118 protein-coding genes, 4 tRNA genes, 1 pseudogene and 1 riboswitch are annotated in these 110,964 nt (G+C 59.8%); of the genes and pseudogenes, 40 read left to right on the top strand and 83 right to left on the bottom strand.

From position 1 onward, the window contains the following. Positions 1-9: 9 nt before the first annotated feature. Positions 10-714 carry a metal-dependent hydrolase gene (locus RHIBUN_RS0113685; protein WP_025659977.1) on the bottom strand — a complete coding sequence of 235 codons (705 nt, stop codon included), beginning with the start codon at positions 712-714 and terminating at the stop codon, positions 10-12. A 115-nt stretch (positions 715-829) separates the two neighbouring features. On the opposite strand from RHIBUN_RS0113685, the gene ruvX reads away from it, so the two are divergent. Then, the gene (gene ruvX, locus RHIBUN_RS0113680; RefSeq protein WP_025659976.1) at positions 830-1,324 is read left to right on the top strand and encodes a Holliday junction resolvase RuvX; all 495 of its coding nucleotides are present in this window, start codon (positions 830-832) and stop codon (positions 1,322-1,324) included. Here ruvX and RHIBUN_RS0113675 read toward each other — a convergent pair. From RHIBUN_RS0113675 to RHIBUN_RS0113655, 5 genes are all read right to left on the bottom strand, one after another. Further along, the gene (locus tag RHIBUN_RS0113675; RefSeq protein ID WP_018857016.1) at positions 1,261-1,593 is read right to left on the bottom strand and encodes a DUF6105 family protein; all 333 of its coding nucleotides are present in this window, start codon (positions 1,591-1,593) and stop codon (positions 1,261-1,263) included. The two genes, ruvX and RHIBUN_RS0113675, sit on opposite strands and share 64 nt — an antisense overlap. After that, a complete protein-coding gene (locus tag RHIBUN_RS36825; protein WP_025659975.1) occupies positions 1,590-1,763 on the bottom strand; it encodes a hypothetical protein in 174 nt (57 codons plus the stop codon). The genes RHIBUN_RS0113675 and RHIBUN_RS36825 overlap by 4 nt, the downstream gene beginning before the upstream one ends. 122 nt (positions 1,764-1,885) lie before the next feature. Continuing rightward, entirely contained in the window at positions 1,886-2,548 is a 663-nt protein-coding gene (locus tag RHIBUN_RS0113665) for a TetR/AcrR family transcriptional regulator (protein WP_025659974.1), read from the bottom strand. A gap of 150 nt (positions 2,549-2,698) precedes the next feature. Continuing rightward, positions 2,699-3,268, bottom strand: coding sequence for a GNAT family N-acetyltransferase (locus RHIBUN_RS33430; RefSeq protein ID WP_245271665.1), 570 nt, complete (start codon positions 3,266-3,268; stop codon positions 2,699-2,701). Positions 3,269-3,315: 47 nt separating this feature from the next. Further along, positions 3,316-4,965: an acyl-CoA dehydrogenase family protein gene (locus tag RHIBUN_RS0113655; protein WP_025659973.1), complete on the bottom strand. Its 1,650-nt coding sequence runs from the start codon at positions 4,963-4,965 to the stop codon at positions 3,316-3,318. A gap of 181 nt (positions 4,966-5,146) precedes the next feature. On the opposite strand from RHIBUN_RS0113655, the gene RHIBUN_RS0113650 reads away from it, so the two are divergent. The 9 genes and pseudogenes from RHIBUN_RS0113650 (at position 5,147) to rpmG (ending at position 16,017) form a co-directional block, all read left to right on the top strand. Continuing rightward, positions 5,147-6,103, top strand: coding sequence for an aspartate carbamoyltransferase catalytic subunit (locus tag RHIBUN_RS0113650; protein ID WP_018857021.1), 957 nt, complete (start codon positions 5,147-5,149; stop codon positions 6,101-6,103). Beyond that, the gene (locus RHIBUN_RS0113645; protein WP_018857022.1) at positions 6,100-7,389 is read left to right on the top strand and encodes a dihydroorotase; all 1,290 of its coding nucleotides are present in this window, start codon (positions 6,100-6,102) and stop codon (positions 7,387-7,389) included. The genes RHIBUN_RS0113650 and RHIBUN_RS0113645 overlap by 4 nt, the downstream gene beginning before the upstream one ends. Before the next feature lie 20 nt (positions 7,390-7,409). Beyond that, on the top strand, positions 7,410-8,030 hold the full coding sequence (plsY, locus tag RHIBUN_RS0113640) for a glycerol-3-phosphate 1-O-acyltransferase PlsY (protein WP_025659972.1): 621 nt from the start codon (positions 7,410-7,412) through the stop codon (positions 8,028-8,030). Position 8,031: 1 nt separating this feature from the next. Further along, a pseudogene (locus tag RHIBUN_RS33425) lies at positions 8,032-8,451 on the top strand (DNA-processing protein DprA); the annotation flags it as partial. Positions 8,452-8,804: 353 nt separating this feature from the next. Then, positions 8,805-11,456, top strand: coding sequence for a type I DNA topoisomerase (topA, locus tag RHIBUN_RS33420; RefSeq protein WP_037215870.1), 2,652 nt, complete (start codon positions 8,805-8,807; stop codon positions 11,454-11,456). Continuing rightward, positions 11,453-13,825 carry a ribonuclease R gene (gene rnr, locus RHIBUN_RS0113625; RefSeq protein ID WP_025659971.1) on the top strand — a complete coding sequence of 791 codons (2,373 nt, stop codon included), beginning with the start codon at positions 11,453-11,455 and terminating at the stop codon, positions 13,823-13,825. Before topA ends, rnr begins: the two co-directional genes overlap by 4 nt. Before the next feature lie 31 nt (positions 13,826-13,856). Then, positions 13,857-14,312, top strand: a complete 456-nt coding sequence (locus tag RHIBUN_RS0113620; protein WP_025659970.1) for a DUF983 domain-containing protein — start codon at positions 13,857-13,859, stop codon at positions 14,310-14,312. Between the two features lie 256 nt (positions 14,313-14,568). Next, on the top strand, positions 14,569-15,756 hold the full coding sequence (locus RHIBUN_RS0113615) for an MFS transporter (protein ID WP_025659969.1): 1,188 nt from the start codon (positions 14,569-14,571) through the stop codon (positions 15,754-15,756). A 93-nt stretch (positions 15,757-15,849) separates the two neighbouring features. Then, positions 15,850-16,017, top strand: coding sequence for a 50S ribosomal protein L33 (gene rpmG / locus RHIBUN_RS0113610; RefSeq protein ID WP_003587245.1), 168 nt, complete (start codon positions 15,850-15,852; stop codon positions 16,015-16,017). Between the two features lie 705 nt (positions 16,018-16,722). Here rpmG and RHIBUN_RS0113605 read toward each other — a convergent pair. Together RHIBUN_RS0113605 and RHIBUN_RS0113600 are read right to left on the bottom strand one after the other, a co-directional pair. Continuing rightward, a complete protein-coding gene (locus RHIBUN_RS0113605; protein ID WP_025659968.1) occupies positions 16,723-18,093 on the bottom strand; it encodes a PleD family two-component system response regulator in 1,371 nt (456 codons plus the stop codon). 18 nt (positions 18,094-18,111) lie between these two features. Beyond that, complete coding sequence (locus RHIBUN_RS0113600) at positions 18,112-18,483, bottom strand: response regulator (protein WP_007531841.1); 372 nt, start codon at positions 18,481-18,483, stop codon at positions 18,112-18,114. Positions 18,484-18,615: 132 nt separating this feature from the next. Here RHIBUN_RS0113600 and RHIBUN_RS0113595 point away from each other — a divergent pair, with 132 nt between their 5' ends. Together RHIBUN_RS0113595 and RHIBUN_RS0113590 are read left to right on the top strand one after the other, a co-directional pair. Continuing rightward, positions 18,616-18,924, top strand: a complete 309-nt coding sequence (locus RHIBUN_RS0113595; RefSeq protein WP_025659967.1) for a DUF3572 domain-containing protein — start codon at positions 18,616-18,618, stop codon at positions 18,922-18,924. Positions 18,925-18,926: 2 nt separating this feature from the next. Next, on the top strand, positions 18,927-19,661 hold the full coding sequence (locus RHIBUN_RS0113590) for a hypothetical protein (RefSeq protein ID WP_025659966.1): 735 nt from the start codon (positions 18,927-18,929) through the stop codon (positions 19,659-19,661). Here RHIBUN_RS0113590 and RHIBUN_RS0113585 read toward each other — a convergent pair. After that, on the bottom strand, positions 19,572-20,159 hold the full coding sequence (locus RHIBUN_RS0113585) for a GNAT family N-acetyltransferase (protein WP_025659965.1): 588 nt from the start codon (positions 20,157-20,159) through the stop codon (positions 19,572-19,574). The genes RHIBUN_RS0113590 and RHIBUN_RS0113585 overlap by 90 nt on opposite strands. 75 nt (positions 20,160-20,234) lie before the next feature. Between RHIBUN_RS0113585 and RHIBUN_RS0113580 the strand changes: the two genes are divergently transcribed. Together RHIBUN_RS0113580 and RHIBUN_RS0113575 are read left to right on the top strand one after the other, a co-directional pair. Continuing rightward, a complete protein-coding gene (locus tag RHIBUN_RS0113580; protein ID WP_025659964.1) occupies positions 20,235-21,524 on the top strand; it encodes a DNA polymerase IV in 1,290 nt (429 codons plus the stop codon). Positions 21,525-21,618: 94 nt separating this feature from the next. Next, on the top strand, positions 21,619-22,854 hold the full coding sequence (locus tag RHIBUN_RS0113575; RefSeq protein WP_025659963.1) for a L,D-transpeptidase family protein: 1,236 nt from the start codon (positions 21,619-21,621) through the stop codon (positions 22,852-22,854). A gap of 2 nt (positions 22,855-22,856) precedes the next feature. Here the strand turns inward: RHIBUN_RS0113575 and dnaE are convergent, their stop codons facing one another. Then, positions 22,857-26,357: a DNA polymerase III subunit alpha gene (dnaE, locus tag RHIBUN_RS0113570; protein ID WP_025659962.1), complete on the bottom strand. Its 3,501-nt coding sequence runs from the start codon at positions 26,355-26,357 to the stop codon at positions 22,857-22,859. 303 nt (positions 26,358-26,660) lie between these two features. Between dnaE and RHIBUN_RS0113560 the strand changes: the two genes are divergently transcribed. Then, complete coding sequence (locus tag RHIBUN_RS0113560; protein WP_025659961.1) at positions 26,661-27,245, top strand: hypothetical protein; 585 nt, start codon at positions 26,661-26,663, stop codon at positions 27,243-27,245. Positions 27,246-27,313: 68 nt separating this feature from the next. Beyond that, positions 27,314-27,778, top strand: a complete 465-nt coding sequence (locus RHIBUN_RS0113555; RefSeq protein WP_025659960.1) for a DUF5680 domain-containing protein — start codon at positions 27,314-27,316, stop codon at positions 27,776-27,778. Here the strand turns inward: RHIBUN_RS0113555 and RHIBUN_RS0113550 are convergent, their stop codons facing one another. The 27 genes from RHIBUN_RS0113550 to RHIBUN_RS0113420 form a co-directional block, all read right to left on the bottom strand. Then, positions 27,779-28,462 (bottom strand): ABC transporter ATP-binding protein, encoded by a 684-nt coding sequence (locus RHIBUN_RS0113550; protein WP_025659959.1) that lies wholly within the window; start codon positions 28,460-28,462, stop codon positions 27,779-27,781. 14 nt (positions 28,463-28,476) lie between these two features. Beyond that, complete coding sequence (locus tag RHIBUN_RS0113545; protein WP_025659958.1) at positions 28,477-29,784, bottom strand: lipoprotein-releasing ABC transporter permease subunit; 1,308 nt, start codon at positions 29,782-29,784, stop codon at positions 28,477-28,479. A 16-nt stretch (positions 29,785-29,800) separates the two neighbouring features. After that, positions 29,801-31,123, bottom strand: a complete 1,323-nt coding sequence (gene proS, locus RHIBUN_RS0113540) for a proline--tRNA ligase (protein ID WP_025659957.1) — start codon at positions 31,121-31,123, stop codon at positions 29,801-29,803. Between the two features lie 575 nt (positions 31,124-31,698). Continuing rightward, positions 31,699-31,980 (bottom strand): DUF1467 family protein, encoded by a 282-nt coding sequence (locus RHIBUN_RS0113535; RefSeq protein WP_018857042.1) that lies wholly within the window; start codon positions 31,978-31,980, stop codon positions 31,699-31,701. Between the two features lie 124 nt (positions 31,981-32,104). After that, on the bottom strand, positions 32,105-32,509 hold the full coding sequence (gene mce, locus RHIBUN_RS0113530) for a methylmalonyl-CoA epimerase (protein WP_018857043.1): 405 nt from the start codon (positions 32,507-32,509) through the stop codon (positions 32,105-32,107). Between the two features lie 3 nt (positions 32,510-32,512). Next, positions 32,513-34,183: a ribonuclease J gene (locus RHIBUN_RS0113525; protein ID WP_025659956.1), complete on the bottom strand. Its 1,671-nt coding sequence runs from the start codon at positions 34,181-34,183 to the stop codon at positions 32,513-32,515. A 17-nt stretch (positions 34,184-34,200) separates the two neighbouring features. Next, the gene (locus tag RHIBUN_RS0113520; RefSeq protein WP_025659955.1) at positions 34,201-34,965 is read right to left on the bottom strand and encodes a biotin--[acetyl-CoA-carboxylase] ligase; all 765 of its coding nucleotides are present in this window, start codon (positions 34,963-34,965) and stop codon (positions 34,201-34,203) included. Then, positions 34,965-36,410: an NADH-quinone oxidoreductase subunit NuoN gene (gene nuoN, locus RHIBUN_RS0113515; protein WP_018857046.1), complete on the bottom strand. Its 1,446-nt coding sequence runs from the start codon at positions 36,408-36,410 to the stop codon at positions 34,965-34,967. The genes RHIBUN_RS0113520 and nuoN overlap by 1 nt, the downstream gene beginning before the upstream one ends. A gap of 18 nt (positions 36,411-36,428) precedes the next feature. Next, the gene (locus RHIBUN_RS0113510) at positions 36,429-37,940 is read right to left on the bottom strand and encodes an NADH-quinone oxidoreductase subunit M (protein WP_025659954.1); all 1,512 of its coding nucleotides are present in this window, start codon (positions 37,938-37,940) and stop codon (positions 36,429-36,431) included. Beyond that, complete coding sequence (gene nuoL, locus RHIBUN_RS0113505; RefSeq protein WP_025659953.1) at positions 37,940-39,940, bottom strand: NADH-quinone oxidoreductase subunit L; 2,001 nt, start codon at positions 39,938-39,940, stop codon at positions 37,940-37,942. The genes RHIBUN_RS0113510 and nuoL overlap by 1 nt, the downstream gene beginning before the upstream one ends. 7 nt (positions 39,941-39,947) lie before the next feature. Then, the gene (gene nuoK, locus RHIBUN_RS0113500; protein ID WP_007531803.1) at positions 39,948-40,256 is read right to left on the bottom strand and encodes an NADH-quinone oxidoreductase subunit NuoK; all 309 of its coding nucleotides are present in this window, start codon (positions 40,254-40,256) and stop codon (positions 39,948-39,950) included. A gap of 29 nt (positions 40,257-40,285) precedes the next feature. Further along, positions 40,286-40,900: an NADH-quinone oxidoreductase subunit J gene (locus RHIBUN_RS0113495; protein ID WP_018857049.1), complete on the bottom strand. Its 615-nt coding sequence runs from the start codon at positions 40,898-40,900 to the stop codon at positions 40,286-40,288. A gap of 141 nt (positions 40,901-41,041) precedes the next feature. Beyond that, entirely contained in the window at positions 41,042-41,533 is a 492-nt protein-coding gene (gene nuoI, locus RHIBUN_RS0113490; protein WP_007789671.1) for an NADH-quinone oxidoreductase subunit NuoI, read from the bottom strand. A 40-nt stretch (positions 41,534-41,573) separates the two neighbouring features. Continuing rightward, positions 41,574-42,617: an NADH-quinone oxidoreductase subunit NuoH gene (gene nuoH / locus RHIBUN_RS0113485; RefSeq protein ID WP_018857050.1), complete on the bottom strand. Its 1,044-nt coding sequence runs from the start codon at positions 42,615-42,617 to the stop codon at positions 41,574-41,576. Between the two features lie 12 nt (positions 42,618-42,629). Next, on the bottom strand, positions 42,630-44,711 hold the full coding sequence (nuoG, locus tag RHIBUN_RS0113480) for an NADH-quinone oxidoreductase subunit NuoG (protein WP_025659952.1): 2,082 nt from the start codon (positions 44,709-44,711) through the stop codon (positions 42,630-42,632). Positions 44,712-44,930: 219 nt separating this feature from the next. Further along, positions 44,931-45,554 carry an NADH-ubiquinone oxidoreductase gene (locus tag RHIBUN_RS0113475; RefSeq protein WP_037215859.1) on the bottom strand — a complete coding sequence of 208 codons (624 nt, stop codon included), beginning with the start codon at positions 45,552-45,554 and terminating at the stop codon, positions 44,931-44,933. 4 nt (positions 45,555-45,558) lie between these two features. Continuing rightward, the gene (nuoF, locus tag RHIBUN_RS0113470) at positions 45,559-46,863 is read right to left on the bottom strand and encodes an NADH-quinone oxidoreductase subunit NuoF (RefSeq protein ID WP_025659950.1); all 1,305 of its coding nucleotides are present in this window, start codon (positions 46,861-46,863) and stop codon (positions 45,559-45,561) included. A gap of 10 nt (positions 46,864-46,873) precedes the next feature. Next, entirely contained in the window at positions 46,874-48,010 is a 1,137-nt protein-coding gene (locus RHIBUN_RS0113465) for an NADH-quinone oxidoreductase subunit E (RefSeq protein WP_025659949.1), read from the bottom strand. A 16-nt stretch (positions 48,011-48,026) separates the two neighbouring features. Next, positions 48,027-48,299, bottom strand: coding sequence for a hypothetical protein (locus tag RHIBUN_RS0113460; RefSeq protein ID WP_025659948.1), 273 nt, complete (start codon positions 48,297-48,299; stop codon positions 48,027-48,029). Then, positions 48,299-49,489 (bottom strand): NADH-quinone oxidoreductase subunit D, encoded by a 1,191-nt coding sequence (locus RHIBUN_RS0113455; protein ID WP_025659947.1) that lies wholly within the window; start codon positions 49,487-49,489, stop codon positions 48,299-48,301. The genes RHIBUN_RS0113460 and RHIBUN_RS0113455 overlap by 1 nt, the downstream gene beginning before the upstream one ends. Positions 49,490-49,562: 73 nt before the next feature. Then, complete coding sequence (locus tag RHIBUN_RS0113450; RefSeq protein ID WP_025659946.1) at positions 49,563-50,165, bottom strand: NADH-quinone oxidoreductase subunit C; 603 nt, start codon at positions 50,163-50,165, stop codon at positions 49,563-49,565. A 15-nt stretch (positions 50,166-50,180) separates the two neighbouring features. Next, positions 50,181-50,765, bottom strand: coding sequence for an NADH-quinone oxidoreductase subunit B (locus tag RHIBUN_RS0113445; RefSeq protein ID WP_018857058.1), 585 nt, complete (start codon positions 50,763-50,765; stop codon positions 50,181-50,183). Further along, complete coding sequence (locus RHIBUN_RS0113440; RefSeq protein ID WP_018857059.1) at positions 50,756-51,121, bottom strand: NADH-quinone oxidoreductase subunit A; 366 nt, start codon at positions 51,119-51,121, stop codon at positions 50,756-50,758. Before RHIBUN_RS0113440 ends, RHIBUN_RS0113445 begins: the two co-directional genes overlap by 10 nt. Before the next feature lie 318 nt (positions 51,122-51,439). Further along, positions 51,440-51,516, bottom strand: a tRNA-Asp gene (locus RHIBUN_RS0113435). Between the two features lie 3 nt (positions 51,517-51,519). After that, positions 51,520-51,596, bottom strand: a tRNA-Asp gene (locus RHIBUN_RS0113430). A 52-nt stretch (positions 51,597-51,648) separates the two neighbouring features. Next, positions 51,649-51,725: transfer RNA gene (locus RHIBUN_RS0113425), tRNA-Asp, on the bottom strand. A gap of 52 nt (positions 51,726-51,777) precedes the next feature. Next, a tRNA-Asp gene (locus tag RHIBUN_RS0113420) sits at positions 51,778-51,854 on the bottom strand. A gap of 544 nt (positions 51,855-52,398) precedes the next feature. Here RHIBUN_RS0113420 and RHIBUN_RS0113415 point away from each other — a divergent pair. Both RHIBUN_RS0113415 and RHIBUN_RS0113410 read left to right on the top strand, forming a co-directional pair. Beyond that, positions 52,399-53,445 carry a GGDEF domain-containing protein gene (locus tag RHIBUN_RS0113415; RefSeq protein ID WP_025659945.1) on the top strand — a complete coding sequence of 349 codons (1,047 nt, stop codon included), beginning with the start codon at positions 52,399-52,401 and terminating at the stop codon, positions 53,443-53,445. 133 nt (positions 53,446-53,578) lie between these two features. Beyond that, positions 53,579-54,184: a class I SAM-dependent methyltransferase gene (locus tag RHIBUN_RS0113410; RefSeq protein WP_025659944.1), complete on the top strand. Its 606-nt coding sequence runs from the start codon at positions 53,579-53,581 to the stop codon at positions 54,182-54,184. A gap of 6 nt (positions 54,185-54,190) precedes the next feature. Here the strand turns inward: RHIBUN_RS0113410 and RHIBUN_RS0113405 are convergent, their stop codons facing one another. Further along, positions 54,191-54,592: a cupin domain-containing protein gene (locus tag RHIBUN_RS0113405; protein ID WP_025659943.1), complete on the bottom strand. Its 402-nt coding sequence runs from the start codon at positions 54,590-54,592 to the stop codon at positions 54,191-54,193. A 307-nt stretch (positions 54,593-54,899) separates the two neighbouring features. Between RHIBUN_RS0113405 and RHIBUN_RS0113400 the strand changes: the two genes are divergently transcribed. Beyond that, complete coding sequence (locus RHIBUN_RS0113400; protein WP_025659942.1) at positions 54,900-55,886, top strand: aldo/keto reductase; 987 nt, start codon at positions 54,900-54,902, stop codon at positions 55,884-55,886. A 66-nt stretch (positions 55,887-55,952) separates the two neighbouring features. Here RHIBUN_RS0113400 and RHIBUN_RS0113395 read toward each other — a convergent pair whose 3' ends face one another. The 6 genes from RHIBUN_RS0113395 to clpP form a co-directional block, all read right to left on the bottom strand. Further along, the gene (locus RHIBUN_RS0113395; RefSeq protein WP_025659941.1) at positions 55,953-58,151 is read right to left on the bottom strand and encodes an esterase-like activity of phytase family protein; all 2,199 of its coding nucleotides are present in this window, start codon (positions 58,149-58,151) and stop codon (positions 55,953-55,955) included. An 82-nt stretch (positions 58,152-58,233) separates the two neighbouring features. Further along, a complete protein-coding gene (locus RHIBUN_RS0113390) occupies positions 58,234-59,133 on the bottom strand; it encodes a DMT family transporter (protein ID WP_025659940.1) in 900 nt (299 codons plus the stop codon). Positions 59,134-59,215: 82 nt separating this feature from the next. Beyond that, positions 59,216-59,365, bottom strand: a riboswitch (FMN riboswitch). A gap of 123 nt (positions 59,366-59,488) precedes the next feature. Next, positions 59,489-59,764: a DNA-binding protein HupB gene (hupB, locus tag RHIBUN_RS0113385; protein ID WP_007531759.1), complete on the bottom strand. Its 276-nt coding sequence runs from the start codon at positions 59,762-59,764 to the stop codon at positions 59,489-59,491. Between the two features lie 207 nt (positions 59,765-59,971). Next, entirely contained in the window at positions 59,972-62,386 is a 2,415-nt protein-coding gene (gene lon / locus RHIBUN_RS0113380; protein WP_025659939.1) for an endopeptidase La, read from the bottom strand. A gap of 414 nt (positions 62,387-62,800) precedes the next feature. After that, entirely contained in the window at positions 62,801-64,078 is a 1,278-nt protein-coding gene (gene clpX / locus RHIBUN_RS0113370) for an ATP-dependent Clp protease ATP-binding subunit ClpX (RefSeq protein WP_018857068.1), read from the bottom strand. A 294-nt stretch (positions 64,079-64,372) separates the two neighbouring features. Beyond that, a complete protein-coding gene (gene clpP, locus RHIBUN_RS0113365; protein WP_007792131.1) occupies positions 64,373-65,002 on the bottom strand; it encodes an ATP-dependent Clp endopeptidase proteolytic subunit ClpP in 630 nt (209 codons plus the stop codon). Between the two features lie 425 nt (positions 65,003-65,427). Here clpP and RHIBUN_RS0113360 point away from each other — a divergent pair, with 425 nt between their 5' ends. Together RHIBUN_RS0113360 and RHIBUN_RS0113355 are read left to right on the top strand one after the other, a co-directional pair. Further along, on the top strand, positions 65,428-66,633 hold the full coding sequence (locus RHIBUN_RS0113360; RefSeq protein ID WP_051420061.1) for a GGDEF domain-containing protein: 1,206 nt from the start codon (positions 65,428-65,430) through the stop codon (positions 66,631-66,633). Positions 66,634-66,676: 43 nt separating this feature from the next. Then, the gene (locus RHIBUN_RS0113355; RefSeq protein WP_025659937.1) at positions 66,677-67,921 is read left to right on the top strand and encodes a cytochrome P450; all 1,245 of its coding nucleotides are present in this window, start codon (positions 66,677-66,679) and stop codon (positions 67,919-67,921) included. 76 nt (positions 67,922-67,997) lie between these two features. On the opposite strand, the gene RHIBUN_RS0113350 is transcribed toward RHIBUN_RS0113355, so the two are convergent. Beyond that, positions 67,998-69,332 (bottom strand): dicarboxylate/amino acid:cation symporter, encoded by a 1,335-nt coding sequence (locus tag RHIBUN_RS0113350; protein WP_025659936.1) that lies wholly within the window; start codon positions 69,330-69,332, stop codon positions 67,998-68,000. 239 nt (positions 69,333-69,571) lie between these two features. On the opposite strand from RHIBUN_RS0113350, the gene RHIBUN_RS0113345 reads away from it, so the two are divergent. Further along, on the top strand, positions 69,572-71,434 hold the full coding sequence (locus RHIBUN_RS0113345; protein ID WP_025659935.1) for a sensor histidine kinase: 1,863 nt from the start codon (positions 69,572-69,574) through the stop codon (positions 71,432-71,434). Then, the gene (locus RHIBUN_RS0113340; RefSeq protein WP_025659934.1) at positions 71,431-72,792 is read left to right on the top strand and encodes a sigma-54 dependent transcriptional regulator; all 1,362 of its coding nucleotides are present in this window, start codon (positions 71,431-71,433) and stop codon (positions 72,790-72,792) included. The genes RHIBUN_RS0113345 and RHIBUN_RS0113340 overlap by 4 nt, the downstream gene beginning before the upstream one ends. 57 nt (positions 72,793-72,849) lie before the next feature. Here the strand turns inward: RHIBUN_RS0113340 and RHIBUN_RS0113335 are convergent, their stop codons facing one another. From RHIBUN_RS0113335 to RHIBUN_RS0113325, 3 genes are all read right to left on the bottom strand, one after another. After that, positions 72,850-73,194, bottom strand: a complete 345-nt coding sequence (locus RHIBUN_RS0113335; RefSeq protein WP_025659933.1) for a cupin domain-containing protein — start codon at positions 73,192-73,194, stop codon at positions 72,850-72,852. 4 nt (positions 73,195-73,198) lie between these two features. Beyond that, complete coding sequence (locus RHIBUN_RS0113330) at positions 73,199-74,482, bottom strand: O-acetylhomoserine aminocarboxypropyltransferase (protein WP_025659932.1); 1,284 nt, start codon at positions 74,480-74,482, stop codon at positions 73,199-73,201. Positions 74,483-74,592: 110 nt separating this feature from the next. After that, the gene (locus RHIBUN_RS0113325) at positions 74,593-75,021 is read right to left on the bottom strand and encodes a CoA-binding protein (protein WP_025659931.1); all 429 of its coding nucleotides are present in this window, start codon (positions 75,019-75,021) and stop codon (positions 74,593-74,595) included. A gap of 104 nt (positions 75,022-75,125) precedes the next feature. On the opposite strand from RHIBUN_RS0113325, the gene RHIBUN_RS0113320 reads away from it, so the two are divergent. Together RHIBUN_RS0113320 and RHIBUN_RS0113315 are read left to right on the top strand one after the other, a co-directional pair. After that, positions 75,126-75,455, top strand: a complete 330-nt coding sequence (locus RHIBUN_RS0113320; protein WP_025659930.1) for a hypothetical protein — start codon at positions 75,126-75,128, stop codon at positions 75,453-75,455. Positions 75,456-75,865: 410 nt separating this feature from the next. Beyond that, complete coding sequence (locus tag RHIBUN_RS0113315) at positions 75,866-76,702, top strand: EamA family transporter (protein WP_025659929.1); 837 nt, start codon at positions 75,866-75,868, stop codon at positions 76,700-76,702. On the opposite strand, the gene RHIBUN_RS0113310 is transcribed toward RHIBUN_RS0113315, so the two are convergent. Next, a complete protein-coding gene (locus RHIBUN_RS0113310; RefSeq protein ID WP_025659928.1) occupies positions 76,703-77,536 on the bottom strand; it encodes an enoyl-CoA hydratase in 834 nt (277 codons plus the stop codon). 73 nt (positions 77,537-77,609) lie between these two features. Between RHIBUN_RS0113310 and RHIBUN_RS0113305 the strand changes: the two genes are divergently transcribed. The 8 genes from RHIBUN_RS0113305 (at position 77,610) to RHIBUN_RS0113270 (ending at position 83,371) form a co-directional block, all read left to right on the top strand. Next, positions 77,610-78,035 (top strand): PaaI family thioesterase, encoded by a 426-nt coding sequence (locus tag RHIBUN_RS0113305; protein WP_025659927.1) that lies wholly within the window; start codon positions 77,610-77,612, stop codon positions 78,033-78,035. A gap of 230 nt (positions 78,036-78,265) precedes the next feature. After that, positions 78,266-78,730: a 50S ribosomal protein L13 gene (gene rplM, locus RHIBUN_RS0113300; RefSeq protein ID WP_007531725.1), complete on the top strand. Its 465-nt coding sequence runs from the start codon at positions 78,266-78,268 to the stop codon at positions 78,728-78,730. Positions 78,731-78,732: 2 nt separating this feature from the next. Further along, the gene (rpsI, locus tag RHIBUN_RS0113295; RefSeq protein WP_018857083.1) at positions 78,733-79,200 is read left to right on the top strand and encodes a 30S ribosomal protein S9; all 468 of its coding nucleotides are present in this window, start codon (positions 78,733-78,735) and stop codon (positions 79,198-79,200) included. Positions 79,201-79,336: 136 nt separating this feature from the next. Further along, positions 79,337-79,639 carry an antibiotic biosynthesis monooxygenase gene (locus tag RHIBUN_RS0113290; protein WP_025659926.1) on the top strand — a complete coding sequence of 101 codons (303 nt, stop codon included), beginning with the start codon at positions 79,337-79,339 and terminating at the stop codon, positions 79,637-79,639. Between the two features lie 95 nt (positions 79,640-79,734). After that, positions 79,735-80,694, top strand: a complete 960-nt coding sequence (gene speB / locus RHIBUN_RS0113285; protein WP_025659925.1) for an agmatinase — start codon at positions 79,735-79,737, stop codon at positions 80,692-80,694. A 63-nt stretch (positions 80,695-80,757) separates the two neighbouring features. Then, entirely contained in the window at positions 80,758-81,690 is a 933-nt protein-coding gene (gene argC / locus RHIBUN_RS0113280; protein ID WP_025659924.1) for an N-acetyl-gamma-glutamyl-phosphate reductase, read from the top strand. A 15-nt stretch (positions 81,691-81,705) separates the two neighbouring features. After that, positions 81,706-82,497 (top strand): sulfite exporter TauE/SafE family protein, encoded by a 792-nt coding sequence (locus RHIBUN_RS0113275; protein WP_025659923.1) that lies wholly within the window; start codon positions 81,706-81,708, stop codon positions 82,495-82,497. 100 nt (positions 82,498-82,597) lie between these two features. After that, positions 82,598-83,371, top strand: a complete 774-nt coding sequence (locus RHIBUN_RS0113270; RefSeq protein ID WP_025659922.1) for a DUF4239 domain-containing protein — start codon at positions 82,598-82,600, stop codon at positions 83,369-83,371. 5 nt (positions 83,372-83,376) lie between these two features. Here RHIBUN_RS0113270 and RHIBUN_RS0113265 read toward each other — a convergent pair whose 3' ends face one another. Together RHIBUN_RS0113265 and RHIBUN_RS0113260 are read right to left on the bottom strand one after the other, a co-directional pair. After that, positions 83,377-83,784, bottom strand: a complete 408-nt coding sequence (locus RHIBUN_RS0113265) for a DoxX family protein (RefSeq protein WP_025659921.1) — start codon at positions 83,782-83,784, stop codon at positions 83,377-83,379. A gap of 157 nt (positions 83,785-83,941) precedes the next feature. Further along, positions 83,942-84,832: an aminoglycoside phosphotransferase family protein gene (locus RHIBUN_RS0113260; protein ID WP_025659920.1), complete on the bottom strand. Its 891-nt coding sequence runs from the start codon at positions 84,830-84,832 to the stop codon at positions 83,942-83,944. Between the two features lie 293 nt (positions 84,833-85,125). Here RHIBUN_RS0113260 and RHIBUN_RS36390 point away from each other — a divergent pair, with 293 nt between their 5' ends. The 4 genes from RHIBUN_RS36390 to RHIBUN_RS0113240 all read left to right on the top strand — a co-directional run bounded on the left by RHIBUN_RS36390 (position 85,126) and on the right by RHIBUN_RS0113240 (position 86,974). Next, positions 85,126-85,269: a hypothetical protein gene (locus RHIBUN_RS36390; protein ID WP_156828753.1), complete on the top strand. Its 144-nt coding sequence runs from the start codon at positions 85,126-85,128 to the stop codon at positions 85,267-85,269. Between the two features lie 7 nt (positions 85,270-85,276). Next, positions 85,277-86,188, top strand: a complete 912-nt coding sequence (locus RHIBUN_RS0113250; protein WP_025659919.1) for a dihydrodipicolinate synthase family protein — start codon at positions 85,277-85,279, stop codon at positions 86,186-86,188. Positions 86,189-86,304: 116 nt separating this feature from the next. Next, the gene (locus RHIBUN_RS33415; protein ID WP_051420060.1) at positions 86,305-86,568 is read left to right on the top strand and encodes a hypothetical protein; all 264 of its coding nucleotides are present in this window, start codon (positions 86,305-86,307) and stop codon (positions 86,566-86,568) included. A gap of 103 nt (positions 86,569-86,671) precedes the next feature. Continuing rightward, positions 86,672-86,974, top strand: coding sequence for a DUF1883 domain-containing protein (locus RHIBUN_RS0113240; protein ID WP_025659917.1), 303 nt, complete (start codon positions 86,672-86,674; stop codon positions 86,972-86,974). Here the strand turns inward: RHIBUN_RS0113240 and RHIBUN_RS0113235 are convergent, their stop codons facing one another. Beyond that, the gene (locus RHIBUN_RS0113235) at positions 86,975-88,291 is read right to left on the bottom strand and encodes a replication-associated recombination protein A (RefSeq protein ID WP_025659916.1); all 1,317 of its coding nucleotides are present in this window, start codon (positions 88,289-88,291) and stop codon (positions 86,975-86,977) included. Next, complete coding sequence (locus tag RHIBUN_RS0113230; protein ID WP_025659915.1) at positions 88,288-89,691, bottom strand: DegQ family serine endoprotease; 1,404 nt, start codon at positions 89,689-89,691, stop codon at positions 88,288-88,290. Before RHIBUN_RS0113230 ends, RHIBUN_RS0113235 begins: the two co-directional genes overlap by 4 nt. 406 nt (positions 89,692-90,097) lie before the next feature. Between RHIBUN_RS0113230 and RHIBUN_RS0113225 the strand changes: the two genes are divergently transcribed. Continuing rightward, on the top strand, positions 90,098-90,397 hold the full coding sequence (locus tag RHIBUN_RS0113225) for a lysozyme inhibitor LprI family protein (RefSeq protein WP_245271664.1): 300 nt from the start codon (positions 90,098-90,100) through the stop codon (positions 90,395-90,397). Positions 90,398-90,432: 35 nt separating this feature from the next. Here RHIBUN_RS0113225 and ilvD read toward each other — a convergent pair whose 3' ends face one another. Beyond that, positions 90,433-92,271: a dihydroxy-acid dehydratase gene (gene ilvD, locus RHIBUN_RS0113220; protein ID WP_025659913.1), complete on the bottom strand. Its 1,839-nt coding sequence runs from the start codon at positions 92,269-92,271 to the stop codon at positions 90,433-90,435. A 325-nt stretch (positions 92,272-92,596) separates the two neighbouring features. Between ilvD and msrP the strand changes: the two genes are divergently transcribed. Further along, positions 92,597-93,544 (top strand): protein-methionine-sulfoxide reductase catalytic subunit MsrP, encoded by a 948-nt coding sequence (msrP, locus tag RHIBUN_RS0113215; RefSeq protein ID WP_025659912.1) that lies wholly within the window; start codon positions 92,597-92,599, stop codon positions 93,542-93,544. Then, positions 93,544-94,200, top strand: a complete 657-nt coding sequence (gene msrQ, locus RHIBUN_RS0113210) for a protein-methionine-sulfoxide reductase heme-binding subunit MsrQ (protein WP_018857100.1) — start codon at positions 93,544-93,546, stop codon at positions 94,198-94,200. Before msrP ends, msrQ begins: the two co-directional genes overlap by 1 nt. A gap of 37 nt (positions 94,201-94,237) precedes the next feature. Here msrQ and RHIBUN_RS0113205 read toward each other — a convergent pair whose 3' ends face one another. The 29 genes from RHIBUN_RS0113205 to tuf form a co-directional block, all read right to left on the bottom strand. Further along, entirely contained in the window at positions 94,238-94,621 is a 384-nt protein-coding gene (locus RHIBUN_RS0113205; protein WP_025659911.1) for a VOC family protein, read from the bottom strand. Positions 94,622-94,881: 260 nt separating this feature from the next. Beyond that, complete coding sequence (gene rplQ / locus RHIBUN_RS0113200; protein WP_018857102.1) at positions 94,882-95,307, bottom strand: 50S ribosomal protein L17; 426 nt, start codon at positions 95,305-95,307, stop codon at positions 94,882-94,884. Between the two features lie 45 nt (positions 95,308-95,352). Then, on the bottom strand, positions 95,353-96,363 hold the full coding sequence (locus tag RHIBUN_RS0113195) for a DNA-directed RNA polymerase subunit alpha (protein ID WP_007531694.1): 1,011 nt from the start codon (positions 96,361-96,363) through the stop codon (positions 95,353-95,355). Between the two features lie 100 nt (positions 96,364-96,463). Beyond that, entirely contained in the window at positions 96,464-96,853 is a 390-nt protein-coding gene (gene rpsK, locus RHIBUN_RS0113190) for a 30S ribosomal protein S11 (protein ID WP_003547577.1), read from the bottom strand. A 134-nt stretch (positions 96,854-96,987) separates the two neighbouring features. After that, positions 96,988-97,356 (bottom strand): 30S ribosomal protein S13, encoded by a 369-nt coding sequence (rpsM, locus tag RHIBUN_RS0113185; RefSeq protein WP_007531685.1) that lies wholly within the window; start codon positions 97,354-97,356, stop codon positions 96,988-96,990. A gap of 219 nt (positions 97,357-97,575) precedes the next feature. Continuing rightward, positions 97,576-98,226 (bottom strand): adenylate kinase, encoded by a 651-nt coding sequence (locus RHIBUN_RS0113180; RefSeq protein ID WP_025659910.1) that lies wholly within the window; start codon positions 98,224-98,226, stop codon positions 97,576-97,578. Next, positions 98,223-99,563 (bottom strand): preprotein translocase subunit SecY, encoded by a 1,341-nt coding sequence (gene secY / locus RHIBUN_RS0113175; RefSeq protein ID WP_018857104.1) that lies wholly within the window; start codon positions 99,561-99,563, stop codon positions 98,223-98,225. Before secY ends, RHIBUN_RS0113180 begins: the two co-directional genes overlap by 4 nt. Before the next feature lie 239 nt (positions 99,564-99,802). Beyond that, positions 99,803-100,276: a 50S ribosomal protein L15 gene (gene rplO, locus RHIBUN_RS0113170; RefSeq protein ID WP_016553563.1), complete on the bottom strand. Its 474-nt coding sequence runs from the start codon at positions 100,274-100,276 to the stop codon at positions 99,803-99,805. Between the two features lie 15 nt (positions 100,277-100,291). Then, the gene (gene rpmD / locus RHIBUN_RS0113165; RefSeq protein WP_007531681.1) at positions 100,292-100,501 is read right to left on the bottom strand and encodes a 50S ribosomal protein L30; all 210 of its coding nucleotides are present in this window, start codon (positions 100,499-100,501) and stop codon (positions 100,292-100,294) included. Positions 100,502-100,515: 14 nt separating this feature from the next. Beyond that, positions 100,516-101,085: a 30S ribosomal protein S5 gene (rpsE, locus tag RHIBUN_RS0113160; protein WP_007531680.1), complete on the bottom strand. Its 570-nt coding sequence runs from the start codon at positions 101,083-101,085 to the stop codon at positions 100,516-100,518. 132 nt (positions 101,086-101,217) lie between these two features. Continuing rightward, a complete protein-coding gene (gene rplR / locus RHIBUN_RS0113155; protein WP_018857106.1) occupies positions 101,218-101,580 on the bottom strand; it encodes a 50S ribosomal protein L18 in 363 nt (120 codons plus the stop codon). A gap of 12 nt (positions 101,581-101,592) precedes the next feature. Next, on the bottom strand, positions 101,593-102,126 hold the full coding sequence (gene rplF, locus RHIBUN_RS0113150; protein WP_025659909.1) for a 50S ribosomal protein L6: 534 nt from the start codon (positions 102,124-102,126) through the stop codon (positions 101,593-101,595). Positions 102,127-102,168: 42 nt separating this feature from the next. Continuing rightward, complete coding sequence (gene rpsH, locus RHIBUN_RS0113145; protein ID WP_004674934.1) at positions 102,169-102,567, bottom strand: 30S ribosomal protein S8; 399 nt, start codon at positions 102,565-102,567, stop codon at positions 102,169-102,171. Positions 102,568-102,579: 12 nt separating this feature from the next. Beyond that, positions 102,580-102,885, bottom strand: a complete 306-nt coding sequence (rpsN, locus tag RHIBUN_RS0113140) for a 30S ribosomal protein S14 (RefSeq protein WP_003573787.1) — start codon at positions 102,883-102,885, stop codon at positions 102,580-102,582. Positions 102,886-102,917: 32 nt separating this feature from the next. Further along, positions 102,918-103,475, bottom strand: coding sequence for a 50S ribosomal protein L5 (rplE, locus tag RHIBUN_RS0113135; protein WP_016553557.1), 558 nt, complete (start codon positions 103,473-103,475; stop codon positions 102,918-102,920). Continuing rightward, positions 103,475-103,777: a 50S ribosomal protein L24 gene (gene rplX, locus RHIBUN_RS0113130; RefSeq protein ID WP_007531676.1), complete on the bottom strand. Its 303-nt coding sequence runs from the start codon at positions 103,775-103,777 to the stop codon at positions 103,475-103,477. The genes rplE and rplX overlap by 1 nt, the downstream gene beginning before the upstream one ends. Positions 103,778-103,789: 12 nt before the next feature. Next, positions 103,790-104,158 (bottom strand): 50S ribosomal protein L14, encoded by a 369-nt coding sequence (rplN, locus tag RHIBUN_RS0113125; RefSeq protein ID WP_018857108.1) that lies wholly within the window; start codon positions 104,156-104,158, stop codon positions 103,790-103,792. 260 nt (positions 104,159-104,418) lie between these two features. Continuing rightward, a complete protein-coding gene (gene rpsQ / locus RHIBUN_RS0113120) occupies positions 104,419-104,658 on the bottom strand; it encodes a 30S ribosomal protein S17 (RefSeq protein ID WP_007787739.1) in 240 nt (79 codons plus the stop codon). Positions 104,659-104,669: 11 nt separating this feature from the next. Next, positions 104,670-104,870 carry a 50S ribosomal protein L29 gene (rpmC, locus tag RHIBUN_RS0113115; RefSeq protein ID WP_007531673.1) on the bottom strand — a complete coding sequence of 67 codons (201 nt, stop codon included), beginning with the start codon at positions 104,868-104,870 and terminating at the stop codon, positions 104,670-104,672. A 12-nt stretch (positions 104,871-104,882) separates the two neighbouring features. Continuing rightward, complete coding sequence (gene rplP / locus RHIBUN_RS0113110; protein ID WP_003573792.1) at positions 104,883-105,296, bottom strand: 50S ribosomal protein L16; 414 nt, start codon at positions 105,294-105,296, stop codon at positions 104,883-104,885. Between the two features lie 37 nt (positions 105,297-105,333). Then, positions 105,334-106,053 carry a 30S ribosomal protein S3 gene (gene rpsC, locus RHIBUN_RS0113105; protein ID WP_018857109.1) on the bottom strand — a complete coding sequence of 240 codons (720 nt, stop codon included), beginning with the start codon at positions 106,051-106,053 and terminating at the stop codon, positions 105,334-105,336. Beyond that, a complete protein-coding gene (gene rplV / locus RHIBUN_RS0113100; protein ID WP_025659907.1) occupies positions 106,053-106,442 on the bottom strand; it encodes a 50S ribosomal protein L22 in 390 nt (129 codons plus the stop codon). The genes rpsC and rplV overlap by 1 nt, the downstream gene beginning before the upstream one ends. Before the next feature lie 2 nt (positions 106,443-106,444). Further along, entirely contained in the window at positions 106,445-106,723 is a 279-nt protein-coding gene (gene rpsS / locus RHIBUN_RS0113095; protein WP_007531666.1) for a 30S ribosomal protein S19, read from the bottom strand. 15 nt (positions 106,724-106,738) lie between these two features. Beyond that, positions 106,739-107,575 carry a 50S ribosomal protein L2 gene (rplB, locus tag RHIBUN_RS0113090; protein WP_018857111.1) on the bottom strand — a complete coding sequence of 279 codons (837 nt, stop codon included), beginning with the start codon at positions 107,573-107,575 and terminating at the stop codon, positions 106,739-106,741. A gap of 11 nt (positions 107,576-107,586) precedes the next feature. Further along, on the bottom strand, positions 107,587-107,880 hold the full coding sequence (locus RHIBUN_RS0113085) for a 50S ribosomal protein L23 (RefSeq protein ID WP_016553551.1): 294 nt from the start codon (positions 107,878-107,880) through the stop codon (positions 107,587-107,589). After that, positions 107,877-108,497 carry a 50S ribosomal protein L4 gene (rplD, locus tag RHIBUN_RS0113080; protein WP_007531661.1) on the bottom strand — a complete coding sequence of 207 codons (621 nt, stop codon included), beginning with the start codon at positions 108,495-108,497 and terminating at the stop codon, positions 107,877-107,879. Before rplD ends, RHIBUN_RS0113085 begins: the two co-directional genes overlap by 4 nt. Positions 108,498-108,510: 13 nt before the next feature. Further along, positions 108,511-109,152: a 50S ribosomal protein L3 gene (gene rplC / locus RHIBUN_RS0113075; protein ID WP_025659906.1), complete on the bottom strand. Its 642-nt coding sequence runs from the start codon at positions 109,150-109,152 to the stop codon at positions 108,511-108,513. A gap of 34 nt (positions 109,153-109,186) precedes the next feature. After that, the gene (gene rpsJ / locus RHIBUN_RS0113070) at positions 109,187-109,495 is read right to left on the bottom strand and encodes a 30S ribosomal protein S10 (RefSeq protein ID WP_003547547.1); all 309 of its coding nucleotides are present in this window, start codon (positions 109,493-109,495) and stop codon (positions 109,187-109,189) included. Between the two features lie 311 nt (positions 109,496-109,806). Beyond that, positions 109,807-110,964: elongation factor Tu (gene tuf / locus RHIBUN_RS0113065; protein WP_025659905.1), on the bottom strand; the 1,158-nt coding region annotated here is incomplete at its 5' end.

The following is a 110,964-nucleotide window of genomic DNA, read 5'->3' as shown; positions in this document are numbered from 1 at the left end:
GGACCTCGACTAGAGAGAAAGGCTTTCGCCCGGCGTCGGCGTTTTCACCGCCGTCTTCGATCCATCCATGCCGGAGACGAACTTCTCGGGCGTCTGGTCGATGATCGGGAACGTGCCGTAGTGGCAGGGTATGGCGGTCTTGAAGTTGAAGTAACGCTGGCAGGCGAGAGCGGCAACCGCGCCGCCCATGGTGAATCGGTCGCCAACCGGCACGAATCCGATATCCGGCTGGTGCAGTTCGTTGATCAGCGCCATGTCGGAGAAGATGTCGGTATCGCCCATGGCAAGAATAGAAGCCTCCTCGTCGAAATGCAGCATCAGGCCGTTGGCATTGCCGAGCGCATGAGAGACGCCGTCCTCGGTGATCTGCGCGGACGAATGCAGCGCATTGGTGAAAGTCGCCGAAAAACCGTCGAACGAGATCGTGCCGCCGGTGTTGCCCGCTTCGATCTTCGTCAGGCCCTTCGAACCTAGCCAGGCGGCGAGATCGGCATTGGCGAGAACGACCGCACCGGTTTCCTTGGCAAGCGCAACCGTGTCGCCGACATGGTCGCCGTGACCGTGCGTCAGAAGAATATGCGTGACGCCGCGGGCAACATCCTTTGCAGCCTGCCCCGCAAAGGACGGATTGTGCGTGAGGAACGGATCCAGCAAGATTTTTGCCCTTCCGATCTCGATGCGGAAAGCAGAGTGACCAAGCCAGGTGATCTTCATGAAATTCTCCTTTATTGCGGATGCAAAAGCCTGCTTTGCTCGTTATGGACATATCCGATGCCGCTACAAAGAAAAGCGGCACTGCTTCAAATTCTTTTGACGGGATGAAACGACGATGACGGTGCTGACGATCGAAGAACTGGCAACTGCGCTGCAGCCGGGACAGGCGATCGCGGGTCTCGATCTCGGCACGAAAACGATCGGGCTTTCGATGTCCGATCTCGGCCGGCGCTTTTCGACGCCGCGCCCTGTCATCAAGCGCGAGAAATTCACGATCGATGCGGCAACGTTGCTGGAATTTGCCGAGAAGGAGAAGGTCGCGGCCTTCGTCATCGGCCTGCCTGTCAACATGGACGGATCGGCCGGGCCGCGCGTGCAGGCAACACGCGCCTTCGTGCGCAACATGGAGCAGAAGACCGCCTTGCCCTTCGTCTACTGGGACGAGCGTCTGTCGACGGTCGCTGCCGAGCGCGCGCTACTGGAAATGGACGTATCGCGCAGGCAGCGTGCCGAGCGCATCGACTCGGCGGCGGCAAGCTTCATTCTTCAAGGAGCGCTCGACAGGCTTTCCTTGCTCGGCAGAGCGGCATGGGACGATTTCGATGCGTGACGGGCACGCCACCATGCGGTGATCGCCTTACGCCGGCGGAACCCAATGATTGCGAAAACGACAAGACTGTCGACGACGATCGCACGGGCGACCAGCGGCGGAATGGTTTCCGGAGGAATGCCGAGCACCTTCCCATAAATCTCGAAGGTCAGGTCATGGACTTGCCTGCTGAGCATGAAGATACCGAAATTCATGTCGTAGTAAGAGAGCCAGTACCATCCCGCCAGGAAGACAATGGGACCGGCCCAGAAGATCAGGAACCACTTCATGCGGTCGTCTCTCGTTCTTTTCGAATGGATAGTCCCTCGTAAGACACCGCCCATATCGACAACGCCATCGAACCCAGAACCAGCGCCGGTACGGCAATATCCAGCGCAAGCACAGCGAAAAACATCATCGCGGCAACAAGAAACGCGGCTCTCGCGATTTTGGTTCCCATGGTCCCAGACACCCAACATTTTGGACTGCCCAGCAACGTGACTTCTTAACCGCGAGCGCGCAACGTAAACCATTTGTTAAGGTTAACGCGCAACGGGACGCCTGTGGATGGCCGAACTCGCCTCAGCCGTAGACTCCGCGAACGATGCGCTTCAGGGCGGTCGCCGCCTTCTCCCAATCCTTCGGCGTTTTCAATGCGAGGCCCGCGCATTGATCGCTCGAGGACGCGGAAAGCACGAGATGCTGGATAGCTGCGATCAGAATAGCATTGACGGCCAGGACGTCCACGCCCTTCGGCGGCGTCAGCGATCCGCGCATGCGATCGATCCAGTTTGCCAAGGCCTTCGACCGCGCCTCCGAAAGCCGCCTCACCTGCTCGGTGTTTTCGGAAACTTCCCAGGCGACGATGCGGCGAACAAGCGGATCGTCTCGCAAGGCCTCGAGGAACAGCAGCGATAGCCGTTCCATCAGATCGCCGTAAGTCAGGAGGAACATGCCGCCGGTATCTTCGGGAATGCGATCCTTGACCCAGGTACCAAGATCCGCGCCGATCGCCTCCACCAGCCCGTTGAGGCCGCCATAGTAGCGGTAGATCAGCTGCTTGTCGCACCCCGCGCGGCGGGCAACGGCGTTGATGCCGAAATTCTGGAACCCCTCCTCCGCCAGGAGCGACTTGGCTGCCCTGAGGATCGCTTTCTCCGTCGCGCTTCGGTCGCGGATACGCTTTTCGGGTTCGACGACGACGCTGCCGACTACGGGCGCCAACACCATGGGATCATTGAGCATCAGGGATTCGGTCCGAATTGTCACTTTGCGGTGAGTAGCAACGCCGCTCGGACCCGGCAACGGACAGGCCGCTCAAAGATTGTGGACAGTTGCTATGGGTGCAAACAGATGAGCCGGTGTCACCGCTCAGCGACACAAGTGCTGTCCCCCCTAGAGTTTCTGCCCAAACCAGACGGTCCGGTCGGAAGGCTCCACCAGCGGTGGAGCGAGGCGGGCGAAACCGCGAGAGCCCCAGAATCGTACCGCACCATGATTGCTCGCGCTGGCTCCGAGGTGGACACCCTCCACGCCTGCCTCCAGCGCATCGGCAAGCCATCGATCGAGCAGCTTGGTGCCCATCCCCTGTCCCTCCAATCGCGGCAGGAGGTTCATGTGAATGTGGGCCGGAATGGATTCGACCAGCGCTGCAGGCGCATGCGCCGGGTGATGGATTGTGGCAATGCGCTTCTGATCCGCGTCCCAGCCGGCAGAATCGCCCTGCGGGTCGGCGTAAACCTTGCGAAGCGCCGGCCACCACTCGCGCTCAAGCCGCTCCTCGAAGGAACGCGTGTCGTGAACGCCGACGATATACCCGGCCACGCCCTCAGAATCTTCCGCCACTAAAGCGGTTTCCGGACTGAGCAAGACGTAAGGCGCAGCATAGATGTGTCCGATCAGCTTGCCGTCGCGATGCAATCTGGTCGCATCGCCGCCAGCATCGCCCGTCACCAGCGATATCAGCTAGATCTGCTCGAGATCATCGATGCGGACGGGACGCAGCGCTGTCATCAGCTTGCCGGCGGATAAAGAAGATCGACGATGTAGCTGGCGTCGAAACGTGAATCCAGCATGCCATAGGTCGAGCGCCAGCCGCCCGCGAGGCGGGTCTCGATGAAGGCATCGGCGATCCGCCCCGCCCCAAGGCGATAAAGCTCGGCGGCGCCGGCGGCGAGCGCCAACTGCTCGACCAGGAGGCGCGCAGCGCCCTCGTCGCGCTCGCAGAGCGCCATGGCGGCGCGCAGCACATCAATCGTCTTCTTGCCGGCCGGGCCGAGATCGCGCGCGAGCCCGGTAAACACCGTCTCGAAGAGATCCTTGCCGCGGTTCAGAATGCGCAGCACGTCGAGCGCCATGACGTTGCCCGAGCCCTCCCAGATCGCATTGACCGGCGCTTCGCGATAATGACGAGCGATCGGGCGCTCCTCAATGTAGCCGCTGCCGCCGATGCACTCCATCGCCTCGTAGATCAATGGCGGCGCGATCTTGCAGCACCAGTATTTCGCAACCGGCGTCATGACACGCGCGTAGGCTGCTTCTTCAGCGCTGCCGCGCGCCTTGTCGAACGCATCGGCAAGGCGGAAGGACAGCGCTGTCGCCGCCGCCACATCGAGCGCCATATCGGCCAAGACGCGCGTCATGATCGGCTGGCTGACCAGCATCTTGCCGAAGACGCTGCGCCCACGGGTGTGGTGCACGGCTTCAGCCAGCGAGGCGCGCATAATGCCCGAGGAGGCCAGCGCGCAGTCGAGCCGCGTCAGTGTCACCATGTCGAGAATAGTGCGGATACCGCCATCCGGCGTACCGAGCAGAAAGCCGAACGTATCGCTGAATTCAACTTCCGACGAAGCATTGGAGCGGTTGCCGACCTTGTCCTTCAGACGCTGGAAGTGCAGGCCGTTTGCCGAGCCATCTTCCAGCAGACGTGGAACGAGGAAGCATCCCATTCCATCCTTCGTCTGCGCCAGCATCACGAAGGCGTCGCTCATCGGCGCCGACATGAACCACTTGTGACCGGACAGACGGTAAATGCCTTCGCTGACCTTTTCCGCCGTCGTCGTGTTGGCGCGGACGTCAGTGCCGCCCTGCTTCTCGGTCATGCCCATGCCGATGGTCACGGCGGACTTCTGCATGGCCGGCTTGTTGGTGGAATCATATTTGCGCGACAGGATCTTCGGCGCCCAGTCCTTCTGCACGGCCGGCGAAGCCGACAGCGCCGCGACGGACGCACTCGTCATCGTCAGCGGGCACAGGTGACCGGATTCCAGCTGTGCGGTCAGGTAGAAGCGCGCTGCCCTGACCTTGTGCGCCTGGTTCTTCGCCTCGGTGTCCGCCTGCGGATCCCAGACCGACGAGTGGAGTCCCGATGCCATCGAACGGCGCATCAGCGCGTGCCACGCCGGGTGGAATTCGACGACATCGAGCCGCTCGCCGCGCGGACCGTGCGTGCGCAGCTGCGGCGTGCCCTGATTCGCCATGCGCGCCAGCTCCTGCGCTTCCGGCGAGGTCACGTACCGCCCCATATTGTCGAGGTCGTCGCGGATCCCACGCGGCAACGTGCCGGTCAGATCGACGATCAGCGGATCGGACCTGTAGGCATTGATGCCGGACCAAAGGCTCGGCTGGTTGAGTTCGGCAAGTTTCTCTTCGGCAGGCGTCATGAATCGCTTCTAGTGTAAGAGGCAGGCAAAGGGAAACCGGAAGTTATAATTTCCCTACCTCTGCAATAGTTGAATTCGGGTAAAATTGCAGGGGGAGACGGGCCTTTGCCCACAGCGCAAGCTTGCCGCCGCCCGGCTCACTCTTTATAGACCCCGCAGACGACAGCAAAGAGGCAGGTTCATGGTCTTCTTTCCCCACCGCCACCTCATCGGTATCAAAGGGCTCACCGAGCAGGATATCACCTTTCTCCTCGACAAGGCCGACGAGGCCGTCAAGATCAGTCGGCAGAGAGAGAAGAAAACCTCGACGCTGCGGGGCCTGACACAGATCAACCTGTTCTTCGAAGCTTCGACGCGCACCCAATCTTCCTTCGAGCTCGCCGGAAAGCGCCTCGGCGCCGACGTGATGAATATGTCCGTCGGCAATTCTTCGGTGAAGAAGGGCGAGACGCTGATCGATACGGCGATGACGCTGAACGCGATGCGGCCCGATGTGCTTGTCATCCGCCATTCGAGCGCTGGTGCCGCCGCCTTGCTCGCGCAGAAGGTTTCCTGCTCGGTGGTCAACGCCGGCGACGGCCAGCACGAGCATCCGACCCAGGCGCTTCTCGACGCGCTGACAATCCGCCGCGCCAAAGGCAAGCTGTCGCGCATCATCGTCGCGATCTGCGGCGACGTCCTGCATTCGCGCGTGGCGCGCTCGAACATCCTTTTGCTGAATGCCATGGGCGCACGAGTGCGAGTTGTCGCGCCGGCAACGCTACTGCCGGCTGGCATCGCCGACATGGGCGTCGAGGTCTTCCATTCCATGAAGGAGGGCCTGAAGGACGCTGACGTGGTGATGATGCTGCGCCTGCAACGCGAGCGCATGTCCGGCGCCTTCGTGCCGTCGGTTCGCGAATACTATCACTTCTATGGGCTCGACGCGGAGACCCTCAAGGCGGCGAAGGAAGATGCCCTCGTCATGCATCCCGGCCCGATGAACCGTGGCGTCGAGATCTCCTCCGAGGTTGCGGACGGACCGCAGAGCGTGATTGCAGAACAGGTGGAAATGGGGGTCGCGGTGCGCATGGCAGTGATGGAGACGCTGCTGGTCTCGCAAAATCAGGGTCCGCGTACCGAAGGAGCCGGCGCATGAAGAACTCGATCGTCCTCAAGAACGTTCGTATCATCGACCCCTCGCGCAATCTCGATGAAGTCGGCACGATCATTGTCAAGGATGGCATGATCGTGGCAGCCGGCGCGGATGCGCAGAACCAAGGAGCGCCCGCTGGCGCCGACGTGCGCGATTGCACCGGTCTCGTCGCCACCCCAGGCTTGGTGGATGCCCGCGTCCATATCGGTGAACCCGGCGCCGAACATCGCGAGACAATGGCATCGGCGAGCCGTGCGGCGGCAGCCGGCGGCATCACTTCGATCATCATGATGCCGGATACCGATCCTGTCATCGACGACATCGCGCTGGTCGAGTTCGTCAAGAAGACGGCGAAGGACAAGGCGCTGGTCCACGTCTATCCGGCAGCGGCGATCACCAAGCATCTTGCCGGCGAGGAAATGACCGAGATCGGCCTGCTGATGGAAGCGGGCGCAGTCGCGTTCACCGACGGCCGCTCGAGTGTCCACGACACGCAGGTCCTGCGCCGGGTGATGACCTATGCGCGCGAATTCGGCGCGGTGATATCCTGCGAGACCCGCGACAAATATCTCGGCGCCACCGGTGTCATGCATGAGGGACTGTTTGCCAGTTGGCTCGGTCTCGGCGGCATCCCGAAGGAAGCGGAACTGATCCCGCTCGAGCGCGACCTGCGCATCGCCAAGCTGACGCGCGGCAACTACCACGCCGCGATGATCTCCGTGCCGGAATCGGTCGAGGCGATTGAGCTTGCCCGGAGCCGCGGTGCGACCGTGACCTGCGGCATCTCGATCAACAATCTCTCCCTCAACGAGAACGACATCGGCGAGTACCGCACCTTCTTCAAGCTCTACCCGCCGCTGCGATCCGAAGATGATCGCGTCGCGATGGTGGATGCGCTGGCGCGCGGCGCGATCGATATCATCGTCTCCTCGCATGATCCGCAGGATGTCGACACAAAGCGCCTACCGTTCGGCGAAGCGGCTGATGGCGCCATCGGCCTTGAAACGATGCTTGCTGCGGCACTCCGCCTGCATCACAGCGGCCAGGTCAGCCTGATGCGCCTCATCGATGCCATGTCGACGCGGCCGGCGCAGATCTTCGGCCTCGAGGCGGGCACGCTGAAGCCGGGCGCGAAGGCAGATATTACGCTGATCGACCTCGATGACCCTTGGCTTGTTTCGAAGGACATGCTTCTTTCCCGCTCGAAGAATACGCCGTTCGAAGACGCGCGCTTCAGCGGACGCGCTGTAGCGACCTATGTCGCCGGACAGTGCGTGCATAGCATATAAAAAGACCACCGGAGGGGAACATGGTCTCGGATCTTATGACCTGGCAGATCACGCTGCCGATCGCGCTCGTGGCTGCCGCCATCGGCTACTTGCTCGGCTCCATTCCTTTCGGCCTGATCCTGACGAAGGCAGCCGGGCTCGGTGACGTCCGCAGCATCGGATCCGGCAATATCGGCGCGACCAATGTGCTCAGAACCGGCAACAAGAAGCTTGCAGCCGCAACGCTTCTTCTCGATGCTCTGAAGGCGTCTGCAGCAGCCTGGATCGTCGGCTATTTTTTGGGCAGCGAGGCGGCGCTGATCGCCGGCTTCTTTGCCTTTATCGGTCACCTCTTCCCGGTCTGGATCGGCTTCAAGGGTGGCAAGGGTGTTGCCACCTATATCGGAACACTGCTCGGCGTTGCGCCGATCATGGTTCTCGTCTTCGCCGCGGTCTGGCTGGCCGTCGCCTTCACGACCCGGTACTCATCGCTTTCAGCACTGGTTGCAATGCTTGTTATTCCGGTTGCATTGTGGATACTGGGCGCCGAGAAGGTTGCAGCTGTTATGGCCATCATGACTATTGTCTCCTACTGGAAGCACAAGGCCAATATCTCCCGCCTGATGAGCGGGACGGAAACCAAGATCGGGGCGAAGGGATAGGATGGACGCTCTCAGCGCAAGGCCGCAGGGAATTGCGCTGACGGAACGCCAACGCATCGCGTGGCTGCGTCTCATTCGCTCGGACAATGTCGGGCCTGCGACCTTTCGCGATCTCGTCAATCACTTCGGATCCGCCGAGACGGCGCTGGCCGCCCTGCCCGAGCTTTCTGCACGCGGCGGCGCCACGCGCTCCATCCGGATAGCGACGGAGAGCGAAGCGCATAAGGAGTTGGAGGCCGCGCGCCGCTTCGGCGCCCGCTTTGTTGGCATCGGCGAGCCAGAATACCCACAGGCGTTGAAGCAAGTCGACGGTGCGCCGCCGCTGCTTGCCGTCAAAGGCAATCTCGCCGTCTCTTCGCAGCCTGGCGTCGGTATCGTCGGCTCCCGCAATGCCTCCATCAGCGGCGCCAAGTTCGCCGCCACTCGCCGCAACTCAGCCAGCATCTGCATGATGAACGCGATGTTCTCTTGCGAGCCGGATCGTCCGGTATCTTTCTTTGCGAACTTGGCCGCCATGGGATAATCTCTGAGGAAAGAGAAACGCCGCCTTTCGGCTAGCCCGAACCACACTCCAAAAACGATACCTAAATTATCCTAAATTGCAATGCATTCGCTATCTCGCATTGGTTGCATCGCGTTGTAATACGCAAAAATGAGGTCAGACCACTTGACCGAAACGATTTCCCTGTCCATGTCGAAGAGCCGGTTATCCTGGCACGGCAGGGATTCCATCTGCTTATCCACCGGCTTGGCACGTTTTTTTAGAGAATCATGATGAATGTTGTAGTGGTAGAATCGCCCGCCAAGGCAAAGACGATCAACAAGTATCTGGGCTCCGGATACAAGGTGCTCGCCTCCTTCGGCCATGTCCGCGATCTGCCTGCCAAGGACGGCTCGGTCCTTCCCGACCAGGATTTCGAGATGCTGTGGGAGGTCGACGGCGCGTCTGCCAAGCGACTGAAGGACATCGCCGACGCTGTGAAGTCATCCGACAGCCTATTCCTCGCAACCGACCCGGATCGCGAGGGTGAAGCGATTTCCTGGCACGTCCTCGACATGCTGAACAAGAAGCGCGTCCTGAACGGCAAGACCGTGAAGCGGGTCGTTTTCAATGCGATCACGAAGAAGGCCGTGCTCGACGCCATGGCCGACCCGCGTGACATCGACGTTCCGCTGGTTGATGCGTATCTCGCTCGCCGTGCCCTCGACTATCTCGTCGGTTTCAATCTGTCGCCGGTTCTCTGGCGCAAGCTCCCCGGCGCGCGTTCGGCCGGCCGCGTACAGTCAGTGGCGCTGCGCCTGGTCTGCGATCGCGAATCCGAAATCGAACGCTTCCTCTCTGAAGAGTACTGGAACCTTTCGGCTCTCCTGAAAACGCCGCGAGGCGACGAGTTTGAAGCGAAACTGGTTGCGGCTGATGGCAGGCGGTTGCAGCCTCGCGCGATCGGAAACGGCGAAGAAGCCGGCAAGCTCAAGGCACTTCTGGAAGGCGCGACCTATGTCGTCGACACGGTCGAGGCGAAGCCGGTCAAGCGCAACCCGGGACCACCCTTCACAACCTCCACGCTGCAGCAGGCAGCGTCCTCGAAACTTGGCTTTTCGGCGTCGCGGACGATGCAGATCGCCCAGAAGCTCTACGAGGGTGTTGATATTGGTGGCGAAACAGTTGGTCTGATCACCTACATGCGTACGGACGGCGTCCAGATGGCGCCCGAAGCCATCGACGCGGCACGCAAGGCCATCGTCGACCAATTCGGCCAGCGTTACATGCCCGAGAAGGCGCGCTTCTATTCGACCAAGGCAAAGAACGCACAGGAAGCGCACGAAGCGATCCGCCCGACTGATTTCAATCGGTCGCCCGACCGCGTGCGGCAGTACCTGGATGCCGACCAGTTGAGGCTTTACGACCTCGTCTGGAAGCGGGGCATTGCGAGCCAGATGGCATCGGCTGAGATCGAACGCACGACGGCTGAAATCACCGCCGACAACAAAGGTGAGAAAGCTGGGCTGCGCGCTGTCGGCTCGGTGATCCGTTTCGACGGCTTCATCGCCGCCTATACCGACCAGAAGGAAGATGGCGAACAGAGCGACGACGGTGACGAGGATGGTCGCCTGCCCGAGATCAACGCTCGTGAGAACCTTGCGAAGCAGAAGATCAATTCGACTCAGCACTTCACTGAGCCGCCACCGCGCTACTCCGAGGCAACGCTGATCAAGAAGATGGAAGAGCTCGGCATCGGGCGTCCGTCGACTTACGCGGCGACGCTGGCGACCTTGCGTGACCGCGAATACGTCACCATCGACAAGCGCAAACTGATCCCGCAGGCCAAGGGCCGGCTGGTGACGGCCTTCCTCGAAAGCTTCTTCACCAAGTACGTCGAATACGATTTTACGGCAGATCTTGAAGAGAAGCTCGACCGGATCTCGGCCGGGGAGCTGAACTGGAAGCAGGTCCTGCGCGATTTCTGGAAGGACTTCTTCTCCCAGATCGAGGATACGAAGGAACTTCGTGTCACCAACGTCCTCGATTCGCTCAACGAGGCACTGGCGCCACTTGTATTCCCGAAACGAGAAGACGGCGGTGATCCGCGCATCTGTCAAGTTTGCGGCACCGGCAATCTTTCGCTGAAGCTTGGAAAATACGGCGCCTTCGTTGGCTGCTCGAACTATCCCGAATGCAACTATACCCGCCAGCTTTCGTCAGAAGGCGGTTCGGAGGCCGAAGGCGTTGCGCTGAACGAGCCTAAGAATCTCGGTTCCGATCCGGTGACTGGCGAAGAACTGACCCTGCGTTCAGGACGCTTCGGCCCCTACATCCAGCGTGGCGAAGGCAAGGAAGCCAAGCGTTCTTCCCTGCCGAAGGGCTGGAAGCCTGAGGACATCGATTACGAAAAGGCGATGGCGCTGATTTCGTTGCCACGCGACATCGGCAAGCACCCGGAAACCGGCAAGATGATTTCTTCCGGCATCGGCCGTTATGGGCCGTTCCTGCTGCATGATGGAGGCTACGCCAACCTTGAAAGCGTCGAAGACGTGTTCTCGATCGGCCTCAACCGCGCTGTCACCGTGATCGCCGAGAAGGCGAGCAAGGCGCCGGGTGGGCGGACGGCGGCGGCAGCTCTGAAAGAGCTCGGCGACCATCCCGACGGCGGCGCAATCACGGTTCGCGACGGCAAGTACGGCCCCTATGTGAACTGGGGCAAGGTCAATGCGACGCTGCCGAAGGGCACCGATCCGCAGGCCCTGACTGTCGAGGAAGCGCTGGCGCTGATCGCCGCCAAGGCGGGCAAGGCACCGGCTTCGAAGAGTAAGGCAAAACCGAAGGCGAAGGCCGCTGCGGCTGAAACCAAGACGACCAAGACCGCGGCCAAGCCGAAGACGGCGAAGACCAAGGCGCCGGCAAAGACGAAAAAGAGCAAAGAGTGAGCAAAATCCCGCGGGAAAGAATGAAGGGCATGGGCAAGCGTTCCGGCAAGATTGGACGCGCCAGCCAACAACCCGCAGCCGAACCGCTGAACATCGCTCACGGAGCCCTGCCTTCCCGCGACGTGATCCTGCGCTTCATCGCCGATCATCCGCAGAAGGCCTCGAAGCGCGAACTCGCGAAGGCCTTTGGGCTGAAAGGCGACAGCCGGGTCGAGCTGAAACACCTCCTGCGCGAACTGGAGCAGGAAGGCATGCTGCAGAAGACGCGCAAGTCGCTGATCCGGCCGGGCGCACTGCCGCCTGTCACCGTGCTCGACATCACGACGCGCGACAAGGATGGCGAACTGATCGGCCGCCCGGCGGAGTGGCCTGACGATCAGGGCGTTGCACCTGCTGTCGCTATTCGCCAGTCGACCTCGCCTGCCGGGCGCAACGGCAAGGGCAAGGCGCCGGTTGCCGGCATGGGCGATCGCATCCTGGCGAAGATCTTTCCGGCCGCCGACCGTGGTGGGCCGGCCTACACGGCGCGAATCATCAAGATTTTGGACAAGCGCCGCGGTGCGCTGCTCGGGGTCTTCAAGGATGCGCCGGGAGGAGCCGGCCGTCTGCTTCCGATCGACCGACGCGGCGAGGAAATGGTGATCGACCCTGACTACAAGGGCGAGGCCAAGGACGGCGATCTGGTCGAAGTCGAGGTCGCTCGCCTTGGGCGCTTCGGCCTGGCACGCGCCAAGGTCCTGTCGATTGTCGGTTCGGTCGCATCCGAGAAGGCGATCTCGATGATCGCCATCCATGCTCACGGAATCCCTTATATATTCCCGCCTGCTGTGGTCGCCGAAGCCGACGATGCCAAACCTGCGACGATGTCGCATCGCGAAGATTGGCGAGATGTCCCGCTGATCACCATCGACCCGGCGGATGCGAAAGACCATGACGACGCCGTCTATGCGGAGACTGACCCTTCGCCCGACAATCCGGACGGCGTTATCGTTACGGTCGCCATCGCCGACGTCTCCTATTACGTCCGCCCGAGCTCGCCACTCGACCGCGAAGCTCTGAAGCGCGGCAACTCGGTCTACTTCCCCGACCGGGTCGTGCCGATGCTGCCGGAGCGCATCTCGAACGATCTCTGCTCGCTGAGAGAAGGTCAGGACCGGCCGGCGCTTGCCGTTCGCATGGTGTTTTCGAAGGAGGGCCGCAAAATCGGCCACACCTTCCACCGTGTCATGATGAAGAGCGCTGCAAAGCTCTCCTATCAGCAGGCGCAGGCGGCCATCGATGGCAAGCCGGATGACAAGACGGGACCGCTTCTGGAACCAATCTTGAAGCCGTTGTGGAATGCCTACAGGATCATGACGCGCGGCCGCGAGCGCCGGCAGCCGCTTGAACTCGACATGCCGGAACGCAAGATCCTGCTGAAGCCTGACGGCACCGTGGATCGCGTCTTCGTGCCGCCGCGCCTCGATGCACACAAGCTGATCGAGGAAATGATGATCCAGGCCAACGTCTCGGCCGCCGAGACGCTGGAGAAGAAGCGGCAAGTCCTGATCTACCGTATCCATGACGGGCCGACGCTCGCCAAGCAGGAAGTGCTGCGCGAGTTCCTGGCAACGCTTGGCATATCGCTTGCCAAGGGCGGCAACATGCGCGCCAACAATTTCAACATGATCCTCGCCAAGGCAGACGACACGCCGCACCAGACGATGGTCAACGAGATGGTGCTGCGTTCTCAGAGCCAGGCTATCTACAGCCCCGAGAATATCGGGCATTTCGGCCTGAACCTCATGAAATACGCGCACTTCACCTCGCCCATCCGGCGCTATGCGGACCTGATCGTGCATCGGGCGCTGGTCGGTTCGCTCGGCTTCGGTGAAGGCGGGATCACGCCCGACGAAGAGGCCGCGCTCGACGACATCGCCGCCGAGATCTCAACCTTCGAGCGCCGCGCGATGGCGGCCGAGCGCGAAACGGTGGATCGCCTGATTGCGCATCATCTTGCAGGCCGCGTCGGCGAGGAATTCGAAGGACGCGTATCAGGTGTGGCGAAATCGGGACTATTTGTCACTCTCCCGGACTATGGAGCAGACGGCTTCGTTCCTATATCTACGCTCGGAACGGACTACTTCATCTATGATGAGGCGCACCAGGCGCTGTCTGGCGAAAAGACCGGGCTCGGATATCGCCTCGGCGACAGTGTCACGGTCAAGCTTGCAGAAGCCATTCCGCTTGCCGGTGCGCTACGCTTCGAGATGATCAGCGAAGGGCGAAAAATGCCCACAGCTGTACGTTCGTTCCACAAGGCGGGCCGGCGGGACGCAAGCCGGGCACGCAAGAAGGCCGGGACTAGGCCGCCAAGAGGGCGGCGATAGGCGTGTAGGGCGCCGCGAAAGGAAACGAACGATGACGACCACCTCGAGCGACCAGACGATCCGTTACGGAAGCAATGAGGAGGCGGAACGTCCGCTCGGCCGCTCTATCAAGCGCGGCATGATGAACACCTGCCCCGCATGCGCCAGCGGCAAACTCTTCAAAAGCTTCCTGAAGCCGGTGGACAATTGTGCCGCCTGTGGCGAGGCCATGTACCATCATCGCTCGGACGACCTACCGCCTTACCTTGCAATCGTGGTGATCGGCCATGTCATCATCGGCGGCTACATGGCAACGGATCTTGTTTGGCCAATGCCCCTCTGGCTGACCTTCGCGATCTGGACACCCATCACATTGATTGCCACGCTTTTGATCATCCAGCCGATCAAGGGCGGTGTCATCGGTCTGCAATGGGCGTTGAAGATGCACGGCTTCGGTGGACAAACCGACGATCATGACGCCTACGAGATACCGGGCCGCAAGCGCTAGGACATTTCTGCCTTCACCTTGACGACACAATTGACGTGTAGTGGCAGCCCCAACGGCGCTGCGGTTCCGCGGGGCGAAATCTCATGTGTATTCGGTAAGCTTCTTTGACTATACGACTTCAAGATCATCCAGGTTATTGCCGCCAGCGCATTTCATCTTGTAAAGCACAGCCGTCACTTGGATTTGGTACGCCTGTGCCTTTCTATGGTGCGTCGCGGTGAGCGATTCTGTGCAGCAGGTCTCTAAGGATGCGTATATGTCTCAGCCGCGAACCGGCACAACACCAGGCGATGTCGAAGAAATTCACTGGCCTTCACTGGTGGCAGCCATTTCGTCCATCTCCGCTGTCGGCATAGCAATCGGCCTGGGACTCCCGCTTCTCAGCATCATTCTCGAAAAGCGCGGCATTCCATCGACACTGATCGGACTGAATACGGCGATGGCCGGAGTTGCCGCCATGGCGGCTGCGCCGATCACCACGAAACTGGCGCACAAATATGGCGTCGCCCCGACGATGATCTGGGCCGTCGTGATTTCAGCGATCAGCGCACTCGGCTTCTACTATGCCCAGGACTTCTGGATGTGGTTTCCGCTGCGGTTCGCTTTTCACGGCGCGACGACGACGCTGTTCGTCCTATCGGAATTCTGGATCAATGCCGCCTCGCCGCCCTCCAAGCGCGGCTTCGTGCTCGGCATCTATGCAACCGTCCTTTCGCTCGGTTTTGCAGGCGGGCCGCTGCTCTTTTCGATTCTCGGCAGCGAGGGCGTGCTTCCATTCGCGGTCGGCGCTGGTGCCGTCTTGTTGGCCGCCATTCCCATCTACATCGCACGCTACGAAAGCCCGGTTCTCGAGGAGAAGCCTGAACTTCATTTCATGCGCTACGTCTTCCTTGTGCCCACCGCAACGGCCGCCGTCTTCATTTTCGGGGCCGTCGAAGCCGGCGGTTTGGCACTGTTCCCGATCTATGCGGTGCGCGCCTCCTTTACGGAATCTCAGGCCGCGCTGCTGCTGACGGTGATGGGAATCGGCAACGTGATCTTCCAGATCCCGGTTGGGCTGCTCTCGGACCGCATGAAGGACAAGCGCCCGCTGCTGGCCGCGATGGCCTTCATGGGCCTGATAGGCTCCCTGATGCTGCCGGTTCTCGTGCACAGCTGGATTCTGATGGCGACCGTACTTCTGTTCTGGGGCGGCTGTGTCGCGGGCCTTTATACGGTGGGACTCAGTCACCTCGGCTCTCGCCTGACCGGCTCGGACCTCGCAGCAGCCAATGCGGCCTTTGTATTCTGTTACGCGGTTGGCACTGTGGCCGGGCCGCAGGTTATCGGCGCCGCCATCGACGTTGCCGGCAACAATGGTTTTGCCTGGGCGATCGCCGGATTCTTCGGGCTTTATGCCCTGCTTTCCTCGATCAGGCTGCTTTTCCTCCGAAAGCGGGCTTGACTTTTCGGGCGGGATTCGTAGTTTCGCGCCAGAATTTGCCGTGGAGCCTATCCGGCCTGCCACGGCTTTCATTTTATTAAAGGCAGGACGACCATGGCCAAGGCTACCACAATCAAGATCAAGCTGCTGTCGACGGCCGACACCGGTTTCTTCTACGTCACGACGAAGAACAGCCGTACGATGACCGACAAGATGACGAAGACCAAGTACGACCCGATTGCTAAGAAGCACGTCGAGTTTAAGGAAACCAAGATCAAGTAATCGCTTGATCTGACGTTTTTCGAAGAGGCGCGCGCCCATGGGCTGCGCGCCTTTTTGTTTGCCGGCTCTGCCGTCTGGTCTCAGGCCTGAAAACAGAAACGCCGTCCTTCCTAGAATGCGGAAAGGACGGCGTTTTCCTGAAAGGGGGTCGACCAGCAAGCAACGCGGCACGAGGAACCGCTTATTGTTGCAAACCAGCCGACCGACCCCACGACCCAGGAGATGCGGCGGACCTGAGCATCATGGGGTACCTCGGACTCCTCACGGGAGTACTTATCTCTTATGGCCGATAATTTGCTCGAAAATGAAAGAAAATCAACAAATTCTTAATGGTTAGATTTCTGGGCTTGATTTCATGGTTAAAAGTACGGCTTTGGGACAGTTTTTAAAGCTTGGAATCGCGTACTTTTGCAAGAAGAGCGCCTAATGGGCAAAGAAGGCCGAAACTATAGCCCAATAGTATTAGCTTCCGCCGATGCGGGCCAAAGCTTGTCCATTCGCAGCTACTTGCGAAATGCCGGCTAAATCCGATTGATCCTCACATTTGTCCCATCAACCGCGCGGCATCTGCCTAGCATGATATCGAGAGCGAGCAAACCTTCGGAGGGAAATGCCGGCTTTGCAACTGCAATTACTTCGTTGCCGTGCCGTCCGCCCTTAATTAGCAAGTTGTGGATGACCTGAAATGCCTCATAGAAGCATTGCTCAAGCGGCGGCGACCACGCGATTACGGCCACCCGTTTTTGCCTCGTAAAGCGCTAGGTCCGCCTGCTTCATCAACTGCCCTGGAGTGAGGATGGAGGAGATCCGCGACGAAATGCCGAAGGACGCCGTGACGTTCAGTTCCTGCCCCGTTGACTTCAGCAGGAACGGTACCGTCTCGACCACCGAGCGCAGTCGCTCCGCGACGGCTGCCGCCACTTCGGGCGAGGTATCCGGCATAACCACTACGAATTCCTCGCCGCCGTATCGGCAGGCCAGATCGGCACCACGGACGGTGGAGCGGATGCGCCTTGCAAACTCCCGCAGCACATCATCCCCCGCATCATGGCCATAGGTGTCGTTGACCTGCTTGAAGCGATCGATATCGGTGATCAGCACCGATAGCGGACGACCTCGCGCCATCGAGCGATTGAAGAGCGTGCTGAGGTGATTATCCAGGTAGCGGCGGTTGCTGAGCCCGGTCAGCGGATCGGTCACGGCAAGCTCGATCGTTTGCTTCACGCTCGCGCGCAGGCGATCATTGTAACGCTTGCGGCGCATCTGCGTCAGGCTGCGCGCCACCAGCTCATTGGGATCGACCGGCCGGACGATATAGTCGTTGACGCCGAGTTCCAGGGCCCGGATCACCATGTCGTCGTCGCCCTGCTCGGTGATGATCAGGATCGGTAGAAAGCGCGTGCGCTCGAGCGAACGAAGCTGCGAGCACAGGCGCAGCGGATCGTAGTTGTCGAAATTGGCGTTGACGATAACCAGTTCAAAGGGGGTTTCCGACGCTTCGAAGAGTGCCGCCTGCGGATCCGAGATTGCCGAGACATCGGCGATGGGCTTCAGCGCCTTGATGATGCGTTCCTGCGAATTGGCGCGTCCGTCGACCAGCAGCACCTGGCCCGATTCGTCGCCCCGCCCCTCGCCGGTTCGCAGCAGTTCATCGATCCCCATGGTCTGCGCTGTTTCGGCGCGAATGCGCAATTCGTCGCTGAGCGTCTTCAGCCGCAACAGGCTCTTCACCCGGGAAATCAGCTGAAGGTCATTGACCGGTTTGGTGAGAAAATCGTCTGCGCCGGCTTTCAGACCACGCACGCGATCGGCCGACTGATCCAAGGCCGTCACCATGACGACAGGTATGTGCGAGGTCTTGGAATTGGCCTTCAGGCGCTCGCAGACCTCGAAGCCGTCCATCCCCGGCATCATGATATCAAGAAGGACAAGATCGACCTGGTTGCGCTCGCATATTGCGAGGGCCTGATAGCCGTCGCCGGCGGTCAAGACATCGAAATACTCCGCGACTAGCCGCGCCTCGAGCAACTTGACGTTGGCCGGAATGTCATCAACCACGAGAATGCGCGCAGTCATAGGCTTCTTTCCGATGCGTCAGGCATCGCCCAAATAGGTCTTGATCGTCTCAATGAATTTAGGAACGGAAATGGGTTTGGAGACATAGGCCTCGCAGCCGCCCTGGCGTATGCGTTCCTCGTCACCTTTCATGGCAAATGCTGTAACGGCGATAACAGGAATGACGTGCAGGTCGTCGTCTTCCTTCAGCCATTTAGTAACCTCGAGACCAGAAACCTCGGGGAGTTGGATATCCATCAAAATCAGATCGGGCCGGTATTTGCGCGCGAGGTCGAGCGCTTCCATGCCGTTTCGGGTCTGAATCGTCGTGTAGCCGGACGCCTCGATGAGGTCGCGAAAGAGCTTCATGTTGAGCTCGTTATCTTCTACAATCATCACCTGCTTGGGCATGACACGCGTCCTACGTCCGTTCCGGTACCGCTTCCCCGCATGAAGAAGACTTCTGCGATGGCATGGTTCCATAGAACCGATGGCGGCACACTATCGCTATTTGGTTGAAAAATAGGTAACTTACCCAGAAAAATGCAAAGCAACTTCAAGACTTCGAAACAACTCGCGGCCGATCCGCAGCAGACTGCGATCTCCGTTCTTGCCTGGCTTGCCAACGATCCGGATCTGTTCGGTCGTTTTCTCGCATTGACCGGTGTTGAACCGGCCCAGGTGCGCCACGTGGTCAGCGATCCCGGCTTCCTTTCCGGCATGATGGATTTTGTCATGCAGCACGAGCCGACGGCGATGGCCTTCTGCCAAGCGACCGGCACCGCGCCCGACGCATTGAATGCGGCATGGCTGCACTTTTCGCCGCCGGGACTTGGCTCGGGAGAATTTTGAGCATGGATATTGCTACCAACGTCAGCCAGGTGCGCCTCGGCGACCGGCCTTTGGTTGTCTGCGACATCGACGAAGTGGTTCTCGAGTTCCTCACTCCCTTCACCGCTTTCCTGCGCTCGCACAGCTACGACCTCCTGCCGCGGTCGTTCCGCCTCTACGGTAATATCGTCTCTCTGCTTGACGGCAGCGAGCTGGACAGGGACGCCGTCGATTCGTTCGAGGAAATGTTCTTCGCGAACCAGCACCTCTGGCAGAAACCGGCGGAAAAAGCCGTTGAAACACTGCAGTCGCTTTCGGCCGACGCCGACATCGTCTTCCTGACCGCGATGCCACCTCGGCACCACGGTATCCGGCGCGAATTTCTCAATCAGCTCGACCTCTCGTTCGACCTGATCGCCACCGAAGAGCTCAAGGGGCCCGTCGTCGCAAGGCTGCATGATGGCCGAAGCCTGCCAGTCGCCTTCATCGATGATATGCAACGCAATCTCCTTTCCGTTGCCGATCATGTGCCTAAGTGCTTGCTCCTGACCATGATGGCCAACGCGGATTTCAAGCCGTTCGCGCCACCGCCCGTTGGAAGCATCGTCGCCGCCGCCGGCTGGGACCATGCCGCAGAATTGCTGAGGGCGCATTTCTCGGCAGAGGTCTCAAGGGCTCAAGTCCAGCCGCATGAGCGGTCGGCCATCCTTTCGTCTGGCCACGGTTTCAAATCCAGCCGCATCGAAGATCGCGGTTGATCCAATACAGAGCGTCACCGACTTCGATTGCTTGACGTGGTCAATCGGACAGCCCTCGAGGTAGCGGGCACCGTGGCGCCGCGCATGGTCGATCGCACCGGCAAGCAGTTGATGGCTGAGCCCCTGCCCCCGCAAATGCGATGTCAGGAAGAAACAACTCACCGCCCAGAACGACGGATCGTGCGCATCACCCTCTTCCATCGGTCGGGACACCGTCCGCGACGAGTTGAATTGCGGTACGTCGTGCCTTGGCCCGACCTGAACCCAGGCGACCGGTTCCTCATCGGCATAGGCCAGAATACCTGGCGGCGGCCCGACAGCGATCCTGCCAAGCATGTGCGATTTTCGCTCGTCCGGCCTCATCTTCGTCCGCACGGCATGAGGCAAGCGAAGCGCGACACACCAGCAATCATAAAACGCCCCGCGGGGACCGAAGAGCCGTTCGAAGTCACCCCACCGGTCTGCTGTCACCGGCTCGAAACGGAGATCGATATCCAATGCAAACCTCCCAGCCTCTCTTGAGACTCGAAAGTTTAGAGGCTAATGTTGCGATGTTCAATCTTTGTTCTCATCATGACACTTGCCTACGCCAAGACACCCGGCTTCTGTCGCGACTGCCTTGCCGAGCAGAAGGCCGAAACGCGCCGTTGTGTGGCGTGCGGAAGCCCTCGCCTTGTGCGGCACAAGGAGCTATACGACCTGACGCTGGCGCATATCGATTGCGACGCCTTCTATGCAGCGATCGAGAAGCGTGACAATCCCGAGCTTGCCGACAAGCCCGTCATCATCGGCGGCGGCAAGCGCGGGGTGGTCTCGACCGCCTGCTATATTGCGCGGATCCACGGCGTTCGTTCTGCAATGCCGATGTTCAAGGCTCTGGAGGCCTGCCCCCAGGCAGTTGTCATCCGGCCCGACATGGAAAAATACGTGAAGGTCGGACGCGAGGTCCGCACCTTGATGCAGGAACTGACCCCGCTCGTTCAGCCGCTTTCGATCGACGAGGCGTTTCTGGAACTCGGCGGCACCGAGCGGCTGCATCACGATCCGCCGGCGCGCACGCTTGCCAAGTTCGTCCAGCGTATCGAGAAGGAGATCGGCATAACCATCTCCGTTGGCCTCTCCTACTGCAAGTTTCTCGCCAAAGTCGCGTCCGACCTTCAGAAACCTCGCGGCTTCTCGGTCATTGGCCGCGAGGAAGCGGTTTCGTTCCTGGCGCCGCGGCCGGTGACAACGATCTGGGGCGTCGGCAAGGCGTTTTCAGCCACGCTGGAGGCCGATGGCATCCGGACGATTGGCCAGTTGCAGACGATGGAGGAAAATGACCTGATGCGCCGATATGGCAGCATCGGGCAGCGGCTCGCGCGTCTTTCTCGCGGCATCGACGACCGCGAAGTGCATCTGAACGACGCGGCGAAGAGCGTCTCGTCCGAAACGACCTTCTTCGACGATATATCCCGCCATGACGAGCTCGTTCCGATCCTCCGGAGTCTTTCGGAAAAGGTCTCCTGGCGGCTGAAGAAAGATGATATCGCCGGCCAGACCGTGGTTCTCAAAATGAAGACGGCGGACTTCAAGCTGCGCACCCGCAATCGCAAGCTCGAAGACCCGACCCAGCTTGCCGACCGCATCTTCCGTACCGGGCTGGACCTGCTGGGGAAGGAAACGGACGGCACGAAGTTTCGCCTCATCGGGATCGGCGTCACCGACCTTTGCGACCCCGCGCGCGCAGATCCGCCCGACCTTATCGATGAGCAATCGGGTCGTAGGGCCGCAGCCGAAGCGGCAATGGACAAGTTGCGCGACAAGTTCGGCAAAGGCACCGTCCAGACCGGATATACGTTTGGCGGCAAGCGCGATCACTAATACGTGAGGCTGCCTCAGGCTTCCTTATATCAAGTTTTCCTTAAGCTTCACCGACTAGGCTTCGGCTTCAAGTATTGCGTATCGGTTGAGTCATATGTTGTCGCGTCTCGTTTTTGGCCTCGGCTTGCTGTCGGCCACCGCGCTCGTGCATCCCGCTCTCGCGGCGGATGCACGCACGCTGCAGATCTTCGTATCGAAGGATGCGCAGTCGCTCACGCTCTACGACGGCACAGAGGTCGTGGCTACCTCGAAGGTTTCTACGGGGAAGCCGGGCCATACGACGCCGAGCGGCATCTTTTCCGTCATCGAGAAGCAGAGATATCACGAATCCAACATCTATTCGGCTGCGCCGATGCCGTTCATGCAGCGGCTGACCTGGTCTGGCATCGCGCTTCACGAGTCGAATTCCGTGCCGCGCTACCCAGCATCGCATGGCTGCGTCCGGATGCCGGCAGCCTTCGCCAAGCAGCTCTACAAGATGACGGCGATGGGCGTTCCGGTTGTCATTACCGACGCGGAAGTAACGCCGGAACCGATCGATCACCCAACGCTCTTCCGGCCGGATATGCCGGAGCCGCCAGCACTGCTTTCCGACGCTTCGCTGAGGCCGACGATCGGGCAGGCTCCGGTTCAGGTCGCCATGAACGACGTCGCGCCACCGTCTGCACAAATGCCGGCGGCGACGGCTCCCGCGAACGACACACCGATCCGTATTCTCATTACGCGCCGCAGTCTGCGCGAGGAGATCATCGACCTTCAGACATATCTCAACGAGCTCGGATTTGCCGCGGGTGAACCGGATGGCCTCCTCGGGTCGGCAACGCTTCAGGCAATCAGTCATTTCAAGTTGCAGCATCCAGTCGAGCCGACCAACGACAAGTCACCGGCAAGTGACGCGCTCGTTAAGGCGGTCTATGCCGCGGCGGGCAAGGGAGCGCCGCCGAACGGCGTCATCATGGTTCGCCAAGGCTTCCAGCCGGTTCTTGAAGCGCCGATCTCGATCGAGAACCCGGGTCTTGCCCTCGGCACTCATTTCTTCTCTGTCCACAACGTCGATTTCGAAACCGGCTCGGCGGACTGGATGGGGGCGACGCTTCCCAACACACTCGCCCGCGCGACCATGAACCGGCTCGGCATTAGCAGCCTGGAAAGCTCGATCATATCAGGCACGCCGATCGCCAATGCTCTGAGCCGTATCGATATTCCTGAGGAGGCGCGGCGGAAGATCGACGCCATGCTGACCACCGGCTCGACGTTGACAATCTCAGACACCGGCATCGGTCCCGAGACCGGCGAAGGAACCGACTTCATCACCCTTACAAGGGGCTGACGTCAGACGAGCTCGACGTCGATGACGCCGGGCGCTGCACGCAGTGCGGCAGCAATCTCAGGCGTGATGCGATATTTCTGCGGAAGCTCGACTTCCACCTCGCGCTTGCCTTCCTCCTTGATTACGATGAAGGAGACTAGGCCATCGCCCTTGGCATTGAGGTGTGCCGCGACGGCACGAAGCGGCCCGGAATCGCGCACGTAGACGCGCAGGGCCTTCTGCATCTGCAGAGACTTCTCCTCAAGCGATTGTATCGTCTGCAAGCGAAGGCCGATGCCTTCCGGCCGTTCCTCCCCCGTTGCCGTAATGACGAAGGACTTCCCGGGCTCCAACACATCACGATACTGGTTCAACATCTCGGAGAATAGGACGGCTTCGAACTGCCCAGAGGAGTCGGAGAACACGATGATGCCCATCTTGTTGCCGGTCCTGGTCTTGCGCTCCTGCTTGGAAATGACGGTGCCCGCAAGGCGGCCGTTGCTCGCTCCCTGCTTCACTGCGGCCGAAAACTCCGCAAAGGTCTGAACGCGCATCTTCTGCAGAATGCTCTGGTAGCTATCGAGCGGATGCGCCGTCAGATAGAAGCCAAGGACCTGAAACTCCTTGAGCAGCTTCTCCGAGGCCAGCCACGGCGAAAACGGCGGCAGCGAGATTTTCTCAGGCTCTGACGAAAGGGCGCTGCCGAAGATATCCGATTGGCCGCTCAGCTTGTTTTCCTGCGCACGCTGGGCGTAGCCCATGATGCGGTCGAGGCCGCCCGCCAGTTGCGCGCGGTCGAGCCCGAAGCAATCGAAAGCACCGGCGAAAATCAGGCTTTCCAGCACGCGGCGATTCACCTGTCGCGGATCAATGCGCAGGCAGAAATCCTCAAGGCTCGCGAATGGGGTGCCACCGCGGACCTCCACGATATGATCGACAGCCGATTCGCCGACCCCCTTCAGCGCCGCCAGCGCGTAGTAGATCCTGTTGTCGCCGGTCTCGAAATGGCGGAACGAGGTCTGTACCGAAGGAGGGATTACCTCGATGTCGAGACGCCTGGCGTCCTGGCGGAAGTCGTTGACCTTTTCGGTGTTCGACATATCGAGCGTCATCGACGCGGCGAGGAACTCGACCGGATAATGCGCCTTCATATAGGCGGTCTGGTAGGAAACGATCGCGTAAGCGGCGGCGTGAGACTTGTTGAAACCGTAGTTGGCGAACTTGGCGAGCAGGTCGAAGATCACATCGGCTTGCGGCTTATTCACGCCGTTCTTGACGGCGCCATCGACGAAGCGCTCGCGCTGCTGGTCCATCTCCGCCTTGATCTTCTTACCCATGGCGCGACGCAGAAGGTCGGCTTCACCGAGCGAGTAGCCCGACAGGACCTGGGCGATCTGCATCACCTGCTCCTGGTAGACGATAACCCCCTGCGTTTCCTTCAGCAGGTAGTCGATCGTCGGATGGATCGACTCGATCTCTTCCTCGCCGTGCTTGCGGGCATTGTAGACCGGGATGTTTTCCATCGGGCCCGGGCGATAAAGCGCCACGAGTGCGATGATGTCCTCGATGCAGTCCGGCTTCATGCCGATCAGCGCCTTGCGCATGCCCGCACTTTCAACCTGGAACACGCCGACCGTTTCGCCGCGCGAGAGCATCTCGTAGGTCAGCTTATCGTCCAGCGGGATCGAGGCAAGATCGACCTTGATGCCACGCTTGGCGACGAAATCGACGGCGACCTTCAACGTGGTCAGCGTCTTCAGCCCGAGGAAGTCGAACTTGACGAGTCCGGCCTGCTCGACCCACTTCATGTTGAACTGGGTGACAGGCATGTCGGAACGCGGATCGCGGTACATCGGCACGAGCTTCGACAGCGGGCGGTCGCCGATGACGATACCGGCAGCGTGGGTCGATGCGTGGCGGTAGAGACCTTCAATTTTCTGGGCGATATCGAGCAGGCGGGCGACGACCGGCTCCTTGTCGGCTTCCTCCTGCAGCTTCGGCTCTTCCTCGATAGCCTTCGACAGCGGCGTCGGGTTGGCCGGGTTGTTCGGCACCAGCTTACAGATCTTGTCGACCTGACCGTAGGGCATCTCCAGCACACGGCCGACGTCGCGCAGTGCTGCGCGGGCCTGCAGCGAACCGAAGGTGATGATCTGCGCGACCTGTTCGCGGCCGTACTTGCGCTGCACATAACGGATCACCTCTTCGCGGCGGTCCTGGCAGAAGTCGATATCGAAGTCCGGCATCGAGACGCGTTCCGGGTTGAGGAAGCGTTCGAAGAGCAGCGAGAAACGCAGCGGATCAACGTCAGTGATGGTCAGCGCGTAGGCGACGAGCGAGCCCGCACCCGAGCCACGGCCCGGGCCGACGGGGATGTCATGCTGCTTTGCCCATTTGATGAAGTCCGAAACGATGAGGAAGTAGCCCGGGAATTTCATGCGCTCGATGACGCTGAGTTCGAATTCCAGGCGTTCGCGGTAGTCCTTCTCGTCATAGCCGGGCGACATGCCGAGTGTGGCCAGGCGACTATCCAGCCCCTCCACGGCTTGACGACGCAGTTCGAGCGCCTCTTCGCGTTCCGCTTCCTCGGGATCGGCCGTCGCGCCGGTGAAGCGCGGCAAGATCGGCTTGCGCGTCTTCAGGATGAACGAGCAGCGCCGCGCGATCTCGACGGTGTTTTCCAAGGCCTCCGGCAGGTCCGCGAACAGCTTGGCCATTTCGGCGCGGCTCTTCAGGTAGTGATCGGGTGTCAGGCGGAACCGGGTATCATCCGAGACAATGGCGTTGTGCGCGACGGCCATCAGGGCGTCATGCGCATCATAGTCGTCACGGGTCGGGAAAAAGGCTTCGTTGGTGGCGACCAACGGCAGGTCGTGCTCATAAGCAAGGCCAATGAGTTTCTGCTCATGGCGCTTGTCATAAGTGCCGTGCCGCTGCAGCTCCACATAGAGCCGGTCCCCGAAATGGCGCTTCAGCAGCAGGAGGCGTGCTTCCGCCTGGGCGGCATGCCCGTCCTTCAGTGCCATGTCGATCGGTCCCGTCAAGGCGCCGGTCAAAGCGATCAGGCCGTCGGTGCCGGTCTCCTCGAGCCAGGAGGCCCGAATGTGGATCGATTGACCGTTGCCCTCGCCGCCGAGATAGGCGCGGCTGACAACATCCACCAGCCGCTCGTAACCAGCATCGGTGGCCGCCAGGAGCACCAGCGACGGCAGCTTGACGAGCGCCTGCTGGCCGCCGCGCCGTTCCGTCTCCAGGCCGTCTTCCATGTCAATCGAGACCTGGCAGCCGATGATCGGCTGAAGGCCCTCCTCCATCGCCTTCTGTGAGAATTCGAGGGCGACGAACAGGTTGTTGGTGTCGGTGATCGCTATGGCCGGCTGGCTGTCCCCCGACGCCTTGTGGAGAATTTTCTTAAGCGGCAGCGCACCTTCAAGGAGCGAATAGGCCGAGTGGACCCGAAGGTGAACGAAGCCCGGCGTACCACCGATGAAACCGCCTTCCGCGTCTTTCTCCGCACCCGCCATGACATGCCTTCCGATCACCTGAATCAATCAGGTCTATTCTCAGCATTGAGGGGTTGATGTCCAGACAAGGGCTGCGCTCGGACCGCATGGCAGCCATGCGGTCCCCGGAATTCTTACATTGCCATGCAGATAAGCGAGAAGCTGGCAACGAACATTGCGATGGAGGTGAATGCTGCGATATCACGGATCAAGTCAGTCATTTGGCTCTCCTGTTCTCTTATGTTTCCAATTTGTTCCGCTATTGTTCTATTGTCAACAGGATTCTTTTCCGTTTTGCTGGCCGCATGACGATGGGAGAAAAGCATGTTTAAGTTTGTATTAATTGCTGGATTGGCTCTATCGGCGGCGTTTACCGCTCAAGCCGAGCAAATCGATCCTACACGGATCGTCGACGCGGCGACGGGGGATTGGGATGGCGATGGGCGTGCGGACCTCGCGCTGCTGGTTGCTCCCGAGGAGAGCGCCAGCGATGATCAAATCGGCATCTACCTCTATCTTCGTGACAGCGACCACGAACTTCTGCGGCTTTCGCTGGCCGCACCAAACAAGATCTGGGGCAGCACCAATGCTGACGGCGTCTTCGGACAGGAACCGTCGTTGAAAGCCGTCGGCAAATCCTCCATCGCCATACACTCACAGAACAGCACCATCGGGCGCGATCGCTGGGACCAGACGCTGACAGTGGCCTATCGGAACAAGCAGTTCGTCGTTGCCGGCTATACCTACAACCACTACGACACGCTCGACCCCAATTCCGCCGGCTCCTGCGACTACAATGCACTGACGGGCAAGCTGCAGAAGGATGGCAAGGACGTCAAAGCCGAGCCACATGTCCTCCCGATCGCTGAATGGAACGACGACACCGGACAAACGATCTGCGGACAGTGAGGTTTGTTCTTCGTTTGTTCTTTACAATTTGATACCGTTGTTGAGGCGCCGTCGAGCGGAGGAACGCTATGGATATTGTCGCATTGAACAGTTTCATCGTGGAGGCGAAGGCCAATACCTATGTCGGTGGCGGAAGCCTTGCACCCGCCTGCCGGACGGGATCGCGGGACATCGGTTATCAGCGCGGCACCTGGCGCTATCTCGACAGTTATTTCGGCGGCACTGATTTCGCCGGGCAAGAAGTGGTCTGGCTGGAGAGCGAACCGGTCTGGGCGATGAACTACTTCGGACGCATCATCGAGCATTCGCTGATCGACGGAGAGCGGGCGGGGACGGTGATTAAAGCTGCACTGTCAAAAATGTATGCGGAATATCGGCGCTTCCTCGGCGGCATGGAATTCGAGCACACCTTCGGTTTCTATGCCGATCAAAGCATAGGCGACTGCAGCCATTTCAGCGGTCGTGAAGTGATCGTCGTGAACGAGCGTAGAGCCTACGAATTGGACTACCGTGGCGGTCTCATCCACCCCTGATCAGAAATCCACGACCTTGCCGTCGGCGATCGTCACGCGGCGGTCCATGCGCCCGGCGAGTTCGTGATTGTGGGTCGCGATCAGCGCCGCCAGGCCTGATTGGCGCACCAGCGCTTCAAGCGCGTCAAAGACATAGCTTGCCGTTTCAGGATCAAGGTTGCCAGTCGGCTCGTCCGCCAGCAACAGGCTGGGCGCATTCGCGACGGCACGCGCAATCGCCACACGCTGCTGTTCGCCACCGGAAAGCTCTCCGGGGCGATGCGCGCCGCGGTGGCCGATGCGCATATAGTCGAGCAACTGACCAGCCCGCTCCTTCGCTTCCTTGCGCGGGAGACCGGCGATCATCTGCGGCATCATGATGTTCTCCATCGCAGAGAATTCCGGCAGCAGGTGATGAAACTGGTAGACGAAGCCGATTTCGCTGCGGCGAATCGCGGTGCGCTTATCGTCCGGCAAGCCGTCGCAGGCCTTTCCGTTGATGATCACCTCGCCGCCATCGGGGTGCTCAAGCAGGCCGGCAATATGTAGAAGCGTCGACTTGCCTGTGCCTGACGGCGCGACGAGGGCTACGATTTCGCCGCTGTTCAGAATGAAGTCCGCACCCTTGAGGATCGAGAGCAGCGTCTCGCCCTGGCCGTAGTGGCGCTCGACACCGGAAAGCTTGAGAACGGTATTCCGCTTCATGAAGAGAGCATTCCTTATTCGTAGCGCAGGGCCTGCACGGGATCGAGCTTGGAGGCTCGCCATGCCGGGAAGATGGTGGCGAGGAAGGACAGGGTCAGCGCCATGATCACAACGGAAAGCGTCTCTCTCATACTCATTTCCGCAGGCAGTTGGCTGAGGAAGTAGAGTTGCGGGTCGAACAGCACCGTGCCGGAGACCCAGGAAAAGAACTCGCGGATTTTCTCGATATTGATACAGACAACGACGCCGAGCAGGACACCGGCTATCGTGCCGACGACACCGATCGCCGCACCCGTCATGAAGAAGATGCGCATGATCGCGCCAGAGCTCGCGCCCATCGTTCGCAGGATCGCGATGTCGCTGCCCTTGTCCTTCACCAGCATGATGAGGCCGGAAATGATGTTCAGCGCCGCAACGAGGACGATGAGCGTCAAGATCATGAACATCACGTTCCGCTCAACCTCGAGCGCCGAGAAGAAGGTCTGGTTGCGTTGGCGCCAGTCGGTAATCGCGATTTGGCGGCCGGCCGCGGCCTCGACCTTCGGCCGCATATTGTCAATGTCGTCAGGATTATCGACGAAAAGCTCGATGGATTGGACCAGGCCCTCGGCATTGAAATAGAGCTGCGCTTCCTCAAGCGGCATGTAGATGATCGTCGCGTCGTATTCCGACATGCCGATCTCGAAAATGCCGGAGACCTTGTAGGACTTCACCCGCGGATTGACGCCCATCGGTGTGACGTCACCTTCCGGTGATATCAGCGTAATGTTGTCGCCTGCCTGGAGGCCGAGTTGGGCAGCCATGCCCGAACCGATCAACACGCCCTGCCCGGCGGCAAAACCGACCAGATCACCGGACTTGATATTACCGGAGACGGTCTTCACTTTTTCCAGGTCTTCAGGTCGGATGCCGCGTACCAGCGCGCCCGTGCCCGCACCGCCCTGACCTGAGGCCAATGTCTGGCCCTCGACCAGCGGCAGCGCAATCTTAATGCCCGGCACGCCGGCAAGCTTGTCGGTCAACGCCGGATAGTCCGTGAACGGAGTATCGACGGGCTGAACGATCATGTGACCGTTGATGCCGAGAATGCGGGAGATCAACTCCGTGCGGAAGCCGTTCATGACAGCCATGACGATGATCAGCGTCGCAACGCCAAGCATGATGCCGATGAAGGAGAAACCGGCGATCACCGAAATGAACGCCTCCTTGCGGCGGGCGCGCAGATAGCGCCACGCCACAAGCCGTTCGAAGGCGGAAAATGGCCGGCTGGCCGGCGCCGAGCCGGATTTAGAACCCTGCTGGCTCACCGCTACATCTGCCATCCTGCCTCCCGCCTTCTTAGCCCAAGAGCTTGTTGATCGCCGCGTCGATGGTCATCGTTTCGCGGGCGCCCGTTTTGCGGTCCTTCACTTCGACTTCGCCGCTCGCGACCGCACGCGGGCCGGCAATGATCTGCAGCGGAACACCGATCAGGTCGGCGGTCGCAAATTTCGTTCCGGCGCGATCGTCCGTATCATCGTAGAGGACGTCCTTGCCGGCATTCGAGAGCGCCGCATAGATCTTCTCGCAGGCTGCATCGCACGCCGCATCACCGGCCTTCATGTTGATCACGACCGCATCAAACGGCGCTACCGACGCCGGCCAGATGATTCCGTTCTCATCATGCGATGCTTCGATGATGGCGGGAACAAGGCGGGTCGGGCCAATCCCGTAGGAACCCATGTGGACCGTATGTTCCTTGCCATCAGGACCCTGCACCTTCGCGCCCATCGGCTCGGAATACTTCGTGCCGAAGTAGAAGATATGACCCACTTCAATGCCACGCGCGGAGAGACGGTCGCCTTCCGGAACCGCGTTGAACGCCGCTTCGTCGTGCATCTCCGATGTGGCGGCATAAAGCGACGTCCACTTGTCGAAAACAGCCTTCAGGCCCTCGACGCTGTCGAAGTCGGTGCCTTCAGCCGGGATATCGAAGTTCACGAAGTCCTTGTGGCAGAACACTTCGGATTCGCCGGTGTCGGCCAGGATGATGAATTCGTGGCTGAGATTGCCACCGATCGGACCAGTGTCTGCACGCATCGGGATCGCACGCAGGCCGAGGCGATCGAACGTCCGCAGATAGGCGGTGAACATCTTGTTGTAGGAATGCTCCGCACCTTCGCGCGTCAGATCGAAGGAATAGGCGTCCTTCATCATGAATTCACGCGAGCGCATGGTACCGAAGCGCGGGCGGATCTCGTCGCGGAACTTCAGCTGGATGTGATACAGGTTGAGCGGCAGGCTCTTGTAGGACTTCACGTAGGACCGGAAGATATCCGTGACCATTTCCTCGTTCGTCGGGCCGTACAGCATCGGGCGATCCTGGCGGTCCGTGATGCGCAGCATCTCCTTGCCATAGGCGTCGTAGCGACCGCTTTCCTGCCAGAGCTCGGCAGACTGCAGCGTCGGCATCGACAGTTCGATCGCGCCGGCGCGATTCTGCTCCTCGCGGATGATGTTGTTGACCTTGTCGAGAACGCGCTTGCCGAGGGGCAGCCAGGAATAGATGCCCTGCGACTGCTGCCGGATCATGCCGGCGCGCAGCATCAGCCGATGAGAGACGATTTCCGCCTCCTTGGGATTTTCCTTCAGGATGGGCATGAAATAGCGAGACAGGCGCATGGCGAATTCCAGAACTGTTGAGACACCGCATGTCGCGGAATCGAAGGCGGATCACAAATATTGGCAGCGTTCATAGCTGCTTCGCGAAAGGAAAGAAACCCGCCACGGGCTGAAGCGGTCTGCCGTTAAAGCAAGTTCACACCCGCGAAGCAGACAAAGTAAGAAAAAGGCGAAATTATAATGGTTTGTACGATATTCTTATGAACGGAAAAAATTTGCTGGAGTGTAGCAAAAATGCAAAAAAACCTGATGACAAAGCCCATTCTTTGAGCTAGCTTTAGCCCACAAAACAGGCAGGGAGCTAAATTCCTGCCGATTTCGCGGTCAAGTCTTGGGAGGATCAGATCTTAGGCGCGCTCGTCGCAGCCCCGGCAACGGATAAGGATCACGCGATACTTAAAACAAGGCTTTCAGCCTTGTTTTTTTTTGGCTTTTCTCAACCACGTTCTGCCATCCGAGCCTCTCGCTGCCGTTGCGTGAGGCCTCGACTGCCGTTACGGCAACTCCATGCCGCAACTTCATGACATGTGTGTGACAGCGAATATCTGTATCCGCCCAAAAACTGGGCAAACGCCCTAAACGTTTGAGAACGATGGGCCAATCTGCGGCAGGGCGTCGAAACCCCAACCGAAGTAATTCGAAGCGATATACCAGAGCCCGTAGATGACAGCCGAGATGATCGTCGTCATCGAAAAGACGAATACCGGCCGAAACCGGCTCGGGGCGCTGTGTACGGTCCCCAACACGATATCGTTATCTTCCGCTTGCGTGCGCAGGCCAATCGGGAGGACGGCAAAGAGCGTGATCCACCAGACGATAAAGTAGACGGCAAAGCCCTGTAGAAATATCTGCAGCATCGAATTGTCCCGCTAGGCTCTCTGCGACTGCGGTGCTTATAAGCCGAAATGTCTGTTAACTCAAAGCCGGTTCGGACCTCAATGACGGTTTTTGCCGCGTCTCGGTCACTCTGCCGCAGCCCGCTCAGACCTGCTCCAGCTCGATCAGGGTGCCGAAAAAATCCTTCGGATGCAGAAAGAGCACCGGCTTTCCATGGGCGCCGATCTTCGGCTCACCATTGCCGAGCACTCTCGCACCACCTTGCACCAGTTGGTCGCGAGCGGCGAGGATGTCGGCAACCTCGTAGCAGATATGGTGCATTCCTCCAGATGGGTTCTTCTCCAGGAAAGCAGCGATCGGCGAGTCCGCTCCCAGCGGCTCCAGCAGTTCGACCTTGGTATTCGGGAGCTCCACGAAGACGACTGTGACGCCGTGCTCCGGCAGAGCCTGCGGGGCAGAGACAGTTGCGCCGAGCGTGCCCCGGTAGGCGGCAGTTGCGGCCGCAAGGTCCGGAACGGCGATGGCGACATGGTTGACCCGGCCGAGCATGGGTCAGACCTTCGTAACAAAGACCGTGACCACAGGCTTTTTGCCCCAGGTCTGGTTTGCGGTTGCGCGGATCGCACGGCGGACCGACTCCTGCAGCAGGTCGAGATCCTTCCGGCGTGCCCGCGGTATGCTCTCGATGGCACCGACAGCAGCGTCGTAAAGCGTATCTTCCATATCGTCGCCCTCGTCGTCGTAGACAGGCAGACCGATCGCAACGAGGTCCGGATCGCCGACGATATCGTAGCGGCTGTCGATCACGACGTTGACGGCAACGTGGCCGACATAGGAGAGCTTCTTGCGCTCGCCAATGCCCATCTCGTCGAAATCCCCGATGAGCGAGCCGTCCTTGTAGATACGGCCGTGCGGCGCCTCGTCGATAACCTCGACTGGTCCTGGTGCCAGACGAAGAATGTCGCCGTTGCGCACGCGCGGCACGATCGAGATGCCGGATTGCTCCGCCAGTTCCTTGTGCGCCGTCAGGTGCGTCGCCTCGCCGTGCACCGGCACGACGATCTTCGGCCGCGTCAGCTCATACATCTTCTGCAGCTCGTTGCGGCGCGGATGTCCGGAAACGTGAACAAGGGCTTCGTTGTCGGTGATGACATGGACACCCTGCTCGATGAGGCCGTTCTTGATGTCCTGGATCGCCTTCTCGTTGCCCGGGATGGCGCGGGAGGAAAATACGACGATATCGCCTGCTGCAAGCGCGACGTTGCGCATCTCGTCACGCGACAGCTTCGCAAGGGCCGCGCGTGGCTCACCCTGGCTACCGGTCAGAATGACGACAACCTTGTCGCGTGGGACGTAACCGTATTCCTCCTCGGAAATGAACGGCTTGATGCCCTCCATCAGGCCGATATCGCGGGAAACGTCGACCACGCGCTTGAGCGAACTGCCGAGCAGTAGTACCTCGCGGCCCTCAGCCTCGGCCGCCTCGGCGACCGTTCGGATACGGCCGACGTTCGATGAGAACGTCGTCACCGCAACGCGGCCCTCGGCGTTCTCGATGATCTTGCGCAGGCTCTCGGAGACGTCCTTCTCGGATGGCGATACACCATCCCGCAGGGCATTCGTGGAATCGCACATCAACGCCAGAACGCCTTCATCGCCAAGCTGGCGAAAACGGGTCTCGTCCGTCAGCGGACCGAGCGACGGCTCATGGTCGATCTTCCAGTCGCCGGTATGGATCACATTGCCGAGTGGCGTGCGGATCACCAGCGACATCGGCTCGGGAATGGAGTGGTTGACCGCCACGCCTTCGACGCTGAAGGGGCCGGCATTGACGGTGTCGCCCGCCGTAAACAATGTCACCGGGATCTCCCCGATGGCCGACTTTTCAAAGTTGCGCTTCGCCTCGAGCAGGCCAGCCGTAAAGGCAGAGGCATAGACCGGCACATTGAGACCGGGCCATAGATCGGCGAGCGCGCCGTAGTGGTCCTCATGCGCATGCGTGATGAAGATCGCCTTCAGGCTCTTGCGCTCGGTGGCGAGATAACGAATGTCCGGCAGCACAAGATCGACACCTGGCAGATCGGGCCCCGGGAAGGTAACGCCGCAGTCAACCATGATCCACTGGCGGTGGGTCGGTGGGCCGTAGCCGTAGAGGGCGAGATTCATTCCGATCTCGCCAACGCCACCCAACGGCAGAAATACCAATTCGTCCTGCTTCGCCATATTATTCTTTTTTCCAATCAACCAAAGAAGACGTCGCCGGCGGCAATCGTCATCATCCTGCCTGCGCCAATATCGAGCATCAACAGGCCATTATCATCAATTCCGGCGAAGTGGCCGGAAATCGACCGGTCCGGCAGGTTCACCGTTATCTTTTCGCCAATGCCGCAGGCGACCTGGCGCCAGCGTTCCGTGATTTCGCGCACGCCGCGGCCCCGATCCCATGCTTCCAGGACTTCGGCCATCGATGCAAAAAGATGGGCGAAAACTTCTTCGGGGGAAGCAGAGCTCCCTTGCTCACGCAGGCAGGTCACCGGATAGAGCGGGTTATCAGGCATGAATGCGACGTTGATACCGATGCCTATGACGAGCGCATGGCGTCCCTCCGACAGGGCTTCGCCTTCCAAGAGAATGCCACAAGTCTTCTTGCGTCCGATCAGGATATCGTTCGGCCACTTCACTTCCAGCGGCTCGGCCGTATGCGGGAGCACACGGCGAACCGCCCGATGCACGGCGACGGCAATTGCCAACGGCAGCGAGCCGAGGCGCTCCATGGGCGCCGGATCGATGAGAAGAAGCGAGGCGTAGAGATTGCCCCGCTCTGAAACCCAGGGGCGTCCCCGGCGGCCACGGCCGCCGGTCTGTTTTTCCGCCGTGATCCATAGGTGACCGCGGTCCCCTGCCCGCGCACGGGCAAGGCATTCACTGTTCGTGGACGATGTCTCCGGCAGAGCCTCGTGCCTGAAATCGTCGAGCGATATCCGGCGCCGTGCCTCAGAGTTCATCAAAAGAGTGTCGCAGCTGCAAGCTCGGCCGCACCGCCAATCGGACCGCCGATGATGACATAGGCGAGAACGAAGAGGCCGGAGAGACCAAAGACAAGACGGAGCGAGCCCGAAACGCGAGCGAACTCGCCCGTGGCTTCATCGAACCACATCAGCTTGATGACGCGCAGGTAGTAGTAAGCGCCGACAACCGATGCAAGAACGCCGATGATCGCAAGAGCGTAGAGCTTCGCCTCGATCGCAGCGACAAACACGAAGTACTTCGCGAAGAAGCCTGCGAGCGGAGGAATGCCTGCCAGCGAGAACATCAGGATGGTCAGTACCGTCGCCATGAACGGATTGGTGGTCGACAGGCCAGCCAAGTCGTTGACTTCCTCGACAACCGTGCCGTCCTTGCGGCGCATCGACATGATGATCGCAAAGCTGCCGAGCGTCATGACCATGTAGATGACCATGTACAGCATGACGCCCGAGACGCCGGTCTGATTTCCTGCAGCAAGGCCAACCAATGCGTAACCCATGTGACCGATCGACGAATAGGCCATCAGTCGCTTGATGTTCCGCTGACCGATTGCGGCGAAGGAGCCGAGCAGCATGGAAGCGATCGAAATGAAGACCACGACCTGCTGCCAGTCAGCCACGACCGGCTGGAAGGCAGTGATTACAATGCGGGTCAACATCGCCATTGCCGCGACCTTGGGAGCGCTGGCAAGGAAAGCGGTGACCGGGGTCGGAGCGCCTTCGTAAACGTCCGGCGTCCACATATGGAATGGAACAGCGGAGATCTTGAAGGCGATACCGGCCAGGATGAACACGAGGCCGAAGACGAGGCCAAGCGAACGAGCACCTTCGACAGTCAGGGCCTGAGCGATTGCAGCGAATTGCGTGTGACCGGTGAAGCCGTAGACCAGCGACATGCCGTAGAGCAGCATGCCCGAGGACAGCGCGCCGAGCACGAAGTACTTCAGGCCGGCTTCAGTAGACTTGACGCTGTCGCGGTTGATCGCAGCGACGACATAGATTGCCAGCGACTGCAGTTCGAGGCCGAGATAAAGCGAGATGAGATCGTTGGCCGATATCATCAGCAGAATGCCCAGTGTGCAGAGCACGAGCAGCACCGGAAACTCGAACTTGTCGAGCTGATTTTCCTTGGCAAGCCCCAGCGACATGAAGAGCGCCGTGATCGATCCGACCAGCGCGGTGATCTTCATGAAGCGGCCGAAGCCATCCGACAGGAAGACGCCGCCATAGGCAACGCCTTCGCTCGGAAGGAAGATCAGCCAGAGCGCAGCAGCGGCCAGCACGATTATCGCGAGAACGCTGACCATACGGCCGGAGCGCTCTCCCGAGAAGACGCCGATCATCAGCAACGCCAAGGCGCCGACCGCGAGGATCAGCTCCGGTATGGAAAGATGCAGGCTTGCGAGAATAGTTTCAGAGGTCATGTCCCAAAAGTCCCGTCATCATTTCATCGACAGCGCAACGTCCTGCGCTGCCTGGACTGCGGCCGTGTAGCTATGGATCAGCTGGTCAACCGATGCAGCGGTCACATCGAAGACCGGAGCCGGATAGACGCCGAAGAAGATGGTCAGTGCGATCAGCGGATAGAGAACCAGCTGTTCACGCCGAGAGAGGTCGAGCAGCGCCTTGAGCTTTTCCTTCTCCAGCGCGCCGAAGATGACCCGGCGATAGAGCCAGAGCGCATAGGCGGCGGAGAGGATAACGCCCGTCGCGGCGAAGAGTGCGACCCAGGTGTTGACGCGGAAGACGCCGATCAGGGTCAGGAATTCGCCGACGAAGCCCGAGGTGCCCGGCAGGCCGACGTTCGCCATCGTGAAGACCATCATCGCAACAGCGTATTTCGGCATGTTGTTGACCAGGCCGCCATAGGCCGCAATCTCGCGGGTATGGGTTCGGTCGTAAATCACACCGACGCAAAGGAAGAGAGCGCCGGAGACGATGCCGTGCGACAGCATCTGGAAGATCGAGCCCTGCAAACCCTGCGCGTTGGCCGCAAAGATACCCATTGTCACGTAACCCATGTGGGCGACCGACGAATAGGCAATCAGCTTCTTCATGTCGTCCTGCATCAGCGCCACCAGCGAGGTGTAGATGATCGCAATGACCGACAATGCGAAGACGAGCGGTGCGAAGAACTCGGAGGCAACCGGGAACATCCCGAGCGAGAAGCGGATCAGGCCGTAACCGCCGAGCTTCAGAAGCACCCCAGCCAGGATGACCGAGCCTGCAGTCGGCGCCTGAACGTGCGCGTCGGGAAGCCAGGTGTGAACCGGCCACATCGGCATCTTCACCGCGAAAGACGCGAAGAAGGCAAGCCAGAGCCAGGTCTGCATCTGCGGCGGGAACTTATAGGCGAGCAGCGCCGGAATATCCGTCGTGCCGGCCTGCCAGTACATCGCCATGATGGCGAGCAGCATCAGAACGGAGCCGAGCAGCGTGTAGAGGAAGAACTTGTAGCTGGCGTAGACGCGATCCTTGCCACCCCAAACGCCAATGATGAGGAACATCGGGATGAGGCCGGCTTCGAAGAACACGTAGAAGAGAACGATATCCAGCGAAACGAAGACGCCGACCATCATCACTTCCAGGATCAGGAAGGCGATCATGTAGTCCTTGAGGCGCTTCTCGATCGACAGCCAGCTCGCCAGCACGCAGAAAGGCATGAGGAAGGTCGTCAGGATCACGAAAAGCATCGAGATCCCGTCAACGCCGAGATGATAGCTGATGCCGGTGCCGAGCCAGTTGTGCTTCTCGACCATCTGGAAACCGGGGTTCGCATTGTCGAAGCCGATCCAGATGAGGAGTGAAAGGACAAAAGTCACGACCGTCGTGATCAGCGAAATGTTGAGCACGTTGCGGCGGCCACTCGGACCGTTTTCATTCATCAGCAGCAGGAGCACCACGCCGACGAGCGGCAGGAAGGTGACCGTTGAAAGAATAGGCCAATCGGTCATCAGAAGGAACTCCCGAGCATCATCCAGGTAACGAGCGCTGCGACGCCGATCAGCATGGCGAACGCGTAGTGATAGAGGTAGCCCGTCTGCAGACGGACGACGCGGTTGGTGACATCGACGACGCGCGCGGCGACGCCATCCGGGCCGTAGGCGTCGATGACGCCGACGTCACCCTTCTTCCACAGGAAGCGGCCAAGGGCCTTGGCGCTGCGCACGAAGAGGAAGTCGTAGAGCTCGTCGAAGTACCACTTGTTCAGGAGGAACTGGTACAGGACGCGATGCTGCTGAGCGAGAACGCGCGGCGTCGATGGCGACTTGATGTACATGTACCAGGCGGTGACGAAGCCAACGAGCATGGCGATGAACGGGCTGAGACCAACCCACGCCGGAACGTGATGGAATTCTTCCAGCAGTTCGTTGTGCGCGGAGGTGAAAAGCGCGCCCTTCCAGAACTCAGCATACTCCTCGCCATAGAAGCGGCCCTCGAAAAGGACGCCTGCGAGAACCGCACCGGCTGCAAGAATATAGAGCGGCACGAGCATGACCTGGGGAGATTCATGCACGTGGTGCATTACCTCGTGCGAGGCGCGCGGCTGACCAAAGAAAGTCAGGAATGCCAGACGCCAGGAATAGAAGCTCGTGAATAGCGCAGCGATGACCAGGAGCGTGAAGGCGAAGCCTGCGACCGGTGAATGCGACGCGTAGGCTGCTTCAATGATGACGTCCTTCGAGAAGAAGCCGGCAAAACCGAACGGCGTGAACGGAATGCCGACGCCGGTCAGTGCCAGTGTGCCGATCGTCATCATCCAGAAGGTTACCGGAATGTGCTTCCGCAGGCCACCCATGTAACGCATGTCCTGCTCACCATCGACGGCGTGGATCACCGAGCCGGCGCCAAGGAACAGCAGAGCCTTGAAGAAGGCGTGCGTGAAGAGGTGGAAGATGGCCGCGCCATAAGCACCGACGCCGAGCGCAACGAACATGTAGCCGAGCTGCGAGCAGGTCGAGTAAGCGATGACACGCTTGATGTCATTCTGCACGAGGCCAACGGTTGCCGCAAAGAAGGCCGTGATCGCACCGATCGTCGTTACAAAGACGAGCGCATCTGGCGAAAGCTCAAACAGCGGCGACATGCGGGCGACGAGGAAGACGCCTGCGGTAACCATGGTCGCAGCATGGATGAGCGCCGACACCGGTGTCGGGCCTTCCATGGCATCCGGCAGCCAGGTGTGCAGCAGGAACTGTGCCGACTTACCCATCGCGCCCATGAAGAGCAGCAGGCAGGCACCGGTCAGTGCGTGGGCCTTGTCGAGGTGCATGCCGAAGAGGTTGAGAACGACCTCTCCGCCCTCACCGCCGGCTTCGCTCGGGGCAAAGCTCGCAGCGTTCGCAAAGATGGTGTCGAGATTGATCGCGCCAAAGAGCACGAACAGGCTCGCAATGCCGAGGATGAAGCCGAAGTCGCCGACGCGGTTGACGACGAACGCCTTGATCGCAGCGGCGTTTGCCGACGGCTTCTTGAACCAGAAGCCAATGAGCAGATAGGACGCCAGACCAACGCCTTCCCAGCCAAAGAACATCTGGGCCAGGTTGTCGGCTGTCACCAGCATCAGCATGGCGAAGGTGAAGAGCGAGAGATAGGCGAAGAAACGCGGACGATGCGGATCATGATGCATGTATCCGATCGAATAGACGTGCACTAGCGTCGAGACCGTGTTGACGACGATCAGCATCACCGACGTCAGCGTATCGACGCGCAGCGACCAGGACACATCGATGCCGCCGGACTGAATCCAGCGCAGCACTTCGACCTTGATCGGGCCGCCTTCGTGGTGGCCCATGCCGATGGTCACGAAGACATACCACGACAGCACCGCAGCGATGATCATCAGGCCGCAGGTAACGTATTCCGATGCCTTGGCGCCGATCGCGCGGCCGAAGAGGCCTGCGATGATCGCGCCAATCAGGGGAAGAAAGACGATAGCCTTATATAAAAACATAGCCTTATCAGCCCTTCATCATATTGACGTCTTCAACGCCGATCGAGCCGCGGTTGCGGTAGAAGACGACGAGAATTGCAAGACCGATAGCGGCTTCAGCCGCAGCAACGGTCAGAATGAACAATGCGAAAACCTGGCCGACGATGTCGTTCAGGAACGACGAGAAGGCGACCATGTTGATGTTGACCGCAAGCAGAATGAGCTCGATCGACATCAGGATAACGATGATGTTCTTCCGGTTCAGGAAGATACCGAAGACGCCGAGCGTGAAGAGGATGGCGCTGACCGTCAGGTAATGGGAAAGTCCGATGACCATTGTATTTGTTCCTTAAGCTCGCGCCTGCTTCAAACGCCCTGTCCCGGCTTCACCTTGACCACCTCGACGGCGGTCTTAGGATTGCGGGCAACCTGATTGGCGATATTCTGCCGCTTGATGTTCTGGCGATGCTTGAGCGTCAGCACGATCGCACCGATCATTGCGACGAGCAGCACCAGACCAGCGATCTGGAAGAAGTAGACGTAATTCGTATAGAGCACGTCGCCGAGTGCGGCGGTGTTGGTGCGCTCTGTCAGCGCCGGGATCGGCATTGCCACCGACTTGGCGATTTCCGGCGAGATCACACTGCCACCCACAACGACGATCAGCTCAGCCGCAAGGATCAGGCCGATGATCGCGCCGATCGGCGCATATTCGAGAACGCCCGCGCGCAACTCCGTGAAGTCGATGTCGAGCATCATGACCACGAAGAGGAAGAGAACGGCCACGGCGCCGACGTAAACGACGAGCAGGATCATCGCCAGGAATTCGGCGCCCAGCAGCAGGAAGAGGCCGGCCGCATTGAAGAAAACCAGGATCAGGAAGAGAACCGAATGAACCGGATTCTTCGACCAGATGACCATGAACGCCGACGCTACCGCGACAAAGGCGAAAAGATAGAAAAATAGAGCCTGCAGACCCATGTTGGTGCCTTTTTCATCTTCCCCCGGGCAGCCGGGAGTTTCCCTGCCCGATGAAGCTTCGCGCGGAATTCGCCGGCAAAGCCTCGGTGCATGTTGACCGGAAGCCGCGTGACGGGCGGCACTCCGGCATTTCAATTTCGATCAACGGTACGGTGCATCCAGCGCGATGTTGCGCGCGATTTCGCGCTCCCACCGGTCGCCGTTCTCCAAAAGCCGCGCCTTGTCGAAGTAAAGTTCTTCGCGGGTTTCCGTTGCAAATTCGAAATTCGGACCTTCGACGATCGCATCGACCGGGCATGCCTCCTGGCAGAAGCCGCAGTAGATGCACTTCACCATGTCGATGTCGTAACGAACTGTGCGGCGCGTGCCATCGTTGCGGCGGGGGCCGGCTTCGATGGTAATCGCCTGGGCAGGACAGATCGCCTCGCAGAGCTTGCAGGCGATGCAGCGCTCTTCGCCGTTGGGATAACGACGCAATGCGTGTTCACCGCGGAAGCGCGGACTGACCGGTCCCTTCTCGAACGGGTAATTGATCGTTGCCTTCTGCTTAAAAATGTACCGGAAGGTCAGCCAGAACGCACTGACGAATTCCTTCAGGAACAGCGAGCTGACCGCGTTGGACAAGCCTGCCATCATCAACCTCCAATATTGCTTGAAACGAGGGCCGGCACGATCATGCCCAACCCGTCAGCTTCAGCACGAATGCAACGATAACGACCATGGCAAGCGACAGCGGAAGAAAGACCTTCCAGCCGAGGCGCATCAGTTGGTCGTAGCGATAGCGCGGGACAAATGCCTTCACCATCGCAAACATGAAGAACACCAGGCACGACTTCAGCGTAAACCAGATGACACCTGGGACCCAGTTCAGGAACCATACGTCGACTGGCGGCAGCCAGCCCCCGAGGAACAGGATCGTAGTCAACGAGCACATCAGAACGATGGCCGCATATTCGCCGAGCATGAACATCATGTAGAGCGAGGAACCGTATTCGACCATGAAGCCGGCGACGAGTTCCGATTCCGCTTCGGGAAGATCGAAAGGTGGGCGGTTCGTTTCGGCAAGCGCGGAAATGAAGAAGACGATGAACATCGGGAACAGCGCCAGCCAATGCCAGTCGAGGAACGACGCCGGGAGACCCAGGCGCGTGCCGAGGCCGGTCTGCTGTGCATGGACGATATCCGTCAGGTTCAGCGAACCTACGCAGAGCAGAACGGTGACGATAACGAAGCCGATGGAGACCTCGTAGGAAACCATCTGTGCCGCGGAGCGGAGTGCGCCAAGGAACGGGTACTTCGAGTTGGAGGCCCAACCGCCCATGATGATGCCGTACACTTCAAGCGATGAAATCGCGAAGATGTAGAGGATGCCAACGTTGATGTTGGCGATGACCCAGCCATCCGCCAGCGGCACGACGGCCCAGGTCGAGAGCGCCAGCAGCACGGTCACGAGCGGCGCCAGCAGGAAGACTGCCTTGTTGGCGCCAGCCGGGATGACCGGCTCCTTGAAGACGAACTTCAAAAGATCCGCGAAGGACTGGAAAAGGCCCCACGGACCCACCACATTCGGACCACGACGGAGCTGCACTGCTGCCCAGACCTTGCGGTCTGCCAACAGGATGTAGGCGATGAAGACGAGCAGGCAGACCAGGAGAAGAAGCGACTGACCGACCATGAGAAGGCCGGGCAAGACATAAGTTGAAACAAACGAATCCATAGTCCCCTGCCCTTACTCTGCCGCGACTTTGAAGTTGTTGCGGGCCAATGCCGAGCACTCGGCCATCACTGCCGAAGCGCGCGCGATCGGGTTCGTCAAATAGAAGTCTTTGACCGGCGACGCAAACCCGGATTTATTCATCTTGCCGGCTTTTTTCGCTACTGCGGCAATTTTGGCGCTGTCGCTTTCGGCGATCTCGTCAAGCGCTGCGAAATGCGGGAAGGCCGCATAGAGCCTTGCGCGCAGTTCGCTAAGCGAATCAAACGGAAGCTTCTTACCGAGCACGTCGGAAAGCGCACGCAGGATCGCCCAGTCTTCGCGGGCGTCGCCCGGTGCGAAGCCAGCGCGATTGCCCATCTGGACGCGACCCTCGGTGTTGACCCAAGTGCCGGACTTTTCGGTGTAGGCAGCGGCTGGCAGGATGACGTCGGCATTGTGGGCGCCGTTGTCGCCGTGCGAGCCGATGTAAACAGTCAGCTTTGCCTTCTTGGCCGTGAAATCAAGCTCATCGGCGCCAAGCAGGAAGAGAACGTCCATCGACGACAGCATTTCTGCAGCTTTGACGCCCTTTGCGCCCGGAACGAAGCCGAGATCGAGGCCTCCGACGCGCGATGCCGCGGTGTGAAGCACGGCAAAGCCGTTCCAGCCTTCGACGACCGCGCCCACCGTGCCGGCAAGCTTTGCGGCAGTTGCGAGAACGCCAGCACCATCGGTGCGCGACAGTGCGCCCTGGCCGATGAGGATCATCGGCTTCTTGGCATCCGTCAGAACCTTCGCGAAAGCGTGGTTGCCGTCGGCGAGGTCCTTCAGCGTATCCGGGCCAGCGCCGAGATATTCGTAGTCGTAGCGCAGTTCGCCAGCTTCACCGATCACGCCGATCGGGAAGTTGCCGCGACGCCAGCGCTTGCGAATGCGAGCGTTGAGAACGGCAGCTTCGAAGCGCGGGTTCGCGCCGATGATCAGCAGGGCGTCGGCCTGTTCAATGCCTTCGATCGTCGGATTGAAGATGTAGCTTGCGCGGCCAAGCGACGGATCAAGTGCCGTCCCATCCTGGCGACAGTCGAGGTTCTCGGAACCGAGCGACTTCACGAGTTCCGACAGAGCGTACATTTCTTCGACGGATGCGAGGTCGCCGGCAATCGCGCCGATCTTCTCACCGCTGGTTGCGGCAACGGCAGCCTTGATCGCGCCAAAGGCTTCGCCCCAAGTCGCAGGCTGCAGCCGGCCATCCTTGCGAACGTATGGGCGGTCGATACGCTGCGTCTTCAGGCCATCCCAAATGTAGCGGCTCTTGTCGGAGATCCACTCTTCATTGATCTGGTCGTTGACGCGCGGCAGCACGCGCATGACTTCACGGCCACGCGTATCGACGCGGATCGCAGAACCGAGGGCGTCCATGACGTCGATCGATTCGGTCTTGTTCAGCTCCCACGGACGGGCCGTGAAGGCGAAGGGCTTGGAGGTCAGCGCGCCGACCGGGCAGAGGTCAACGACGTTGCCCTGCAGCTCGGAGGTCATTGCCTGCTCGAGATAGGTGGTGATTTCGGCGTCCTCGCCGCGACCGATCAGGCCGAGTTCGGAGATGCCGGCAACTTCGGTCGTGAAGCGAACGCAGCGCGTGCAGTGAATGCAGCGATTCATGACCGTCTTGACGAGCGGTCCGATATACTTGTCTTCGACGGCGCGCTTGTCTTCCTGATAGCGTGAGCTGTCGATGCCGAAGGCCATGGCCTGGTCCTGCAGGTCGCATTCGCCGCCCTGGTCGCAGATCGGGCAATCGAGCGGATGGTTGATCAGCAGGAATTCCATCACGCCTTCGCGGGCCTTCTTGACCATCGGCGTGTTGGTGAAGACTTCCGGAAGTTCGCCATTCGGGCCGCCGCGGATATCGCGCACGCCCATGGCGCAAGATGCCTGCGGCTTCGGCGGACCACCCTTCACCTCAACGAGGCACATGCGGCAGTTGCCGGCGACCGAAAGGCGCTCATGGAAGCAGAAGCGCGGAACTTCAGCACCGGCTTCCTCACACGCCTGAATGAGGGTGTAATGATCCGGAACTTCGATCTCGTTGCCGTCAATCTTCAGTTTTGCCATCGTCACTCAGTCCTGTTTTCCGTTTGCCGGATGGCGGCAAACAAACCCACTTTGCAACAGTTTCGCTGCCAGGCCGGATTCTTATCCCGTTGGCATCGGTGTCGCTCAAATTCTCCGCTAATCCCGAGACCCGGGATCAGCCTCCGGCCTCAATAGTGTCAGGCCCCTGCCCTTCACTCTTCAGCCTTGACCTTGCTCCGGCCTCGTCGGCCGATAAATTCACTTCCGCTTTCGTCCCTTGGCGACAAGCGCCTTGGCCTGATCCACCCAGCCGTCACGAGCGATCCGCCCGTCAAAGCCAAGCTCTGCGTCGATCCGCCCCGCGTCCTCGTCCAACCAGCCGGCGATGACGGCAAAGGAACGAATACCCTTGCTATTCAACACCTGCTCGATCTTCGGGCCGATGCCGGAAATCTGCTTCAGATCGTCAGCCTTACGAGCGCGCGAAGCGGACTTGACCGCGGGCTTTGCGACCGGCTCTGCTGGAACGACAGAAAGCTTGACCTTCTCTGCAGCTTTCCTGGCAGGCGCCGGACGAACGTTCTCCGGCCGGATCTCGACCTGCGGCTTACCTTCGTCGGGCGGCGTTTCGTCGAGAACTGCTGCAAGCTTGCTCGTTGCATCGAGCGCCCCCTGCAGCGCGCCGAAGAAAGCGCCCGCCATCTGCGTCGAAAAGCCGAAGCCGATCATCGTGGCGGCCGCCATTGCCGCAGCTGGGTTGAGCATCACAGGCGGCACCGGAAGCGCGCGTGCGTTCTCCAGCATCTCGGCAGCAAGACGGCCGAAGTCGGCCGAGAAATCAGCCGCTCCTTCCTTGCCTGTGCTGTCGGACGCCTTCGTCATCAGCTTACTCTGCCGCCTCGAGAACCGCACCATGATCCAGCGCGCTTGCGGTATACTGGTCGATGCGCGCTTCGATCTCATGACGGAAGTTGCGGATCAGACCCTGCACCGGCCATGCGGCCGCATCTCCGAGCGCACAGATGGTGTGGCCCTCGATCTGCTTGGTGACCTGGAACAGCATGTCGATTTCGCGCTTTTGGGCATTGCCCTTGGCCATGCGCTCCATCACGCGCCACATCCAGCCGGTGCCTTCGCGGCACGGCGTGCACTGGCCGCAGCTCTCGTGCTTGAAGAAGGCCGAAATGCGGGCGATGGCCTTGATGACGTCGGTGGACTTGTCCATGACGATCGCGGCCGCGGTGCCGAAGGACGAGCCCACAGCGCGCAGACCGTCGAAATCCATCGGGCAATCGATGATGTCCTTGGCCGGAACGATCGGGCACGATGCGCCGCCGGGAATGACAGCCAGAAGGTTATCCCAACCGCCGCGGATGCCGCCGGCATGGCGATCGACCAGCTCACGGAACGTGATGCCCATTTCTTCTTCGACCGTGCACGGCTTGTTGACGTGGCCCGAGAGCATGAACAGCTTGGTGCCGACGTTGTTCGGACGACCGATCGACGAAAACCAGCCAGCGCCACGACGCAGGATGGTCGGAGCAACGGCGATCGACTCGACGTTGTTGACCGTCGTCGGGCAACCGTAGAGACCCATGTTTGCCGGGAACGGCGGCTTCAGGCGCGGCTGACCCTTCTTGCCTTCCAGGCTTTCGAGCAGCGCGGTTTCTTCGCCGCAGATGTAGGCGCCAGCACCATGATGGACGAAGATGTCCATGTCCCAGCCCAGCTTGTTGTTCTTGCCGAGCAGGCCATAGTCATAGCACTCGTCAATGGCGGCCTGCAGCGCTTCACGCTCGCGGATGTATTCGCCGCGCACGTAGATGTAGGCAGCGTTCGCACCCATGGCGAAACTCGCGATAACGCAGCCTTCGATCAGCGTATGCGGATCGTGGCGCATGATGTCGCGGTCCTTGCAGGTGCCCGGCTCCGACTCGTCGGCATTGACGACGAGATAGTGCGGACGACCATCCGATTCCTTCGGCATGAAGGACCACTTGAGACCGGTCGGGAAGCCTGCGCCGCCACGACCGCGAAGACCGGAGGCCTTCATCTCGTTGATGATCCAGTCGCGACCCTTTTCGAGGATCTGCTTGGTGCCGTCCCAGTGGCCGCGTGCCATCGCGCCCTTCAGGGATTTGTCCTTGAGGCCGTAGATGTTGGTAAAGATGCGATCCTTATCTTGTAACATGCTTCACCCCTTACCGCGGCTTCTTACCGAAGACTTTAATGTATTCGGCTTCGCCGCCCTTGGCGAGCGCCTTGGCCTGCTTGACCCAGTCGTCGCGCTCGATGCGGCCCTTGAAATTCAGGTATCCGTCGACCCATTCGCGCTCAGCCTTCTTCCAGCCCGCGACCTGCGCGAAGGTGAAGATGCCGATCTCATGCAGTGTCGCCTCGATCTTCGGGCCGACGCCGGAGATCAACTTCAGATCGTCAGGCGTCGCGGGCTTCTCGATGCCCGCCGGGCGGTTCTTGTCGCTGAGGGAGGGCTTGCCAATAGCAGCGGCCTGTGCGGCCGTCGCCGGCGCCGGCTGCTCTTCGACAGCCTTGACGTTCTTTGCGGCCGCCTTCGGCGCGGTGGCCGGCGTCTTCAGCGCAGCATTGGTCTCGGCGTCAGCGCTCTTTGCACGTGCGGCCTCAGACGGGGGAACCGGGGCTGCGTCAACGGTTGCCGTCACGGCATCCTCGACAGCCTTCTTGGCGGAAACCCTCTTGGCCTTCGGCTCGTCGGCTACGAGCGTCGTCGGACCACCCTCGGGGGAGGAGAAGTGACGATCAATCTGCGGGCCGGGCGTGATGCTGGCGCCATTGCCGGCTTCGAAGGTATCAATGATCTCTTCGAGACGTTCCGGCGTCAGGTCCTCATAAGTATCCTTGCCGATCATCACCATGGGCGCGTTGACGCAGGCCCCGAGGCATTCGACTTCTTCCCAAGAGAGCGTGCCTTCAGCGTTACGCTCGAAGGGGTGATGATGGATCTTGCTCTTGCAAACGGCCATCAGGCTTTCCGAACCGCGCAGCATGCAAGGCGTCGTGCCGCACACCTGGATGTGGGCGCGGGTGCCGACCGGGTTCAGCTGGAACTGCGTGTAGAAAGTCGCAACTTCGAGAACTCGGATATAGGCCATGTCGAGCATGTCGGCGACCTTTTCGATCGCGGCGCGGGTGACCCAACCATCCTGTTCCTGCGCCCGCATCAACAGCGGGATGACCGCGGATTGCTGACGGCCTGCGGGATATTTCTTGATCGTCTTTTCCGCCCAAACCGCGTTCTCGTCATTGAAGGCGAACGCGGCAGGCTGGAATTGATCTTCGGCTAATCGACGAACGGACATTCTTCCTCACGCCTTGTCAGTTTAGGGTCCCACACTGCGATGCCGTCAGAGACTTCATCTCGCAAGCGTAGGCCGACTGGTCTTTTTGCAAAAACACAACGAACTTGCCGCCGTTCGGAACGGCAGCCTTGATTTCATAGCCCTTGGACAAAAGCTCGCCCATGGAGGCTTTTGCTGCCGGCGGCTGCACCTCGCTCTGGCCCAGCTTTGGACCCATTCCCCCAACCTCCTGGGCGAAAGCCCCGGAGGCAGTGAAAAGAGCGATGGTGGCAAGCGGCAGCAGCTTCATTAGCGGTCCACCTCGCCGAACACGATGTCGAGCGAGCCGAGCACGGCCGTCACGTCAGCGAGCATGTGACCCTTGCAGAGGAAGTCCATCGCCTGCAGGTGGGCGTAGCCCGGTGCACGGATCTTGCAGCGGTACGGCTTGTTGCTGCCATCGGCGACGACGTAGACGCCAAATTCGCCCTTCGGCGCTTCGACGGCCGCGTACACTTCGCCGGCCGGCACGTGATAGCCTTCGGTGTAAAGCTTGAAGTGATGGATGAGCGCTTCCATCGAACGCTTCATCTCGCCGCGCTTCGGCGGCACGACCTTACCGTCGATCGACGAAACAGGGCCGGTCTTGGCGCTGCCCATCAGGCGCTCGACGCACTGCTTCATGATGCGAACCGACTGGCGCATCTCGATCATGCGGATCAGGTAGCGGTCGTAGCAGTCGCCGTTCTTGCCGATCGGAATGTCGAATTCGAGATCGGAATAGCATTCGTAAGGCTGCGAGCGGCGCAGGTCCCAGGCGGCGCCGGAACCGCGAACCATCACACCCGAGAAGCCCCACGACCAGGCATCCGCCAGCGATACGACGCCGATATCGACGTTACGCTGCTTGAAGATGCGGTTGTCAGTCAACAGGCCTTCGATATCGTCGAGGATCTTCAGGAACGGATCGCACCACTTGCCGATATCCTCGACAAGCTCCGGCGGGAGATCCTGATGAACGCCGCCCGGACGAAAATAGGCCGAGTGCATACGGGCGCCACAGGCGCGCTCATAAAACACCATCAGCTTTTCGCGTTCTTCGAAGCCCCAGACCGGCGGCGTCATCGCGCCAACGTCCATGGCCTGCGTCGTCACGTTCATTATGTGAGACAAGATTCGGCCAATTTCGGAGTACAGAACTCGAATCAGCTGGCCGCGAATCGGAATTTCGAGCTTCAGCATCTTTTCGACGGCGAGCGCGAAAGCGTGTTCCTGATTCATCGGCGCGACGTAGTCGAGGCGATCGAAATAAGGGACGGCCTGCAGGTAGGTCTTCGTCTCGATCAGCTTCTCAGTGCCGCGGTGCAGCAGGCCGATGTGCGGATCGACGCGCTCGATGATTTCGCCATCGAGTTCGAGCACGAGACGCAGAACACCGTGCGCGGACGGGTGTTCCGGTCCGAAATTGATCGTAAAATTGCGAACGTTATGTTCAGTCATAGCGACGCGCTCCGCGCTGGCAATTGGCATGAGACGGCAAACAGAGAGGCTTCAAGAAATCCGAGCCTCATCTTCACTTCGCCGCCTTCTCGTCTCCCGGCAGCACATATTCGGTGCCTTCCCAAGGGGACATGAAGTCGAAATTGCGGAATTCCTGCTTCAGTTCGACGGGTTCGTAGACGACGCGCTTGGCGGCATCGTCATAACGCACTTCGACGTAGCCAGTCGTCGGGAAGTCCTTGCGCAGCGGATGGCCTTCAAAGCCGTAATCGGTGAGAAGACGGCGCAGGTCGGCATGGCCGGAGAACGGAATGCCGTACATGTCCCAGGCTTCACGCTCGAACCACTCGGCACCCTTGTAAACCGCGGTTGCCGACGGCACGGACTCGCCGTCAGCCACAGCAACCTTGATGCGGATGCGCAGGTTCTGCTTCGGCGACAGCAGGTGATAAACGACATCGAAACGCTTTTCGCGCTGCGGCCAGTCGACACCGCAGATATCGATCATGCTGATAAAGCCGCAACGTGCGTCGTCGCGCAGGAACGTCAGCAGCGCCAGAATCGTTTCCGGCGTAGCGGATACGTTCAGCTCGTCATAGCTGATGGATGCATCAAGAAAGAGATCGCCACGCATCTCGCGGAGATACGAGGAAAGTTCGCTCAAGGCTTCACTCATGACAGTCCTCCGCCCTTAGCGCTCGATCGTTCCGGTTCGACGGATCTTCTTCTGCAGAAGCAACACCCCGTAGAGCAGCGCTTCCGCCGTGGGGGGACAGCCCGGCACGTAGATATCGACAGGAACGACACGGTCGCAGCCACGCACGACCGAATAGGAATAATGATAGTAGCCGCCGCCGTTTGCGCAGGAGCCCATCGAAATGACGTAACGCGGCTCGGGCATCTGGTCGTAGACCTTGCGGAGCGCAGGCGCCATCTTGTTGGTCAGCGTGCCGGCAACGATCATGACGTCGGACTGGCGCGGCGAAGCGCGCGGAGCAACACCGAAGCGCTCCATGTCGTAACGCGGACCGGAAACCTGCATCAGGCCTTCAACGGCGCAGCAGGCGAGACCGAACTGCATCCACATCAGCGAGCCAGTGCGGGCCCAGGTGATCAGGTCGCGGGTCGACGTAACGAGAAAGCCCTTGTCGGCCAACTCATCGTTGATTTCGCCGAAGAAGGCGCTGTCGCTGCCGATCGGCTTGCCCGTAGCGGGATCAATGATGCCTTTCGGGTGCGGCGCAACGAGCGCCTTATCGCTTGGGGCTACTCCCATTCCAGGGCTCCCTTTTTCCATTCATAGATAAAGCCGATAGTCAGCACGCCGAGGAAGACCATCATGGACCAGAAACCGAACCAACCGATCGCGCCGAAAGAAACGGCCCACGGGAACAGGAAGGCGACTTCGAGGTCGAAGATGATGAACAGGATCGACACCAGATAGAAGCGGATATCGAACTTCATGCGAGCGTCGTCGAATGCGTTGAAGCCGCACTCGAAGGCCGAAAGCTTTTCCGAATCAGGCGCCTTGAAGGCAACGGCAAACGGCGCAATCAGAAGCGCCAGGCCGATCACAAGGGCGATAGCAATGAAGATAGCGATCGGAATATAGGAACTGAGCAGTCCAGTCATCAGGTTCTTCCCTGCTTGCGGCTGCGCCAGGCGGCGCAACTGGGCAATTGCCCGGCAAGCGAACGTGCGTTGCAACAGAGCCGTGGTTAGCGCAGCCAGCGCCACGGCGCAAGACTTTTAGAGCACCAATTCGACTGTCGAGGCGCGACATTATCAAGCAGATGCAATGATGTCGCGACAAATCCACACAAGTTGATTCAGCTGCATGCCAGCCCGTCGGATATTGCATGGCTAACGGCAAAGGACAAAGCCCGAGCAGAGAGAGAACAGCGAAATCGGCTATCACCGAGACGCAATATAGAGAGGAACAAGAGAGAATGGCGCGAGTGACGGGGCTCGAACCCGCGACCTCCGGCGTGACAGGCCGGCACTCTAACCGACTGAGCTACACCCGCNAATGGCGCGAGTGACGGGGCTCGAACCCGCGACCTCCGGCGTGACAGGCCGGCACTCTAACCGACTGAGCTACACCCGCGCATCATGGACAAAAAGATCGGATCAAGCACTATGCAGCGCCTTTCTTGAAATGGCGCGAGTGACGGGGCTCGAACCCGCGACCTCCGGCGTGACAGGCCGGCACTCTAACCGACTGAGCTACACCCGCGCATCATGGACAAAAAGATCGGATCAAGCACTATGCAGCGCCTTTCTTGAAATGGCGCGAGTGACGGGGCTCGAACCCGCGACCTCCGGCGTGACAGGCCGGCACTCTAACCGACTGAGCTACACCCGCATTCATTTCAAGCGATCCGGAAGCTTTCGCGTCCGTGTCAAAGCAACTTCGCCGCTTCGATGAGCGGCTAACTAAGGGGTTCGCATTTGAGTGTCAAGCAGCTTTGGAGACAAAACGATGACAGTCCGCGAATTGTTTTTAGCGAGCCAAGTTCTCCGAGAAAATTCAATGCAATATTAAAGACGTGCCTTTAGAGCCACGCGGAAATAACCACCTGTCCCTGACGCCTGCCCCGCCTGCCAGCGGTGTCTGGTTTACGCATTTGGCCGTGCCACCATGTTTCTCGCCCAAAGCCGGGGGCCGCAAACACTAATTTACCTCGTTTTAATTGAGCTCGGTAGATAACATTCCTCTAAGTTGCTTTGCCGCTTACGCATGATGCGCCAGCGGCGCTTTATCACCCCTGCCTCATGCCCTCGGCAAACCCGATGAAGGCCGCCGAGATTCACAGCATATCTTGCCTACCTCGACGAAAGTGCATCGGGGTCACCGCCCTAGGTGCAATTCGTTGACGATAACGCAGCGTCACGTCGGAGAGCATCTGGTGCAGCCTAACACATCTACGAATCTCGCCTTTCGCGTTGCAACGATTCTGCAGCAACTAGGCATCGAGGGCCTGCCAAGGAATTATGAGCTTGTATTCGAGGCGATGACCGGCAACGCGCCTGATCTCGCTCGCGAGATCAAGTCGCTCGGCGCGATAAAGACGCAGGAGGCCCTGGATCGACTTGGCCGCCGGTATCTGCCGCATCATTTCGAGGCCGGTCAGCTTGAAGCACGCTCGAGCCAAGTACAGCAAGAGCTGCAAAGCATCCTGTCCTTGCTCGACGAGGAGAAGTCGGCGCTCTCGCGCTACGGCAGTGTCATCAACCAGGCTGCGCGGATATTCGACAGTAACGATCTAAACGACAAGGGTGCCCTCACCCATTCGCTCCAATCGGTAAGTTCGGCAACGCACGCCCGCGCGGCACACAGCGCCATGCTCGCCTCGAAGGTTGTCGAAAAATCGCAGAAGCTCGAAGAGGTGCAGCGGGAGGCAGCCGCCGCGAACGCCGCAAGATTCACCGATGCCGTGACCGGATTGGGCAATCGCCGGGTATTCAACAAGGAGCTCGCGAGAATCTATGAGAAGGCAGGCCTGCCGGACCTGTGTGGAATCGCGTTTGCGGACATCGACAACTACGAGACAATTGCGAACATTCCGAATCTCATCGAGCCTGTTCTGAAGAAAACGGGGGAATTGATCCGCGCTGTGTTCGGCAAGGAGGATGTTGCCTGCCGATTCGACCGCGGCCGTTTCGGCTTCGTTTTCCGGACCGCCGACGAATCCGAGATCATGCGGCTTGTCGACCGGCTTCGCGATCGCTTGAAGGGAATTTCCGTTGCACACCCGGTAACTGGTAAACAGGCGGCGGTTCTGTCGCTGGCCGTGGGGATATGCATGTCCAAGCAGGCACGCACAGCCGATTCCTTGATGGCCTTTGCCGAACAGGCGCTTGGCATGGCGAAGGCATCGGGCGGAGACAGCGTTTCCGTGCACGGCGTGACCAATGTCGCGACTGTACCCAAGGATTGGCTGATCTATCGTTAGACTTTGCATCGAGACCAACGGTGTCGCACGTTGCTCGTCCGATAAAGCCTAGCCAAGGTTGCTGAGGGATGGCTATAAGGTCGTTTCGCGGGCCTAAGCCCTAAGACACTGAAGCCATATCCGAGACATCATCATGAAGACACGCGAAGAACGGCAGGCGCAGCGGGCGGGCATGCCGCGCACACAGTTGAGCGCGCACCATATGGAAAATGCACGGCTGCTGCCGGATCGCGGCGAGCTCTTGTATCGGATTCCGAATGGCGGCGTTGGCGTCGAGGTGGGAGCAGCGTTCGGAGAATACACGGCCGAGATCCTCGAGAAGAACCGGCCTGCGCAGCTCTACCTGATCGACCCCTGGAGCATGGACCGTTACAGTTCGGGGCTCGATCAAATCCACACCCAGTTCAAAGACCAGATCGAGAGCGGGCAACTGCACCTGATGCGGGGAACCTCGCTCGAAAAGCTTGCCGAATTCGAGGACGACTTCCTCGATTGGGCCTACATCGACACGGACCATTCCTTCGAGCTCACCTGGCAGGAACTTCTGCTCTGCGAGAAAAAGGTCAAGCGAACGGGAAGAATTGCAGGGCATGACTTCTGCACCGGCAACACTGTGAAGCCGATCGTCTACGGCGTCGTCGAAGCGGTCACCAAGTTCTGCAAGGACTACGGCTGGCAATTCGAATTCCTGACGGTCGAATCGCACGCGCACTTTTCCTATTGCCTGAAGCGCCTCTGATCGGCTTCAGGCCTTTCCGGCGTATTGCTCGTCGCTGACGTGCTCCATCCAGTCGGCGGCGCTGCCATCAAGTGCTTCCTGAATTGCAATGTGCGTCATCGCGGTATCGGGTGCGGCGCCATGCCAGTGTTTTTCGCCAGGCGCAAACCAGATCGTGTCGCCGGAGCGAATTTCACGAAGGGGGCCGCCTTCGCTCTGCGCCAGACCCTTTCCGGCGGTGACAACAAGGGTCTGCCCTAGAGGATGCGTGTGCCAGGCGGTTCGGGCGCCCGGTTCGAAGGTGACGCTGACCACCCTGACTCGCGCCGGGCTCGGCGCGTCCATCAACGGATCCTGGCGGACCGCTCCTGTGAAATATTCCGCCGGCGCCTTCATTGAGGGCCGCGATCCGCATGGTTTGATCTCCATCAGATTTCCTTTCGAAGTTGATCTGGCCAGTTGAGCCCGACGGTAAGGCAAGCATCCCCGCCATCCAAGCGATACTTGCTTGATCGCACGTGCTGTCATGTCAACTTGCGCCGCCGTATCACCAGTCGGTGACTTCTGCACGTCCGACGATACGCAACTCGCAAATCACTCGCCCACTGTGCCGTTGCGTCGCTTTTTCGGAAGAAATGGCGGGCCGCGGCACACCGCCCTATCTCCGCTGCAGGCGCTTGCTCCTTGCCTGGGCGACTGCTAGTGGCGAGGCATTTCATCACGCGGGAGGATTTCCATGAAACAGCATTCTTTCGGCCACCTGCCCCATACCGTCACGAACATAGGCTTCGGCGCATGGCAGATCGGCGGCGCCTGGGGCGATGTGAGCGAAGCAGACGGCCGCGACGCGTTGAATGCGGCGCTCGACGCCGGTATGACCTTCATCGATACCGCCGACGTGTACGGCGACGGCCGGTCGGAAAAGATCATCGCCGACGTCCTCGCGAGCCGTGGCGGCGAACGCCCGATGGTCGCGACCAAGGCAGGTCGACGGCTCAACCCGCATGTCGCCGATGGTTACACCAAAGCCAACCTTGAAGGCTTCATCGATCGTAGCCTGAAGAACCTGAGGGTCGACAGCCTCGATCTCGTACAATTACATTGCCCCCCGACCGAAGTGCTTTATCGGCAGGAGGTCTTCGAGGGCCTGAACGAATTGCAGAAAGCTGGCAAGATCATGGGCTACGGCGTCAGCGTCGAGAAGGTCGAGGAAGCGCTGAAGGCAATCGAATATCCTGGCGTCGTCAGCATCCAGATCATCTACAACATCTTCCGCCAGCGGCCCGATCACCTGTTCTTCCAGGAGGCTCGACGGAAGAACATCGCCGTCATCGCCCGCGTGCCGCTCGCAAGCGGGCTGCTGTCAGGGAAGATCACCCGCGAGACGAAATTTGCGAGCGACGATCACCGGAATTTCAATCGTCACGGCGAGGCTTTCGATGTCGGCGAGACTTTCGCTGGCGTTCCCTTCGAGGTCGGTCTCCAGGCCGTGGAGGAAGTGCGCAAGTTCGTGCCATCGGGTACGACCATGGCGGCATTCGCGCTGCGCTGGATCCTTATGAGCGACGCGGTCACCGTCGTCATTCCCGGCGCGCGCAACGCCGAACAGGCGCGCGCGAACGCCGCGGCAGCGAGCCTCGCGCCGCTCTCACACGAAGTGATGGAGGCCACGCGCGAGATCTACGACCGACTGGTCGCCCCTTACGTCCACCAGCGCTGGTAAGGCAGGCATTGCAAGAAAAATGGCCGGGCATAGACCCGGCCACTCTGTTTCATGGCTCAGTCGATCTCAGTTCGTACCGACGAGGTTGACCTCGAAGAACAGAGTTTCACCTGAGGAATCATCCACGCCATCATTGTCCGTGACGGCATAGGCCTTGCGGGAGGCGTCGAAGGCGAAACCTTCCAGTTTGTCGAGGACGTAGCCGTTGGTGGCAGTCTTCAGCTCCGGAAGGAAGTCGTGGGCTTCCGTTTTCCTGACGAGCGGCAACTGGCCTCCAAGCTTGGCGGGCTTCAGATCCGATACCGCGACCTTGTAGAGCTTCTTCAGCTTGGCTGCGTCACCGACGAGGTTGTCGCGTTCGATAATGTAGATGCTGTCGCCTTGAGCCGAAATCTCGGACAGACCAACCCAACCGGCTTCGGACTTGTCCAAGGGATAGCGGACGGCGCCCCACTCCTTGCTCTTGGGATTGTAAGAGACGAGCTTCACGAAACCCTTCTCGTCATCCTTCCATTCGCGCTGAACAGCCATCCAAAGGGTCGTATCGTCGCCGGAACCGATGATCGTCACGCCTTCGAAGCCGTAGCGGATTTCGTTGGCGGTCAGTTCGCTCGGCAGAGCGATTTCTTCCTTGATCTCGCCCTTCGGATTTACGTGGTACAGCGCGTGCGGCACGAGCTTCTCGCTGTTGCCTTCCGAGGCCAGCCAGAACCAGCCCTTCTCGTCAACGGCGATACCCTCGATATCGAGCTTCTGGGCCGGCTGGCCATCGCGCTTGACGGTTAGCGTTTCGGTGATGACGGCCGGTTTCTTGGTGGCGTCGATGGTGTAGATCGTCGGCTGCATGCCGAGAACGCTGTCGTTGACAGCAAACAGCTGGCCCGGCTTTTCCGGAACGGCGGCAAGACCTGAAAGTGCTGCAAAGCCGACCGGATTGCCCTGCTTCTCCGCCGCGACGATCTGCGGATAGGCCATTTCGCCTTCGGCAAGTTGATAGATCATTACGTGGGATCGCGGTCCGCCATCCTTGCCGAGATCGACTTCGTTGGCGGTAGCAAACAGATTGCGCGACGGGACGGCCACGCCACCCTCGGGCGAGACGCCGGACGGAAGGATCTGGACGAGTTGCGGTTCTGCGCCGGCATCCTTGTAGACGCCGACGACCGAAGCGCGCTCCGAAAGCAGGAAGATGTACTTCTGGCCGCCGAAGGTCGCGACCTCCAAGCCTTCCGGCTCAACACCCTTGGCGGAAGAGCGCTTGTCCGGATAGTGGCCGATATTGGCGACCGCGCGTTCGAACGAGGCGCCCGATTCGTAAAGCACCTTTCCGGTTTTGTCGAAGATCGTGAAGCCGCGTGAGCCGCCTTGATAGTCGCCTTCGTTCGCAACGACCAGACGGTCGTTGTCCAGCCACTTCAGGGCGTCGGGCTCGCGCAACACGCCCTTGAGTTCGCCGGTGAACTTCAGCACGCCGTCGCGCTTGGTATCGATACCGGCGAGATCGACGCTACCCGCAGGGAAGTGCGCCTTCACCGTTGCGGTCGCCGCGTCGATAATGACGATCTCGTTGTTTTCCTGCAGGGTCAGGGCGATCTCGTTCTGGTCGTTGAAGGAGACGAATTCCGGCTCCGGATCTTCGGGTGCGATGCCCGCCAGTCCAGTCAGCGTCACGTGATTGATCGAACCACAATCGACCGCGCCGTTCTTGACCTGGAACACGACGAGATCGCCTGCCGGCATCTGTGGAATCCTGCCGTCGTTCACCTCTTCGTCGCGCTCGTTTTCGATCGCGATCGCGCCGAGCGTCTTATCCTTGTTGAGTGCGATCGAATCCGGCTGGCCGCCGAGATCGCAGGTGTTCTCAATTTTCTTGGTGGCAACGTCGACTACCGCGAGACGGCCGGAAGGCTTTGCCTTGCTCTCCGACGTATTGACGGCAACGAGCGCCTTGCCGGCGGTTGATGTCACTGACGTCGGCTCGCCGTCCATCATCAGCGCGCCCCCCGCCTTTGGAGCCTTGGCGTCTGAGATATCGACAAAGCCAATCGCTCCGAGCGGGCTGTCGCTATAGATGAGCGTCATCCCGTCGTCGGTCGCCGTGATGATTTCCGCCGAAGTGGCCGAAAGCTTGTCTTTCTCCTGCGGCAGGTTGGACGCCACCGGAAAGGTTGCGATACGATTGAAAACGGGCTCTGCGGCGGCCGGAAATGCACCCGCCGCCAGGAGCGCCGCAACGAGCACCGTCTTGCGCGATACAGTTGTCATGAAATCCCCCATGAGTTCAAACACGGTTTTTTGGGGGATGGGCATGACACCGGGATGACACCGATGTGATATTCTGACCGCGCTAACGGGTCTCCCGCTCCTTCTTCATTTCGTTCCGCATAATGAAGAGTGATGCCCCAAGGATCAGCAAGGCTCCCAACCACAAATAGCCGGTCGGCGCATAGCCGAAGACCAGCCAGCCGGCGAACACGTTGAGCGGCAGCTTGAGATCGTCGAAGGGCTGGATGTAAGCGGCATCGGCTGCCGAATAGGCCAACGTCAGGAAATACTGTGCCATCACGGTCAGGAGGCCCGCCGCAACGAAAAGTAGGAGTGTCAACCCGGTCGGAATTTCGAAGCCGGCTGCTAGCGCCAATCCGCCGTTGATGGGCGTAAGGAGCGCGAGCAGCCAGACAGTGATGGTCTCCGGTCGCTCGACCCCGGTAAGGCTCTTGGTGATCAACGAAGAGGCGCCCCAGAGAAGGGCCGAGAGGATCGGCAGGAACGCCGCCCAACTGAAGCTGTCCGACCAGGGCTGCAGGATGATCATCGCCCCCAGGAAACCGGTTGCGGTCGCGGCCCATCGCGCAGAGCCGATATATTCACCAAGGAAGATGCGTGCGCCCATGATGATAAAGAACGGAGACGTCATTACCAGCGCAATCGCCTGCCAGATGGGCACTTGCGCGAGCCCCGCGACCCAGGTCGTTACCCCAAAGGCCGCCAAGGCGACCCGTACAACATGACGCCAGGGATAGCGCGTTCTCATTGCCCCAAGACCGGCGCGCAAGAGAAAGGGCAGCGAGAAGACCAGGGCAAACGTATATTGCCAGAAGGCTGCCGAGGCCGAGGCGAAAGCGAGCTTCATCGTCAGCCATTGCGTGACGATATTGAGGATAGAGAAGGCGATGCCCGCGGCAATCATCCAGGCAGCACCGACCATTGCTCGCGAAGCAGAAAATGTAGGGGAAGTCTGATTCATGTCTTTCTTTCCGAAACCAACACAAATCAGGACGCATGAGCGCGATACCGCAGCGAGGGCAGAATCCACCCTCGCCTGCTCCGCTCATTCTCTTTCATCCGGACTGTAACCGTCGGCTCCGGAATTGCACCGGATCTGCTGACCCTCTTGGCACACGACCAAAAGGCGCTCCCGGGCTGGGGCCGAGGCCCTTACCGGCGGTGGGGACTTTCACCCCGCCCTGAGAACGCGCATTTCGTATGACATGCCGCGCGTGCCGACAAGGCCGCGAAATGCAAAAAGGGTTCGGCCGCGGCCGAACCCCTTCGAAACTTGTACCGCCGGTCTCGTTGCCCGGCCGCCAAGTAAATTCATATCAGCCGTTGACAGCGTCCTTCAGGCCCTTGCCAGGCGTGAACTTCGGCACGTTGCGAGCCGGAATATCGACTTCTGCGCCGGTGGACGGGTTGCGGCCCTTCGTGGCTGCGCGATGGGAGACAGTGAAGCTACCAAAACCAGCGAGGCGAACGTCGCCCTTGCCCTTCAGTTCAGCCTGGACGACTTCGAAAACAGCATCAACCGCGGAAGCAGCGTCGGTCTTCGAGAGTCCTGCCTTTTCGGCAACTGCGGACACGAGTTCATTCTTGTTCATGTTTCCACCCCTTTCTAAATGGTTCGAAACGACTCAAATCTATAAGCCAGGCGCAGAATAGAGTTCATCAGGCCCGCCGCACCCCAAAGAGCCTGCAAATCAAGGAAATGCAAGCACCCGTGTGCCAATTTCACAAAAAAAGGCTGGCGAAAACGCCAGCCTTTTCAGGGTTTTTAAGCAATTGGGCACGAATGTGGCAAACAAAGCTCAGTGAGCTATGGTTGCACCCGTTTCGTCGAGCCCTTCGACCGTTGCGATGACGGGCGTTTCCACCGTGCCATCCCACTCGATTGCTTCCGGTCTGCGGACCAGCGCATGCTTGATCACCTCGCCCATGCGGGACACTGGGATGATCTCCATGTTGTTCTTCACGTTATCCGGAATCTCCGCCAGATCCTTGGCATTTTCTTCCGGAATCAGCACCTTCTTGATGCCACCGCGAAGCGCTGCGAGCAGCTTTTCCTTGAGGCCGCCGATCGACAGAACACGACCGCGAAGGGTGATCTCACCCGTCATGGCGACATTCTTGTCGACCGGGATGCCGGTCATGATCGAGACAATCGCGGTTGCCATGGCAACACCGGCCGACGGACCATCCTTCGGCGTCGCACCTTCCGGTACGTGCACGTGGATGTCGCTCTTATCGAAGCGCGGCGGCTCGATGCCGAAATCGACGGCGCGCGAGCGGACATAGGATGCCGCTGCGGAAATCGATTCCTTCATGACTTCCTTCAGGTTGCCGGTCACGGTCATGCGACCCTTGCCCGGCATCATAACGCCTTCGATCGTCAGCAGTTCGCCGCCGACTTCCGTCCAGGCCAGGCCCGTTACCACGCCGACCTGATCTTCGCGCTCTGCTTCGCCGTGGCGGAAGCGCGGAACGCCCAGATAGTCGTCGATGTTTTCGGCCGTCACATGCACGGACTTCGTCTTGCCCTTGATGATCTCGGTGACCGCCTTGCGGGCGAGCTTCATCAACTCGCGTTCGAAGTTACGAACACCGGCTTCACGGGTGTACTGCTGGCTGATCGCCATCAGGGCATCGTCGCTGACCGAGAATTCATTCGGCTGCAGCGCATGTTCCTTGATAGCCTTCGGCAGCAGGTGCCGCTTGGCGATTTCGCGCTTTTCGTCTTCGGTGTAACCAGCGATACGGATGACTTCCATGCGGTCCATCAGGGGCGCAGGGATGTTCAGCGTGTTCGCCGTCGTGATGAACATCACGTCCGACAGATCGTATTCGACTTCCAGGTAGTGATCCATGAAGGTCGAGTTCTGAGCCGGATCTAGCACCTCGAGTAGAGCCGACGACGGATCGCCACGGAAATCCTGGCCCATCTTGTCGATTTCATCGAGCAGGAAGAGCGGGTTGGACTTCTTCGCCTTCTTCATCGACTGGATGACCTTGCCGGGCATCGAGCCAATGTAGGTGCGTCGGTGACCGCGAATTTCAGCTTCGTCACGAACGCCACCGAGAGCCATGCGGACATACTCACGGCCGGTCGCCTTGGCGATCGACTGGGCGAGCGAGGTCTTGCCAACGCCCGGAGGGCCGACGAGGCACAGGATCGGACCCTTGATCTTGGTCGCGCGAGCCTGAACAGCCAGGTACTCGACGATGCGTTCCTTGACCTTGTCGAGACCGAAGTGATCGGCTTCGAGGATCTTCTCGGCGTTGTTGAGGTCCGTCTTGATCTTCGACTTCTTGCCCCACGGAATGCCGAGCAGCCAGTCGAGGTAATTGCGGACAACGGTCGCTTCGGCCGACATCGGGCTCATCTGCCGCAGCTTCTTCAGCTCGGCATCGGCCTTTTCACGGGCTTCCTTCGACAGCTTCGTCTTGGAGATTCGCTCTTCCAGTTCGGCCATCTCGTCGCGGCCTTCCTCGCCGTCGCCGAGCTCCTTCTGGATCGCCTTCATCTGTTCGTTCAGGTAATACTCGCGCTGGGTCTTCTCCATCTGGCGCTTGACGCGCGAGCGGATGCGCTTTTCGACCTGAAGGACCGAGATCTCACCTTCCATGAAACCGAGCGCCTTTTCGAGGCGAGCCTTGACGCTGGTGGTTTCCAGCATCTCCTGCTTCTCAGTGATCTTGATCGACAGGTGCGAAGCAACCGTGTCGGCGAGCTTCGAATAGTCGTCGATCTGGCTGGCAGCGCCAACGACCTCAGGAGAGATCTTCTTGTTGAGCTTTACGTAGCTCTCGAACTCGGAAACGACCGAGCGGCTGAGCGCTTCAAGCTCGACCGGATCGTCATGTGGCTCTTCGAGAACGTGACCAAGGGCTTCGTAAAAGTCCTCACGATCCGTGTAAGCGTCGATCTCGGCGCGCGCGCGACCTTCGACCAGAACCTTGACTGTGCCATCAGGCAGCTTCAGCAGCTGCAATACGTTGGCGACCGTACCGACATTGTGAATGGCAGATGGTTCCGGATCGTCATCGCTCGCATTGATCTGCGTGACGAGCATGATCTGCTTGTCCGATCCCATGACCTCCTCGAGCGCACGGATCGATTTCTCTCGGCCGACAAACAACGGCACGATCATATGCGGGAAGACGACGATGTCGCGCAGGGGCAAAACCGGATATGCTGTGCTCGCAACTGACGTTTTCTTCGTCATTTTATTTCCTTTCCATCGTCCCGTTTCCGGGCTCTTCTGGCGCGGCCACTAGAACCGGGCCGCACTCCACTTGAGACAACAAGTGGAGGTTCTGATTATGCTTTTCAAGCTGCGCCATGGCCGGTGTCCCCCTGGACATGACAGCTATGCTACAACGGAATACCTTCATTCTGGAGCGCCGTGCCAAGTCAGCGGCTACCACTTCCGAAGCGGCTAAAACACAAGACCTAAAACACACCAACGGAATCATTCCATAATTGCCAAGGGCGGGGGAATCCGCAACGGCAACAGAGGTGGTTTCAGACCTCTTTAGCAAGATTTATCAGGGTCGTGCACTGGTTTTGAAATAGAAAGGGGCCTGCCGACGGCAAGCCCCTCAAATTCACAGTTCGTATCGTAAAGATATCTCTAAGGTCACGCGGAAGCGTTGGCCTTCTCATCTTGACGATCGGCGTAGATGTAAAGCGGACGGGCGGAGCCGCGCGCCACTTCCTCGGAGATGACGACTTCGCGTACGCCTTCCAGCGCCGGCAGTTCGAACATCGTGTCGAGAAGGATCTTTTCCATGATCGAACGAAGGCCGCGGGCACCAGTCTTGCGAATGATCGCCTTGCGGGCGATCTCGCGAAGAGCGTCCTCGTGGAAGGTGAGTTCCACGTCTTCCATCTCGAACAGTCGCTGGTACTGCTTGATCAGCGCGTTCTTCGGCTCCGACAGGATCTGGATCAGCGCATCCTCGTCGAGATCCTCGAGCGTCGCCAGGACCGGCAGACGGCCGATGAATTCCGGGATGAGGCCGAACTTGACCAGATCTTCCGGCTCCAGTTCGCGCAAGACTTCGCCGACACGACGGTCGTCCGGGGCCTTAACCGTTGCACCGAAGCCGATCGAGGTCTTCTCGCCGCGAGCGGAAATGATCTTGTCAAGACCGGCGAATGCGCCACCGCAGATGAACAGGATGTTCGTGGTGTCGACCTGCAGGAATTCCTGCTGCGGATGCTTGCGGCCGCCCTGCGGGGGCACCGAGGCAACCGTGCCTTCCATGATCTTCAGAAGCGCCTGCTGCACGCCCTCGCCCGACACGTCGCGGGTGATCGACGGGTTGTCGGACTTGCGGGAGATCTTGTCGACTTCGTCGATGTAGACGATGCCGCGCTGGGCGCGCTCGACATTGTAGTCGGCAGCCTGCAGCAGCTTCAGGATGATGTTTTCGACATCCTCACCGACATAGCCGGCTTCCGTCAGCGTCGTCGCATCGGCCATCGTGAAGGGAACGTCGATGATGCGAGCGAGCGTCTGTGCAAGATAGGTCTTGCCGCAACCGGTCGGTCCGACCAGCATGATGTTCGACTTCGCCAACTCGACTTCGCCGTTCTTGGAGGCGTGTGCGAGGCGCTTGTAGTGGTTGTGAACGGCAACCGACAGGATCTTCTTCGCCTGACGCTGGCCGATGACATATTCATCGAGGACCTTGATGATGTCCTGGGGCGTGGGAACGCCGTCACGGGACTTGACCATCGAGGATTTGTTTTCCTCGCGGATGATGTCCATGCACAATTCGACGCATTCATCGCAGATGAAAACGGTCGGTCCGGCGATAAGCTTCCGGACTTCGTGCTGGCTCTTTCCGCAGAACGAACAATAGAGGGTGTTTTTGGAGTCGCCGCCGTTGCTGCCGCTGACCTTGCTCATATCACTTTCCTTCCAGCACGCCGCATTTCAAGGTGAAATAACGGTCCACTCATTGGCCTGCTCCACGCTTGGAGCCCCAGCCGGCCAAGGCCGTTTAAGGGGTACGAACCGGTCCAAACTATGCTGTCCTGGCTCCGGCGGCAACGAACTCCCCTTCGACTGCCGATGCTATGTCATAAAAATTCAACATAGCATTAATACTTGAGATTGCCGCACCCGCCACCGGGTTTCTTCCCTTGTTCGATCACAAATGAGATAGAACTGTGGCGGATACAACACCATCCCTACTTCTCACTAGGCGGCATCACCTTCCATCTCGACGCGAGATGTCAGGACCTTGTCGATGACACCCCAGGTCTGGGCCTCGTCCGCATCCATGAAGTGGTCACGGTCAAGGGTCTTTTCAACTTCCTCATAGGTGCGGCCTGTATGCTTGACGTAAACTTCGTTCAGGCGGCGCTTCATCTTCAGAATATCGCGGGCGTGACGCTCGATGTCAGATGCCTGGCCCTGGAAGCCGCCCGATGGCTGATGCACCATGATGCGGGAATTCGGGGTGGCAAAACGCATGTCCTTGTGGCCGGCAGCAAGCAGCAGCGAGCCCATGGACGCAGCCTGGCCGATGCAGAGCGTCGAGACAGCTGGCTTGATGAACTGCATCGTGTCGTAGATCGCCATGCCGGCAGTCACAACGCCGCCTGGAGAATTGATGTAGAGCGCAATTTCCTTCTTCGGGTTTTCGGCCTCGAGGAAGAGGAGCTGGGCGCAAACGAGCGTCGCCATGTGATCCTCGACAGGCCCAGTCAGGAAGATGATGCGTTCCTTGAGCAGGCGCGAATAGATGTCGTAGGAGCGTTCACCGCGATTGGTCTGTTCCACGACCATCGGCACGAGGGCCATAGCGGTATCGACTGGGTTTCTCATGTGCGTCCTTTGTCAACGTCTGCCGGCTATGGCCGGGAATCAAAGAAAATGCCTTATCCCTACATAGAGCGTCCCTGCCCTCCTCTTCAAGACGCGCCGATGGATAACGTGAAGAGGGACCGGAGCAAGGCGAACAACTTTTCGCCCGATGTACGCTGATTCCAGCAAAATAGTTTCGAGGAACGGGCCGCGATCGCGCTGTCGCACAGCTTTTGTCGGCATCAGGATAAACGAATTCTGAATCCGCCCGCAACTGCCCTTCATTCACAGAAAGGAAAGCCTAAAGACAACTCCGCACAAAAATGCAGTGGCGCGCAAGCACAATTAATGAAGTTGCCAGTTTTTTCCGAAAGGATACGCGCAATGCAAGGGGTATTGCCGTGTTCAATGTTACAACTGGATTAGCCATTTGGTGCTCCGAAGCCATGACGCTCGCGCTGGTAGCGTTCATGGCCTGGCGCCACAATGTCCGAAACAAGGCCTATTTCTATTGGGGAACGGGCTTTCTCCTTAGCGGCGTGGGTTTCGCAATGGCGGCCCTGCGCGGGCAGATACCCGCCATCCTTTCCATCGAGATCGCCAACACTATCGCGCTATCTGGGCAGAGCGCGTGGGTTGCGGGGTACCTCGCGCTTGATCGTCGCAAGCTCGAATGGTGGGCATTGCTGCCACCGCTCGTCTGGCTGGGCGGCGTCTTCCTGCCGTGGGTCAACGACGACTACACCAATCGTGTCATTCTCTTCAATCTAGCCTCGGCCGCCGGCGCGACGGCACTCGCGATGGCGGTCTGCATGGCAGGCAAGCAAAACGAGGGCTCGAGAGGTAAACTCGGCGCCATCTTCGTGATCCAGGGCGTCCTGTGCTTCGGTACGGCGCTGGCAATGGCAATCCTCGGCCCCACTGATGCGGAGGCTGTCAACTTCGCGGGCAGCGCCGCGATGGCAACGGGCTTCCTGCTCATCCTGGCGTGCGCCCTCACCTGCCTCGTCATCATGGAGCGCTCGGAGAAGTATCTTCGCATGCTCAGCCTCACCGATTCTCTGACTAGCGTACTGAACCGACGCGGCCTCTTCGGACGCTTCGATGCCATCCGGGAGCGTGCATTCAACAGTAACCGCCAGGTCGCCGTGTTGCTTTTCGACCTCGACCACTTCAAGCGCGTCAACGACCGTTTCGGCCATCAGGCCGGCGACGTGGTGCTGACGGTGTTTGCCCGATTGGCCAATCAATTCGTGCCGGACGGAGCTTTCGGCCGCATGGGCGGCGAGGAGTTTGCGGCGTTCACGACCGTCGCCGATCAGACAGAAGCTGAAGCGCTGGCAGAGACGATCCGGGCGGAGTTTTGCCGTGTACCCGTAAGCACCGGCGACGCAATCGTTCCGGCAACGTTCAGCACCGGTGTTGCCCTTGCCTCAGCCATCGAGGCAAACATGGACAAGCTCGTATCGGCAGCCGATCGGGCGCTCTATGCCGCAAAGGCAGCCGGCCGCAACTGCACCGTCATCTTCGGTGAAGCCGAAGCCGCGGCACCACCGCCTCCGCAGCCAGATCAAACAAGTGGCGAACTGGTTCCAACACTCGACGACCAAATTCACGCGCTTCGCCGCGTCGGATCGCTGTCGAGAGGCTGACCCTATCTTTTCGAGGCTTGGCAAATCCGCTAAGCCTCGAAGCATGATGATCCCACCATTTCTTTCCATCGACCCCTCCACACGCCACGTCTCGCTGGACGCAAGCAATCCTGCCTTTTACAGCGATCCGAACAGCGTCTACGACGCTCTGCACGCGCATTGCCCCACATTCTATTGGGAGCAGCAGAAGCAGTGGTTCTTCACGGGCTATGACCATGTGAACGGCCTGCTGCGCGATCGCCGCTTCGGCCGCCAGATCCTGCACATCGCAAGCCGCGAAGAGCTCGGCCTTCCCGAGCCCGAACAGCACGTGGCGAATTTCGATCTCGCGGAACGATACTCGCTGCTTGAACTGGAGCCGCCTGAGCACACGCGCCTGCGAACGCTCGTCAATCGCGCCTTCGTCTCTCGTCACGTTGAGAAGATGAAGTCGGAGATCGCCGAGCTTGCCAACAAACTCATCGACGGCTTCGAGAAAAACAGCGAAGTCGAGCTGCTTTCGGCATTTGCCGACATCATTCCGGTGACGATGATCGCCCGCATGATCGGTATTCCGGAGGAAATGGGACCGCAACTCCTGAAGTGGTCGCACGCCTACATTCGCATGTACCTCTTCGGCCGCACCCGCGAGGACGAGGTTGGCGCCGAACGGGCTGCAAAGGAGTTCTCGGACTATGTAAAGACGGTCATTGCCGAGCGTCGCGCCAACCCGCGGGACGACCTTCTGACGCACATGATCCACACCGAACACAAGGGCCAGTATCTCACAGAGGACGAGCTCGTTTCGACGACGATCGTATTGCTCAATGCCGGTCACGAGGCGACGGTGCACCAGATCGGCAACTCGGTGCGCATCATTCTGGACAGCGGACGCGATCCGGCCGATCTTTTCGAGGACGAAGCCACCACCGAGCGAACCGTCGAAGAGTCCCTGCGTATCTGTGCGCCGGTCCACATCTTCCAGCGCTGGGCGTTGGAGACCGGCGAGATCGACGGCATTTCGTTCAAGCGCGGCGACAAGGTGAGCCTCATTCTGGCGGCAGCCAATCTCGACCCGACTAAATTCAGTGATCCGCTGACGTTCAAGCCTGACCGCAATGAGGCCGCCAACCTGTCCTTTGGCGCGGGTATCCACTTCTGCATCGGGGCGCCGTTGGCTCGGCTCGAACTGAACGTCGTCCTGCCAATTCTCTTCGAGAGACTACCTGGGCTCAGGCTTGCCCGTACGCCTGTTGTGAAGGACGTCTATCACTTCCACGGATTGGATCGGCTGGATCTCTCCTGGTAGGGCACCAATGGAAGAGGTCCGCGTTCCGGAGAACGCGGACCTCTCTGTCATGCTTCCAACATCTTACGGTTTGGCGTTATTCTGCAGCCTGCAGAGCCGGCACACCGTCGACCGGTTCCGGAGGCAACCTACCGGCCATGGCAGCAGCAAACCTCGTCTGATCAAGCTCATTTTCCCAGCGGGCGACGACGACCGTCGCGACCGCGTTGCCGACAAAGTTGGTCAGCGCGCGGCATTCCGACATGAAGCGGTCGATACCGAGGATTAGCGCCATACCTGCCACTGGAACCGAGGGCACTACCGAGAGCGTTGCGGCAAGCGTAATGAAGCCGGCACCGGTGATGCCGGCAGCGCCCTTGGAGCTCAGCATCGCGACCAGCAGAAGCAGGATCTGGTCTGCCAGGGTCAGCGGCGTGTCCGTTGCCTGAGCGATGAAGAGGGCTGCGAGCGTCATATAGATGTTCGTGCCGTCGAGATTGAAGGAATAGCCGGTTGGAATGACGAGACCCACGACAGAGCGCTTGCAGCCTGCCTGTTCCATCTTGGCCATGAGGCCCGGAAGCGCGGCTTCCGAAGAAGACGTACCGAGCACCAGCAGTAGCTCTTCCTTGATGTAGCGGATCAGCGCAAGGATCGAGAACCCGTTGTAGCGGGCAACCGCACCGAGAACGACCAGAACGAAGAGCAGCGACGTCAGATAGAAGGTGCCGATCAACATTGCCAGGTTTGCAATGGAGCCGATGCCGTATTTGCCGATCGTGAACGCCATGGCGCCGAAAGCGCCGATCGGAGCTGCTTTCATCAGGACCGCCACCAGCTTGAAGACCGGCACCGTCAATGACTGCAGGAAGTCAGCGACCGGCCGACCGCGATCGCCGACCATGGCAAGCGCGACACCGAACAGGACGGAGAAGAACAGCACCTGAAGAATGTCGCCGTCGGCAAAGGCACCGACGATCGTGTTCGGGATAATGTTCATCAGGAAGCCCGTGACGGTCGAGTCATGAGCCTTTTCCGCGTAGCTTGCGACGGCCTTGGTATCTAGCGTCGCCGGATCGATATGCATGCCGGCGCCCGGTTGTATCACGTTGGCCACCAGCAGGCCGACCGCCAATGCCAGCGTCGAAAAGACGAGGAAGTATAGCATCGCCTTGCCGGCAACGCGTCCAACCTTCTGCAGGTCCGACATGCCGGCGATGCCGGTTGCGACGGTCAAGAAGATGACGGGGGCGATGATCATTTTGACGAGCTTGATGAAAGCGTCGCCGAGCGGCTTCAGAGCCGTGCCGATATCGGGATAGAAATGACCGAGCAGGATACCAGCACAGATGGCGGCAAGAACCTGCACGTAGAGAAGCCGATAGAAGGGAACCTTGCCGCGCGGCTGCGCGACTGGAAGTGCTGCACCCATGATGTCCTCCATGTGCCCCAAAACCAACGGTGGCCTCCCGGGGCGATTGCGTTACCTATTCAACAGCCACGCGGCTGTTTGCAGACGTTTTGCAACATGCGTGCCAAGTTGCGGCACCCCGATTAAGATATTGATTTCGCGATAGTCTTTTGTGCGTCAACCTCGTGAAGCGGAACATATGAGCGTATTTTCGCACAAATTGATTTGACGTGAGTGCGGAATTACGCACAAGATGAACAATGATTCAGGCCTCTTCGAGATCGGATTTCGGTTCCTTCCGCCGTACCAGCCGGCGGGTACGGCGAACGTGGATCCTCTTTGCTTCGGTTTCGGCAGCGCTGATCCTTGCCACTCTGTTCGGCGCGACCGTCTATGGGCGTCGCGCCGCCATCGATACGATTGTGAGCCAGAGCCGGACCGATGCGAGCCTGAAGGTGGCGCTGCTCAACGCCGTTCTGGAGAGGCCACGCGCCCTGCCCCTGCTTCTTGCCGAGGACCAGCAGGTCCTCGATGGCCTCTCGTCCAAAAACAGCGATGCAATCGACATCCTGAACCGGAAGCTGGAGCGGCTCGTCACGGGAACGCAGGCTGCGGTGCTCTACGTCATTGGCCCCAACGGTATCGCTGTCTCCTCGAGCAACTGGCGGGAGCCCATCAGTTTCGTCGGCAACGACTACGCCTTCCGCGATTACTTCCGAAAGGCGATGGATGACGGAACCGCCGAGCATTTTGCCCTAGGCAGTGTCAGCAAGCGCCCTGGCCTCTATATTTCGCGCCGCGTCGGCAGTGCGGCGGCGCCCCTCGGCGTCGTGGTCGTCAAGCTCGAGTTCGACCAGCTTGAGAGCGATTGGCGTGATACGCATCGTCCTGTTTATGTCACCGACAATCGCGGCGTTGTTCTGATCACCAGTATCCCCTCCTGGCGTTTTATGATCAACGGTCCAGTGCTTGAGGCTGAGCTTGCCGCCATCCGCAACAGCCAACAGTTCGGCGATGCGCCGTTGGCGAAATTGCCTATCATGCGGCCCCGGCCGATCGATGCCGAGGCCTCGCTTGTTTCCGCCGTTCTTCCCGGCAGTGGCGAAGGCGAATATTTGCGCCTAGCAACGCCAGTTCCCACCACCCCATGGCATCTCGAGTATCTGGTACCGACCGATGCGCCGGTCGCCGCGTCCGTTCGAGAAATGCGCCTACTGTCGCTTGCCGTCCTTCTGCCCGTTCTCGCCATCGCAGCGTTTCTCCTATGGAGGCGCCAGGCGGCCGCGACCAAGATCGCGGAAGAACAAGCCATGCGCGAGGAGCTGGAGCGAAGGGTCGTCGAGCGAACCGACGATCTCAGCAGGGCGCGCGACCGTCTGCAGGCCGAAATCTCCGATCACCGGGAAACGGAAGCAAGGCTGCAGATCGTGCAGCAGGAACTGGTGCAGGCGAACCGGCTCGCGATCCTCGGCCAGGTGGCGGCGGGCGTGGCCCACGAGATCAACCAGCCGGTCGCGACCATCCGCGCCTATGCGGACAACGCCCGGGTCTTTCTGGAACGCAAGCAGACGAATCCGGTGGACGAAAACCTGGAGGCGATTGCCGGCCTCACCGAACGGATCGGAGCGATTACCGACGAGTTGAAGGCATTTGCGCGCAAGGGCCGCGTCGCGCCGGAGCCCGTGGAATTGCTCAGTGTTATTGACGGAGCGGTTGTTCTGCTGAAAAGCCGCTTTGCCGGACAACTGGAAGCACTCGATATTCGGCCGCCTCCAGCGGGGCTATGCGTGCTCGGCAACCGGATCCGGCTTGAGCAGATCCTGATCAACCTATTCCAGAATGCTTTGGAAGCCTTGGACGGGCGAGCCGATGCGAAGGTCTACGTCTCGGTGACAGAGACGGGCGACGAAGTTGCAATCGAGGTCGCCGATAACGGCCCGGGGATTTCGCCTGAAATCCTCAAGTCGCTTTTCACGCCGTTCAATACGTCCAAGGAAAGAGGTTTGGGTCTAGGCCTCGTCATTTCCAAGGACATCGTGGCCGACTATGGCGGCCGCATCGACGTGACGAGCGACGCGAACGGAACCTGCTTTACGGTGCACCTGCGGAAGGCCATGGCATGACCGATGTAACGCCGATTTTGCTTATCGATGATGACAAGGACCTGTTGCGGGCAACCAAGCAGACGCTTGAGCTCGCCGGCTTTTCCGTTTTGGCTTTTTCCGACGCTGGAGAAGCGCTGGCGGCATTGAGCCCGGATTTCGCGGGCGTCGTTGTTTCCGATATCCGGATGCCTGGGATCGATGGTCTGCAGCTCTTCGGTCGCGTGCGACAACGGGACGAGGATCTGCCGGTCATTCTGGTCACCGGACATGGCGATATTCCGATGGCGGTGAAAGCCATGCAGGACGGAGTCTATGATTTCATCACCAAGCCGTTCGCGACTGACCGGCTCATCCAGAGCGTGCGGCGCGCCGCCGAAAAGCGACGTCTCGTGATGGAAAACAGGTCTCTGCGCAAGGCGACCGAGGAGGCACGCGACGACCTACCGCTAATCGGCCAGACGCCGGCAATGGAGCGGCTACGCCACACCTTGCGACAGATTGCCGACACCGATGTCGATGTTCTGCTGATGGGAGAAACCGGCAGCGGCAAGGAGGTCGTGGCAAGCCTGCTCCACCGCTGGAGCCGACGCGCATCCGGCAATTTCGTCGCACTCAACTGCGGTGCGCTGCCGGAAAGCGTGGTTGAAAGCGAGCTGTTCGGTCATGAGCCCGGCGCCTTCACCGGCGCGCAAAAAAAGCGCATCGGTCGCATCGAGCATGCGAGCGGCGGAACGCTTTTTCTCGACGAGATCGAGAGCATGCCGCCGGCAACGCAGGTGCAGATGCTGCGTGTGCTCGAGATGCGCGAGGTTACGCCGCTTGGCACCAACGAGGTCCGACCGGTCGACCTGCGTGTTGTCGCCGCCTCCAAGATCGATCTCAGTGATCCCCGCCAGCGCGGCGACTTTCGTGAGGATCTTTACTACCGGCTTAACGTGGTGACGATCTCCATCCCTCCGCTCAAGGAGCGACGGGACGATGTTCCCCTTCTTTTCGGCTACTTCGCCGAGCGCGCCGCGAGCCGCTTCAAGCGAGACGTGCCCACGATCCCCTCGTCGATCCATCGCCACCTGCGGGAATACGACTGGCCGGGCAACGTGCGCGAACTGTCACATTTTGCCGAACGGTTCGTGCTCGGCGTCGGGCAGATCTCAGATCGTGTTCCGGCAGTAGAACCGGAGACGGATGGAGCCTGGTCGCTTCCGGATCGGCTTGAACGCTACGAGGCCCAAATCATTCGCGAAGCTCTGAACGCCAATGACGGCGACGTCCGCCGCACGATCGCGGACCTCGGCATTCCCCGGAAGACATTCTACGACAAGCTCCAGCGCCACGGCATCGTCCGCAGCGATTTCGCGCCTTCCGACAAGAGCTAGCTCTGCCAAGGCCGGCGCGGATCGATGACGATACCTTCGCCTTCCGGCGCGCTGAGGTCAGAGGCGGATGACGTAATCCTTGCGCGTCGTTTCAACGACTTCCCAGGTTCCCTTAAAGCCAGGTCTGAGGATCATCCGGTCGCCTGCGCGAAGATGCACACCGTCACCACCGTCCTCCGTGACGATCGAGTGGCCCGACAGCACGCTGAAGTATTCCCACTCGTCATAGACGATCCGCCACTTGCCGGGTGTCGCCTCCCATATGCCGGAATAGAGGCCGCCATCGGCCTCCTCCAAGTTCCAGGTCCTGAACTGCGGGTCGCCAGCCAGTATGCGGTCGGCATCCGGGGCGCCGAACTCCGGTTCGACGCCGTTGATGTCAAAGGTCAGATAGCTTGCCATAGGCTCAGATCTTCGCCAGCGATTGCTCGAGATCGGCAATGATATCCTTCACGTCCTCGATGCCAACCGAAAGGCGGACGACGTCGGAGCCGGCGCCGGCGGCGATCCTTTGCTCGTCCGTCAGTTGCCGGTGCGTGGTCGATGCCGGATGGATCACGAGCGAGCGTGTGTCGCCAATGTTGGCGAGATGTGAAAACAGTTCCAATCCCTCGACCAGCGTCTTGCCGGCCTCGTAGCCGCCCTTGACACCGAAGGTGAAGACGGAGCCTGCACCCTTCGGCGAATAGCGCTGCTGCAGCGCATGGTTCGGGTCGTCCTCGAGGCCAGCATAATTCACCCAAGCGACCTTGCTGTGCGCCTTCAACCACTTTGCGACGGCTATTGCGTTATCGTTGTGGCGCTGCATGCGCAGCGGCAATGTCTCGATGCCCGTCAGGATCAGGAACGCATTGAAGGGGGAGATGGCTGGACCAAGATCGCGCAGACCGAGCACACGGCAGGCGATGGCGAATGCGAAATTGCCGAAGGTCGAATGCAGGACCACGCCGTTATATTCCGGCCGCGGGCTAGACAGCATCGGATAGTTGCCGGACTTCGACCAATCGAAGGTCCCGCCATCGACGATCATGCCGCCCATGGAGTTGCCATGACCGCCGAGGAACTTCGTCAACGAATGCACGACGATATCGGCACCATGTTCGATCGGTCGGATGAGATAGGGGCTGGCCATGGTGTTGTCGACGATCAGGGGCAGGCCATGCTTGTGCGCCACTGCCGCGATCGCAGCGATGTCAACGAAGGTGCCGCCAGGATTCGCGAGGCTCTCGATGAAGATGGCCCGCGTCTTGCCATCGATCTGGCTTTCGAAGCTCGCGGGATCGGCGGAATCTGCCCAGCGAACCTGCCAGCCGTAATTATCGAACGCATGACCGAACTGGTTGATAGAGCCTCCGTACAGGCGCTTCGCGGCCACGAAATTCTCGCCGGGGCGCATCAGCGTGTGAAAGACAATCACTTGGGCCGCATGGCCGGACGCAACGGCGAGCGCCGCGGTGCCACCTTCGAGTGCCGCGACGCGCTCTTCGAGGACGGCCTGGGTCGGGTTCATGATACGGGTGTAGATGTTGCCGAACTGCTGCAGACCGAAGAGGGCGGCCGCGTGATCCGAATCATTAAAGACATAAGCCGTCGTCTGGTAGATCGGTGTCGCGCGTGCGCCGGTCGTGGGGTCGGGCTGTGCCCCCGCATGAACTGCCAACGTATTGAAACCCGGACCGTTCTTGGCCATGAAATCCTCCCATTCAGCTTGATCGAATGGCGGCGAGCATAGCGAACAACCGCGAAAAGTTAATCGCGTTCTTTTTCAACCCAGGCACGTTATTTGGAAAATCCAACCACTCACCCGATGAGGCGGGGATACTCAATTGCCGGACAGCGATCCATGACAACCTTTATACCAGCAGCCTCGGCTCTTACCGCTGCCGCGTCGTCACGTACGCCAAGCTGAGACCATATCACCTTCGGCCGCGGGCTCATTGCCAATGCCTCGTCGACAACACCCGACAGAAATTCCGAAGCCCGGAAGACCTCGACCATATCGACCGATACCGGGACATCGGCAAGCCGAGCGTAGACCGTCTGGCCATGGATCTGCTTACCTGCCTGCCCGGGATTCACGGGGATGACGTTGTACCCCCGAGACAGCAGATAGCCCATCACGCCATTGCTCGGTCGCGCGGGGTTCGGTGACGCGCCCGTCAGGGCAATCGTCTTCACGGAACGCAGAATACCGAGGATGTAGTCATCGTCATACCTAGCGTGATTCAAGGACTTCGCCTCCAATAGCAATCGCTTTTACTTCGGGCTTGGTTGAAACCAGCCGGATCGTTTCAGCGTATATAGGAATTAGGATGCAGCAGGAGGATTTTCCCATGAAAAAATTGGTTGTCGCGATCGCCTTCGTCATGGCCGCCTCCCCGGCACTGGCCATTTCGAGATACAATGCGCTCAACATGAGCTGCCAGGCAGCGCGCGCGGCGATCCATAACGAGGGCGCCGTGATCTTGCGGTATCCGTCGAAACGAGTGAGCGGCATGACATTATTCGACCGCTACATTCGCAACAGCAACTATTGCGACCCCAATCAATATGCTGAATGGACGACCATTCCTACGAAGGACAATCCGAGGTGTGGCGTGCTGAACTGCCAGAGTATAGACAACTTAGACGGGATGTTTATCATTCCCGATTATTCGCTGTAAAAGCTTGTTTCTGCTGTCCCAATCGTGACGCTTTAGCCTCGCGGGCTCAAGCGTGCGCGTCACAAAATTTCGGCTAAGCGATGGATTCCGTGATGGCTTTTGTCACACTTTTGTGAGAATCTGCGGTGGCAAATCCGTAGCCTCCGTCACGGTTCTATGTATATCCTGTATATGTTCACATATGTTCTTGCATATGTTAGCAACGCCTCATGGTTGAACAGGCGACCATCGAGCAAATACCTCTGGTGTACGTTCCTCTTTTATCGATTTGAGGGCCAACATCCTCAGGTTGCTTGACGGGCGACCGGGAGCCAGTGTGGTCCGTCCTGTCATCGAACGGGATTGATTTTTACCAAGAGCGGCGTAACACAATTCCACAATCGCTGTTTTCACACCGCCCGGTGGTCTTTTTGCCAATCCACGTCATTTTGCTCGTTCTATTTGGTGCCCTGTTGCACGCGACATGGAACGCCATGATCAAGGCGGGCACGGACAAATCGCTCGATGCCAGCCTCATTTCGGCAGGCGGTGCAGTGTGCGCTCTTCCCTTCCTGATGTTCCTGCCATTGCCGAACTCGGCCGCATGGCCATTCATCGGCGCTTCCGCTGTTCTCCAGTTCGCGTATTTTCAGCTCGTCGCAGGCGCATATCGCGCAGGCGACATCGGCCTCGTCTATCCGCTGATGCGCGGGTGCGCTCCGCTGCTGATTGCGGCCACCAGCGGTTTCATCCTGAACGAGACACTGTCGACCGGCGCGCTCCTCGGCACGATGACGATTTGCTCCGGTATCCTGACGCTGGCCTTCGAGGCGCGAAAAGGCAGCGGCAATGCGATCAGGCTGGCGCTCGCGAATGCCTGCGTGATTGCGACCTACACCTATGTGGACGGTGTCGGCGCCCGCGTCTCGGGCAATGCCGTCTCCTATACGCTGTGGATGTCGCTGCTGCCGCCGGTATTGCTATTCACCTGGGCGATCTCCAAGCGCGGCGCCGTCGCAGTCGCCATGCATGTCCGTTACAACTGGTGGCGCGGCCTGATCGGTGGCGGCGGTTCGATCGCGTCCTACGGCCTCGCCCTTTGGGCGATGACCAAGGCGCCAGTGGCAACTGTTGCGGCGCTGCGCGAGACGTCGATCCTCTTCGCCCTGCTGATCTCAGTCATCGTTTTGAAGGAAAAGGCCAGCCCCTGGCGCTATCTCGCCGGCGCAATCATCGCGCTCGGCGGGCTGATCCTGAAACTCGGCTAGCTATTCGCCGGTCCACTGCGGCACGCGCTTGGACAGGAAGGCCCCAATCCCCTCCTCGGCATCGGCAGTCAGCATATTGTCGACCATGACCTGAGCAGCATAGCTGTAGGCTTCCTCGACAGGCATTTCGAGCTGGCGGTAGAATGCCTCCTTACCGATCTTCAGCGTCAGCGGCGATTTGCTTGCAATGACGGACGCGTATTTGGTGACGACCTGCATCAGATATTGCTTCGGCACGATGCGGTTCACCAGGCCGAAATCCTTCGCGGTCGAGGCGTCGATCGTCTCACCCGTGAGGAGCATCTCCATGGCCTGCTTGCGATGCGCCGCGCGGGACACTGCCACCATGGGGGTCGAGCAGAACAGGCCGATATTGACGCCGGGCGTACAGAAGGTTGCCGTATCTGTGCAGATCGCAAGATCGCAGGAGGCGACAAGCTGGCAGCCGGCAGCCGTTGCGAGACCGTCGATCTCGGCGATGACAGGCTTTGGCAAGCGGGTGATCTCGAGCATGAGATCAGCGGCCAGCGCAAAGGTTTCCTCGAAGAATGCCTCGCCGCCGTCCTCATCGTCCCGATGCGCGGTCAATTCCTTGAGGTCGTGGCCGGCAGAAAAGACATTGCCGGTCGATGCGATGATGACCACGCGAACGGCAGCGTCTTCAGCGGCGCTCTGGAGCTCACCGATCAGGGTTTCCATGACGGCGATCGAGAGCGCATTTGCAGGCGGATTGCTGAGCGTCAGCCGCAGGATGCCATCCCTCAATTGCGGGATGACGAGCGCTCCCTCGCCCGCTTTGCTCGGGTCCTTCCGAAAGGATACGACTTCGGCCATGGTCTAACTCCCTGCATTGCTATTTCGTGCTAATTGTTCTGCCACAGGCGACAAGCAATTTCGAGGCAAACTCATGCAGCCGGCCATGACGATCGACGAGCTCCACCGTTTTCTGGATACGGACTATCCCCAAATCCACACGGACGGGCGCGTATTTACGATCACCGAGATCAAACCCGGCAGCGTCTCGATGCTGCTGGACCCGAGCGAGAGGCACTTGCGCCCCGGCGGCACCGTCTCCGGACCAGCCCTTTTCACCTTGGCGGATGTGACGGCCTATGCAGCAGTATTGGCGCATATCGGGCCGGTCGCGCTGGCGGTTACCACCAATCTCAACATCAATTTCCTGCGCCTGCCGAAGCCCAGACCGACGACTTGCACCTGTCGGATTCTCAAGCTTGGCAAGCGGCTCGCCGTCATCGAGGCCTCGATTTTCCAGGAGAATGCAGATGAATTGATCGCTCACGCGACCGCGACTTACTCCATTCCGCCGCGTTAAATGTGAGGTAACATGATACCACATACTTAACGTATTGATTTTGCTTATACATTTTTGCCGCGCACCAATCTGAAAATATTGACCGCAGGCTGCTTTGCCTCTATACACACCGCCAGAAATGCAGGCTTTCCGGGCTGCTTTCTTTTTGGCGCGTCTTCGGACAGCCAAACCAAGCAACAAGAAACGCCCTCTCGCCTTCGGGCCGAGGGATCCAAAAGAGAGTAACAACTATGGCAACCTTCTCCCAGAAGCCTGCAGAGGTGGAGAAGAAGTGGGTCATCATCGACGCCGAAGGGCTCGTCGTTGGTCGTCTCGCTTCCATCATCGCTATGCGTCTGCGCGGCAAGCACAAGGCAACCTTCACGCCTCACGTTGACGACGGCGACAACGTCATCGTCATCAACGCCGACAAGGTCGTTTTCACCGGCAAGAAGTACTCCGACAAGGTTTACTATTGGCACACCGGTTATGCCGGCGGCATCAAGGAGCGTACCGCTCGCCAGATCATCGAAGGCCGCTTTCCGGAGCGCGTCCTCGAGAAGGCTGTTGAGCGCATGGTTCCGCGCGGCCCGCTCGGCCGTCGTCAGATGAAGAACCTCCGCGTTTACGCTGGTTCCAATCATCCTCATGAAGCACAGCAGCCTGTCGTTCTCGACGTCGCCAAGCTGAACAAGAAGAACGTAAGGAGCGCCTAAGAATGGCTGACCTCTCCTCCCTGAAGGATCTCGGCACGTCCGAAGCAGCTGCTGCTCCGGCTCACGTCCGTAAGGTCGACTCGCTTGGCCGTTCCTACGCGACCGGCAAGCGCAAGAACGCAGTTGCCCGCGTTTGGGTCAAGCCGGGTTCCGGCAAGATCATCGTCAACGGCAAGGAATTCGCGGAATACTTCGCACGCCCGGTTCTGCAGATGATTCTGCGTCAGCCGATCGTCGCTGCTGCCCGTGACGGCCAGTTCGACATCGTTGCAACGGTTGCAGGCGGCGGTCTTTCCGGCCAGGCCGGTGCCGTTCGTCACGGTCTTTCCAAGGCCCTCACCTACTTCGAGCCGGGCCTGCGCTCGGTCCTGAAGAAGGGTGGCTTCCTGACCCGCGACAGCCGCGTGGTTGAACGTAAGAAATACGGTAAGGCCAAGGCCCGCCGTTCGTTCCAGTTCTCCAAGCGTTAATCGCTGCGGAATATCGACTACGAAAGGCCGGGCGCTTCGCCCGGCCTTTTTGTTTGGTGGCCGCTTGAAGCGGCCCGTTCCCTTGCCAGTTCTACTGCATTCCAGGCGCTTGACGCGCATGCCAAGGGAGGCAGGAATGACCAAGCACGCAATCTATGTCGAACTGAAAGCAAAATCCGGCAAGGAAGAAGAAGTGGCGACGTTCTTGAAGAGCGCGCAGGTGCCTGTCGAACAGGAGCCCGGTACCGTGACGTGGTTTGCCGTTCGCTACGACCTGAGCACATTCGCCATCTTCGATGCCTTTGACGACGAGGCTGGCCGGCAGGCGCATTTGAACGGCAAGGTGGCCGCAGCGCTGATGGCACGAGCAACTGAACTGCTTGCCGAGGCGCCGCAACTGAAGACACCCGAGGTGCTGGCCGACAAGCTGCCGGGGTAAAACCAGTTTGGCCGAGCGACCAGAACCGTTTTGGCCTTTCGGTTTGAGATTCGTTTCTGGTAGGCATAGCGACCAACACCCTCGAGGAGCATCTCTTGGCCAACAAGTCGATCGACCACGCATTCACGGCAACGAGCCTCACATCGGCCGCCAGCGACCCCACCTTCGCCGGGGCGCTGTCGTTCATGCGTCGCCGCTTCACCAAGGACCTAGCCGGCGCGGATGCGGTCGTCTGGGGCATCCCCTTCGATGCCGCGACATCCAATCGGCCGGGCACGCGGTTCGGACCGCAAGCGATACGGCGTGCGTCGGCGATCTTCGACAATGACCCGCAGTATCCATTCAACCGCGATCTCTTTGCCGAGATGGCCGTGATCGACTATGGCGACTGCTTGCTCGACTACGGCAACCACCACGAGACGCCCGCAGCAATCGAACGGCAGTCGAAGGCCATTGTCGACAGTGGTGCCTTCATGCTGACCCTTGGCGGCGATCATTTTGTCACCTGGCCGATCCTCAAGGCGCATGCGGCCAAGCATGGACCGCTAGCACTCGTCCAGTTCGATGCACATCAGGACACCTGGTTCGACGACAACCGGCGGATCGACCATGGCTCGTTCGTGGCGCGGGCCGCACGTGACGGCATCATCGATCCGGATCGGTCGATCCAGATCGGTATCCGCACCCATGCGCCTGACGATTTCGGCATTCATATTCTCTACGGCCATCAGCTTGAGGAGATGACTCCGAGCGATATCGCCTCGACGATCATCTCGCATACCCGCGGCGCACCGGCCTACCTGACCTTCGATATCGATTGCCTTGACCCTGCCTATGCGCCAGGCACCGGCACGCCAGTAGCAGGTGGTCCCTCGAGCGCCAAGATTCTCTCGGTGCTGCAGCGTCTGCACCAGCTCGATATCCGAGGCGCCGACGTCGTCGAGGTCTCGCCCCCCTACGATCATGCGGACATCACCGCCATTGCGGGGGCGACGGTCGCGATGTATATGCTTGGCCTACATGCCGAGCGCCGCGCGAGCGGGTCACACGGCTGACTCATCCCTCTTACAAAATAATTCCGGACTTCTTTCTAACCTATTGAAAGTGTGAGCGAGATAATGGCACCGAAGATCTTCATCGATGGCGAACACGGCACGACGGGCTTGCAGATCCGCACGCGCATGGCCGGCCGCCGCGATGTGGAGCTTCTGTCGATCCCGGAAACAGAGCGTCGCAACGCCGCGATGCGCGAGGACATGCTGAACAGCGCCGATATCGCGATCCTCTGCCTACCTGACGACGCTTCGAAGGAAGCGATGCAGATGGTCTCGGGCAACAACAACGTGCGTGTCATCGACACCTCCACGGCGTTCCGCGTCAATCCTTCCTGGGCCTATGGCTTTGCGGAAATGGACAAGGAACAGGCCGAGAAGATCAAGGTGGCACGCTTCGTCGCTAATCCGGGCTGCTACCCCACCGGCGCGATCGGCCTAATCCGGCCGATGCGCGCTGCCGGCATTCTGCCGGACGGCTATCCGGTCACGGTCAATGCGGTCTCCGGCTACACCGGCGGCGGCAAGCAGATGATCGCGCAGATCGAGGATCAGAGCCGGGAGGATGCGATCACCGCACCGCACTTCCTCTATGGGTTGACGCTGGCACACAAGCACGTGCCCGAGATGAAGATCCACGGCCTGCTGGATCGCGCACCGATCTTCTCGCCGTCTGTCGGCAAGTTCCCGCAGGGCATGATCGTTCAGGTACCGCTGCATCTCGATGATCTTGCCGAGGGCACGACGCTCGAATGCATCCACGCTGCTCTTGTCGCTCACTATGCGGGACAGGATATCGTGACGGTAGTGCCGCTGGACGAGAGCCGCAAGCTCCCCCGTATCGATGCCGTCGAGCTTGCCGGCAAGGATACGATGAAGCTCTTCGTGTTCGGCACGCCGGGTGCGTCTCAGGTCAACCTCGTGGCGCTGCTCGACAACCTTGGCAAGGGTGCCTCGGGCGCCGCAGTCCAGAACATGGACCTGATGCTCGCCTCCTAATCCCGGAACCGATCAATGTCGCTTGAGACGCTGCTGGCGAACACGAGCGCGTGGTTTGTTGCCGCCCTACCAGACCACGGCATTTCATCGCTCGTCGCCATAGCCTTGATTGCGGGACTGGCACGCGGCTTCTCCGGATTCGGCGCGGCGCTGATCTTCGTTCCGCTTGGCGGCGCAATCATTGGTCCGAAGCTCATATCGCCCGTCCTGCTCGTCATCGATGGCCTGGCGACGCTTGGTATGATTCTCCCGGCTTGGCGCAGCGCAAACCGGCGCGAAGTCTTCACCATGGCAGCGGGCGCGGTGCTTGGCGTGCCTGCCGGGACGGCAGCGCTGGCGCTGGTGGATCCGCTGATGTTGCGCTGGGCAATCACCGCGATCGCCATTTGCCTGCTTGCCTTGCTGGTTTCCGGGTGGCGATACCATGGCGAGCCACTGGTATCGCTGACCTCCACGACAGGTCTCGTTGCTGGCCTCTTCAGCGGCGCTGCCCAGCTCGGCGGACCGCCGGTCGTTGCCTATTGGCTCGGCGGCAAGACCGATTTTGCCCGGGTGCGGGCAAACGTCATTCTCTATTTCGCGATCTCGACCTGCTTCAGCGTCGTCAGCTATTATTTTGGCGGGCTGTTCGTCGAGGCCGTGTTTGCCCTGACGATCGTTATCCTGCCGAGTTACATCATCGGTCTTTATACCGGCTCGAAGCTGTTCGGGCTCGCCAAGGAGAGCACGTTCCGAATGATCTGTTATCTGCTGATCGCAGCCTCCGCCACCATGGGAATGCCGCTGCTCGATGGGGTCCTCCGGTAGGGTCCAACACACCGCCGAATGGCGGAGCGCGAAGCCGCGCAACCGTCGTTGATCAATGGTCCACTGCCGCATAAAGTCATGCCCGACCTTGGGGGAGCGCATGAGTGCAGTCGTCCTGTTCGGTGTTGCCTTTATCGGCGGTACGGTCATCGTAACGCTGGTCTTCTATTTTGTGATGCGCCTGATCATGGGCGGCGATCCGACTGGCAAGGACCGAGAGCTAGCCGGCGCCATCGTCATGCGAATATCGTCGCTGCATGCGCTGATCCTGGCGCTCGTCTTCGCTCAGGAGATGATCGAATACCAGCAACTGAAGTTCGAAAGCGTCACGGAAGCGAACGCAATCGCAGACGTGTATTTCGACGCCGATCGCTATGGCGTCAACGAGAAGGCCCCCATCCAGCAAGCGCTCTTCGAGTATGTGCAGATCGTCGTCGACGAGGAGTGGCGCATGCTTGGAGACACTGGGCAGCTATCGCCCACGGCGTGGAACAAGTGGGACAGCGTCTATCAGCGGGTGCTCGACCTGACGCCGACCAATGTGCGCCAGCAAAGCATTCGCGAACATATGCTTGGTGATGTGCACCGTATCGCGGAGGCGCGGGACAAGCGTGAAAACAGCGGCACCGATTCCATCAGCATCATCTTCTGGTTCGCGGCGATTTCGGGGCTCGTGTTCATGGCGCTCGGCTACTATCCCTACCCGCCGGATGCGCGAAACCTGCTGCTGCTTTCGGTGCTCGGCGCGTTCACCGGCATCATTCTTTTCTTCATTTACGCGTTCTCAGATCCGTATAACCCGCCGGCTACAATGAAGCCGACGGCGTTCGAGCGCCTGCTCGATGAATTGGCGAACCCTCCACCCTCCGGATAGCTGATCTATCGAGCCATCAGCGGCGAGCGCGCCTTCAGGACCAATGCGTCTCCCGGTCCATGCACCGCCGCGTAGAGCAGGCCTGCGAGGAAGGTGAAGTGATCCACGAAGAAGCCGAACTCCGCCTGATTGGCGCTCCAATGGCTTGGGCCATGGAAGGCGAAGGCCAGGAATATCACGTAGATGCCAGCCAGAACCGAGGCTTCCGAGAAGAAGGCTCCTGTCAAGAATGCCAGCGTCAGGGCAAGTTCGAAGAACGCCGCTATCCACGCTAGGAAGAGCGGGAAAGGAAAGGCCGCCGCGGCGATATAGCTCGCGGTGGCTTGTATATCCATGAACTTGAAACTCATGGCCATCGCGAAAATGGCGCCGAAGATCAGTCGCGCCAGCAGAATTGCGAATGTCTTGCTCATGCTATCTCTCCCTCGGCCCGAAGCCGTTCGTTGCCCAAATTTCCGGCTTTCAGCATCCGCGATCGCGGTTCCGTTAGCCTTCCTCCAAAGGACGCAGCGGGACCTTCTCTCCCGACATCCAGCCGCCACTATTTTTGGACTGCGCGATTCCGAGGCGTCATGCCCACGCTAGGTGATCGGCCAGCACATCGTCCATGACCTGCCATGACTTCCTGACGTCCACGGGACTTGCGCCGGCCATGCCGGCGGCGACGATCAGGGCCTTCCATAGCGTCCATCCGCGGCCGCGTGCCCACGTCCCCGCGTCGAGCGGGCGTGCCTTTCGAAACACCTCGCGGCTCTGTCCCTCGAACAGGTGCCAGGTGATTGCGAGATCACAGGCGGGGTCGCCGACGCCCGACGTCCCGAAATCGATGACGGCATCGAGGCGACCGTTCCTGACCAGAAGGTTGCCGTAGGCGACGTCGCCATGAAACCACACCGGCGCGCCTTGCCACGAAGTCGAAAGCGCGGTCTCCCAGACGTCCGCCGCCAGTTGCGTGTCGATCCGACCATCCAAACGCACAAGCGCCTCGCGCGTTTGCGCGTCGTAAACGTTCAACGATCCGCCACGAAAGAAGTTGTGCGGGCCGGGTGGAGGCCCTCCCGTGGCGTCCACCGCCTGCAACGCATCGAGGAAACCGGCCAGGGTGGTGGCGAACTCACTGAGGTCGTCGATGCGCTCCGCCAGGGCGGTCTCACCGTCACGCCACTCATAAACCGACCACGGCCAGGGATAGCTCTCGTCCGCCCTCCCCATTGCCAGAGGCACGGGTATCGGCAGAGGCAGTTGCGGCGCAAGGATCGGCAGCCAACGCTGTTCCTTGGCGACCTGTTCGGCATAGTGAGCAGCGCTCGGCAACCGAACCGTCATCGCCGCGCCAAGATGGAATGTCCTGTTGTCCCATCCGCCGAATTCGACCGGCCGGATCGCCAGCTCAGCCCACTCGGGAAACTGCATGGCAATCAGCCGACGCACGAGCGCGGTATCGATGACTGGGCCATCCATTGTACTGGTAGTCCTCCCTGGAGGTGCCGGCATAATGTCGGCCTTTCCAAGCAGAGATCAACCCTAAGGTTGTCTTCGACCGTTCGCCTTTGATTCAGGACCCTGAGAAGAGGAATCCAGGCTCGCCGCTAATAGCCTGATGTTCATGGCATTTCTCCGGCGCCGCCGCCTTCGTCGGATCCGCGTCTTTATGCGATTTCTATATCACGCTGCTTGTACTCGAATGGAATTCCTACCGTGAATGGCGTTAGCCTTCCCATGAAATGCGAAGGTTGAAGGCCATGCGAGATTTCATGCTACCCAATGCTCCGATCCCCCGCCCGCGCCGCCCAGCACCGAAACGGCAGATGCGCGAGCGACGCACGGCCCAGGCGCTCATCCTGTTCGGCGTCGTGCTTGCCGCTGTTGAACTCTACGTCATTCTGGGCGGCCTTTGAGCGCAGCATGCCGGCTGACAGACCGTTGCGCCTCGGCGCCACCACGACTGCGCTCATCACGCCGTTTCGTGACGGAGCACTCGACCTTCCTGCACTGGAACGACTGGCGGAGCGACAGATCCGCGGCGGTGTCGACGGGCTTGCCGTCTGCACACTGACCGGAGAAGGACCGACCCTCACCAGAAGCGAGCGCGCCGCAGTCATCCGGACCTGTGTCCGCGTTGCCGGCGAGCTTGTTCCCGTCATTGCCGCAACCGGCACGAACGCTACGGCAACGACGATCGCCTTTACGCTAGATGCCGAGGAGCTTGGCGCCAGTGCTGCCTTAGTGACGCTTCCCTACTATTCCAGGCCTGGACAGAAGGGCATTGTCGGTCACTTCGCTCAGCTCGCGACCGCAACGAGCCTTCCCTTGATCGTCGAAAACAACCCAATGCGCACGGCAATCGATATGACCTTGCCGACACTCGCCACGCTCGCCGATATCCCGTCAATCGTCGGCTTGGCCCTTGCGGAGGGCAACGCCGTCGCTAGGTGCCCGGTGCCCTTCTGGCGTCAACGCTTCCTGCTTCTTTCCGATCGCGACGCAACGGCCCTCTCCTTCCTCGGCAGCGGCGGCAACAGCATCATCTCGGCTGGCGCGAACGTGTACCCGCGTCTGTATGCCTCGCTGCAGCAGGCGGCGCGCGGCGGCAATCTCCCGGCTGCGCGCTTGCTCGATGACAGGCTGGCCCCGCTGACAGGAGCCCTGGGCACCGAGGCCGATCCCGCTGCAATCAAGCACGCGTTGCGGACATTCTTGCCGATCGATCCGGAAGTCCGACTGCCATTTCTGGCCCTGGATGCCGATGGAGAACAGCTGACTTCGCAGGCGCTCTCGCGCGTTTCCGAGATTCAAGATGCCGCTTTATCTATATGATATTTTTATATTTTCCTGATCATCGACCAATGGAAGGCGGATGCGAGTCCCACTATCTTCCTGAGCGTGGCACAGCGCTGCAATCCAGCGCAGAAGACAATTCGAAAGGAAATTCGATGCCCTCTCTTCAATCTGCGTCCGCAATCGAACCCCTCCAACGCCAGGGTTCTGCGCGCTTCACCATCGGCCAAGACCGAAATGGCTGCTGGGTCGTGCAGGACCGCCAAGGGCTCGTAGGAGGCGTCTTCATCAGCGAACACGCAGCCCGCCATTTCGCAGCCGATGAATGCGAGCACAAGCCCGAGCAGATTTGCCGCGCCGCGGATGGCATAGTCCTGCAGTTCGGCGCGCTTGAGCGCGGCGAAAAGGAAATCCACTGATACATCGTGATTGGTGGCGGGCCAGCTGGCCCGTCGCCAATGGCAAACGCTTCCTTAACTGGAAGGACCTATGGTGCTGGCAAAGAGAAGATGCCACGAGACCATGCCGAAGCCAAACTTTCGCTTTACCCACTACGATCTGAAGGAACAGCGCGCCGGGACGATTATCGAGGTGACGTTGAACGCGGTGGCGAATGTGCGCCTGATGACTGCGCCGAACTATCAGCGCTTCACCGAAGTCCTCGACTTTAAATATGTCGGCGGCGTCGCGCGGAAGTCTCCCATCCGTCTGTCCATTCCCGACAGCGGACATTGGCATCTGGTCGTGGACATGGAAGGCCATCATGGCCTTGCGGAATCAGCGGTGAAGCTCGTCCCTCCCGTAGGGCAGATGCGAGCCTCCTGATCAGCGCTGATTGCGCTCCTTCCTGAGCTTTGCCCACCATTCAAGGCGTTTGCGGATATCCCGCTCGAAGCCGCGCTCTGGCGGATCATAGAAGGTTTGTCGGCCCATCTTCTCGGGGAAGTAATCCTGGCCCGAAAAGGCGTCCGGCTCGTCGTGATCATAACGATAGCCCTCGCCGTAACCCTCGCCCTTCATCAGCTTCGTCGGCGCATTCAGGATGTGCTTCGGTGGCAGGAGCGAACCATTCTGCTTGGCAGCCAAGGTCGCGGCCTTGAAAGCCGTATAGACAGCGTTCGACTTCGGTGCGGTCGCGAGATAGACACAAGCCTGCGCCAACGCCAGTTCGCCTTCGGGTGAGCCCAGGTAGTCGTAGGCGTCCTTCGCCGCGTTGCAGATCACCAGCGCCTGCGGGTCGGCAAGGCCGATGTCCTCGACAGCCATGCGAACGAGGCGCCTTCCCAAATAAAGCGGATCTTCGCCGGCATCAAACATGCGCGCGAGATAGTAAAGCGCCGCATCGGGATCGGAGCCGCGGACGGACTTGTGAAGGGCGGAGATGAGGTTGTAGTGCCCGTCCTGAGCCTTGTCATAGACCGGAGCGCGGCGCTGCACGATGCGCGTCAGGCCCTCCGTATCGAAGGTCTCTTTCTCGCGCGCGGCGCGCCATACTTCCTCGGCAAGCGTCAGAACGGCGCGTCCGTCACCATCCGCCATTCTAAGTAGGCTTGCGCGTGCATCTTCGGTCAGCGGCAGCGCCTTGCCTTCAGCGGTCTCGGCACGCTTCAGCAGTTCTTCGAGGCTTTCATCGTCATGCGACTTGAAGGTCAGCACCCGCGCGCGCGACAGCAAAGCTGCATTGAGTTCGAATGATGGATTTTCGGTCGTAGCGCCGACGAGGATGACGGTGCCGTCCTCCATGACAGGAAGGAAGCTATCCTGCTGCGCCCTGTTGAAACGATGAATCTCATCGACGAAGAGCAGCGTCTGCCGGCGATCCATTCGACGCAGCCGTGCCGCCTCGAATACCTTCTTGAGATCGGCCACGCCTGAAAAGATCGCGGAGATCTGTTCGAAGGCGAGACCCGCCTCGCCCGACAACAATCGGGCGACAGTCGTCTTGCCGGTGCCGGGCGGCCCCCAGAAAATCATCGAGCCGAGCGAACCGCTCTCGATCATGCGCCGCAACACGCCGTCTTCGCCGGTCAGATGCTCCTGGCCGGTGACTTCCGAAAGCGTGCGGGGCCGCAGGCGATCGGCAAGAGGCCGCCGGTTGGCGACCTCCTCGGGAATGCGCGGTGCAAAGAGATCGTCACTCATCGGAAAAACTGTCGGATTCGCTGGCCATCGCGCTCGATCTCGACGCGCCAGAAGCTGGGATCCTCGTCGGCGATCGCTGCGAGTTCCTTGGTATTCTTCACTTCCGTGCCATTGATCGAGATGATGATGTCCTTTGGCTCAAAGCCGAGGCGAGCGGCTAGGGAATCTTCCTTCACCTCGGAAACAACGACGCCGGTCGATTCCGAAGGCATGCGCAGCTCGTCGGCAACACGCGGTGAGAGATTTTCGACAACAGCGCCCGTGAAGGGCGTGCGGCCACCGATCGTACGCTGGTCGCGTGGCGCTGTCTCGGGCGCTCTGTCGAGCGCTAGTGCGATCTGCTGCTCGCGGCCGTTCTCGACCACGGTCAATTTAACCGACTTGCCAAGCCCTGCCGTCGTCAGGCGGTAGAGCAGCGCATCCGGATGCTCGACCGGAATCCCATCGACGGCGGAGACGACTTGCCCTGGCTTCAATCCTGCCTTGGCCGCCGGGCCACCCTCGGTAACCTTGACGACAAGCGCGCCGCGCGCCTTGTTGAGGCCGAGTGCTTCGGCAACCTCGGAGGTAACCGCGTCGAAAGTGGCGCCAACATAGGGGCGCTCGAAGGACTTCACGCCGGCATCCGCTGACGCAAGGAACACCTTCACGAGATTGGCTGGGATCGCAAAGCCGATGCCGTTGGAACCGCCGCCGCGCGAGAAGATCGCCGTGTTGATCCCGATCAGCTCGCCCTTCATGTTCATCAGGGCGCCGCCGGAGTTGCCGGGGTTGATCGACGCGTCCGTCTGGATGAAGAAGCCGAACTCGTTCTTGACCACCTGATTACGCGCCAGCGCCGAAACGATACCGCTGGTGACCGTCTGGCCGACACCGAAGGGATTGCCGATCGCCAGGACGAGATCACCGACCTCGACGGCATCGGAATTGCCGAGCGCGAGGGTTGGGAAGGTCTCTTTGGTGTCGACCTTGAGGACGGCGAGATCGACACGGTCATCCCGCAGGACAACCTTGCACGGAAACTCCCGCCCGTCCGAAAGCGCGACCTTGATGTCATCCGCGCCTTCCACGACATGGTTGTTCGTGACGATCGTTCCGTTCGCCTCGACGATGACGCCCGATCCCAGCGACGACTGCTTCTCGCTTCGGTTTGGCATCTGCTGTCCGAAAAACTCTTCAAAGAAGGGGTCGCCCCCGAAAGGCGACTGCCTGCGGATGGTCTTTTCGGCGTAGACGTTCACAACGGCGCCTGCCGTCTGCTTGACGAGCGGCGCGAAGGAGAGCTGCATCTCCAGCTGGCTCTGCGGTACGGTCTTGGCGGTTTGAGCATTGGCGGAAACCGGCAGCGCAAGCACCAGTGCCATGAGAGGCAGGGCTGTGCGCTTCAACAGGTCATGCATGGGGATTCCTTCTGAAATTCGCTCTCGAACACGTTGTAGCGCCGGACGCTAGAAAGGAAAGAGGGCGGAAGCATGGAAGAACAAGGCAGCTCACGGACTGCTGATCAAGCTTCGCAAACTGATTCATGAACGAACTCTATGCGACTGATATCTAATGCCAAAGGCAAGCCAAAGTCACCCGAAAGAGACATCACGCTCGAAGCATGTTGCACCTCTGCCCAATGCCTGGTGCCCAAGCTGTTGAAACTCCGTTCGCCCACCGATTCCTTTAGGCGAAAGCAAGGCCCGTCCTTGCCGCGTCGGCCAACTGCATCATGTTTGTCGCTGGCCCCACTGAAACAGGAACTGATGCATGAGAGCTTTTCACAGCACGCTTTTCCCCGTCGCATTCACACTTTCAGTCCTAATGGCAGGCACTTCCCATGCCGCGAGCTTTGATTGCGACGCAAAGGAACTGAAGCCGGATGAAAAAGTGATCTGCGAAAACCGCGCGCTGAACGATGCCGATGTGAAGATGGCAACGACGTTCGACCTGCTGTCTGGGCTTATGGCGATGGGCTCGCGCGGCACCTTGCAGGACGAGCAAACGGCCTGGCTCAAAAAACGCCAGGAATGCGCCGCAGACGCGGCATGCATCAAGGCTGCCTATGACGAGCGCCTGAAACAGCTCGATGAAACCTACAAAAAAATAAACCGGCCGCTTTAGCGACCGGTCCATTTCACATTCTCTTGACGAGAAGCTCAACGGCTGCCGAGATCGCGAACGGCTCCCCGATCGGCGCTGGTTGCGAAGGCGGCGTAAGCCTTTAGTGCCGTCGTGACGTTGCGCTTGCGCTGCTCGGCCGGATGCCAGCCCCTCTCCTCCTGCTCGGCGCGGCGGCTCGCCAGCTCCTTGTCATCGACGCGCAGGCTGATGATGCGGTTCGGGATGTCGATGTCGATCATGTCGCCTTCGCGAACCAGACCGATCGTGCCGCCGTTTGCCGCTTCCGGCGAGACGTGGCCGATGGAAAGCCCGGACGTGCCGCCGGAGAAGCGGCCATCGGTGATCAGCGCGCAAGCCTTCCCGAGGCCCTTCGATTTCAGGTAGCTCGTCGGATAGAGCATTTCCTGCATGCCGGGGCCACCCTTCGGGCCTTCGTATCGGATGACGACGACATCGCCGGCAACGACCTGGTTCGACAGGATGGCCTTCACAGCCGCGTCCTGGCTTTCGTAGACCTTGGCCGGGCCGGAGAACTTCAGGATGGATTCGTCAACGCCTGCCGTCTTCACAATGCAGCCGTCAAGCGCCAGGTTGCCCTTCAGAACAGCAAGACCGCCGTCCTTCGAGAACGGATGCTCCACGGAGCGGATAACGCCCTTTTCGCGGTCCGTGTCGAGATCGTCCCAACGCGCTTCCTGACTGAAGGCGACTTGGGTCGGGATGCCGCCGGGCGCGGCGCGGTAGAAGTTACGGACCGTCTCGCTGTTGGTGCGGGTAATGTCCCAGCGGTCGATCGCGTCGCCGAGCGTTTCGGCATGGACCGTCGGGCATTCGCGGTTCAGCAGGCCGCCCTTGTCCAGCTCTCCGAGGATCGACATGATGCCGCCGGCGCGGTGAACGTCTTCCATGTGGACATCACTCTTGGCCGGTGCGACCTTGGAGAGGCAGGGAACGCGGCGCGACAACGCATCGATGTCGGCCATCGTGAAATCGATCTCGCCTTCGTGCGCCGCCGCCAGGATGTGGAGGACGGTGTTCGTCGAGCCACCCATGGCGATATCGAGAGCCATGGCATTCTCGAACGCCTGCTTGGACGCAATCGTGCGTGGCAGAGCCTTGACGTCGTCCTGCTCGTAGTAACGGCGCGCGAGATCGACGATCAGGTGACCAGCTTCGACGAACAGCCGCTTGCGATCGGCATGCGTTGCGAGCGTCGAGCCGTTGCCTGGTAACGACAGGCCGAGCGCTTCGGTCAGGCAGTTCATGGAGTTGGCGGTAAACATGCCCGAGCACGAGCCGCAGGTCGGACACGCAGACCGTTCGATGACCTTGACGTCCTCATCACTGATCTTGTCGTCGGCGGCGGCAACCATGGCGTCGACGAGGTCGAGCGCGTGGGTCTTGCCATGCAGGACGACCTTGCCGGCTTCCATTGGGCCACCGGAGACGAAGACGGTCGGGATGTTGAGGCGGAGTGAGGCCATCAGCATGCCGGGCGTGATCTTGTCACAGTTGGAGATGCAGACCATCGCGTCGGCGCAGTGGGCGTTGACCATGTATTCGACGCTGTCGGCAATCAGTTCGCGCGACGGCAGCGAATAGAGCATGCCGTCATGGCCCATCGCGATGCCGTCGTCGACGGCGATCGTGTTGAATTCCTTGGCGACGCCACCAGCAGCTTCGATTTCGCGGGCCACGAGTTGACCAAGGTCCTTGAGATGGACGTGGCCAGGCACGAACTGGGTGAAGGAGTTCACCACCGCAATAATCGGCTTGCCGAAATCCGAATCCTTCATGCCCGTGGCGCGCCAAAGGCCGCGCGCACCCGCCATGTTGCGGCCGTGGGTCGTGGTTCTGGAACGGTAGGCTGGCATTGGCGTATTCCTTACGTGTCGGAAATCGTCGGCGATTGCGGGGCGCAGGCTTCAAGCGGCAGGGTTGTCGCCGTTTTTTGGAATTGTCCTAATCCAAACGGTGTGGGCTGTCACTACCGGGAAGGCCGAAACCGGTACGCTTCGGCTCCTGGGCACATCGAGCTTATACGGTCACGGCAGTCGTTTCGTTACAGGCTATTGCATCAAACAGCGAACACAAAAAGTTGGCTTTTCGCAGCCGTGCCTGTGGGCATAAACAATGATTTAAAGATGTGTTTAATGCGTTGAAGGTTTATACCGAGCTTACATGCTCAGGAGGTTTCCGGTGCCAGCCTATCGCCCCCCAAAGATCGCATCCTCGGAGATTACGCCGAAACAGCTCTATCTGCGCCGCCGCGAATTCCTCGGCGCTGCGACGCTGGGCGCCATGGCGCTGTACGGAGCCGGCAAGGCCAGTGCAGCGGCACTGTCGGTCGTCGAAAGCAAATATACGGTCGATGAGAAGGCGACCCCCCTGAAGGACGTCACGACCTACAACAATTTCTACGAATTCGGTCTGGATAAGGGCGATCCCGCTGCGCTCTCCGGCGACTTTAAACCGCTGCCTTGGACGATCAAGGTCGACGGCATGGTCGACAAGCCCGGCACGTTCGATGTCGAAGCGCTGATCAAGGAATTCCCGATCGAGAGCCGCACCTACCGCATGCGTTGTGTCGAGGCGTGGTCGATGGTCATTCCTTGGGACGGCTTTCCGCTTGCTTCCCTGCTCAACAAGGTCGAGCCGCTCGGAAGTGCAAAGTACGTCGCCTTCGAAACGGTCGTGCGGCCAGAAGAGATGCCGGGACAGAAAGGCATCTTCCAATCGCTCGACTGGCCCTATGTCGAAGGCCTGCGGCTCGACGAAGCGCGTCACCCACTCGCCCTGCTCGCCGTCGGTCTTTATGGTCAGACCTTGCCGAACCAGAACGGCGCGCCGATCCGGCTGGTCGTGCCATGGAAGTATGGCTTCAAGGGCATCAAGTCGATCGTGCGGATCACCCTGACGGACAAGGAGCCGAAGAACACCTGGCAGGTGACCAATCCCCAGGAGTATGGCTTCTTTGCCAACGTCAATCCGGAGGTCGATCACCCACGCTGGAGCCAGGCGACGGAACGGCGCATCGGCGAAGGCGGCTTTTTCGGCGCAAGCCGCCACCCGACCCTGCCGTTCAACGGCTATGCCGACGAGGTCGCCAGCCTCTATAGCGGCATGGATCTTCGGAAGAACTTCTGATGCCGGGATTTTCGCTCAGCCTTGCGAAGCGGTGGCAATCGGCCTCTGTCTGGGCGCTCTATGCCATCGGCCTGTTGCCCGCCGCATGGACCTTTTATCTCGGCGCAACCGATCAGCTCGGCGCCGATCCGGTAAAGACCTTCGAACTGTTCCTCGGCCTCTGGGCGATCCGCTTCCTTATCCTGACGCTCGCCGTCAGCCCTGCCCGCGATCTGTTCGGCTGGAACTATCTGCGCTATCGCCGCGCGCTTGGGCTCCTCTGTTTCTATTACGTGGCGATGCATTTGACTGTTTACATGGTGCTGGACCAGGCACTTGATCTCTCAGCTGTGCTCAACGACGTGCTGAAGCGGCCCTTTATCATGTTCGGTATGGCCGGGTTCGTCATGCTGGTTCCGCTAGCAGTGACATCGAACAACCTTTCGATCCGCCGCTTGGGGCCGAACTGGGTCCGGCTGCATCGCCTCGTCTACATTATCGCCGCTGCCGGCGCCGTACACTTTGCGCTATCGACGAAGGTCATCGACCTCGAGCAATACGTCTATGTCACGGTGATCATCCTGCTGATCCTTTACCGCTCATGGCGGCCGATCGCGCGGAGCAGGAAACGCGGCCAGGGCCGCCAGCGCACACGGGCTGCAGCGACCGCCTCATGATTTGCACACGCTCCTTCGGCTATCGGCTCGCGCCCGGTCACCCTTCCTTCGCTGGCTGATTAATCATGGCTTCGATGTTGTAGCCATCGGGATCGAGAACGAAGGAGGCGTAATAGCCTGGTGCATATTGTGGGCGTGGGCCGGGAGCGCCATTGTCCTTTGCGCCAGCATCTAGCGCGACGTGATAAAACGCATCAACCTCGGCCCTGCTTCGAGTGCGAAAGGCGACGTGCACACTCGTCAAAGGTGGCGGGCCGTCGACCTGCTGGATCTCGAAAAGGCACCCATTGCCGATATCGAAGGCCCAGAACACGCTCTCCTTTCCGAAGGAAAGTTTGTATCCTAGCGGTGCAAGCGCCTTCTCATAGAAGAGCTTGCTCTTTGCCAAGTCACTCACAGCAACGGTTATATGGTCTATCAAGCGCCCACTCCTTGAGACGTTGGCGGGAACGCCAAGCTAGCTCCGATCTCAAGACTGCTCAACATGCCAAGCGGCAGCACGATACAGCATTGGCCTGCGGCTGCATCCAAGGGCAGCGATCCGCTCCTGAATATGCCTTGTCTTGGTGGGAATACGACGACCCGTCCACGACCGCCGTTTCCCGTGCCCAGCAAGGGTTACAAACGAAAACAGCCGGGCTTTGCAGCCCGGCTGTTTTGCTTCCGGCACACCGGAAAGGATTAAGCGGCTTCAGCTGCAGCAGCTTCGGCTTCAACGCGAGCCTTGTCGGCTGCGCCCTTAGCGTAGGTGTCGCGGTCAACGAATTCGATGACTGCGAGAGCGGCGTTGTCGCCCTGGCGGAAGCCAGCCTTCATGATACGCAGGTAGCCGCCGTTGCGGGTTGCGTAGCGCGAAGCGATCGTGTCGAAGAGCTTCGAAACAACAGCGGCGTCGCGGATCTGCGAGATCGCCTGACGACGAGCATGCAGGTCGCCGCGCTTGCCGAGGGTGACGAGCTTTTCAACGATCGGACGGATTTCCTTTGCCTTCGGCAGGGTCGTCACGATCTGCTCATGGGTGATGAGCGAAGCCGCCATGTTGGCAAACATTGCCTTGCGGTGGCTAGCGGTTCTGTTCAGCTTGCGGCCGGATTTACCGTGGCGCATTGCTATTCTCCTTCACATGCAGGCATCTCGCCCGCCGTTTGATGGTTAGTATTGGTCTTCGTAGCGCTTGGCGAGATCTTCGATGTTCTCAGGCGGCCATGCCGGCACTTCCATGCCGAGGTGCAGGCCCATGGAAGCGAGAACTTCCTTGATTTCGTTCAGCGACTTGCGACCAAAATTCGGCGTGCGGAGCATTTCTGCTTCGGTCTTCTGAATGAGGTCGCCGATGTAGACGATGTTGTCGTTCTTCAGGCAGTTTGCCGAGCGAACGGACAGTTCGAGTTCGTCCACCTTCTTGAGGAGCGCCGGGTTGAAAGCGAGTTCGGTGACTGCTTCTTCTTCGGCTTCCTTCTGCGGCTCGTCGAAGTTGACGAACACGCCAAGCTGATCCTGGAGGATGCGAGCCGCGAAAGCGACGGCATCTTCGCCGGAAATCGAACCATCGGTTTCGATCGTCATGTTCAGCTTGTCGTAGTCGAGAACCTGTCCTTCGCGGGTGTTTTCAACCTTGTAGGATACCTTCTTGACCGGCGAATAAAGGCTGTCGACCGGGATGAGACCGATCGGAGCATCTTCCGCACGATTGCGGTCGGCCGGAACGTAGCCCTTGCCGTTGTTGACGGTGAATTCCATGCGGATTTCGGCGCCCTCGTCGAGCGTGCAGATGACATGCTCGGGGTTGAGGATTTCGATATCGCCGACCGTCTGGATGTCACCAGCCGTTACAACGCCCGGGCCCTGCTTACGCACGACCATGCGCTTTGCGTCATCGCCATCCATCTTGATGGCGATTTCCTTGATGTTGAGGACGATGTCCGTGACGTCTTCGCGGACGCCCGGGATCGACGAGAACTCATGCAGCACGCCATCGATCTGCACGGCCGTCACTGCGGCGCCGCGCAGCGAGGACAGCAGAACGCGGCGAAGCGCGTTGCCGAGGGTGAGGCCGAAACCGCGCTCCAGCGGCTCTGCTACGAGCGTCGCCTTGGTGCGCGAGCTCGAAGAGAACTCGACCTTGTTCGGCTTGATCAATTCCTGCCAGTTTTTCTGAATCATATTTTTGCCTTCCGTTCGTTACCACCATCCAATCGTGGCAACCGAGCTTGAGAAGCACCGGGAGCGAAAATCCGCTCACCGGTGTTGTGAATGGCGATGATCAGACGCGGCGCTTCTTGCGCGGGCGGCAACCATTGTGCGGGATCGGCGTCACGTCGCGGATGGACGTGATCATGAAACCAGCAGCCTGGAGCGCGCGCAGAGCGGATTCACGACCCGAACCCGGACCGCAAACTTCGACTTCCAGCGACTTCATGCCATGTTCCTGAGCCTTCTTGGCGCAGTCCTCAGCAGCGATCTGAGCAGCGAACGGGGTCGACTTGCGCGAGCCCTTGAAGCCCTTGGCGCCAGCCGACGACCAGGCAATGGCGTTGCCCTGTGCGTCGGTGATGGTGATCATCGTGTTGTTGAAGGTCGAGTTGACGTGGGCAACACCCGACGAAATGTTTTTGCGTTCGCGACGACGAACGCGTACGGCTTCCTTGGCCATTTAAATCCCTTTCTTGGATCTCTGCACCGCCGTAATGCCAGCGGCTACACCGGAACGAGACCTTACGGCCCTGCCCCAAACTCAAAAGAGGCCGGCGCAGACCGCCAGCCCCCTTACCTCCGGTTTCCCGGAAATTACTTCTTCTTACCAGCGATGGCCTTTGCCGGACCTTTGCGGGTACGGGCATTGGTGTGCGTGCGCTGACCGCGGACCGGAAGGCCACGACGATGACGCAGACCACGGTAGCAGCCGAGGTCCATCAGACGCTTGATGTTCATCGAGGTTTCGCGACGCAGATCGCCTTCGACCTGATAGTCACGGTCGATGGTTTCACGGATCTGCAGAACCTCGGAGTCCGTCAGCTGATGGACGCGCTTGTCAGCCGGAAGGCCAACCTTCTCCATGATTTCCTGCGCGAATTTTGGACCGATCCCGTGAATGTAGGTCAGCGCGATAACGACGCGCTTCGCAGTCGGGATGTTGACGCCAGCGATACGTGCCACGCCTATTCTCCTTGCGTTCCCGTTGCCATCCGGCAAGAGGCTTTTCGTTATGCAGCCGAACCGGCCGCTCGTTCAGATTTGGGTTCGTACATGTCAAAGCGACCGAACCCGGACTTCTCTGGAAATCCGCGCCGATCGCATAAATGTCGCGAGTTGGCGCGGTGTTTAGCGGAATCAGTGCTGAAAAGCAACCGCTTCCGCCAAGTTTATTTTCAAAGACTAAAGCTTCGAAAGTATCTTATCGATCTCGCTGGTGACGTGATCGATATCCGCCATGCCATCAACCGACTTCAGCTTGCCCTTGGCATAGAAGTAGCCGATCAATGGAGATGTTTCCTTGTAGTAAGCCTGCAGGCGCGTGACGACCGTTTCGCGGTTGTCATCGGGGCGCCGCTTGAAGTGAGTCGAACCGCAGCGGTCGCAAACGCCTTCAACCTTCGGCTTTACATTGGTGTCGTGATAGCCTGCACCGCAGTTGGCGCAGGTGTAGCGTCCCGAGACGCGGTCCGCGAGGACCTTGTCGTCAACTTGGATCTCGATCACGGCCGAGAGCTCAAGACCCTTGCTTTTCAGAATTGCTTCCGTTGCGTCGGCCTGAACCAGCGTGCGCGGGTAACCGTCGAGAATGAAACCCTTGGTGCAGTCCGGTGCATCCAGACGCTCGGAGACGATGGCATTGACAATCTCATCGGAAACAAGCTTGCCAGCATCCATGACGGCCTTTGCACGCTTGCCTACCTCCGTGCCAGCCGCAACGGCAGCACGCAGCATGTCACCCGTGGAAAGTTGCGGAATTCCGTACTTCTCCACGATCCGCTGAGCCTGGGTCCCCTTACCCGCGCCCGGCGGCCCTAACAGTATGAGTCTCATCGCCCCCTCTTTCCTCCGCGCAACTTCGATTTCTTGATCAGGCCTTCGTACTGCTGTGCGATCAGATGACCCTGTATCTGCGCCACCGTATCGAGAGTTACGCTAACCACGATCAAGAGCGAAGTGCCACCCAGGGACAAAGGAATGCCCGTCTGCGACACAAGAATTTCAGGCAGAATGCACACGAAGACGAGGTAGATCGCGCCAATCACCGTAATGCGGGTCAGCACGTAGTCGATATACTCAGCAGTCCGCTCGCCCGGGCGAATACCCGGGATGAAGCCGCCATGCTTCTTCAGATTGTCGGCGGTGTCCTTCGGATTGAAGACGATAGCTGTATAGAAGAAGGCAAAGAAAGCGATCAGCAGGCCGTAGAGCAGCATATAGAGCGGCTGGCCGTGGCCGAGCGCGGCGACGATCGAGGTCGCCCAGGCCGGCAGTGCGGTCGTGTTGGCAAAGCCTGCAACGGTCGCCGGCAGCAGCAGCAGCGAGGACGCGAAGATCGCCGGGATAACGCCCGAGGTGTTGAGCTTCAGCGGCAGGTGCGACGTGTCACCCTGGAACATGCGGTTGCCGACCTGGCGCTTCGGATACTGGATCAGCAGGCGGCGCTGCGCACGCTCAACGAAAACGATGATCGCGATAACGGCGATCGCAATGACGATGACGGCGAGAATCAGCGTCGTCGACAGGGCGCCGGTGCGGCCAAGTTCGAGGGTGCCGGCAAGAGCCTGCGGAAGGCCTGCGGCAATACCGGCGAAGATGATCAGCGAGATGCCGTTGCCGATGCCGCGCGAGGTGATCTGCTCGCCGAGCCACATCAGGAACATCGTGCCGCCGAGCAGGGTCACGACCGTCGAAATGCGGAAGAAGATGCCAGGATCGACAACAAGGCCGTTGCCGCTCTCAAGACCGACGGAAATGCCGTAAGCCTGAAGCGCACCGAGCAGTACCGTGCCGTAGCGCGTATACTGGTTGATGATCTTGCGGCCCTGTTCGCCCTCCTTCTTCAGGTTTTCGAGCGCCGGAACGACCGAAGTCATCAGCTGCACGATGATCGAAGCGGAAATGTACGGCATGATGCCGAGCGCGAAGATTGCCATGCGCTGCACGGCGCCGCCCGAGAACATGTTGAAGAGGCCGAGAATGCCGCCCGCCTGCCCACGGAATGCCTGGGCATAAGCTTCTGGATTTAGGCCAGGGAGCGGAATGTGAGTACCGAGCCGGTACACGAGGAGAGCTGCCAGTGTGAACCACAGGCGCTTCTTGAGATCCTCGGCTTTGGCGAAGGTCGAGAAATTGAGGTTGGAAGCCAACTGTTCCGCTGCAGACGCCATGCGATTCTCCGCGCTACCAATTCCGGGCTCTAGCCAAGCGAGGTGCAGGACCCGGTATCAGCATTCTGAATTATTCAAAAGCGGGCTTCGGACGGATTGCGAACGCAACCTATGCCTCACCCTTGTGTTCGTTCCTACCGTCCATGACGCACGTGCGTCCAGCCGGTTTTCGTGAGGCTCACATATGGGAGCAAAATCGCCCGGTGTGAAGCACCCCGGGCGACTTATCATAAGATTAATTATTCTGCAGCTGCGGCAGAAAGAAGCGTGACGGAACCGCCAGCCTTTTCGATCTTTTCGACAGCCGGCTTGGAAGCGCCAGCAACTTCGAACTTGACCTTTGCCTTCAGCTCGCCGTCGGCGAGAACGCGAACGCCGTCCTTGACGCGACGGATAACGCCGGCAGCCTTGAGAGCCGCTGCATCAACCGTGGACTTGGCGTCGAGCTTGCCAGCGTCGATCGCAGCCTGAACACGCTCAAGCGACACGACGACGAAGTCGGCCTTGAAGATGTTGTTGAAGCCGCGCTTCGGCAGGCGACGGTAGATTGGCATCTGACCGCCTTCGAAACCGTTGATAGCGACGCCGGAACGGGACTTCTGACCCTTCACACCCCGACCACCGGTCTTGCCCGAGCCCGAACCAATACCGCGCCCGAGGCGCTTGCGGCTGTGGGTCGAACCTTCGTTGTCTTTAATTTCATTGAGTTTCATAGCGAATCTCCCGGCTTACTTCTCGTCGACGACGCGAACGAGATGCTGGACAGCACGGATCATGCCACGAACGGAAGGAGTATCTTCCAGCGTGCGGCGACGGTGCATCTTGTTGAGTCCGAGGCCGATCAGCGTGCGCTGCTGGACGTCCGGACGACGAATCGGGCTGCCGATCTGTTCGACAGTCACCGTCTTCGCTTCAGTCTTCTTGGTAGCCTTAGCCATCTGTCAGACTCCTCTTATTCTTCAGAGGCATTGCCAGAAGCGGCACGGCGAGCCTGGAGCGTTGCATACTTGATGCCGCGCTGAGCTGCTATGTCCTTCGGGTGAACCTGGTGCTTCAGAGCGTCGAAGGTAGCGCGAACCATGTTGTATGGGTTCGAGGAACCGGTCGACTTGGCGACAACGTCGTGAACGCCGAGCGTTTCGAAAACAGCGCGCATCGGACCACCGGCGATGATACCGGTACCGACCTTGGCCGAACGAAGCAGAACCTTGCCGGCGCCATGGCGGCCATGAACGTCGTGATGCAGCGTACGGCCGTCACGCAGCGGTACGAAGATCAGTTCGCGCTTGGCAGCTTCAGTCGCCTTGCGGATTGCTTCCGGCACTTCGCGCGCCTTGCCGTGACCGAAGCCAACGCGGCCCTTCTGGTCACCAACGACGACGAGAGCGGCGAAACCGAAACGGCGGCCACCCTTAACAACCTTAGCAACGCGGTTAATCGCGACCAGCTTGTCGACGAATTCGCTATCGCGCTCTTCACGGGCCTGGCGGTCTTCCCGCTGCGGCCTTCTTTCCTGTGCCATTGTCCTCTTCCTTTTTCTTTTCCGGGTGCAATCGGCAAACAAAACGAGGACCGCATCGGCCTCCCCTTTTCGGGACGCCTGCGGTCCGGTGATATCCGGCCGGTACCCTAAGGCAGCCGGCCGGAAACTCTATTAGAAGGACAGACCGCCTTCTCGGGCTGCTTCTGCCAGGGCCTTGATGCGGCCGTGGTAGATGAAGGCGCCACGGTCGAATACGACGTCCTTGACGCCTGCCTTCGAGGCGCGCTCAGCAACGAGCTTGCCTACGAGGGCAGCTGCTGCCGTGTCAGCACCGGTCTTCAGAGAACCGCGCAGGTCCTTGTCGAGGGTCGAGGCAGACGCAAGCGTCTTACCAGCGACATCGTCAATGACTTGAGCATAGATGTTCTTCGACGAGCGATGAACCGACAGGCGCGGACGGCCGTTGGCCACCGACTTGAGGTGACGACGCACGCGGTTGGCACGACGTGCAAGTGCTTCTTTCCTGCTAGCCATTTCGCGTGATCCTTACTTCTTCTTGCCTTCTTTGCGGACGATCCGCTCTTCGGCATACTTGACGCCCTTGCCCTTGTAAGGCTCAGGACCGCGGTATTCGCGGATTTCAGCGGCAACCTGGCCGACCTGCTGCTTGTTGATGCCGGTGACGACGATTTCCGTCGGCTTCGGCACAGCGATCGTGATTCCCTGCGGCGGCTCATACACAACGTCATGGCTGAAGCCGAGTGCCAGCTGCAGGTTCTTGCCCTGAAGCGACGCGCGGTAACCGACGCCGTTGATTTCGAGCTTGCGCTCAAAGCCGTCCTTAACGCCCTTGAAGATGTTCTCGATCATCGTGCGGGACATGCCCCACTTTGCACGAGCATTCTTCGTCTGGCTGAGCGGCGTCACGACGACCGCATTATTTTCGAGCTTCACGCCGACTTCGTCGTTTGCGACGAAGAACAGCTCGCCCTTCGGGCCCTTAGCGGTAACCTTCTGGCCATCGACCGTAGCCGTGATCCCAGCAGGCACCTGAACGGGCTTTTTACCGATACGAGACATTTTTATATCCTGTCTGTTCGCTATGGAGATCCCTGCTCAGCCTTAGAAGACCGAGCAAAGAACCTCGCCACCAACGTTCTGTTCGCGAGCCTGGTGATCGGCCATCACGCCCTTCGGGGTCGAAAGGATGGTGATGCCGAGGCCGTTCGCGACCTGCGGAATGGACTTGACCGAGACATAAACCCGGCGGCCCGGCTTGGACACACGGCCGATCTCACGGATCACCGATGCGCCTTCATAGTACTTGAGTTCGATGTTGAGCTCAGACTTGCCATTGCCGAAATCGACAACGGAGTAGCCACGGATGTAGCCTTCAGACTGCAGAACATCGAGAACACGTGCACGGAGCTTCGAAGCAGGCGTCGAGACCGACGACTTGCGGCGAGAAGCGCCGTTACGGATGCGAGTGAGCATATCGCCCAACGGATCAGTCATTGTCATCTAACCTGCTCCTTACCAGCTCGACTTGACGATGCCCGGCACCTTGCCGAGATTGCCGAGTTCACGCAGCGCGATACGCGACATGCGCAGTTTGCGGTAGTATGCGCGCGGACGGCCCGATACTTCGCAACGGTTGCGAATGCGGGTCTTGGATCCATCGCGCGGCAGGGATGCCAGCTTGATCGAGGCCTTGAACCGCTCTTCGATCGGAAGAGCCTGGTTCATGATGATCGCCTTCAGAGCTGCGCGCTTGGCAGCCTGGTTAGCGACCGTAGTACGGCGGCGCTTGTTCTTTTCAACTGCGCTTGTCTTCGCCATGTGCGGTTCCTTTTCTACGCTCGTCGTTACGGTTACTGACGGAACGGGAAGTTGAACTCTGTCAGGAGAGCCCGCGCTTCGTCGTCCTTCGTTGCCGTCGTGCAAACGATGATGTCCATGCCCCACATCTGATCAACCTTGTCGTAGTTGATCTCAGGGAACACAATGTGCTCCTTGATGCCCATGGCGAAGTTGCCACGGCCGTCAAAGCTTTTCGGGTTCAGGCCGCGGAAGTCGCGAACGCGCGGAAGCGCGATGTTCACGAGACGGTCCAGGAACTCGTACATGCGAGCGCCGCGCAGGGTGACCTTTGCGCCGATCGGCATCTGCTCGCGGACCTTGAAGCCAGCGATGGAGTTGCGTGCACGGGTGATGACCGGCTTCTGGCCGGCAATAGCGGCCAGGTCGGCTGCAGCAACAGTCGGCTTCTTCGAATCAGCCGTTGCCTCACCAACACCCATGTTGATTACGATCTTGTCGAGCTTCGGGATCATCATCTCGTTGGCGTAGGAGAACTTCTCCTGCATCGCCGCACGAATGCGCTCGACATATTCCTTCTTGAGCCGTGGCTCGTACTTTGCGTCAGCCATCAGATCACCTCACCGGAACGCTTGGCCACACGGACCTTCTTGCCGTCAACAACCTTGAAGCCAACGCGGGTCGGCTTGCCGTCCTTGTCGACGATTGCGACGTTGGACAGGTGAACCGAGGCTTCCTTGCTGATGATGCCGGCTTCCTGGCTCTGCGTCTGGCGCTGGTGGCGCTTTACGACGTTGACGCCACGAACAACGGCGCGATCTTCCTTGGGCAGAACCTGAAGGACTTCGCCGGTACGGCCCTTGTCCTTGCCTGCGAGCATGACGACCTTGTCGCCCTTACGAATCTTTTGCATCGTTCGCGCTCCTTACAGTACTTCGGGAGCCAGCGAGATGATCTTCATGTGGTTCTTGGCGCGAAGTTCGCGCGGAACCGGTCCGAAGATACGGGTGCCGATCGGCTCTTTCTTGTTGTCGATGAGGACTGCTGCATTCGTGTCGAAGCGGATGATGCTGCCATCAACGCGACGGATTTCCTTGGCGGTACGAACAACCACCGCCTTCATCACGTCACCCTTCTTCACGCGGCCGCGCGGGATCGCTTCCTTGATCGAAACGACAATAATGTCGCCGATCCCGGCATACTTGCGCTTCGAGCCGCCCAGCACCTTGATGCACATGACACGACGTGCGCCGGAATTATCCGCCACGTCGAGGTTTGTTTGCATCTGAATCATATCAGGTCGCCTTTTTGGTTTACCGGAATGGTTGGGCTTTCGCCCCCTACCCCGGCTTATGAAAATTGTCAGCCGGCCGCTTGCCACAAGGACAGGCGAAAACACGGCAATAGCTTGAATAGCGCGGGATCGATCGTGCCAGGGTGGTTTCCCATCGGGACCTTCCGTGCGCTCAAAGCAAAAGAACGCTCGACGAACGAGCGTTCTGACGCTGCTTCATACAGATATTTCCGCGAGACGCAAGGCCTCGCGCAAAAATCTTACTTGGCCTGGGCGGAAACGACCGTCCAGCGCTTGTCCTTGGAAATCGGCGCGCATTCCTCGATGGATACGGTATCGCCGATCTTGTACTGGTTGTTTTCGTCGTGGGCCTTGTACTTCTTGGAACGACGAACGGTCTTCTGGAGCAGCGGGTGAGCGAAACGACGCTCAACGCGAACTACGACAGTCTTCTCGTTCTTGTCGCCAACGACAACGCCCTGCAGAATGCGCTTCGGCATGATGTTTTCCTTTACGCCTTTGCTTCTGCCGCCTTCTGGCGGGCAATGGTTTTCACGCGGGCGATGTCCTTACGGACTTCGTTGATGCGCGAGGACTTTTCCAGCTGACCGGTTGCCTTCTGAAAGCGCAGGTTGAACTGCTCCTTCTTCAGGTCGGCGAGCTTGTCCTTGAGCTGGTCGGCCGTGAGGCCGCGTACTTCTTCGGCTTTCATCTGCCTTGCTCCTTACTCTGCAATGCGCTGAACGAAGCGCGTCTTGACCGAGAGCTTGGCAGAGCCGAGGCGAAGCGCTTCACGAGCGATTTCTTCGCTGACGCCGTCGATTTCGAACATCATACGGCCTGGCTTGACCTTGCATGCCCAATACTCGACAGAGCCCTTGCCCTTACCCATACGGACTTCGGTCGGCTTTGCGGTTACCGGAACGTCCGGGAACACGCGGATCCATACACGGCCGGCGCGCTTCATGTAACGCGTGATCGCGCGGCGGGCCGCTTCGATCTCGCGTGCATTGACGCGGTTCGGCTCTTGAGCCTTAAGGCCGAATTCGCCGAAGGCCAGGTCAGAACCACCCTTGGCGACGCCCTTGATGCGGCCCTTAAATTGCTTGCGGTACTTGGTACGCTTTGGCTGCAACATTTTCTTTATTCTCCGAACTTATCTGCCACCAACGCTATTAAGCGTTGTCGCGGCGACGATCGCGATCACGGCTTGCCGGACCCTGAGCGTCACCCTCGAGTGCGCGGCGCTCGGAGGCCATCGGATCGTGCTCAAGGATTTCGCCCTTGAAGATCCAAACCTTGATGCCGCAGATGCCGAAAGCGGTTTCCGCTTCAGCTGTGCCGTAGTCGATGTCAGCGCGCAGCGTGTGCAGCGGAACGCGACCTTCGCGGTACCATTCCGTACGAGCGATTTCAGCACCGCCGAGACGGCCTGCGCAGGTGATCTTGATGCCTTCGGCGCCAAGACGCATTGCAGACTGAACGGCGCGCTTCATGGCGCGACGGAAAGCAACACGACGCTCGAGCTGCTGAGCGATCGACTGTGCGACGAGCGTAGCGTCGACTTCCGGCTTGCGAACTTCAACGATGTTGAGGTGCGTTTCGGAATTCGTCATGTCCGACAGCTTCTTGCGGAGCTTGTCGATGTCTGCGCCCTTCTTGCCGATGATCAGGCCCGGACGAGCCGAGTGGATCGTGACACGGCACTTCTTGTGCGGACGCTCGATGACCACCTTGGCGATACCAGCCTGCTTCAGTTCGCTCATCACGAACTTGCGCATCTTCAGGTCTTCGTGCAGCAGCTGACCGTACTCGGCATTGTCCGCAAACCAGCGGCTATCCCAGGTACGGTTGATGCCAAGACGGAAACCGATTGGATTAATTTTCTGACCCATTATGCGGCCTCCTCTTGTGCCTGCACTTCGCGGACAACGATCGTCAGGTGCGCAAACGGCCTCTCGATGCGAGAAGCGCGGCCGCGGCCACGAGCGTGGAAACGCTTCATGACGATCGACTTGCCGACATAGGCTTCGGCGACGACCAGGGAGTCGACGTCGAGGTCATGGTTGTTCTCGGCGTTGGCGATCGCAGATTCGAGCGTCTTCTTGACGGCGCTTGCGATACGCTTGCGGGAGAATTCCAGCTCAGCGAGTGCACGATCGACCTTCTTGCCGCGGATAACCGCAGCAACGAGGTTGAGCTTCTGTGGGCTGACGCGGAGCGTGCGGGCGACTGCTTGCGCCTCGTTGTCCTTCAGCCGGCGTTCGGCTTTTGCCTTGCCCATTGTTACTTCCTCTTTGCCTTCTTGTCCGCACCGTGACCGTAGTAGGTCCGGGTCGGAGAGAATTCACCGAATTTGTGACCGACCATGTCTTCATTGACGCTGACCGGAACATGCTTGCTGCCGTTGTAGACGCCGAAGGTGAGACCGACGAACTGCGGCAGGATCGTGGAGCGACGGCTCCAGATCTTGATTACTTCTGCACGTCCGCCTTCACGAACCTTCTCAGCCTTCTTGAGAAGATAGCCGTCAACGAACGGACCTTTCCATACTGAACGAGCCATTGGAGACTTCCTCTCTTACTTCTTACGCTGATGACGCGAGCGCATGATCATCTTGTCGGTCGACTTGTTCGACCGGGTGCGCTTGCCCTTGGTCGGCTTGCCCCACGGAGTAACCGGGTGACGACCACCAGAGGTGCGGCCTTCACCACCGCCGTGCGGGTGGTCGACAGGGTTCATGACGACACCGCGGTTATGCGGACGCTTGCCGCGCCAAACAGTACGACCGGCCTTGCCGTCGTTGATGTTGGCGTGATCCGGATTCGAAACCGCACCGATCGAAGCAAGGCAGGTGCCGTGCACGAGGCGCTGTTCGCCAGAGTTCAGGCGAAGGATCGCCATGCCCTGGTCGCGACCGACGAGCTGTGCGTAGGAACCGGCGGAGCGAGCGATCTGACCACCCTTGCCCGGCTTCATTTCCACGTTGTGGATGATGGAGCCGACCGGGATGAACTGTAGCGGCATCGTGTTGCCGGGCTTTACGTCGACAGCCTTCTCGGAAGCGATGACCTTGTCGCCGGCAGCGAGGCGCTGCGGAGCGAGGATGTAGGCCTTTTCGCCGTCAGCATAGGTCACCAGCGCGATGAAAGCCGTGCGGTTCGGATCGTATTCGATGCGATCGACGGTGCCTTCAACGTCGAACTTGCGACGCTTGAAGTCGACCAGACGGTAGGTGCGCTTGTGACCGCCGCCGATGAAGCGGGCGGTGATGCGGCCGAGGTTGTTACGACCGCCGCTCTTGGTCAGACCTTCCGTCAGCGCCTTGACCGGTTTGCCCTTGTAGAGCGAGGAGCGGTCGACGATGACCAGCTGACGCTGGCTCGGGGTCGTAGGATTGAATGTTTTCAATGCCATTTTATTATTCCTCAGAGACCGGTGGAGACGTCGATCGTCTGGCCTTCAGCCAGCGTCACAACTGCCTTCTTCACGTCCTGCTGCTTGCCGACAAAACCTTTAAAACGCTTGGTCTTGCCCTTGCGGAGCAGAGTGTTGACGGCCGTGACCTTGACGCCGAACAGCGCCTCGACTGCAGCCTTGATTTCCGGCTTCGACGCCTTCTTGGCGACGTTGAAAACAACCTGGTTGTTTTCCGATACCAGCGTGGACTTTTCGGTGATCGCCGGCGAGACGATCACATCATAGTGGCGAAGGTCGGTCACTTGAAACGCTCCTCTAGAGCTTCGACGGCAGCCTTGGAAAGCACGAGCTTGCCGCGGCGCACGATGTCGTAAACGTTGATGCCCTGGATCGGCAGAACATCGATGTTCGGGATGTTCTGAGCTGCGAGCTTGAAGTTGCCATCAAGTTCAGCGCCGCCGATGAAGAGCGCGTTGGTCAGGCCGAGCGTCTCGAAAGCCGATGCCAGTGCCTTGGTCTTTGCTTCTGCAGCAACCAGGCTGTCGATGATGATGACATCGTCGGACTTCAGCTTGGCCGAGAGGGCGTGACGCAGACCGAGAGCGCGAACCTTCTTCGGAAGGTCGTGTTCGTGGCTGCGCGCGACCGGGCCGTGGGCCTTACCACCGCCGCGGAACTGGGGAGCGCGAGCCGAGTGGTGACGAGCGCGGCCCGTACCCTTCTGCTTGTACATCTTGGCGCCGGTGCGCGAGACGTCCGCGCGGCCCTTTGCCTGGTGCGTGCCCTGCTGCTTCTTGGCAAGCTGCCAGCGGATGACGCGGGCAAGAATGTCTTCGCGGGGCTCGAGACCGAAAATCGCGTCAGAAAGAGAAACCTTCCCTGCGTCTTTTCCCTCGAGGGTCTTGACGTTGAATTCCATTGGTCCGGCTCCCTTACTTCGCTGCCGACTTGACGGCATCGCGCACGATGATCCAGGCACCCTTGGAACCGGGTACTGCACCCTTGATCAGGATCAGACCACGATCTTCGTCGGTCGAAACCACTTCCAGGTTCTGAGTCGTTACGCGCGTCTGGCCCATGTGACCAGCCATCTTCTTGTTCTTGAATACCTTACCGGGATCCTGGCGCTGACCGGTCGAACCGTGCGAGCGGTGCGAAACCGAGTTACCATGCGTAGCACGGCCACCACTGAAATTGTGGCGCTTCATGACGCCGGCAAAGCCCTTACCGATCGTCGTGCCCGTCACATCGACGAGCTGACCAGCTGCGAAGTGACCAGCCTTGAGCTCGGTGCCAACCTCGAGGAGATTGTCTTCCGTGACGCGGAATTCCGTAAGCTTGGCCTTCGGCTCGACGTTGGCAACAGCAAAGTTACCGCGCATCGCCTTCGACGTATTCTTGACCTTCGCCGTGCCAGCACCGAGCTGGACTGCGGCATAGCCGTTCTTCTCAACAGTGCGCTGGGCCACAACCTGGCAGCCATCCAGACGCAGTACTGTTACCGGGACATGTTCACCAGCGTCGTTGTAGACGCGGGTCATGCCCACCTTCTGTGCAATCACACCTGAACGCATCGGTTCAATCCTTCCAAATCCGCTCGAGCAAGGCTCAGAGCTTGATCTCAACATCGACACCGGCGGCGAGATCGAGCTTCATTAGCGCGTCTACCGTCTGCGGGGTCGGATCTACGATGTCGAGGAGGCGCTTATGCGTGCGCATCTCGAACTGCTCGCGGCTCTTCTTGTCGATGTGTGGGGACCGGTTGACCGTAAACTTCTCGATGCGAGTCGGAAGCGGAACGGGGCCCCGGACGCTTGCGCCGGTGCGCTTCGCCGTCGACACGATCTCGCGCGTCGAAGCGTCGAGAATGCGGTGATCGAACGCCTTCAGGCGAATGCGGATATTTTGGCCGTTCATTCGACGTTATCCTTGTGTTTGTTTCCCACGCGCCTGTTAGGCAGACACGGGTTGTTCTTTTTTCCTAAGGCGGACCACCGGTTTCAAAGATCGAGAGGGACACCGGAATGCGGCATCCCTATCCAGTCTTCAGGCCTTACGGCCACCTTATTGCTTGTTGTAGTCACCCGCTCCAATGAACGAAGCAGGGCGCAAATCGCGCTCGCGCGCCATTTGCAACATTTCTCGGTAATAAGCAAGCGGCTAGCGCCGCTTGCTTCATAATAATGTCATCGAATCGGCCGCTTCAGGCGAAACGGCCGGTCTTTCGATTACTCGACGATCGAGGCGACGATGCCGGCGCCGACGGTACGGCCGCCTTCGCGGATAGCGAAGCGCAGCTTTTCTTCCATCGCGATCGGAACGATCAGTTCGACGTCAACCGTGACGTTGTCGCCAGGCATAACCATTTCCGTGCCTTCCGGCAGGGTGACGATGCCAGTCACGTCCGTCGTGCGGAAGTAGAACTGCGGACGGTAGTTGGTGAAGAACGGCGTATGACGGCCGCCTTCTTCCTTCGTCAGGATGTAGGCTTCAGCCTTGAACTTCTTGTGCGGCTTGACAGAGCCCGGCTTGCACAGGATCTGACCACGCTCGACGCCGTCACGGTTCACACCGCGAACCAGAGCACCGATGTTGTCGCCAGCCTGGCCCTGGTCGAGCAGCTTCCGGAACATTTCAACGCCGGTAACCGTCGTCTTCGAGGTCGGGCGGATGCCGACGATTTCGACTTCTTCGCCAACCTTGACGATACCGCGCTCGACGCGGCCGGTCACAACCGTACCACGGCCCGAGATCGAGAACACGTCTTCGATCGGCATCAGGAACGGCTGGTCGATCGGACGCTCAGGCGTCGGGATGTAGGCGTCAACAGCTGCCATCAGCTCGCGGATCGCGTCTTCGCCGATCTTCTTGTCGGAGTCTTCGAGAGCGGCAAGAGCCGAGCCCTTGATGACCGGAATGTCGTCGCCCGGGAAGTCGTAGGACGACAGAAGTTCGCGAACTTCGAGCTCGACGAGTTCGAGAAGCTCGGCGTCGTCAACCTGGTCGACCTTGTTGAGGAACACGACGATCGCCGGAACGCCAACCTGACGAGCGAGCAGGATGTGCTCGCGGGTCTGCGGCATCGGGCCGTCAGCAGCCGAGCAAACCAGGATCGCGCCGTCCATCTGGGCAGCACCGGTGATCATGTTCTTGACGTAGTCGGCGTGGCCGGGGCAGTCAACGTGGGCATAGTGGCGGTTCGGGGTCTCGTATTCGACGTGTGCCGTCGAAATGGTGATGCCGCGAGCCTTTTCTTCCGGAGCCGCGTCGATCTGGTCGTACGCCTTGAACTCGCCGAAGTACTTCGTGATCGCTGCCGTCAGAGACGTCTTGCCGTGGTCAACGTGGCCGATCGTGCCGATGTTAACGTGCGGCTTGTTGCGCTC

Source organism: Rhizobium sp. IBUN (assembly GCF_000510625.1).
Classification (GTDB): Bacteria; Pseudomonadota; Alphaproteobacteria; order Rhizobiales; family Rhizobiaceae; genus Rhizobium; species Rhizobium altiplani.
This window is presented reverse-complemented; position numbering and strand designations above follow the sequence as displayed.

Coding starts and splice junctions, on each gene's coding strand:
- RHIBUN_RS0113685 (WP_025659977.1), bottom strand. CDS start 714: ATGAAGATCACCTGGCTTGGTCACTCTGCTTTCCGCATCGAGATCGGA.
- ruvX (WP_025659976.1), top strand. CDS start 830: ATGACGGTGCTGACGATCGAAGAACTGGCAACTGCGCTGCAGCCGGGA.
- RHIBUN_RS0113675 (WP_018857016.1), bottom strand. CDS start 1,593: ATGAAGTGGTTCCTGATCTTCTGGGCCGGTCCCATTGTCTTCCTGGCG.
- RHIBUN_RS36825 (WP_025659975.1), bottom strand. CDS start 1,763: ATGGGAACCAAAATCGCGAGAGCCGCGTTTCTTGTTGCCGCGATGATG.
- RHIBUN_RS0113665 (WP_025659974.1), bottom strand. CDS start 2,548: ATGCTCAATGATCCCATGGTGTTGGCGCCCGTAGTCGGCAGCGTCGTC.
- RHIBUN_RS0113655 (WP_025659973.1), bottom strand. CDS start 4,965: ATGACGCCTGCCGAAGAGAAACTTGCCGAACTCAACCAGCCGAGCCTT.
- RHIBUN_RS0113650 (WP_018857021.1), top strand. CDS start 5,147: ATGGTCTTCTTTCCCCACCGCCACCTCATCGGTATCAAAGGGCTCACC.
- RHIBUN_RS0113645 (WP_018857022.1), top strand. CDS start 6,100: ATGAAGAACTCGATCGTCCTCAAGAACGTTCGTATCATCGACCCCTCG.
- plsY (WP_025659972.1), top strand. CDS start 7,410: ATGGTCTCGGATCTTATGACCTGGCAGATCACGCTGCCGATCGCGCTC.
- topA (WP_037215870.1), top strand. CDS start 8,805: ATGAATGTTGTAGTGGTAGAATCGCCCGCCAAGGCAAAGACGATCAAC.
- RHIBUN_RS0113620 (WP_025659970.1), top strand. CDS start 13,857: ATGACGACCACCTCGAGCGACCAGACGATCCGTTACGGAAGCAATGAG.
- RHIBUN_RS0113615 (WP_025659969.1), top strand. CDS start 14,569: ATGTCTCAGCCGCGAACCGGCACAACACCAGGCGATGTCGAAGAAATT.
- rpmG (WP_003587245.1), top strand. CDS start 15,850: ATGGCCAAGGCTACCACAATCAAGATCAAGCTGCTGTCGACGGCCGAC.
- RHIBUN_RS0113605 (WP_025659968.1), bottom strand. CDS start 18,093: ATGACTGCGCGCATTCTCGTGGTTGATGACATTCCGGCCAACGTCAAG.
- RHIBUN_RS0113600 (WP_007531841.1), bottom strand. CDS start 18,483: ATGCCCAAGCAGGTGATGATTGTAGAAGATAACGAGCTCAACATGAAG.
- RHIBUN_RS0113595 (WP_025659967.1), top strand. CDS start 18,616: ATGCAAAGCAACTTCAAGACTTCGAAACAACTCGCGGCCGATCCGCAG.
- RHIBUN_RS0113590 (WP_025659966.1), top strand. CDS start 18,927: ATGGATATTGCTACCAACGTCAGCCAGGTGCGCCTCGGCGACCGGCCT.
- RHIBUN_RS0113580 (WP_025659964.1), top strand. CDS start 20,235: ATGACACTTGCCTACGCCAAGACACCCGGCTTCTGTCGCGACTGCCTT.
- RHIBUN_RS0113575 (WP_025659963.1), top strand. CDS start 21,619: ATGTTGTCGCGTCTCGTTTTTGGCCTCGGCTTGCTGTCGGCCACCGCG.
- dnaE (WP_025659962.1), bottom strand. CDS start 26,357: ATGGCGGGTGCGGAGAAAGACGCGGAAGGCGGTTTCATCGGTGGTACG.
- RHIBUN_RS0113560 (WP_025659961.1), top strand. CDS start 26,661: ATGTTTAAGTTTGTATTAATTGCTGGATTGGCTCTATCGGCGGCGTTT.
- RHIBUN_RS0113555 (WP_025659960.1), top strand. CDS start 27,314: ATGGATATTGTCGCATTGAACAGTTTCATCGTGGAGGCGAAGGCCAAT.
- RHIBUN_RS0113550 (WP_025659959.1), bottom strand. CDS start 28,462: ATGAAGCGGAATACCGTTCTCAAGCTTTCCGGTGTCGAGCGCCACTAC.
- RHIBUN_RS0113545 (WP_025659958.1), bottom strand. CDS start 29,784: ATGGCAGATGTAGCGGTGAGCCAGCAGGGTTCTAAATCCGGCTCGGCG.
- proS (WP_025659957.1), bottom strand. CDS start 31,123: ATGCGCCTGTCTCGCTATTTCATGCCCATCCTGAAGGAAAATCCCAAG.
- RHIBUN_RS0113535 (WP_018857042.1), bottom strand. CDS start 31,980: ATGCTGCAGATATTTCTACAGGGCTTTGCCGTCTACTTTATCGTCTGG.
- mce (WP_018857043.1), bottom strand. CDS start 32,509: ATGCTCGGCCGGGTCAACCATGTCGCCATCGCCGTTCCGGACCTTGCG.
- RHIBUN_RS0113525 (WP_025659956.1), bottom strand. CDS start 34,183: ATGGCGAAGCAGGACGAATTGGTATTTCTGCCGTTGGGTGGCGTTGGC.
- RHIBUN_RS0113520 (WP_025659955.1), bottom strand. CDS start 34,965: ATGAACTCTGAGGCACGGCGCCGGATATCGCTCGACGATTTCAGGCAC.
- nuoN (WP_018857046.1), bottom strand. CDS start 36,410: ATGACCTCTGAAACTATTCTCGCAAGCCTGCATCTTTCCATACCGGAG.
- RHIBUN_RS0113510 (WP_025659954.1), bottom strand. CDS start 37,940: ATGACCGATTGGCCTATTCTTTCAACGGTCACCTTCCTGCCGCTCGTC.
- nuoL (WP_025659953.1), bottom strand. CDS start 39,940: ATGTTTTTATATAAGGCTATCGTCTTTCTTCCCCTGATTGGCGCGATC.
- nuoK (WP_007531803.1), bottom strand. CDS start 40,256: ATGGTCATCGGACTTTCCCATTACCTGACGGTCAGCGCCATCCTCTTC.
- RHIBUN_RS0113495 (WP_018857049.1), bottom strand. CDS start 40,900: ATGGGTCTGCAGGCTCTATTTTTCTATCTTTTCGCCTTTGTCGCGGTA.
- nuoI (WP_007789671.1), bottom strand. CDS start 41,533: ATGGCAGGCTTGTCCAACGCGGTCAGCTCGCTGTTCCTGAAGGAATTC.
- nuoH (WP_018857050.1), bottom strand. CDS start 42,617: ATGGATTCGTTTGTTTCAACTTATGTCTTGCCCGGCCTTCTCATGGTC.
- nuoG (WP_025659952.1), bottom strand. CDS start 44,711: ATGGCAAAACTGAAGATTGACGGCAACGAGATCGAAGTTCCGGATCAT.
- RHIBUN_RS0113475 (WP_037215859.1), bottom strand. CDS start 45,554: ATGACGAAGGCGTCCGACAGCACAGGCAAGGAAGGAGCGGCTGATTTC.
- nuoF (WP_025659950.1), bottom strand. CDS start 46,863: ATGTTACAAGATAAGGATCGCATCTTTACCAACATCTACGGCCTCAAG.
- RHIBUN_RS0113465 (WP_025659949.1), bottom strand. CDS start 48,010: ATGTCCGTTCGTCGATTAGCCGAAGATCAATTCCAGCCTGCCGCGTTC.
- RHIBUN_RS0113460 (WP_025659948.1), bottom strand. CDS start 48,299: ATGAAGCTGCTGCCGCTTGCCACCATCGCTCTTTTCACTGCCTCCGGG.
- RHIBUN_RS0113455 (WP_025659947.1), bottom strand. CDS start 49,489: ATGACTGAACATAACGTTCGCAATTTTACGATCAATTTCGGACCGGAA.
- RHIBUN_RS0113450 (WP_025659946.1), bottom strand. CDS start 50,165: ATGAGTGAAGCCTTGAGCGAACTTTCCTCGTATCTCCGCGAGATGCGT.
- RHIBUN_RS0113445 (WP_018857058.1), bottom strand. CDS start 50,765: ATGGGAGTAGCCCCAAGCGATAAGGCGCTCGTTGCGCCGCACCCGAAA.
- RHIBUN_RS0113440 (WP_018857059.1), bottom strand. CDS start 51,121: ATGACTGGACTGCTCAGTTCCTATATTCCGATCGCTATCTTCATTGCT.
- RHIBUN_RS0113410 (WP_025659944.1), top strand. CDS start 53,579: ATGAAGACACGCGAAGAACGGCAGGCGCAGCGGGCGGGCATGCCGCGC.
- RHIBUN_RS0113405 (WP_025659943.1), bottom strand. CDS start 54,592: ATGGAGATCAAACCATGCGGATCGCGGCCCTCAATGAAGGCGCCGGCG.
- RHIBUN_RS0113400 (WP_025659942.1), top strand. CDS start 54,900: ATGAAACAGCATTCTTTCGGCCACCTGCCCCATACCGTCACGAACATA.
- RHIBUN_RS0113395 (WP_025659941.1), bottom strand. CDS start 58,151: ATGACAACTGTATCGCGCAAGACGGTGCTCGTTGCGGCGCTCCTGGCG.
- RHIBUN_RS0113390 (WP_025659940.1), bottom strand. CDS start 59,133: ATGAATCAGACTTCCCCTACATTTTCTGCTTCGCGAGCAATGGTCGGT.
- hupB (WP_007531759.1), bottom strand. CDS start 59,764: ATGAACAAGAATGAACTCGTGTCCGCAGTTGCCGAAAAGGCAGGACTC.
- lon (WP_025659939.1), bottom strand. CDS start 62,386: ATGACGAAGAAAACGTCAGTTGCGAGCACAGCATATCCGGTTTTGCCC.
- clpX (WP_018857068.1), bottom strand. CDS start 64,078: ATGAGCAAGGTCAGCGGCAGCAACGGCGGCGACTCCAAAAACACCCTC.
- clpP (WP_007792131.1), bottom strand. CDS start 65,002: ATGAGAAACCCAGTCGATACCGCTATGGCCCTCGTGCCGATGGTCGTG.
- RHIBUN_RS0113360 (WP_051420061.1), top strand. CDS start 65,428: ATGACGCTCGCGCTGGTAGCGTTCATGGCCTGGCGCCACAATGTCCGA.
- RHIBUN_RS0113355 (WP_025659937.1), top strand. CDS start 66,677: ATGATGATCCCACCATTTCTTTCCATCGACCCCTCCACACGCCACGTC.
- RHIBUN_RS0113350 (WP_025659936.1), bottom strand. CDS start 69,332: ATGGGTGCAGCACTTCCAGTCGCGCAGCCGCGCGGCAAGGTTCCCTTC.
- RHIBUN_RS0113345 (WP_025659935.1), top strand. CDS start 69,572: ATGATTCAGGCCTCTTCGAGATCGGATTTCGGTTCCTTCCGCCGTACC.
- RHIBUN_RS0113340 (WP_025659934.1), top strand. CDS start 71,431: ATGACCGATGTAACGCCGATTTTGCTTATCGATGATGACAAGGACCTG.
- RHIBUN_RS0113335 (WP_025659933.1), bottom strand. CDS start 73,194: ATGGCAAGCTATCTGACCTTTGACATCAACGGCGTCGAACCGGAGTTC.
- RHIBUN_RS0113330 (WP_025659932.1), bottom strand. CDS start 74,482: ATGGCCAAGAACGGTCCGGGTTTCAATACGTTGGCAGTTCATGCGGGG.
- RHIBUN_RS0113320 (WP_025659930.1), top strand. CDS start 75,126: ATGAAAAAATTGGTTGTCGCGATCGCCTTCGTCATGGCCGCCTCCCCG.
- RHIBUN_RS0113310 (WP_025659928.1), bottom strand. CDS start 77,536: ATGGCCGAAGTCGTATCCTTTCGGAAGGACCCGAGCAAAGCGGGCGAG.
- RHIBUN_RS0113305 (WP_025659927.1), top strand. CDS start 77,610: ATGCAGCCGGCCATGACGATCGACGAGCTCCACCGTTTTCTGGATACG.
- rplM (WP_007531725.1), top strand. CDS start 78,266: ATGGCAACCTTCTCCCAGAAGCCTGCAGAGGTGGAGAAGAAGTGGGTC.
- rpsI (WP_018857083.1), top strand. CDS start 78,733: ATGGCTGACCTCTCCTCCCTGAAGGATCTCGGCACGTCCGAAGCAGCT.
- RHIBUN_RS0113290 (WP_025659926.1), top strand. CDS start 79,337: ATGACCAAGCACGCAATCTATGTCGAACTGAAAGCAAAATCCGGCAAG.
- argC (WP_025659924.1), top strand. CDS start 80,758: ATGGCACCGAAGATCTTCATCGATGGCGAACACGGCACGACGGGCTTG.
- RHIBUN_RS0113275 (WP_025659923.1), top strand. CDS start 81,706: ATGTCGCTTGAGACGCTGCTGGCGAACACGAGCGCGTGGTTTGTTGCC.
- RHIBUN_RS0113270 (WP_025659922.1), top strand. CDS start 82,598: ATGAGTGCAGTCGTCCTGTTCGGTGTTGCCTTTATCGGCGGTACGGTC.
- RHIBUN_RS0113265 (WP_025659921.1), bottom strand. CDS start 83,784: ATGAGCAAGACATTCGCAATTCTGCTGGCGCGACTGATCTTCGGCGCC.
- RHIBUN_RS0113260 (WP_025659920.1), bottom strand. CDS start 84,832: ATGGATGGCCCAGTCATCGATACCGCGCTCGTGCGTCGGCTGATTGCC.
- RHIBUN_RS36390 (WP_156828753.1), top strand. CDS start 85,126: ATGCTACCCAATGCTCCGATCCCCCGCCCGCGCCGCCCAGCACCGAAA.
- RHIBUN_RS0113250 (WP_025659919.1), top strand. CDS start 85,277: ATGCCGGCTGACAGACCGTTGCGCCTCGGCGCCACCACGACTGCGCTC.
- RHIBUN_RS33415 (WP_051420060.1), top strand. CDS start 86,305: ATGCCCTCTCTTCAATCTGCGTCCGCAATCGAACCCCTCCAACGCCAG.
- RHIBUN_RS0113240 (WP_025659917.1), top strand. CDS start 86,672: ATGCCGAAGCCAAACTTTCGCTTTACCCACTACGATCTGAAGGAACAG.
- RHIBUN_RS0113235 (WP_025659916.1), bottom strand. CDS start 88,291: ATGAGTGACGATCTCTTTGCACCGCGCATTCCCGAGGAGGTCGCCAAC.
- RHIBUN_RS0113230 (WP_025659915.1), bottom strand. CDS start 89,691: ATGCATGACCTGTTGAAGCGCACAGCCCTGCCTCTCATGGCACTGGTG.
- RHIBUN_RS0113225 (WP_245271664.1), top strand. CDS start 90,098: ATGGCAGGCACTTCCCATGCCGCGAGCTTTGATTGCGACGCAAAGGAA.
- ilvD (WP_025659913.1), bottom strand. CDS start 92,271: ATGCCAGCCTACCGTTCCAGAACCACGACCCACGGCCGCAACATGGCG.
- msrQ (WP_018857100.1), top strand. CDS start 93,544: ATGCCGGGATTTTCGCTCAGCCTTGCGAAGCGGTGGCAATCGGCCTCT.
- rplQ (WP_018857102.1), bottom strand. CDS start 95,307: ATGCGCCACGGTAAATCCGGCCGCAAGCTGAACAGAACCGCTAGCCAC.
- RHIBUN_RS0113195 (WP_007531694.1), bottom strand. CDS start 96,363: ATGATTCAGAAAAACTGGCAGGAATTGATCAAGCCGAACAAGGTCGAG.
- rpsK (WP_003547577.1), bottom strand. CDS start 96,853: ATGGCCAAGGAAGCCGTACGCGTTCGTCGTCGCGAACGCAAAAACATT.
- RHIBUN_RS0113180 (WP_025659910.1), bottom strand. CDS start 98,226: ATGAGACTCATACTGTTAGGGCCGCCGGGCGCGGGTAAGGGGACCCAG.
- secY (WP_018857104.1), bottom strand. CDS start 99,563: ATGGCGTCTGCAGCGGAACAGTTGGCTTCCAACCTCAATTTCTCGACC.
- rplO (WP_016553563.1), bottom strand. CDS start 100,276: ATGAAACTCAATGAAATTAAAGACAACGAAGGTTCGACCCACAGCCGC.
- rpmD (WP_007531681.1), bottom strand. CDS start 100,501: ATGGCTAAGGCTACCAAGAAGACTGAAGCGAAGACGGTGACTGTCGAA.
- rpsE (WP_007531680.1), bottom strand. CDS start 101,085: ATGGCACAGGAAAGAAGGCCGCAGCGGGAAGACCGCCAGGCCCGTGAA.
- rplR (WP_018857106.1), bottom strand. CDS start 101,580: ATGGCTAGCAGGAAAGAAGCACTTGCACGTCGTGCCAACCGCGTGCGT.
- rplF (WP_025659909.1), bottom strand. CDS start 102,126: ATGTCTCGTATCGGTAAAAAGCCCGTTCAGGTGCCTGCTGGGATCACG.
- rpsH (WP_004674934.1), bottom strand. CDS start 102,567: ATGACAATGACTGATCCGTTGGGCGATATGCTCACTCGCATCCGTAAC.
- rpsN (WP_003573787.1), bottom strand. CDS start 102,885: ATGGCGAAGACAAGCGCAGTTGAAAAGAACAAGCGCCGCCGTACTACG.
- rplE (WP_016553557.1), bottom strand. CDS start 103,475: ATGGCTGACGCAAAGTACGAGCCACGGCTCAAGAAGGAATATGTCGAG.
- rplX (WP_007531676.1), bottom strand. CDS start 103,777: ATGCAAAAGATTCGTAAGGGCGACAAGGTCGTCATGCTCGCAGGCAAG.
- rplN (WP_018857108.1), bottom strand. CDS start 104,158: ATGATTCAGATGCAAACAAACCTCGACGTGGCGGATAATTCCGGCGCA.
- rpsQ (WP_007787739.1), bottom strand. CDS start 104,658: ATGCCGAAGCGCATTCTGCAGGGCGTTGTCGTTGGCGACAAGAACGAG.
- rpmC (WP_007531673.1), bottom strand. CDS start 104,870: ATGAAAGCCGAAGAAGTACGCGGCCTCACGGCCGACCAGCTCAAGGAC.
- rplP (WP_003573792.1), bottom strand. CDS start 105,296: ATGTTGCAGCCAAAGCGTACCAAGTACCGCAAGCAATTTAAGGGCCGC.
- rpsC (WP_018857109.1), bottom strand. CDS start 106,053: ATGGGTCAGAAAATTAATCCAATCGGTTTCCGTCTTGGCATCAACCGT.
- rplV (WP_025659907.1), bottom strand. CDS start 106,442: ATGGGCAAGGCAAAAGCCGAACGCCGGCTGAAGGACAACGAGGCGCAA.
- rpsS (WP_007531666.1), bottom strand. CDS start 106,723: ATGGCTCGTTCAGTATGGAAAGGTCCGTTCGTTGACGGCTATCTTCTC.
- rplB (WP_018857111.1), bottom strand. CDS start 107,575: ATGGCATTGAAAACATTCAATCCTACGACCCCGAGCCAGCGTCAGCTG.
- rplD (WP_007531661.1), bottom strand. CDS start 108,497: ATGGAATTCAACGTCAAGACCCTCGAGGGAAAAGACGCAGGGAAGGTT.
- rplC (WP_025659906.1), bottom strand. CDS start 109,152: ATGCGTTCAGGTGTGATTGCACAGAAGGTGGGCATGACCCGCGTCTAC.
- rpsJ (WP_003547547.1), bottom strand. CDS start 109,495: ATGAACGGCCAAAATATCCGCATTCGCCTGAAGGCGTTCGATCACCGC.